The sequence below is a fragment of the Pseudomonas rustica genome (assembly GCF_018336155.1).
Lineage (GTDB): Bacteria > Pseudomonadota > Gammaproteobacteria > Pseudomonadales > Pseudomonadaceae > Aquipseudomonas > Aquipseudomonas rustica.
In genome coordinates, this window is record NZ_JAGYHF010000004.1 from 228,177 (window position 1) to 340,631 (window position 112,455).

Genomic DNA, 112,455 nt, shown 5'->3' on the forward strand with positions numbered 1-112,455 from the left:
TCGCGCAGGTTACCGAGGTGAATCTCGGCGCCCATGTCCTTGAGCTTTTGCGAGCGGTCATCTTCACGTCGCACCAGCGCTTTGACGCGGTGACCGCGCTCGAGCAGGGCTTTGACGGTTGGCGCGCCAGTGTCGCCGGTAGAACCTGTTACCAAAAACGTACTCATCGTATTTCTCCAGTTCACATTATGAAAATAGGGGGTTGTCAAGGACGCAAGCGGCTGGCCGGCACCACGGTCTCGACGAGCCCAGTGGCGACGTCGTAGACCATGCCGCTGACACTGAAACCAGCAGGCAGCTGTGGGTTGGCTTTCAGCGCTGCGACATCAATGGCCACGGCCTGACGCGGGTCGGCTATCGCCAGTGCCGGCAGTTGTTCCGGGGCCACGCCCATGTACTGCGCAAGCAATGAAGGTGCGTGGTGCAAGCAACCGCGAATGCCGCAATCGGTGTGCTGCAGGATGATCAAGTGCCAGCCCTCACCGATGGCCGCACCGCCGGCCTGAGAAACCCGGCCCAGAATCGCCAGCGTTTCGAACAGTGCCGGGGTGACCCGACCACCGACGTTGCGGATAACTGCAGCCTCGCCGGGTTGCAGGCCGAGCACATCCACCGGGTCAACACGTGGATCGACACAACCGACGATCAGCGCTCGCTGGAAAGGAATGATCTTCAGCTCAGCCGAGAAGCCGTTGGCGGCAAACGCGGCATTGCGTTCGAGCAGGGTTTGCAGAAAGTCCATGGCACACCTCGATCAAGAATGGGCAATCAGCCGCGCTGTGGCAGACGCGTCGACATCAGCGCCTGAAGCTTTTGTGGGTCAGCGGTAAAGGCTTGATGGATGTTGCGCGACTGGGCGCCGGCGATGACTTCATCGTTGATACCGGCTTCAATTGCATTCAGCGCATCTGTCACCACTTCGAGCGGGCTTAGGCGCGGTTCCGGGAGCTTCGCGCCCATCGCCGTTTCGGTTTGTACCGCCAGCACGCCGACCACTTGAGTGCCCTGCCCACCAAGTTCTGCACGCAAACTGCGGGTCAACGACAGGCCGGCGGCTTTCGACGCGGAGTACGTTGCTGCCATCGGCAGGCTGACCAGCGAGAGCATCGACAACATGTTCAACACCGCGCCACCCGAGGCCGCCAGCACCGGTGCAAACGCCCGGGTCAGGGCCAATGGGCCGAAGTAATTCACTTCCATTTCCAGGCGGGCGTCCTGCATGTCCGGCGCGCTGATGGCGCCGTCGAACGCGGCATACCCGGCGTTGTTGATCAGCAACGTGACATCGGCGGCGACGCTGGCAGCGGCAGCCACTTGATCGGGATCCGTCACGTCCAGTGGCAGTGGCACCAGTCGGCGATCGCCACTTTTGAGCAGGTCGGCCAGCGAAGCGGTGTCGCGGACAGCAACGTAGACCTTGGCCGCGCCACGCTTGAGCAGTTCTTCAGCAAATGTGCGACCGATGCCGCGGTTGGCACCGGTAACCAGGGCAATGGAATGGGCGATTTGCATGATGGGTTCCTCGAAAGTCGATAAGGGCAAGTTGCGGAGTTGGCGGCCGTGCCGCGTTTCCGATGTGGCCAATATCAACGCTTCGACTCATGCTCGGTAGCCCGTGAATTGGGCTAAGATTTATCTCGATCCAGCATTAATCCTCCGCGCGCACGGGAACCGGCATGCCACTCAAAGACCTTCACAGCCTGCGGCTCTACACTCGCGTCGCACGCCTGGGCAGCTTCTCCGCCGCCGCACGCGAAGCCGGCCTGACGCAATCCCAGGTGTCGCGAATGATCGCCGAGCTGGAAGCCAGCCTCGGCGCCCGGCTGTTGTCGCGCACCACCCGTGCGGTGGTGCCGACCGAAGCGGGCCTGGAGTTTCTGGCGCGGATGGAACCGATCCTCGCGGCTGTCGACGACGCCGAAAACAGCGTGCGCGAAACCGGTGAATTGCGCGGATTGCTGCGCATCGGCATGCCTTCGACGATGGCCATTCGCGTGGTCATTCCGCGCTTGTCAGCCTTCACCGAACGTCACCCGCAACTGCACCTCGAACTGATGCTCGAAGATCAATGGCAAGACATGGTCAAGGAAGCGGTCGATGTCGGTATTCGCGTCGGCAAGTTGCCGGATCTGGCCGGCACCGCGAAGCTGATTGGCAGCATGCAGCGGATCGTCGTGGCGTCTGCCGCTTATCTCGCGCGGCACGGCACGCCCGCGCGCCCCGAGGATCTTGAACAACATCGGATCATCGGTGGGCCTGCGGCGGCACATGCGTCATCGTGGCAATTCGAACGTGATGGCGAGAGCACATCCGTCAGTCTGACCGCGCAGATTTCGGTCAACGATACTGCCGGAGCATTGGCGGCGGCCGTTGGTGGACTGGGTGTCACTTCGACCACGTCATGGGCTTGCGCGCAGGAGCTGCAGGACGGCACGCTGGTGCAGGTTCTGCCGGCGTGGAAAATGGCCGACCTGCCGGTTCACGCCTACTTTCCCATGGGCCGCGCGACACGTCTGGCGGCACGCGCGTTCGCCGATTTTCTCGCGAGTGCACTTGAACAACCACCCACCCTTTCAGAGCAATGACATGCTGCAAATACTCGGTAAGGCCTCATCGATCAACGTGCGCAAAGTGCTGTGGACGTGTGCTGAATTGCACATCCCGTTCGAGCGAGAAGACTGGGGCTCGGGGTTTCAGCCGACGAATACGCCGGCGTTTCTCGCGCTGAATCCGTGCGCCATGGTGCCGGTAATTCAGGACGGCGATTTCACGTTATGGGAATCGAATACGATCATTCGTTATCTGGCCTCGCGCTATAGCGGCGCGCAGCTTTATCCGACTGAGCCAATGGCTCGGGCGCGGGTCGATCAGTGGATTGACTGGCAGGCTGCGGAGTTGAATCGCTCGTGGTCGTATCCGCTGATGTCGCTGGTGCGCAAGTCGCCGGACTATCAGGACAGCGCTGCACTGGCAGCGGGTTGCCGGGATTGGTCGAAGAACATGGAGATTCTGGATCGACAGCTGGAATTGACCGGCGCTTACGTCAGCGGCAACGAGTTTTCACTGGCGGACATCCCGATCGGACTCTCGGTTAACCGCTGGTTCGAAACACCGCTCAAGCATCCGCACTTGCCCGCCGTCAGCGCCTATTACGACCGCCTGAATCAACGCGATGGCTATCGTTTGTATGGCAGAAACGGTACGCCATAACGCAAAAACCGCTGATCCCGGAATCAGCGGTTTTTTATTTGCCGTAAGAAACTATCAGGCCGGAACACCCAGAATAATGTGCGAAGCCTTGATCACTGCCGTCGCGCTGACGCCTTTGGCCAGGCCCAGCTCGGCAACGGCATCACGGGTTACGATCGAGTAGACCTTCGAACCGCCAGCCAGCTCGATCACCACTTCAGCGTTGACCGCACCATCCGTCACGCTGAGCACTTTGCCTTCCAGGCAGTTGCGCGCCGACAAACGAATGTCGCTGGATTCAGTCATCAGCATCACCCACGGCGCCTTGATCAGCGCAACGGCTTCCTTGCCGACAGCAATGCCGAGGTTCTTGATGCTTTCCATGGTCACGACGGCCACCAGTTGCTCACCGCCCGCCAGGGTCAGAACCACTTCGGCGTTGACGGCGCCGGCCTGAACATTGCTGACTTTGCCTTTGAATACGTTGCGTGCGCTGACTTTCATGATGGACGTCCTGTTTTTTGACTTTGGAGTTAGGAAACGGCGTGCATCATCGAAGTTGCCGCTGTATAAAAACAACTACAGCGCTGCGCTCTGTTGTCACGCCCCCCTACATACAAGCACGCCCTGCGAAACCGGCACGGATCAGATCAGCAGATCTTCATAAAACGCGCCGAACGGCCGTGTCGGATGAGCGATCTGGATTTCCAGAATCCACACACCGGCATTCGGCGCTTGATCGAAGTCGCCAAGGTCGCCGCCACGGTGGATCGCATGAGGGAAATCGCTGACCCGATGGCCTTTGATATTGAGGTTCAGCACCCAGCCCATCGCCTCGGCCTGATCGCTGGCAAAGCGGTACAGCTCAACGCCGGAAACGCCCTGACGCCAGAACCCCTCGACCCGATCGAACAATTCTTTGGCCGCCGCCGCACAGGCGATCATTTCCGGGTCGGAGCCGGTGGTGTAAGTCGCGCCCGCATCGCCTTCGTGCCCCTGCCAGACCACGCCCATGTCGATGAAGAAAATATCGTCCTTAGCCAACAGCGGATCGCCGTCGGAGCGTTGCTTGAAGGTCTTGAGTGTATTGGCGCCGAAGCGAATCAGCAGCGGATGCCAGATCCGGTCCATGTCCAGTTCAACGAGGATTTGCTTGCCCAGCGCCTGCGCTTCGGATTCAAGCATGCCGGGGTTGATCGCCTCGGCAATTGCATCGACGGCTTTCCAGGTGAGTTGTTGGGCGTGGCGCATCGTTTCCAGCAAAAAGCGTTCGCCGACCGCTTCTTTACCGCTTAAGGCTGTGGTCATTTCCTTTGTCCTCATGGCTGCGCTGTATAGTTTTTTATATTGCGAAACGCCGATAAAGATACAGCCATGACACAAGGTGTCAATTACTCTTCGGCACGCACCACCCCACGCTCCTCAAGCAACCGCACAAACATGCTCAAACTGCGCGACACCGTGCCGCGCCGCCACACCAACCAAGTCGTCAGATAGCGGAAATCCTTCGCCAGCGGCCAGACGCTGACCGTCGCACTACCGGGCATGCTTTGCAGCATTTTGCGCGGCATCAGCGCCAGACCGGCGCCCGCACTGACGCAGGCAAGCATGCCGTGGTAGGACTCCATTTCGAAGATCTTGCCCGGCACCGCGGCATCGGTGCTGAACCATTTTTCAAAGTGATGACGATAAGAGCAGTTGGAGCGGAAGGCATAGATATTCTCGCCATTCACATCCGCCGCCCGCTGGACAGGCGCGTGGTTGAGCGGCGCGATGATGACCATTTCTTCTTCGAAGGCCGGCACGCCTTCCAGCGTCGGGTGCAGCACCGGGCCGTCGACAAACGCCGCGGCGAGGCGCCCGGAAAGCACGCCGTCGATCATTGTTCCCGAGGGCCCGGTGGACAGGTCGAGATCGACTTTCGGGTGTAATTGGTTATACGCCGCGAGCAGCTCGGGAATGCGCACTGCCGCGGTGCTTTCCAGCGATCCCAGTGGAAATGCGCCTTGCGGCTCCTCGCCCGCCACGGTCGCGCGCGCCTCTTGCACCAGATCGAGAATCCGTCGCGCGTATTCGAGAAAACTCCATCCGGCCGGCGACAGGCGCAAACGGCTTTTCTCGCGAATAAACAGATCGACACCCAGATCCTGCTCAAGCTGCTTGATGCGCGTGGTCAGGTTCGACGGCACGCGATGGATCTGCGTGGCGGCGGCGCTGATGCTGCCGTGCTCGGCAACGGCTTTGAAGATTTCCAGCTGCACCAGATCCAAAGTCATTCTCCAATCGTGAAAGAAACGATCTTTATTATTCAGTTTCCAGAAAACAAACACCAGCCTACTCTAGGCTCATCCGACGAACATGCAGGACACAGCCATGAGCCAGATTTCCAGCCAGACCCACGCCATCTCGATCAACCCAGCCAGCGGCGAACAAATTGGCCACTACGCCTTTGAATCGGCTGCCGCCCTCGACGCAGCACTGACCCGCGCCGCTTATGGCTTCGGCAAGTGGAAGCGCAAGCCGCTGCAGGATCGCTCGCGTTTGCTGACCGCCCTCGCCGGTGCGCTGCGTGACACCGCTGAAGCCATGGCGACCATGATCACCCAGGAAATGGGCAAACCGATCGCTCAGGCCCGTGGCGAAATCGAGAAATGCGCCAAGCTCTGCGAGTGGTACGCCGAGAACGGCCCGGCCATGCTCGACGCTGAACCGACCCAGGTTGAAGGTGGCAAGGCGCGCATCGAATACCGTCCGCTCGGCCCGATTCTCGCGGTGATGCCGTGGAACTTCCCGATCTGGCAAGTGCTGCGCGGCGCCGTGCCAGCGCTGATCGCGGGCAACACTTACGTGCTCAAGCATGCGCCGAACGTGATGGGCAGCGCTTACCTGCTGCGTGATGCGTTCACTCGCGCAGGCTTCGCTGACGGCGTGTTTGAAGTGATCAACGTCACTCCAGAAGGCGTTTCGACCGCCATTGCCGACCCACGCATTGCGGCGGTGACCCTGACCGGTAGCGTCCGTGCCGGCATGGCCATCGGCGCTCAGGCCGGTGCTGCGCTGAAGAAATGCGTGCTGGAATTGGGTGGTTCCGATCCGTTTATCGTGCTGAACGATGCTGATATCGACGAGGCCGTGCAAGCCGCCGTTATTGGCCGCTACCAGAATTCCGGCCAGGTCTGCGCCGCCGCCAAACGTCTGATCATCGAAGAAGGCGTGGTGGAAGAATTCACCCGCAAATTCGTCGAAGCCACCCGCAAACTGAAAGTGGGTGATCCATTGGCTGCCGACACTTACATCGGCCCGATGGCGCGCTTCGACCTGCGTGATGAACTTGATCAGCAAGTGCGCGACACCCTGGAAGAAGGCGCGACGCTGTTGCTCGGCGGCGGCAAATCTGAAGGTGCCGGCAACTACTACGAGCCTACCGTGCTGGCTGATGTCACCGACCGCATGACCTCGTTCAAACAGGAACTGTTCGGCCCGGTCGCGTCGATCATCACCGCCCGCGATTGCGCGCATGCCGTGGCATTGGCCAACGACAGCGAATTCGGCCTGACCGCGACGATCTACACCGCCAACGTGCAACTGGCCCAGCAACTGACCAGCGAACTGGAAACCGGCGGCGTGTTCATCAATGGCTACTCCGCCAGCGACCCGCGCGTGACCTTCGGCGGCGTGAAGAAAAGCGGTTTCGGCCGCGAGCTGTCGCACTTCGGCGTCCGCGAATTCTGCAACGCGCAAACCGTGTGGCTGGATCGTAAATAAACCCCTGGCCCCGCCACCTCCCCCTGTAGGAGCTGCCGAAGGCTGCGATCTTTTGACCTTGCTCTAAAAAAGCCAGATCAAAAGATCGCAGCCTTCGGCAGCTCCTACACATGCGTCTATAATGCCCGAGTCTTCCTGCCCCTGCGGCCTGCTGTCGAGCGTTGTCCATGGTCAACCCCGAAACCCTGATCATCTGCGAACATTGCGACTGTGTGTATGAAAAAGTCGCGCTCGCCAAACACCAGAAAACCCTCTGCGTGCGTTGCGGCGGTGTGCTGCAGCGCTTCAATGGTCTGAGCGTTGAGCAGCGTCTGGCGCTGACGTTCACCGCCGCAATGCTGTGGTTGTTCGCCAATTTCTACCCGGTCATGAGCATCAGCCTGCAAGGCCTGAAAAACAGCGCGACGCTGTGGGATTCGGTGCTCGCGCTGAGCCAAGGCCCCATCACTTTCATCGCGATGGTCGCGGCGATTGCCATCATCATCGCCCCGGCGTTTCAACTGGTGCTGCTGGTCTGGGTGCTGAGTTACGCGATGCGCTCGCAACGTGCGCCGGGCTTCAAAGTCTGCATGCGCTGGCTGGAAACGTTGCGCCCGTGGAGCATGCTCGAAGTCTGCCTGCTGGGCGCAATGGTCGCGGTGTTCAAACTCGCCGGATTGCTTGACGTGTTGCCCGGCATCGGCCTGTTCGCACTCGCCGCGCTGAGCCTGATGATGATCCGTATTGCCGGCCGCGACATTCGCGATCTCTGGGACATTCTATGAAGCGACCACCGACCGCCACCGAACTCAATCTGTGCCTGTGCCACAGCTGTGGGCTGGCCTGCGACATGACCGACGAGCCGCACGAGTGCCCGCGTTGCGACGCCCCGTTGCATCGGCGCAAAACCAATTCAATGGCGCGCACCTGGGCTTACATGCTCGCCGCATTGGCGTTCTATGTCCCGGCCAATTTGCTGCCGGTGATGAACACCACCATGCTCGGCAACGGCGCCGACAGCACGATCATGAGCGGCGTGCTGGAGTTCTGGGAGGCCGGTGCCTGGGACATCGCGCTGATCATTTTCATCGCCAGTATTGCCGTGCCGGGGATCAAGTTCGTCGCACTGACCTTGCTTTTGGTGACCGTGCAACGCGACAGCGACTGGGCCCGCAAGGAGCGCTCGAAGCTGTACCGTTTCGTCGAGCTGATCGGCTATTGGTCGATGCTCGACGTATTGGTCGTCGCACTGGTTGCGGCGTTGGTGAAGTTTCAGGCGCTCGGTGACATCGAACCACGACCGGGCATTCTGTTTTTCGGCCTGGTCGTGGTCTTCACCATGCTCGCGGCGATGAGTTTCGACCCGCGCATGATCTGGCGTAACGCCCCGGACGACGCAGACCTCAACCGCGCAGAACCTGCAGTAACACCTGCAAGGGATGGCGCAGTGCCCGATCCGACTGGCGCTTGACCTGACTGCGACACGAGTAACCGGTGGCCAGCGCCTCGCCGCGCTCCACCGGTGCATCGACTTGACGCGCCCATGACTGCTCGTAGATCACCGCCGACGTTTCGCGATTACGCGCCTCGTGACCGTAGGTGCCGGACATGCCGCAGCAGCCAGTCGCCTGCGTCGCCAGTTGTAATCCCGCCCGCTCAAACACTTGCTCCCACTGACGGGTGGCGGCCGGGGCGTTGGTTTTCTCGGTGCAATGCGCGAGTAAACGGAACGCTTCGGTACGCTTCTTTTGCTCGGGCATGACCTTGAGCAACCACTCCTGCATCAACGCCACTTCTGGACAGTCCTGCATGCCCGGCACTTTCAGGTATTCCTGGCGATAAACCAGAGTCATCGCCGGATCAAGTCCCACCAGCGGCACGCCGATTTGCGCCAACTCACCGAGCTGGCGGGCATTGCGCAATGCCGCGCGGTTAAACGCCGACAAGAAACCCTGCACGTGCAGCGGCTTGCCGTTGGCACTGAACGGCGCCAGATAAACCTGATAACCGAGACGCGAGATCAACTCGACCAGATCCGCTAACAACGGCGCTTCGAAGTAGCGCGTAAATGCGTCCTGCACCAACACCACACTGCGTTCACGTTGTGCCTGAGTCAGCGCTGACAGGTTGTCCACCGTCGCCGGCAACACCTGCCAACGGCGCATCGCTGCATGGAAGTCAAAACGACTGAGCAGCGGCACATCGACCATGCCTCCGACGCGTTCCAGCAAGCCGCGCACCCACGCAGCGCCAATCAAACCGTTGTACAACGCCGGAATCCGCGCCATATACGGAATGCTGTACTCCAGCGAAGCAATCAGGTAATCGCGCGCCGGGCGCAGATAACGACTGTGATACAGCTCGAGAAACCGCGAGCGAAACTCCGGCACATTAACCTTCACCGGGCACTGTCCCGCGCAGGATTTGCACGCCAGACAACCGGCCATGGCATCGTAGACCTCGTGGGAGAAATCCTCGGATTGCGCACGGGTGTTGCACCAGCGCTGCCACAGCGTGCTGAAAAACGCCGGTTTGCGAATCGCATCAGAGAGCACATCGACACCGGCCTCGCCCTGCAAACGCAGCCACTCGCGAACCAGTGAAGCGCGGCCCTTGGGCGACTGCGAACGCTCGCGAGTGGCTTTCCACGAAGGACACATCGCGTCATCGGGATCGAAGTTGTAGCAAGCGCCGTTGCCGTTGCAATGCATGGCCGCGCCGTAGCTTTGCCAGACTTTCTCGTCGATCTGCCGATCTAGTTCACCGCGCAGGGTGACTTCGTCGATTTTCAGCAACGCCGCGCCGCTATTCGCCGGGGTGGCAATTTTGCCGGGGTTGAACTGGTTGAGCGGATCGAACGCCGCTTTCAGGGCTTGCAGCGCCGGGTACAACTCGCCGAAAAACGCCGGGGCGTATTCCGAGCGCAGACCTTTGCCGTGTTCGCCCCACAGCAGACCGCCGTAACGCTGGGTCAACGCCGCAACGCCATCGGACACCGGGCGCACCAGCGCCGCCTGCTGCGGATCCTTCATGTCGAGAATTGGCCGCACGTGCAGTACGCCGGCGTCGACGTGGCCGAACATGCCGTACTGCAAACCGTGGCTGTCGAGCAGGTCGCGCAACTCGGCGATGTACTCGGCCAGGTGTTGCGGCGGCACAGCGGTGTCCTCGACAAACGGTTGAGGCCGCGCTTCCCCGGCAACGTTGCCGAGCAGGCCGACCGCGCGTTTGCGCATGCCGTAAACCTTGTTGACTGCGGCCTGACCGACCGCCAGCGTGTGGCCCAAGCGCACCACAGTCTGGTCGCTGGTCAAGTGTTCGATAAAGCTTTCAACCCGCTGCTGCAGGTCTTCGGGATCGTCGCCGCAGAACTCGACGAGGTTGATCCCAAGCGTCGGCCGCTCAGCGCTTTCAGGAAAGTATTCAGCGACGCCGTGCCAGACGATGTCCTGCATCGCCAGCAGCAGAACTTTAGAGTCGACCGTTTCGATCGACAACGGCTTGAGCGCCATCAGTGCACGGGCATCGCGCAGCGCGTCCATAAACCCGGCGTAGCGGATGTTGACCAGCATCGTGTGCTTGGGAATCGGCAGCACATTGAGCCGCGCCTCAACGACAAAACCCAGCGAACCTTCGGCGCCGCAGAGCACGCTGTTGAGGTTGAAACGGTTGTCCGCCTCACGCAGATGCGCGAGGTCGTAACCGGTCAGGCAGCGGTTGAGATCGGGAAAGCGTTCCCGGATCAGATCGCCCTGCTCATCAATGATCTGCCGCGCACAGCGATAGACTTCACCGACGCGATCTTCGCGGGCACACAGCGCTGCAAGCTCGCTTTCTTCCATCCGCTGGCCGTGCAAACGTTCGCCGCCACGCAGGATCATGTCGAGTTCGAGCACATGATCGCGGGTCTTGCCGTAGGTGCAACTGCCTTGGCCGCTGGCGTCGGTGTTGATCATGCCGCCGACGGTGGCGCGGTTGGAGGTCGACAATTCCGGGGCGAAAAACAGCCCGGCAGACTTCAGCGCAGCATTGAGCTGATCCTTGACCACGCCGGCCTGCACACGCACCCAACGCTGCTCAACGTTGATTTCGAGAATACGGTTCATGTGCCGCGACAGGTCGACGACGATGCCGTCGGTCAGCGATTGGCCGTTGGTGCCGGTGCCGCCGCCACGCGGGGTGATCACCACTTGCTGATACGCCGGTTCTGCAATCAGTCGTGCGACTCGCGCCACGTCCTCGGCATCCATCGGAAATACCGCCGCTTGCGGCAGACGCTGATAGATCGAGTTATCGGTCGCCAACACCACGCGACTGGCGTAATCGGAGCTGATTTCCCCACGAAAGCCGCTGGCCTTCAGGGCTTTGAGGAACTGCTGATAATCAGTGGTCAGGGCTTTGGCGGGGGACAGCTGGGCAATCATCGGTCAGGTTATCTCGGTCAAAATCAGGCTATGTGGCGGTGAACAGTTGTACGCAACGAATGATTGCGTCAGGCTCCGCCATCTAATGGTGCCCATGTTCATTGCTGACCGACGCTGGGACAACCGTAAATTCGACCCGCTATTGATGACTTTTACGAATGAATCCGCGCACGCTCACCCCTTCCATGTCGTTATTGCTGGCCTTCGAGGCAGCAGCGCGCCATGAAAGCTACACCCGCGCCGCCCATGAGCTGTCGTTGACACAGAGTGCGGTCAGTCGTCAGGTGCAGATTCTCGAGAAGATGCTCGGCATGCGCCTGTTCAGCCGCGAGGGCCGCAAAGTGGTGCTGACCGATGTCGGGCGCATGTATCAGCGTGAACTCTCGGAGGCACTCGGACAGATTCGCAGCGCGACGTTGCAGGCGATGGCGTTCGGTTCGGGCATTCACAGTTTGCGTCTGGCGACGTTGCCGACGTTTGGCTCGAAATGGCTGTTGCCGCGCCTCAAGGATTTCTACACAGCGCACCCAGGCATGACCGTGCATTTGCATTCGCGCATCGAAGCGATCGACTTTGATACCAGCGAAATCGACGCCGCGATTTGTGTGGGTGGCGGGGAGTGGCCGGGCTTGACCGCCCTGCCCCTGCATACCGAAGAACTGGTGGTGATTGCCAGCGCGCAGTTATCGAAGGCCGAACGCGATGACGCTGAAGTGCACATCGCCGGGCAACTGCTGCTCAATGTCAGCAGCAACGCGCAGGCATGGACGGAATGGTTCAGCCATCACAGCCTGCCGCACCGCAGCATGCGCATCGGGCCTAGTTTTGAAATGACCTCGCATTTGATTCAGGCGGTGCGAGCGAATATTGGCGTAGGGCTGGTGCCGCGGATTCTGGTGGAAGAGGAACTGTTGAAGGGTGAATTGCTGCAGTTGGGCGAGCCGATTACCAGTCGGCGCAGCTATTACCTGGTGTATCCGCCGCGTAATGAGACGTTGCCGTCGTTGAAGGCGTTTCGGGATTGGTTGGTGGAGACACTTTGAGATGATGTGTTGTCAGTGAGTCCGCCTTCGCGAGCAAGCTCAGCTCCTACAAGAGGTAAGCGGCGCTCACAATTTCATTGTAGGAGCCGAGCTTGCTCGCGAAGAGGTCAGTCCGGACAACCTACAATTCGCGGCAAGACCGCTATTGGCCAGTGGAATGTCACCCCTTCAGCGGCGGCGGGCCACTAGGCGCCTTGGGCAGCGCATTCGCCACCGGTTTGCCATCCTTTGTATAACGACGCGCCACCCACTCTGGCATTGGTTGCGGTGCTCTGGCTGTCATAGCGAACTCTCCAATTTCGGGCCGAACTCGACCCACTTGACCTTGCCGGAATCTATCAGCAAATACTCGGCGCCAAAAGGCACCTCTGTTCCATCGGCGTCCAGCCAACAGGGGTTTTGCATCACAAACTGGCCACTATTGGATTCCGGCGGCCACTCCACCGGCCAGCCAAAAACGCGCCTCTCATCGGTCAGGTGCAGGGTGACAAGGCGATGGTGCTGGGCAAAAATGCTGAACCATTCGCTGGGGTAGGAAGTTTGTTTCGTGACGTTTCTACTGCGCAGCCAACTGTGCAATTGGTCATTGGTTGCCAGATAACAGGAAAGCAACCCCAGCGTTATCGACACGACAAAAGCCCACACCGTCTCAGCCCTCGCATCCCATTGCCCTACAGAAAATCCCTTCGCGCCAACCCATAAACAGACAGATCCAACCCCCAACACAGCCCCTTGAATCACAAAAGTAAAAATCAGCGCCTGCACAATCTGCCCGAACGTATCCGGACGCTTGAACGCCGTCAGCGAGTAGAAAATCCACGCCGACAGGAATCCGGGGATCAGGTACTGCAATAACGGAATAACTTCTTTGACCAGATCATCCATGATCCGAGGCTCCTTGAAAGACATGCAGGCCCATTCATAGCCCCGCGATCCAAAGCCTAGTCGACGCAGAAAATACGCCCGCCCCCAACTGTCACATCTCGTTGCGCGCTTTTGCGGCATGCAAAAAAATCCCGCTTTTGTAAGCGGGATTTTTTACAGGCTCAGAATTACGCAACCACAGGAATCATCGGATCCGCCGCCGCCAGCGCACTCACGCGATCAGCCGCGGGTGGATAAATCCACTGGGTGTTGATCTGCGTCTTCAGGGTTTTGCCTTCCTGTTTAACCAGTTTCACCTGACGATCCCAGCCCTCGGTGTACACCGCGCCCCAGGCACCGAGATCCAGACACGTGACGTATTTCGGTTGGCTGTACGGCGTCGGGTCGATACCGAGAATCTGGGCAGCGACGTTGTTGCCAGCATGACGACCCAATGAAATCGCGTGCTGGCAGGTCATCAGCGCGAAATTGCCGAGGTCGTCGGTGGCGGCGTAGGCGACATCGCCGGTGGCAAAAATATCGTCCTGACCGATGACTTTCAGGTTCGCATCAACGTGCAAGCGACCTTGTTTATCGCGTTCGGCAGGGATCTGCTCGGTCAACGAACTGGCGCGCACGCCGGTCGTCCAGACCACGGTTTTTGCTTCGATGTGTTGACCGTCCGACAGCGTCACGCCATTGGCATCGACCGACTGCACCGAGACACCCAGACGCCATTCAACGCCCAGTTCTTCACTCGCCTCAAGGATGGAATGGCTGATTTCTTCACCCATTGCGGCGCCGATCTTCTGCCCGCGATCAACGATGATCACGTGGATATCGGTTTCCTCGCCGAGAATCTCGCGTAGACGCCCTGGCATTTCAGTCGCGGTTTCAATGCCGGTGAATCCACCGCCCGCGACCACCACGGTGTTGCGCGCCTTGCTCGACGGTTGATCTCTGAGGGATTTCAAATGGGTTTCCAGACGCATCGCCGCTTCGATCTGGTCAACGTCAAACGCATGTTGCGCCACACCCGGCGTGGCCGATTGCGCCAGACCGCTGCCCGAAGCCAGTACCAGTTTGTCGAAGTGGAAGACTTGTTGCTGCCCGGCCGTATCGGTGTAGCCAACGGTTTTCGCTGCGACATCGATGGTGCTCGCGGCGCCTTTGATGAAGTGAACGCCGACTGCTTCGAACAGTTCATCCAGCGGTGCCGCCAGTTGATGAGCGTTCGGTTCGTAGAAACGCGGACGTACACGCAGCTCGGCTTGTGGGGCCAGAACGCTGATTTCAACATCATCACGCCCCTGCAGATCGACCAGACGTGTTGCGCTCAATGCCGACCACATACCGCCAAAACCTGCGCCGATAACCAGAATCTGCTGCTTCATTGTGTTTCTCCAGAAAAAGCCAAGCCGTTGAAAGAGGTGAAACAAATTTCGCCGGAGGCCCATCGTCGCCACTCCGATAGCGCCGACTGTATTAGTCGGATATAAAACCAACAAGTCAGATTATTCGATGGTTTTGATCGAATAAACTGATCAAGCAAGATGATAAGGATCCGCCAAAAATAGCCATTCTGGCTGCTTTCAAGCACATAAAGAACAAAATCAGTCTACGCAGACAGATTGCCGAGCCCCCCTCAGGCTGATAATATTTACGACAACTTAAGTCGGAGATAAAAATGTCTCTTTACAGCGCAGGCGTCGAATACGGCATTCATTGCCTGGCATTTTTGGTGGGCAATGGTGGTGACTCTCGCGAGGCCAGCGTGCGCGACCTCGCCGAGTTGCAAGGCGTGCCAGTCGAATATCTGGCGAAGATTTTTACCAAACTGGCCAAAGGCAAATTGGTGGTGGCCAGTGAAGGCGTGCGTGGAGGGTTCAGCCTGGCGCGGCCGGCCGATGAAATCACCCTGCTCGACATCGTCAACGCCATCGATGGACGCAAGAATATTTTCGAATGCCGCGACATCCGGGGGCGTTGCGCCCTGTTTGAAGGCAATCCGCCGGAGTGGGCCATCGAAGGCACCTGCTCGATTCACGGCGCGATGATGACCGCGCAAAAGCGCATGGAAGAGGCACTTGCCCAGCAAACCATTCTCGATATCGCGAGAAAAGTCGGGCGCAAGGCCCCGGCGGAATTCGGCCAGCAAGTGGAAGACTGGATTCAGGATCGCCGCGAGAAGAAAGGCAATGTCGGCACCATCGCGCTGACCGACATTACTGACTGACCAAGCGCCCAATAAAAAAGCAGAAACCGAGGTTTCTGCTTTTTTTTCATCCGGGAACGCCGTTACAGGCAGTCACGCACCGATTTGCGCAACGAAGCGGACTTGGCCCAGGGCGGCCCCTGGTACAGCGAAACGCGGCTGCCGTCCTTGTATTTGACGATATCGAGAATCTCGTCGGCCGTGATGATGCTCGGCGCGGTGATGCGATAACCGTTGGAAATCGACGTTTGCGATGTCTTGGAAACGTCCTGCTGCCACAGCGGCAAAATGCACGCGGCGTAGTCTTTGGGCGTTTTTTCGCTGGTCTTGCTGAGATTGGGTTCACCCGGAACCAGTGACGCCGGCAAGGAGCAACCTGCCAATACCGCCAACGTCAAACTTCCGATCCATATCCGCATGGGTGCTTCTCTAATCTGAAAAAAAGCGAATGTAACGTGTAACTGGTTACACATCCATCGTGGCATTGCGCCGTTGACGCGCTTTCGACAAATTTTCACAACCGCTCAGCTTAATGACAGCATCGCTCCGCCCCACCGGCGAAAATACGACTACTCTTTTTTACCGAGAATGTTCTGGAGGTGATCATGCGGCTCAATGAATACGAACACGAACTTCAACGCGACCTGCAAGCCGTCGCATCGGATCTGAGATGGTCAGCGGTCGACCTCAAACGTATCGCCGAACAATTGCGCAAATCGGGCAACGAGGCTGACGCGCAAACGGTGCTGCGCTCTTGCGAAGTGCTGCAAAGCGACGAAGAGCGGCTGCAACTTTATGCCAAGGAAGTGAAGGCACGCGCAATCAGCCGAACCAAAGTCCACTGACACTTGTGGCGAGGGAGCTTGCTCCCGCTGGGTCGCGAAGCGGCCCTCGCTCTTTATCCTAAAAGGGCCTGCTGCGCAGTCCAGCGGGAGCAAGCCCCCTCGCCACAATTCAACTAACGTTGTGACTTTGCGCTTTCACCGAGCGTTTTCTGTAGCCAGGAAGTGCTGCGGCATACGCCAGCGCCTCCTCTCTGCTGGCAAATGACGCCAGTCGGTCACCTTGCGTGCAAACCCGCCAAGGGCCGTTGTTCACGCTGAGTACGTCATAGCCGTTCATGTGCATCTTGTTCAACATGGGCATGCTCATGGTTACCTCCTTTTGCAACACGGTTATTCAGCTTCACGCTTTTAACCTTACACCCTGATTTACTGGAGTGGCCGACCGCCCGGCAGCCAACGATCAGGCACTTTCGATGCACAACAATACTCAATATCCACAGGGAACCTTTAAACAAAGGCCCGGCTCGAATATTGCAGTTTTATTACGCTTTTGTGACAACCGGTAAACAGGTAACAGATGAAAGTACGCGCCACCGTCATTTGCGAGCAGGATCGCCATATCCTCCTGGTTCGCAAACCCAGATGTTGCTGGACATTGCCCGGCGGCAAAGTCGAGCCTGGGGAAACCAAAGCCGCTGCGGCTGTGCGCGAATTGCATGAAGAAACCGGGCTGGAAGCCGAAGACGTTTTGTACTTGATGGAGTTACAGAGCGGCCGCACGCAACATCACGTCTACGAGGCCTCGGTACTGAACATTGAGGAAGTACGTCCACAGAATGAAATCAGCGATTGCATGTGGCATCCGCTGAACGCAGTGCAGAATCTGAAAACCAGCGATGCGACGTTGCGCATCGTTCAGGCGTTTCAGCGGCGCCTATAAGCGTTAACCCGCGAATGCCCGGCGCCCGGCCCTTATTTCCGTGCGCAATTCACCGATGAAGTTGGAAATGTCACGGATGGTGACGAGGTGTTCCGGGGAAACGCCATTGAGCTGCAACTTGATGTCGCCGCTGGCCGGCTCACTCACTTTGATCTGTAGCAGTCCCTGCGTCGTAATGCATTTGCATGTGAACCCCGGAAACCCGGATTCGACAATGCGGCAAATGTCCGTAATGGCAAGCATGGGGCACGCCTCGCAGGCGATGAGTCGGTCGACCCGTAGAGCATAGATGAGCGTTTTGAAATCGGCCGCCCCGAAAAATGCCAACTCCCTCACATTTTTCGGGCGACTTTAATCAGCATCACGATCCCAGATCCAGTTCCAGATCCCCGGCAAATGCACCGGCTGAGAACTTTGCTGAACCGTGCGCGCCAGCGCGGCTTTTTCCAGTGCTGCGTGATCCACATAAAACGGCTGATCCGCCAGTGGCACGCCCGTCACCGCCGCACTGTCGAGCAGGATCTGCAGATATTCGCGCGTATGCCGAGCGGTGTAGCGGTTCAGATCATGGAAAGTCACCACCACCGGAATCACACCGTCCACCACCGGGAACTCTCCGTGCGCAATCTGCTCACGGACTTCCGACAACTGCCGCAGCATGTTCGCACGACGCCTCGGGCTGGCATTGAAGCCCCAGATCTTGCCGTCATTGGCGCTCAAATCGGTCAACAACACGTGCAAGCCATGCTGCTGATACGCGGCAAAAGTGCGCTTGTCGTAATTCCAGAATGGTGGACGCAGCAGTTTCGGCGGCGCACCGGTAATCGCGGCAATGTCTGCCGTGCCATTGCTCAACGATTCTTCAAGTTCTTGCGGGCTCAGTGAACGGTGATTGGTGTGCCAGTGGGTCGCAGTGTGGAACGCGAGAATATGACCTTCATCGTGTTCGCGACGCATGATGCCGCGACCGATATCGCTGTTACCGGCCCTCGGTGCGCGGGTCTGCACGAAGAACACTGCTTTGATGCCCGGCTGAATCGGGTTGTCCTTGAGGCTATCGAGCACCGTCGCCGACGGATTCCAGAAACTTGAAGCACTGGGGCCATCATCGAAAGTCAGCAAAAAACGCACCGGCGCCTGCGCTTTCAGCTGTGTTTCGGTTTGCGCGGTCAATTCGATGGGCGCGGCGATGCAGCCAGCCAGCCCGAAAGCGATGGCCGCTGCAGAGAATATTTTGAATAGCGATGTCATGTTTTGCCTTGAGCCCGACCGCTGCCGTCATGTTGTCGATTGGCAAAACTCCCTCGCCCTTGTCCATCCCTGCGCTCCGATCCGCGAGCCGAGGTTGGATAAGGTACACAGGGTTTGGTTCCGGCGCTTGCTCAGTGCGCCAACGCTTGCTGAAACGAGGTGTCGATAATGCCGGCGGTGGCCAGTCGCGTCGGCAGTGCCTTGACCTTGAACAGGAAGTCCGCAGTGCTTTGCAGATCCGTCGCTGCCTGCTGATCAACCGGGCCGACCGTCATGTGCGCCTGGCGCAACCAGTGCCGCGAAACCTGTTGATCGAGATTGGCCTTTTTCGCCCAGAGGTCGGCGTACTCATCGGTATGACTGTCGACCCACGCCCTCGCCAGTTTCAAACGCCCGAGGAAATCGGCGATGGCTTCACGTTTACTGTCGATCGACGGTGTCGACGCGGCGATGGCACTGAGCCCCGGCATCAGGTTTTTTGCGGTCAGGATTGGCCGTGCGCCCGAGAAAACAATCTGCTGAGAAATATACGGTTCCCACACCGGAAACGCGTCGATGCTGCCCTGCGGCAACGCGGCGGCTGCATCGATCGGCATCAATTTGACGAAGTCGACGTAGTTCTCCGGCAGACCGCCCTGCTCCAGCGCGCGCAAGGTCAACTGCTGACTCCAGGCACCGGGCCAATAGGCGACTTTTTTACCCTTCAGATCAGCGATGGTTTTCACCGGGGAATCCTTCGGCACCAGCAACGCAATGGTGTCGGGGTTTTGCCGCGACACGCCGATCAGCTTCACCGGCGCCTGCTTGGCTGCCAGAAACAGAAAGCCTGAATCACCTAAAAAGCCCAGATCCAGCGAGCCGGTTTGCAGGGCTTCGGCCAGTGGCGCGGCGGCCTGGAAATGTTTCCAGTCGACCGTATACGGCGCGTCTTTCAACACGCCGGACGCTTCAATAGAGGCGCGGATGTTGTAGTAATTCTGATCGCCGATATGCAGGACGACTGGCTCGGCCGCGTAGGAAAGTGGTGAAGCAAACAGTGCCGCAGTCAGCGCACTGCGTAGGAATCGGGAAAGCTTCATGGCGAGTCCTGCAAAGGGGATTTGCATAGACCATAACGCTCTTAATATTCAGTTTTGAAATTCGATTAATGCATAAGCTCATCACTTTCGTTTCCAACTGTTCACGGCGCAACAGTGGCTCGGCATGCTGTTCACCAGGCAACAGTTAAAAACGAGCAAACCAGCGGAAAACCCAATAAATACGGGCTAAAACGGATATGGCACAGAGCCTGCAATATTCCATTCATGCAGGAAGCATTCGCTAAAAATATCTTTTTGGACATAAGAAATCTGTGCCTTTGCCGGAGCGTTCCCCCATGAAACCGTTCTTCCCGTTCTTTCGAATCAAAACGCTGCTGGCTGCGAGCGCCATTCTCTTGAGCCTGCAACCGATTGCCCACGCCGCCGAGACCGCGCCGGCCGAAGTGCACCTCGACTATGCCTATTACTCGCCAGTCAGCCTGGTGCTTAAACATTTCGGCTTCCTCGAAAAAGCCTTGCCGCAAACCAAAGTTAGCTGGGTGCTGAGTCAGGGCAGCAACCGATCACTGGAATACCTCAACAGCGGCGGCGTCGATTTCGCTTCCAGCGCTAGCCTCGCCGCGGTGCTGAGCCGCGCCAATGGCAGCCCGATCAAATCGGTTTACGTGTACAGCCGTGCCGAATGGACAGCGTTGGTGGTGCGCAAAGACTCGCCGTACCAGAGCGTTGCCGACCTCAAGGGCAAGAAAATCGCCGCCACCAAAGGCACCGATCCTTACCTGTTCACCTTGCGCAGCCTGCAACAGGCCGGGCTGAAAAAAGACGACGTTGAACTGGTGCACCTGCAACACCCGGACGGTCGCACTGCACTGGAAAAAGGCGACGTCGACGCCTGGGCCGGCCTCGATCCGCACATGGCCGCCAGCCAGGTTCAGGCCGGCTCGCGCTTGCTCTATCGCAACCCTTCCTTTAATAGCTATGGCGTGGTCAGCGTCACCGAGCAGTACGCCAAGGAGCATCCGCAAACCATCGACACCGTGATCAAAGCCTACGAGCAGGCGCGGGAATGGGCGCTGAAAAATCCTGATGAATTCGCCGCCCTCCTCGCCAAAGAATCCGGCCTGCCGCTGGACGTGGCCAAACTGCAACTGTCGCGCACCGACCTGAGCAGCCCGCAACTGACCGCCAACGACGTCAGCGCCTCCAAGGCTGCCGCGCCGATTCTGGTGTCGGAAGAACTGGTGCGCCGTGGCGTCAATGTCGATCAAGTTATCGATCAATTGCTCGACAGCGGTGTGCAGCAAGCCGTCGCCCGCCAGTAACTGACCAGACTCACCACGAATCCGCGCCCGTCGCGGATTTGTCGTGAGCGGAGCCCTGATCATGACCAGTCACAGCAAAGACCTGCCCGCGCCACTTGCTCTGTCGCGACGGCAGAAATCCGTTTCCAACCCGGCATGGCAGCGCCGTCTGAAAGGCCTCGCGTTGCCGTTGCTGATCATCGTCGTGCTGGAAATTATCGTACGCATCGGCTGGCTGCCGTCCTACCAGATGCCGGCACCCAGTGAGATCGCCGTGACGCTTACCGACCTTGCCGAAGGTGCGCTGTGGAAACACATCGGCGCCAGCCTGATACGTGTGCTGCTGGGTTTTGCCATTGGTGCGAGCCTGGCGTTGGTGTTCGCCGCGTGGGTCGGTTTGAGCCGCGAAGCCGAGGCTTATCTGGAACCGATGTTCGCCGCGTTGCGTTCGATTCCGAGTCTGGCCTGGGTGCCGCTTTTGCTGCTTTGGCTGGGCATCGACGAGACCTCGAAAATCGTCCTGATCGCCATCGGCGCGTTCTTCCCGGTCTACGTCAACGTAGTCGCGGCGATCCGCAATATCGACCGCAAACTGGTGGAAGTCGGGCGCATCTACGGTTTCAGTCGCTTGCAACTGGTGCGGCGAATTCTATTGCCCGCCGCCCTGCCCGGCCTGTTCACCGGGCTGCGCAGCGGCATGAGTCTGGCGTGGATGTTTCTTGTCGCTGCCGAACTGATCGCCGCAACCAAAGGCCTGGGTTATTTGCTCAGTGACGGCCGCGAAACCTCGCGTCCCGATATCGTGCTGGCGGCGATCATCGTGCTGGCCTTGCTTGGCAAACTCAGCGATGGCTTGCTCGCAGCGCTCGAACGTCGCTGCTTGAACTGGCGCGACACGTTCACCGGTCAGGGCGCCAAGGATTGAATGACCGTTAGCATCTAAGCTGAAAGCGTCCAACCGGAGGTTCAGCCATGTGCGGAAGACTGTCGCAGTACCGGGGCATCCATGACTTTGTCGCGGTGCTGAGCATTCCCGACGCACTGATCAATCATGTCGGCGATGCCCCACTGGCGCATTACAACGCGGCGCCGACCACGTCGCTGGCGATTCTTCATCAACACGAACAGCAGATTTACGCCGATACCCTGCGCTGGGGCTGGCGCCCGCATTGGGCCAAGGATCGCGCCGCGCCGATCAATGCGCGGGTCGAGAAAGTCGCCCATGGGCCGTTCTTCCGGGCGATCTGGAAACAGCGCCTGATCGTGCCGGTCGACAACTGGTTTGAGTGGGTCGATGCCGAGGACAAAACCCGACAACCCTGGCTGATTCGTCGGGCAGATCATGGGCCGGTTTTCTGTGCTGCCATCGGGCAATTTCCTACACCAGAAAAACCGGCGCGGGACGACGATGGTTTCGTGATCATCACCGCCGACAGTGCTGGCGGGATGATCGATATTCATGATCGCCGCCCCGTGGTATTCCGCGCTGATTTAGTGCGCGAATGGCTGGATCCGGCGACACCGGCTGAACGCGCTGAGCAAATGTTGCTGTTCGAAGGGGAAAGCAGTGAAGCGTTCGAATGGCACAAAGTCGGCAAAGCGGTGGGTAACGTACGCAATCAGGGGCCCAGCTTGATCATTCCGCAGCCCTAAACATCCCTCAACGTCGTACGTCTAACGAATGTAGGAGCTGCCGAAGGCTGCGATCTTTTGATCTTGTTTTTTACAATCAACATCAAAAGATCGCAGCCTTCGGCAGCTCCTACAGGTGACTCCGTATCTTTACAAAGGCTGTTTCATGCTTGAGACAGGCTCTGTAAAACAGTCGTTTGAGCGAACTAACCGCTTGTCTGACATTTCGATCGTCATACATACATTTTCCAGCGCTAAAGCTAGCATGCGCGCCGCCTTCCGATTGGTATACCAATTGACCAAAGAGTCAATAAATCAGGAATCCACTAAAACATTTACAAGCCTTGCAGAGAAATAAGTTGCGCGACGATTTTGCAATCAAACAGGTCGGTGGCCTGGAGTGTGTCTATCTGTCGATGACAGAACGCTTTGAACTCGACTGTTTTATCGGCCACTACATCAAGACCCGAAACCTGCGTGATGTCCCGAATATTGATCGCATCCTGCGCACCACCCTCGAAGGGTATCCCGGCCACCCGCCGGTGATGGTCAACGAGCTCAATGCCTGGATCGACCGAACCTTGGGCTATCGGGCCTCACACCCCGATTTCACGCAGTTGGAAGATCTGTAAAACCACGAAAAAGCCCCTTGAATCAAGGGGCTTTTTTTTGGATCAAAATTTGCGGTCAGGATCCGACAAGTCCCTGCCTTCATCGCGTTTCCACGTTTGTTCCTTGTGTTTCTCGCGCTCGATCTCTTCTTCGGTCGGTTCGTCTGTGTCTTCTTCATCCCGTTGTGGATGTTCTTGCTCAGTCGCCATGCCCACCTCCTGTCACAAGTAAACGGTCATCCTTACAGCGTAGAACAGATTCGCTCAGGCAACTTACAACCACCAACGCAACAAAAAGAAGAACGCCATGCTTAACAACATGCTGAGCAACGTGTTGCGTGTGGCTAGAACAAGGCCAATAGCCACCAATGAACTAAGCAGGTAAGGATTGTCCCACTGCAGATTCAATTGTTTGTCCGGCATGAATACGATTGGCCCGCAGATCGCGGTGAGCATTCCCGGTACGGCAAAACCGAGAAACTGCCGCGCGTTGCTGCTCAGGCGCACCGGCAAACGCGGCTCGAGAAACACGTAACGGTTGAGGAACACCAGAATCCCCATGCCGAAAATCACTGCCCAAACCATCATGTGCGCTCCCGATACAGCTTGTTGCAGATAAATCCTGCGGTCATTCCCGCCAGCCCCGACAACACCAGCGCCGAGCCCCACTGCCAATAACTGAACAGCACCGAACAAAACAGCGAAACCGCTACGCACACCACCGTCGGCACGTTGCGCACCACCGGTGTGATCAGGGCGATGAAAGTGGCTGCAATCGAGAAGTCCAGGCCCAAATGTTCAAGCCCCGGAATGCTGCTGCCGAGGACGATGCCGGCCAGCGTGAACAGATTCCAAGCGATATAGAACGTCAGGCCGACGCCCAACGCATACCAGCGATTGAACTGCTGGCGATCGTGTTGACTGGTCAAGGCAAACAGCTCATCGGTGAGCAAAAAACCCAGGCCGATCCGCCAGCGTCCCGGTAACGGCGAAATCACCGAACGCATGCTCATGCCGTAAAGCAAATGCTGTGAGGTCAGCAAAACCGTGGTCAGCAGAATCGAGAAAATCCCCGCGCCGCCCTTGAGCATGCCAATCGCCACCAGTTGCGCGGCACCGGCAAACACAATGCTCGACAAGCCCTGCCCTTGCAGCGGCGTGAGATTGGCTTCGATCGCCATGGAGCCGGCCAGTAGCCCCCAAGGCGCCGTTGCCAGTGATAACGGCATGATCGCCGCAGCGCCGCGAAGAAACGCACTGCGCGGTAAAAGTGAGTCAGACATAACGCCCTTCAACCAGAGAAACGGCCGAAGACTGTGCCAGCAAACGCTGCTTTTTGGCTTGAACAATCTTGCGCACTTGTGGGAAATCGGCCCGACTCAGCCGTTCATCGGCCAACTGCTTGCAACGACTCCATGCTAGCAACATGCTGGCGCTGGATTTTTCCGTTGAAGACTTTTCCGAGACCGTGCCCGCCATGACCGCCATCGACAGCGACGTGTACAAGACCCTGCTGGAATCGACCAAAGCCATTCCGTGGCGAATCGACTGGGCAACCATGACCTTCAGCTACATCGGCCCGCAGATCGAAACCCTGCTCGGCTGGCAGCAGAACAGTTGGGTCGGGGTCAACGACTGGGTCGAACGCATGCACCCGGACGATCGCGATTACGTGGTGGAATTCTGTGTTTCGCAGTCACGCGCCGGCGTCGATCACGAAGCCGATTACCGTGCGTTGACCAGCACCGGCGAATACGTGTGGATCCGCGATGTCGTGCACGTGGTGCGCAAGGACGGTGAAGTCGAGGCGCTGGTAGGGTTCATGTTCGACATCAGCGAGCGCAAAAAAACCGAAGAACACCTGATCCGCCTGCAAAAGCAATTGGAGGAATATTCGTTTCAGGACGGGCTCACCGGGATCGCCAATCGGCGCATGTTCGATACCGTGCTCGAACGCGAATGGGCCACCGCGCAACGCAGTGGTTTGCCGCTGTCGTTGCTGATCCTCGATATCGATTATTTCAAGCAGTACAACGACCATTACGGCCACATCAAGGGCGACGAATGCCTGCGTCAGGTCGCGAAGACGTTATCGCTGGCAGCCAATCGGCCACGGGACTTTATTGCGCGGATTGGCGGCGAAGAGTTTGTCTGGTTGCTGCCGGAAACCGATGCGGAGTCGGCGCGCCTGGTGGCGCACAAATGCCTGCACCTGATCCGCCAGCAGCAGATCGCTCATGAGCATTCGGCGGTGTCGCCGCTGGTCACGTTGAGCTTGGGCGTCGGCACTACACAGGCCGCCGTCGGTAGTGATCCGCTGCACTTCGTCGAACAGGTCGACAAGTTGCTGTATCAGGCCAAACACAACGGACGGATGCGCGCCGAATTCGCCGATTTTCGCACTGACGTGTAAGCACCCGAGCGGCGTAAGATAACGCCATTCGCAACCACGTCAGGGAGACGACATGCTCTACCGAATCGCAGCCGACGGGCTGGTGCTATTTCATTTGTGCTTTATTTTGTTCGTGCTGTTTGGCGGGTTGCTGGTGCTCAAGTGGCCACGAGTGATGTGGCTGCATTTGCCAGCGGCGGCCTGGGGCGTGGCGGTCGAGGTATTGCACCTGACCTGCCCGCTGACCTACTGGGAAAAACTGATGCGCCACGCCGCCGGGCAGACCGAATACGCCGGCGGTTTCATCGAGCACTATGTCTGGCCGATCATCTACCCCGCAGGGCTCACTCCACAGATTCAACTGGCGCTGGGCAGCGTGGTGCTGGCGGTCAATCTGTTGGTCTACGGTCGCCTGTTCCGCGCATGGAAACTGCGCAGCAAGCAGGCGCTTTAACGCGACGCTTGCTTCAGGTTTTCCAGCCAGGCCGGATCCAGCCGCGTCTGCTCGGTATCGAGCCCCAGCGTGTGCATCCGCTCTTTATGCGTTTCGACTTGCCGCCACAGTTGCCCATGATCGCTGGAGTTGCCGTCCAATTCATGCATCTGCGTCAGCCCCAGATGATAGAAGCGCAGCACTTTCATCGCCGTCGGATCGTTCTTCTCCACCGCCGCTGTCACCTGATGCATCACATTGGTGATGCTCATCAGGCTGCGCTTGAGCCGCCAGCTGTACACCGCCGGGGCCATCCAGCTCTGATTCCAGAAGCGCCCGCGCAACAGGGCCGCCGTCAGCAGAAACGCCAGAAACACCCCGCCCACGTTAAACCGCAGGTTATCGCCGCCGGGCTCACCGAACAGCGCGACTGCCACGCTGGAAAACAACATCGCCAGCACCAGGAACAGCACGGCGATAATGATCGTGCTGCGCCGGGTCTGCTGGCGAAAGGTAGCGGCGTCCATCGGCTGAATCTCGAACATCACAAATGACTTCCTTGAGCGACAAAAGGGGCAAACAAAAAAACTCGCCGGCGCATTATCGCCTCCACGAGGGATTTAGCTATGCTGGGGCTCCTTTTCATCTTTTCAGCGTCCAACGGGAACATGGCGGTACAGCGCAGATCGTGCCATCTTCATTCATGGATACACACTATTCGGATGCCATCGCCTAGTCTTGAGATGACATCGTTTTAAGGATCATTGCATGACCCAACGACACGTAATCAATGCCTCGGTCAGCCCGAAAGGCAGCCTGGAAACCCTTTCTCAACGTGAAGTTCAGCAACTGAGCGAAGCCGGATCCGGCAGCACCTATACCCTCTTCCGCCAGTGCGCCCTGGCCATCCTCAACACCGGCGCCCATGTCGATAACGCCAAGACCATCCTCGAAGCCTACAAGGACTTCGAAATCCGCATTCACCAACAGGATCGCGGTGTGCGCCTGGAGCTGCTGAACGCTCCGGCCGACGCCTTCGTCGACGGCGAGATGATCGCCAGCACCCGTGAAATGCTCTTCAGCGCCCTGCGCGACATTGTCTACACCGAAAACGAACTCGACAGCCAGCGCATCGACCTGACCACCTCGCAAGGCATCAGCGACTACGTTTTCCACCTGCTGCGCAACGCGCGCACCCTGCGCCCGGGCGTCGAGCCGAAAATCGTGGTGTGCTGGGGCGGCCACTCGATCAACACCGAAGAATACAAATACACCAAGAAGGTCGGCCACGAACTGGGCCTGCGCAGCCTTGATATCTGCACCGGTTGCGGCCCCGGCGTGATGAAAGGCCCGATGAAAGGCGCGACGATTGCCCACGCCAAACAGCGTATTCATGGTGGCCGCTACCTTGGTTTGACCGAACCGGGCATCATCGCCGCCGAAGCGCCAAATCCGATCGTCAACGAACTGGTGATCCTGCCGGACATCGAAAAACGTCTGGAAGCGTTCGTCCGTGTTGGCCACGGCATCATCATCTTCCCGGGCGGCGCTGGTACGGCGGAAGAATTCCTCTACCTGCTCGGCATTCTGATGCACCCGGACAACCAAGGCCTGCCCTTCCCGGTGATTCTCACCGGGCCGAAACACGCCGCACCGTATCTGGAGCAGCTCGACGCCTTCGTTATCGCAACCCTTGGCGAAGCGGCCAAGCAGCACTACGAAATCATCATCGACGACCCGGCCGAAGTCGCGCGGCAGATGACGCAAGGCTTGAAAGCGGTGAAGCAGTTCCGTCGCGAGCGCAACGACGCGTTCCACTTCAACTGGCTACTGAAGATTGACGAGGGCTTCCAGCGTCCGTTCGATCCGACCCACGAAAACATGGCGAATCTGAAACTGCACCGCGACCAGCCACCGCATGAACTGGCGGCGAACCTGCGTCGGGCGTTTTCGGGGATTGTGGCGGGGAACGTCAAGGATAAGGGCATTCGTTTGATCGAAGAACACGGGCCGTATCAGATCCGTGGTGACGCGGCGATCATGCAACCACTCGACGCACTGCTCAAAGCCTTCGTCGCCCAGCACCGGATGAAACTGCCGGGCGGCGCGGCGTATGTGCCGTGTTATCGCGTGGTGGCGTAACCCTCCCCCGCCACCGCTAAATACATGTAGGAGTGAGCCTGCTCGCGATAGCGGTCGATCATTCAACTACGGTTTTGAAGCGGACGGCCCCTTCGCGAGCAAGCCCGCTCCCACATTTTGAAATGCATTCCAAGTGTGGGAGCGGGATTGCTCGCGAAGAGGTCAGCGCAAACACCCTCAACCCAACAGCCGTATCGCCAAAGCCTTCGCCTGCAACGCCACATCCGTCACCGCCGTACTCTCCCACCACATCCCCCGCAACGGCGGGCCCATCGCAAACAGTCGACTGGCCATACACGCCACCCGCAATCCCCAACGCCAAAGGTCCCGGCTTCACGATTGCTGCGGCAATGGTCGCGGCACACGCTGCCAGTCGTACTCAATGCCACTGGAATTAATCAACGCCACACTTTGAACCACACAGGTTCAGCCTTGCCTCGTCGACTCACCGTGCAACTGCTCAACCAACCGCGCACCAAGGTGGGAGCAATGGCAGTCTTCCAACTGACCGAATCAAGACTTCCATGGGCATCCAGCGACTTAATGCTGGCTGCCCTTGGTTGATCTTAGCGAATGGCTCTGGACATATTCATGAACATTCTCAGCGTTATGTTTGACCCAAGTGCATGCGCTACGCTACCGATTAATGAGTAATTTCATATTTGGTATTGGGAGCGACCACCTGATTTCCGCCAATGTTCAATCGATATGAAAACTCAACGCCCTTTGGGCCTACATGATTGAGCAATTCTGCGCGTGGCACATTTATCTCGATTGTTTGCGAATACGGTGTGACCCCCTCAAATCGTGCTGTGAGCGGCACTCCATCAAGAACAACCTGAACATAAAATGGGACACCTTCAAACTCATCAAGGCGATACGGCAGAATCTGAGCTGTAGCACCATCCATTGGGACATCGGAAAGTTTAATCATGTCGCCTATGGCTTCTTTGATTACAAGGGGCTGTGGGATACTGGTCATTTTTTAGTCCTTTAATAACTTGATGAGTACGACTGAATTATTGCAGTGCAATTAGGGAGCCTCGGCAATACTTGCACAACTGTCAGAAATTACAGGTAAACCCTATTTTCCGACCAACGGTACGCGTTCAGTGAACCAATCTTTGAGCCAACGCCTTCGCCTGCAACGCTACATCCGTCACCGCCGTACTCTCCCACCACATCCCTCGCAGCGGCGGGCCCATCGCAAACAGTCGACTGGCCACTCGCCCTTCCGCATCCATCACCGCGCCATCCACTGCCGCAATCCCCAACGCCAACGGCCCTGGTTGCACCAATCCACGCGCGAGCAATTGCTTTGGCAACGGACGCGCCACGCGCCGCCAGTCGTATTCGATGCCACTGGAGTTGATCAACGCTGCACCGTGAACCACGGAGGTCTCAACCTCGCCACGGCGTCGGATGCGAATATTCACGCCACCCTCCGTTGTCGGCACTAGCCCTTTAAACGATGCAGCTTGAATCCTCAGACGTCCTTCACTGTGCAACCGCGCCAGCAATTCAGCACTCAACGGCGGCGAACGATGATGATGGCTTTCCCACCATGGCCGCACATGCCGTACGAATTGTCGCCGCTGCACGTCATTCGCCTGACTCCACAACCGTCCGATATGTGCCCGAACCGTATCGAGGGGAGCCTGCCAGTCGATGCCTTGCGCGACCGCCTCACGACAATGGCGGCGCAACTCGCGCAGCAACTGCCGTGGTGTTCGAATGCTGTGATCCTCGGCGAGAAAATCCACCCACGCTGGCGGTTGCCGGCGTACGTGCGGCAGCAAGCCATGGCGAGAAAACACTTCTATCGGCCCGCGATGCCCGGCCTGCTCCAGCGAAACCACCGCATCGACCATGGTCAGGCCAGAGCCAATGATCAGCACGGTGGATTGCGGATCGAGCTGGCGCATGGCCGCGACGTCCCACGGATCCAGCGCAGCGGCGTTGAGGCCACTGGATTCGGTCTGCGGCGTGCGCGCGGCAGGAAACATGCCGGTGGCGATGACTGCGAATGAACCTTGCAGGTTCTGTCCATTGCTCAAAGTAAGCTGCACGCAATCTTCGCGCACCTGCAGATCAACAACTTCTGAGCGCACATGCTCGACGATCGAACCATATCGAGCGCCGACCGCCCGGGCTTCGGCCAGACGTTGCTGCACGTAGACGCCGAATAATCCGCGCGGCGGGAACAGCTCGCTGGTTGGCACATGCTGCTCGGCAGACTCAGGCCAACCGCCCGCCGCGATGTGCTCGGTCAGCCATTGTGTGAGGTCGTCAGGGTTGTCTGGATCAACGCTCATTCGTGCAGCGTTGCCGTTGAGCGTGTGGCCCAATTCGACTGCGCTGTAGGCCTCACCCCGACCGAGTTCGGCGCGGGGTTCGATGATCAGGATTTTTCGCTGGCCCGGTTGCCGCAGTAGTTGCACCGCCAGCATCGTACCGCTGAGGCCACCGCCGATGATCAGGATGTCTGCGCTGTATTCCATTCAAATCACCACATTGCGCACAAACCGCGCCGGCACATCCCCGTCATTGCGATAGGTATGCGGCTGATTACTCGCAAACATAAAAAACTCCCCGGTACCAATATGCTGCGGCACGTCGCCGAGCATCAGCGTCAGGCACCCTTCGAACACATAAATCTGCTCACTCCAGCCTTCGGCATCCGGTTGCGACGGATACACCTCGCCCGGCGCCAGGCACCATTCCCACTGCTCGACTTCACGGGTAGCGGTGGCTTTGGACAGCAACACCGCTTTACTGCCCGGCAGCGTGCCGGCCCACGCCAGTTCGTTGATGCGGCTCGGATCGCGAGCATCCGGCGCTTGAATCAGATCGCTGAATGCCACTTCCAGTGCGGCGGCGACGCGGTCGAGGGTGGTCAGGCTGACGTTCTTTTCCCCGGCCTCGATCGCTACCAGCATCCGTCGACTGACTCCGGATTTCTCGGCCAGCGCCGTCTGGCTCATGTCAGCCGCGTGCCGCAGGCGTCGAACGTTCTGGCTGACGTGTTGAAGGACGGACGTTCTTGGGGCGGAATCTTTGGGCACTATATTGCTCACTCGGTGAGGTTGGGCAGTATACTGCGCAACGTTGGGCGCATTGTGCGTCCTGCCTTTTATAGTGCGCAAGGTCATGACGTCGTTGAACAGCTCCCCCACTTCCCTCCGTTTCTCCAGATTCAGCAAAGCCGAGTGCGTGCTGGTACTGATTACCATGATCTGGGGCGGCACCTTTTTGCTGGTGCAGCACGCGATGACGGTCAGCGGCCCGATGTTCTTTGTCGGCCTGCGATTTGCTGCAGCGGCGTGCATCGTTGCGTTGTTCTCGTGGCGGCATCTGCGCGACTTGACCCTGTTTGAACTCAAGGCCGGCGCCTTCATTGGCGTGGCGATCATGCTCGGTTACGGCCTGCAAACGGTTGGCTTGCAAACGATCCCGAGCAGCCAGTCGGCGTTCATTACCGCGTTGTACGTGCCGTTCGTGCCGCTGCTGCAATGGCTGGTGCTGGGACGGCGGCCGGGGTTGATGCCGAGCATTGGCATCATGCTGGCGTTTACTGGTTTGATGTTGTTGTCGGGGCCGGCGGGGGCTTCGCTGAATTTCAGTCCGGGCGAAATTGCCACGCTGATCAGCGCCATCGCGATTGCCGCCGAGATTATTTTGATCAGCACTTACGCCGGGCAGGTGGATGTGCGCCGGGTGACGGTTGTGCAATTGGCGACGACGTCGGTGTTGTCGTTCCTGCTGGTGGTGCCCACGGGCGAATTGATCCCGGAGTTTTCCTGGACGTTGCTGGTGACTGCATTGGGTCTGGGCGCTGCGAGTGCGGCAATTCAGGTGGCGATGAACTGGGCACAGAAGAGCGTTTCGCCGACGCGGGCGACGTTGATCTATGCCGGTGAGCCGGTGTGGGCCGGGATCGTCGGGCGGATTGCTGGCGAGCGGTTGCCGGCGATTGCGCTGGTCGGGGCTGGTTTGATTGTCGCGGCGGTGATTGTCAGTGAGTTGAAGAGCAAGGGTAAGGTTGTCGAAGTAGAAGCTGAGCTGGAGCGGGAAACTCAGGGTTGATCATCAATATTTTTAGCGTCTGACCCTGCGCTTTCGCGAGCAAGCCCGCTCCCACATAGGAATGTATTTCAAAATGTGGGAGCGGGCTTGCTCGCGGAAGGGCCAGCAGCCACAACATCCACCCTCCCGAAACAATGCCAAACCGAAATATTCAGACTACTTTGTAGGATTCTGAGACATCCTGGCGTTTGGTGATCGGGGAGCTGGCACGTATGATGCTTCACAAACTTCCGCAGATTAGAAGCCTATGTCCCTGATAGTTCTACTGCTTCTGCCATTCATTGGCAGCTGTCTGGCAGCGGTGCTGCCACACAACGCGCGTAACACCGAATCCCTGTTGGCAGGTCTGGTCGCTCTGATCGGTACCGTCCAGGTCGCGATGCTGTACCCGCAAATCGCCCACGGCGGCGTCATCCGCGAAGAGTTCATGTGGCTGCCCAGCCTCGGTCTGAACTTCGTTCTGTGCATGGACGGCTTCGCCTGGCTGTTCTCGATGCTGGTGCTCGGCATCGGCACACTTGTTTCTTTATATGCCCGTTATTACATGTCGCCGGATGACCCGGTGCCGCGTTTCTTCGCGTTTTTCCTGGCGTTCATGGGCGCCATGCTTGGGCTGGTGATCTCGGGCAACCTGATCCAGATCGTGTTTTTCTGGGAGCTGACCAGCCTCTTCTCGTTCCTGCTGATCGGCTATTGGCACCACCGCGCCGACGCCCGACGTGGCGCCTACATGGCGTTGATGGTCACCGGTGCCGGCGGGTTATGCCTGCTGGCGGGGGTCATGATTCTCGGCCATGTCGTTGGCAGCTATGACCTCGACAAGGTCCTGGCCGCCGGCGATCTGATTCGCGCACATGCCCTCTACCCTATCCTTCTGCCCCTCATTCTTATCGGCGCACTCAGCAAAAGTGCGCAGTTCCCGTTCCACTTCTGGCTGCCCCACGCGATGGCGGCGCCGACCCCGGTTTCTGCTTATCTGCACTCGGCGACCATGGTCAAGGCCGGGGTGTTCCTGCTCGCCCGTCTGTGGCCGTCGCTGTCCGGCAGCGAAGAATGGTTCTACATCGTCAGCGGCGCCGGCGCCTGTACGCTGCTGCTCGGCGCGTATTGCGCGATGTTCCAGAACGATCTCAAGGGCTTGCTGGCCTACTCGACCATCAGCCACCTCGGCCTGATCACCTTGCTGCTGGGTCTTAACAGTCCGCTGGCCGCCGTCGCGGCGGTGTTCCACATTCTCAACCACGCCACGTTCAAGGCCTCGCTGTTCATGGCGGCAGGCATCATCGACCATGAAAGTGGCACCCGTGACATCCGCAAACTCAGCGGCCTGATCAAACTGATTCCCTACACCGCGACCCTGGCCATGGTTGCCAGCGCCTCGATGGCGGGCGTGCCGTTGCTCAACGGCTTCCTGTCGAAAGAAATGTTCTTCGCCGAAACCGTGTTCATCAATGCCACGGCGTGGGTAGAGATGTCGTTGCCGATTGTCGCGACCATCGCCGGCATGTTCAGCGTCGCTTACTCGCTGCGCTTCACCGTTGATGTGTTCTTCGGCCCGCCGGCCACCGACCTGCCGCACACCCCGCACGAACCGCCGCGCTGGATGCGCGCGCCGGTTGAATTGCTGGTGTTCACTTGCCTGCTGGTGGGAATTTTCCCGGCGCAAATCGTCGGCCCGCTCCTTGCCGCTGCGGCGCTGCCCGTGGTCGGTGGTGTGCTGCCGGAATACAGCCTGGCGATCTGGCATGGTCTGAATGCGCCGATGATCATGAGCCTGATCGCCATGTCCGGCGGCATCGTTCTGTACCTGCTGCTGCGCAAGCAGTTCAAACTCGGCCGATTCAAATACCCGCCACTGGTGGGACGCTTCAACGGCAAGCGCCTGTTCGAACGCAGCCTGGTAGTGATGATGCGCATGGCCCGGCGCGTCGAGCGGCGTTTGGGCACCAAGCGTCTGCAAATGCAATTGTTCCTGATGGTGCTGGCCGCGGTGCTCGCCGGTCTGATCCCGATGCTGCACAGCACGCTGAGCTGGGGCGACCGGCCGAAGATCCCCGGTTCCATCGTCTTCGTGACCCTGTGGCTGCTGGCGATCGCCTGTGCCCTCGGTGCCGCTTGGCAGGCCAAGTATCACCGTCTCGCCGCACTGACCATGGTCAGCGTTTGCGGGCTGATGACCTGCGTGACCTTCGTCTGGTTCTCCGCGCCGGATCTGGCGCTGACGCAACTGGCTGTTGAAGTGGTCACCACGGTGCTGATCCTGCTCGGCCTGCGCTGGCTGCCACGACGGATCGAAGAGGTTTCGCCGTTGCCGAGCACCCTGCGCAAGGCCCGCATTCGTCGTCTGCGCGACTTGTTGCTATCGATTGCCGTCGGCGGCGGCATGGCGCTGCTGTCCTACGCGATGCTGACGCGGCAGACGCCGAACGACATTTCCTCGTTCTACCTCAGCCGGGCCATGCCCGAGGGCGGTGGCAGCAACGTGGTCAACGTGATGCTGGTGGATTTCCGTGGTTTCGACACCCTCGGTGAAATCACTGTGCTGGTCGCCGTGGCGCTGACCGTGTTCGCCCTGCTGCGCCGTTTCCGCCCACCGAAAGAAAGTATGCAGTTGCCGGCTCAGCAACGCCTGCTGGCACCCGACGTAGTCACCGATCTGGTCAACCCGCGTTCGGCCAGCGACACCGCGCTCGGTTTCATGATGGTGCCGGCGGTGCTGGTACGCCTGCTGCTGCCGATTGCGCTGGTGGTGTCGTTCTACCTGTTCATGCGCGGGCACAATCAGCCGGGCGGCGGTTTTGTCGCCGGTCTGGTGATGTCGGTGGCGTTCATCCTGCAATACATGGTCGCCGGCACGCAGTGGGTCGAGGCGCAAATGAGCCTGCGACCGTTGCGCTGGATGGGCACCGGTTTGCTGTTCGCCACCGTCACCGGTTTGGGGGCGATGCTGGTCGGCTATCCGTTCCTGACCACGCACACCTGGCATTTCAGCTTGCCGGTGCTGGGTGACATCCATATCGCCAGCGCGCTGTTCTTCGACGTCGGCGTATACGGCGTAGTAGTGGGTTCAACGCTGTTGATCCTCACCGCCCTCGCCCACCAATCGGTGCGGGGTCACAAGACCGCATCGCTGCCCAAATCCGTCGCCAGCAAAGGAGCCGTCTGATGGAAGAAGTCATCGCAATCGCCATCGGCGTCCTCGCCGCGTCCGGCGTCTGGTTGATCCTGCGGCCACGGACGTTCCAGGTGGTCATGGGCCTGTGCCTGCTGTCCTACGGCGTCAACCTGTTCATCTTCAGCATGGGCAGCCTGTTCATCGGCAAGGAGCCGGTGATCAAGGACGGCGTGACTCAGGACTTGCTGCACTACACCGACCCGCTGCCACAGGCGCTGGTGCTGACCGCAATCGTCATCAGCTTCGCCATGACCGCGCTGTTCCTCGTCGTTCTGCTCGCTTCGCGCGGCCTGACCGGCACCGACCACGTCGATGGCCGGGAGCCTAAAGAATGATGGCGATGACTCACCTGATCGCCGCACCGATTCTGCTGCCGCTGCTGACCGCCGCCATTATGCTGATGCTCGGCGAACGGCACCGACCGCTGAAGGCGAAGATCAACCTGTTCTCCAGCCTCGTCGGTCTGTTCATTTCGGTGTTGCTGCTGCAATGGACACAAACCACCGGCGTGCCCGGTTCGATCGGCGTGTACCTGCCGGGCAACTGGCAGGCACCGTTCGGCATTGTCCTGGTGGTCGATCGACTCTCGGCGCTGATGCTGGTGCTGACCGGTATTATCGGCGTCAGCGCCCTGCTCTTCGCGATGGCGCGTTGGGACGGCGCCGGTTCGAGTTTCCACGCGCTGTTCCAGATTCAATTGATGGGCCTGTACGGGGCGTTCCTCACGGCGGATCTGTTCAACCTCTTCGTGTTCTTCGAAGTCTTGCTCGCCGCGTCTTATGGCCTGTTGCTGCACGGCTCGGGTCGGGCGCGGGTGTCGTCAGGGCTGCATTACATCTCGATCAACCTGTTGGCCTCGTCGCTGTTCCTGATCGGCGCGGCGCTGATCTACGGCGTCACCGGTACGCTGAACATGGCGGATCTGGCGCTGAAAATTCCGCTGGTGCCGGAAGCCGACCGTGGCTTGCTGCATGCGGGCGCGGGCATTCTCGCCGTTGCGTTTCTGGCCAAGGCCGGCATGTGGCCGTTGAATTTCTGGCTGGTGCCGGCCTATTCCTCGGCCAGCGCGCCGGTGGCGGCGATGTTCGCGATCATGACCAAGGTCGGCGTTTATACCCTGCTGCGTCTGTGGACGCTGCTGTTCTCCGGGCAGGCCGGTGCTTCGGCGTACTTCGGCGGTGAATGGCTGATCTACGGCGGCATGGTGACCATCGCCTGCGCCGCGCTGGCGATTGTCGCGGCGCAACGTCTGGAGCGCATGGCCAGCCTGAGCATTCTGGTGTCGGCCGGGATTCTGCTGTCGGCGGTCGGTTTCGCTCAGCCGAACCTGATCGGCGCGGCGCTGTTTTATCTGGTCAGCTCGACGTTGGCCTTGAGCGCATTGTTCATGCTGGCAGAGTTGATCGAACGTTCGCGCTCGGCCAACGAAATCCCGCTGGAAGACGAAAGCGACATGCTGCCGCGCCCGCAAGAATCCTTGCAACCGCCCAAAGGCATCAACCTCGACGACGAACAAAAAGCCGTGGTCGGCCAGGTCATCCCGTGGACGATGGCGTTTCTCGGTTTGAGCTTTATCGCCTGCGCGCTGCTGATCATCGGCATGCCGCCGCTGTCCGGGTTTATCGGCAAACTCAACCTGATCAGCGCCCTGCTCAATCCGTTGGGACTGGGTGCCGGAGAGCCGATTTCGATGGCCGCATGGGCATTGCTGGCATTGCTGATTCTTTCTGGGCTGGGCTCGTTGATGGCGTTCTCGCGCCTCGGTATTCAGCGTTTCTGGACGCCTGAGGAACGACCTTCGCCGCTGCTGCGCAAACTCGAATGCGCGCCGATTTTCTTGCTGCTGGGTTTGAGCATCGTCCTCACCTTTAAGGCTGAGCCGCTGATGCGTTTCACCCAGGCCACCGCCGATGCGCTGAACAATCCGCAGCAGTACGTGATGGCGGTGCTGGGCACCCGCGCCGTACCAAGTCCGGAAGCCAAAGCGGCGATGCTGGAGGTGCAGCCATGAAGCGCATTTTCCCTGCACCGTTGCTGTCGCTGGCGCTGTGGCTGCTGTGGCTGGTGCTGAACCTGTCGGTCAGCCCCGGCAATCTGCTGATCGGTGCGATCCTCGGTTTTTGCGCGCCGTTGATGATGCGCAAACTGCGCCCAAAGCAGGTGCGCATTCGTCGGCCGCTGACAATTCTGCGCCTGCTATTGGTGGTAGGACGCGACGTGGTGGCTTCCAACCTGATCGTGGCCTGGGGCGTACTCAATGCCGGGCGCCGCCCACCTCGCTCCGGGTTTATCAAAGTGCCGCTGGATCTGCGCGACGCCAACGGTCTGGCTGCGCTCGCGGCAATCTGCACCGTGGTGCCCGGTACGGTGTGGTCGGAACTGGCGCTGGATCGCAGCATTTTGTTGCTGCACGTTTGGGATCTGGACGATGAGGCGCACTTCATCGAGCACTTCAAAACCACGTACGAGCGGCCGTTGATGGAGATCTTCGAATGAGCCCATTACTGTCGAACGCGATTTTGTTGACGCTGTTCCTGTTTTCGCTGGCCATGGTGCTGACGCTGATTCGCCTGTTCAAGGGCCCCTCGGCGCAGGATCGGGTACTGGCGCTGGATTACCTGTACATCGTCGCGATGCTGATGATGCTGACGCTGGGCATTCGCTATTCCAGTGACACGTATTTCGAAGCGGCGCTGCTGATCGCGCTGTTCGGCTTCGTCGGCTCGTTTGCCCTGGCGAAATTCCTGCTGCGTGGCGAGGTGATCGAATGAATGCTGAATTGTCTCTGTGGGTCGAGATTCCGGTGGCGATCCTGTTGGTGCTCAGCGGTGTGTTTGCGCTAATTGGTGCGACCGGATTGCTGCGAATGAAGGATTATTTTCAGCGCATGCACCCGCCGGCACTGGCTTCGACGTTGGGCGCTTGGTGTGTGGCGCTGGCGTCGATCATTTGCTTTTCGGCGCTCAAATCGGGGCCGGTACTGCATGCATGGTTGATCCCGATTTTGCTGGCGATCACGGTGCCGGTGACCACGTTGCTGCTGGCGCGGGCGGCGTTGTTTCGCAAGCGTATGGCGGGGGATGATGTGCCGGCTGAGGTGAGTAGTCGGCGGACTGAGGGTGGTAGCTGATTCAGGATTTTGGTTGTCTGGACTGGCGCCTTCGCGAGCAAGCTTTGCTCCTACAGGGGCATGCATTCCGATGTAGGAGCAGAGCTTGCTCGCGAAGGCGTCGGGACATCCAACACAAATCTCAGAGCCCTGACTTCAACCGGCTAAACGCCCGAATCAACGCCCGGTTGAACGCCTTGCCATTGTCATTCTTGCTATACAACGTAGCCCGCACTTCAGCCGAGGGATACGTCCCCGGATCATTGCGAATCGATGCATCCACCAGACCATCCGCCGCCGTGATCGCATTGGCGTAATGGATGGTGTCAGTAATTGGCGCCATCACCTCAGGCGTCATCAGATAATCCATCAACGCCAGCCCGGCTTCGGGATGCGGTGCATCCTTGGGGATCACCATCGCGTCAAACCAGATCAAGGTGCCTTCTTTCGGAATCCGGTAACTGAGCTTGAACGGCTTGTTCGCCGCCTCCGCCTGCCCAGCGGCAATCGCCACGTTGCCGTTCCACGACATCGCCACGCAGGTGTTGCCGTTGGCCAGATCGCTGATGTTCAGGTCATTGTCGAAGTAGCGAATATACGGACGAATCTTCGCCAGTTGCTGCTCGGCGAGTTTCAGGTCATCGAGATTCTGCCGGTTGATGTCCAGGCCCATGTACTTCATGACCGCCGCAAACACTTCATTCGGATCATTGAGCAAGCTCACCCCGCAGTCGGCGAATTTCGACACCACCGCCGGATCGAACAGCATCGCCCAACTGTCCTTTTGCGCATCGGGCAAACGCTTTTTGACCGCCTCTTCCTGATAGCCCACACCCGTGGTGCCCCACGCGTAGATCCCCGCGTAACGATTGCCCGGATCGAACACCGCCATGTGCTGACGGAACTCTTCCCCGACGCCGGCAAAGTGCGGCACCCGCGCCTTGTCCAGCGGCTGGATCGCACCGCTTTCGATGGCTCGCGACAGATGCTGCCCAGCGGTGAGCACCAAGTCGTAGCCACTGCGCCCGGTGAGCAGTTTGGTTTCGACGGTTTCGAGCGAATCGAAGTGATCGGCAACCACATGGATGCCGGTTTTCGCCTCGAAATTCTTCAAGGTATCCGGGGCCAGATACTCGCCCCAAATGTACAGATTAACCACCGGTTTGGCGGTGTCGGCAGCCTGCACACACAAGGGTGCAAGCACCAGCAATAACGCTTGAGTCAGTTTGTGCAGGCGCATGGTCACGCTCCCTTCTTGTGGTCAGGCGTGCCGGCGTATTGCGGCATGGTGATGCACGCCACGTTGCCGCCGCCGAGCAGAATTTCCCGGGAGTTTTCAATGCCGACGATCTTGTGCTGCGGGAACAGTTCGGCCAGCGTCGCCATCGCGACTTTGTCCTGACGATCACCAAACAGCGGCACCACGATCGAGCTGTTGCCGGCGTAATAGTTGATGTACGACGCGCAGATTTTCGTGCCGGCCTGACGGGTGTGGGTGCTGTCCTGCTGATCCAGTCCTTCGGCTTCTTCGGCGGTCCATTCGAGCACGTCCGGTTGCGGCAGTTTGTGCACGATCAGTTCACGGCCACGGCTGTCGCGGGTGCTGCGCAGAATGTCGTAGGCCTCTTGATAGATTTCCCATTGCGGATCGTCGCGATTGTCGGTCCATTGCAGCACCACTTCACCGGGGCGGACGAAGCAGGCGAGATCGTCGACGTGGCCATCGGTTTCGTCGAACTTGCAGCCGCGTGGCAGCCAGATCACTTGTTCGGCGCCGAGGTAGTCGGTGAGTCGGCGGGTGACTTCGTCTTTGCCCAGATGCTGATTGCGATTGCGGTTGAGCAGGCACTGTTCGGTGGTGAGGATGCTGCCCTGACCGTCGCTCTGGATGCCGCCGAGTTCGGCAATCAGTGGCGCGCGATAGCGGTCGAAGCGCTCGATTTCGAGGATTTTGCTGGCGATCTGATCGTCTTTGTCCCACGGGTAGTAGAGGCCGCCGTCGAGGCCGCCGTAAGCGTTGAATTCGAAATCGACGCCGCGCACTTCGCCACTCTGATCATTGACCACAAAGCACGGGCCGCTGTCGCGGAACCAGGTGTCGTTGCAGGTCATCTCGACCACGCGCACTTGCGGCGGCAACTGGCGACGGGCCGTGGCAAATTGTGCAGCGGAGGCGCAAACGGTGACCGGTTCGCTGTGGGAGATGGCGGTAACGATCTGCACCCAGACTTTCTGCGCAGGCTTGGCGCCGTTGCGCCAGACGTCAGTGCGCTCCGGCCAGCCGAGCCAGCAGCCGGACTTGCTTTCGAATTCGCCGGGCAGGCGGAAGCCGTCGTGTTTGGGGGTGGAGTCGAGCAAACGTGCCATGGTCAAACCTCGTCTTCGCGATGGGAATGACCACACGGTACGGGCGTTGGCGGAGGGCCCGCCAACGATGAATATTGCGGAACAGTTGAATTCAACTCATCAATCAGCCAGCTGATCGTTGAACCATTCAAGCATCTGCGCCACCGCTGGACGCTCCATGCGCACCCGTTCGCAGACCAGCGCGTATTGGCCGAGCGCAGTCATGCTGGAGGTAAATGGCCGCACCAGCCGCCCGCTCTGCAAATCTTCCTGCGCGGTGAGGTTGTCGCCCATCGCCACGCCCTGCCCTTGCGCCGCGGCTTCCAACGCCAGACCTGCGTGAGCGAAATACAACTGACGCTGCGGACGCTGATCGCCGGCATGGCTGGTGAGCCACGCGGTCCAGGTCTTACCGTCCTGATCATCGTGCAGCAAACAGTGGCGGGCCAGATCCTTGGGCGTCTTCAGCGTGCCCTGGTTGAACAGGCCGGGACTGCACACCGGGAAGAATTGCAGCGCCGGCAACGGTCGAACGAAGTAAGCGCTGCTGTCGACCGGGCCGGTGCCGTAGGTGATGGCGAGGTCGATGTCTTCGCCGGGGCCGCTGGCGTCGATCGGTTGTTCGTAGAGGTGCAACGTGATGTGCGGGTAGCGCGCGTAGAAATCGGTGAGGCGGCTCATCAGCCACTTTTGCGCAAGTTCGGCGGTGACGGCCAAACGCAGCACGGCCAGCGAGGATGGATCGCGCAACTCATCGCAGGCGTCGCCGATCAGTTCGAAGGCTTGCTGCAGGCTTTGCATCAGGCGGCCAGCGGCGATGGTCGGGCGGATTTGCCGGCCTTCGCGGATGAACAGGGGGACGCCGAGTTGTTCTTCGAGCTGGCGGATCTGGTGGCTGACGGCGCTGTCGGTGACGCACAGTTCGGCGGCGGCGCGACCGAAATGCGCGTGACGAGCGGCGCACTCGAAGGTTCGCAGGGCGGCCAGTGAGGGGAGTCGTCGCATGGTTTGTTGATCCCTGTTTTTAGGCGGACATGCTGACCGGCCGGCCTGCGCCAGTCCAGTAGGAGCTGCCGCAGGCTACGATCTTTTGATCTTGTTTGACTAACCAGAGTTAAAAGATCGCAGCCTGCGGCAGCTCCTACAGGGGCATGCATTTCAAATTGTGGGAGCGGGCTTGCTCGCGAAGGCGGCGGCACATTCACCACAACTCTTCTAGGCTAACCCGAACCATCCCAGCCAACCGGAGGCCCCCATCATGCACCTCGAAGGCTCCTGCCACTGCGGCGCGGTCACGTTCAGCCTGACCAGCGCCCACCCCTACCCTTACCAACGCTGCTACTGCTCGATCTGCCGCAAAACCCAGGGCGGTGGCGGTTACGCGATCAACCTCGGCGGCGACGCGACCACGCTCAAGGTGCAGGGTCGCAAAAACATCACGATTTACCACGCAAAGATGAAAGACCCAGGCGAAAAACGCGCCCACCGCAGCACCGCGGAACGGCATTTCTGCGCATTGTGCGGCAGCGGTTTGTGGCTGTTCAGCCCGGAGTGGCCGGAGCTGATCCACCCGTTCGCCTCGGCCATCGACACCGCGTTGCCGGTACCGCCGGAACACACGCACCTGATGCTCGGCTCGAAGGCGCCGTGGGTCGAAGTCGACGCCAAAGCCAAGGACAAGCAGTTCGACGTCTACCCAGAAGAATCCATTGCGCAGTGGCATGAACGCCTCAACATAACCTGCTAACCACACCCTGTGTAGAAGCTGCCGAAGGCTGCGATCTTTTGATCTTGATTTTAAAGATCAAAAGATCGCAGCCTTCGGCAGCTCCTACACAGGGGGCATTAATTTTATGTACGCAGTTCCCCTTTGCCGTTCTCGTTCGGTTAACCCCTCAGAAGCACTTCAACTACCGATCGATTCGATGCAAAGGGATCTCCATGTCGCACGTCCGTTTTCGTTTTGCCTTGTGCCCGTTGGCGCTGGCCCTGCTGAGCCTCCACGCGCACGCCGCTGAAACCGTCGCCAGAACCGATGAAGCCCTGCAACTGGGCGCCACCAATATTTCCGCGCAAGGCCTCGGTGCGGTCACCGAAGACACCCATTCCTACACCACCGGCGCAACGTCCTCGGCCACCGGCTTGCCGCTGTCGATTCGCGAAACACCGCAATCGGTCACGGTCATCACCCGCCAGCAAATGGACGATCGCGGCGTGCAAAGCGTCGGCGACGCACTGCGCAACACCCCCGGCATTTCCACGCAAAAGTACGACAGCGACCGCACTGAGTTTTCCGCGCGCGGCTTCGCTATCACTAACTTTCAGTACGACGGCGTGAACATTCCGTACGACGGCGTGTACGGCGAAAATCCGAACAACGGTGACGACGCCGCGAGCATTGATCGCGTCGAAGTGATCAAAGGCGCGACCGGCCTCATGACCGGTAACGGCGATCCATCGGCCACGGTCAATCTGATCCGCAAGAAGCCGACCAAGGAATTCAAAGCGTCAATTAGCGGCACCGTCGGTTCGTGGGATGCCTATCGCACCGTCGGCGATATCTCCGGGTCACTGACCGATTCGGGCAACGTGCGCGGGCGTTTTGTCGGTGCCTATTCGGACAAGAATTCCTACCTCGATCACTACAGCCAGAAGAAAGACCTGTTCTACGGCATCCTCGAAGCCGACCTGACCGACGACACCCTGCTGACCTTCGGCATCGACAAATCCAGCACCACGCCGCGCGGCAGTTCCTGGACTGGCAACCCGGTGTACTTCAGCGATGGCGGCCGCACCGAATTCCCGCGTCATTTCAACTCCGGTGCTGACTGGAGCCGCCGCGATTTCGACAACATCACCTACTTCGCCTCGCTGGAGCAGGCGCTGGCGAATGACTGGAAATTCAAGGTCAGCCTCGACCAGAAAACTACCGATCACGATACGCAACTCGCCTCGGCCAGCGGTGGCAATCCTGATCGCGCCACCGGCGAGGGCATGTTCTTGTATTGGGGCCGCTGGGAAGGCCATCGCGTGCAGAACACTGCGGACGTCAACGTCTCCGGCCCGTTCACCTTGGGCGGTCGCGAGCATGAGCTGATTGCCGGTGTAATGACCGCGCACTCGCGCCAGACCGGCTCGACCTACGACACCAGCGCCTTCGCGCAAGTACCGGGGAGCATTTACGACTGGAACGGTGAACTGCCGAAACAGCAATTCCCGAAGAACGGTAAATACGAGCGCACCCAAAGCCAGAACGGTGTGTACCTGGCCTCGCGCCTGCACCCGACCGACGATCTGTCGGTGATCCTCGGCAGCCGCTTGAGCACCTTCAAGTACAACGAAGATTACGGCTACATCCCCGGCGCCGGGCTGGACGATACCCACGCCAGCTACAAGGAACACGGCGTGGTCACGCCTTACGCCGGGCTGGTCTACGACCTCAACGACACCTACTCGCTGTACGCCAGTTACACCAGCATCTATCAGCCGCAAACCTTTAAGGACATCAACGGTTCGACCCTTGCCCCGGTCGAAGGCGACAGCTATGAGGCAGGCTTGAAAGCGGCGTATTTCGACGGTCGATTGAATGCCGCGCTGGCGTTCTTCCGCATCGAACAGGACGGCGTCGCCGAATCGATCGGCACCAACCCGGTGACCAACGAAGGCATCTACAAATCCATCGACGGCGCGACCACCCAAGGCGTGGAACTGGAACTGGCCGGCGAACTGGCCGAAGGCTGGAACGTCTCCGCCGGCTACACCTACGCGCGCACCCGCGATGCCGATGAGCAGCGCATCTATGGTTATCCACTGTCGACCACCAAACCTGAACATGTGGTGCGCACCTTCACCACCTATCGACTGCCCGGCGTGCTGGACAAGGTCACCGTTGGCGGCGGCGTGAGCTGGCAGAGCGCGTTCTACGGCAACATCTACAGCGCCCCGGCCGGCGATTACACGCGCATCAAACAAGGTGGCTACACCCTCGTCGATCTGATGACGCGCTATCAGTACAACGAAAACCTGAGCTTCACCGTGAATGCCAACAACGTGTTCGACAAACAGTACCTGACGGGGCTGGGCAACTTCGACACCACGTTCTACGGCGAGCCACGCAATGTGATGCTGACGACGAAGTGGGATTTTTGATCCAGGGCTGAATTGGTTTTTTCAGGGCTGGCCTCATCGCGAGCAGGCTCACTCCTACAAGGTTTGGTGGTGCCTACAATATTTGGACACGACAGATAACCCATGTAGGAGTGAGCCTGCTCGCGATGGCGGTGGGTCAGTCACAGCTGTTTTGACTGGGCTGGCGCCTTCGCGAGCAAGCCCGCTCCCACAGGTTTTGAGGGGTGGCTGAGATTCTGGTAACACCACAAATCCCTGTGGGAGCCTGGCTTGCCAGCGATGGCGGTGGGTCAGTCAGCGTTGTTTTGACTGGGCTGACGCCTTCGCGAGCAAGCCCGCTCTCACAGGTTTTGAGGGGTGGCTGAGATTCTGGCAATACCACAAATTCCTGTGGGAGCCTGGCTTGCCAGCGATGGCGGTGGGTCAGTCAGCGTTGTTTTGACTGGGCTGACGCCTTCGCGAGCAAGCTCGCTCCCACAGGCTTTGAGGGGTGGCTGAGACTCTGGTAACACCACAAATTCCTGTGGGAGCCTGGCTTGCCAGCGATAGCGGTGGTTCAGTCAGCATTGTTTTGAATGGGCTGACGCTTTCGCGAGCAAGCCCGCTCCCACGGGGGGAATGCATTTCAAATGTGGGAGCGGGCTTGCTCGCGAAGAGGCCTTGACCACCACCGCGAATCAATCCAGATGTGCCCACGTCATCCGAAACGACGCCCCACCCCAAGGCGACTCCCCAACCTCAACCTGTCCGCCATGTGATTGCGACACGCGCCGTACCAGCGCCAGGCCCAAACCGAATCCACCCGTGCGCCGATCCCGACTGGCATCCAGCCGCGAGAACGGTTCGAAAATCTTCTCCCGCCCTTCCAGCGGCACGCCCGGCCCATCGTCGTTGACCCGCACCTCGTAATAATCCCCGGTGCGCACCAGCGTCACTTCGACTTTTTGCTCGGCATAACGAATCGCGTTGCGCAGCAGGTTGATCACCGCCCGCGCCATAAACCGTGGTTCGATGCGCACCGTGTCGAGCCGGCATTCACCAATCAGCAACTGCACGCCCGCCGCTTCCGCCTCCAGCGCGACGCTGCCGACCACGCTGTCGAGCCAGTTGGTCGCCTGAATGTTCTCGCGTTTGATCACCGTCGCACCGCGTTCAAGGCTGGCGTAAGTCAGCAACTCGGAGACCATTTCCTCCAACTCGCCAAGGTCGGCGTACATGTCGGCAATCAGCTCACGGCTCTGGCTGGCGTCCGGCTGCTGCTTCAGTTGATCCAGCTCAAACGACAGCCGCGCAATCGGCGTGCGCAGTTCGTGAGACACCGCGTTGGTCAGCTCGCGTTGATTGGCGATCAGGCCTTCGATGCGCGCGGCCATCAAGTTGAAGTGTTCCGCCAGATCACGAATGTTCGAGCGCTTCGACAACTGAATGCGCGCCGACAGATCGTTATCGCCAAAACGCTCAGCGGCCAGCCGCAGCTTCTCCAGATCGCGCCAGTGCGGGCGCACCCAGAAGAACAACACGATGCCGATCAGCACCGCCAGCATCATGTACGCCGCCGTGATGTAGAACGGCATCAGGCTCGGCTCGGGCGGCAGCTTGATGCTGAGCAGTTGCGAACCGCCGTCAATGTTGCTGATGAACTGTGTGTAGTTGTCGCGGGTCACCAACAGATTCTGCGCAAGTTCGGCTTTCTCTTTGTCGCTCAGTTTCAGCTGATCGGCCTCGACCAGCCCCAGCGACAGACCATAATGCGGGCGCAACGCCTCAAGCTGCTGCTCGCGCGCTTCGCCTTGCTGATCGCGCATGTGCTCGACCAGCGACCACGCCTGCCCGCGCACCGCTTCACGGTTGTAGGCCTGCATCTGATTGTCGAGCAAGGCGTTGAAGGTGTGCTCGACCGTCTGCAGGGCCAGCACCAGCCCCACCGTCATTACCAGAAACAACCCGAGAAATAAGCGCAGCATCTACAGCTCCCAGGCAAACGGATTGAACAGATAACCCTTGCCCCACACGGTCTTGATGCACACCGGTTCGCGCGGATTGTCTTTGAGTTTGTTGCGCAGTTTGCTGATGTACACGTCGACGCTGCGGTTAAGCCCGTCGAAAGCAATCCCGCGCATGCGGTTGAGGATGTCATCACGCGAAAGAATCTTGCCGGCAGCGCTGGCGAGCAACCACAGCAGTTCGAATTCCATGGTGGTCATTTCGATGATCTCACCGGCCAGACGCACCTCGCGGCAACTGCGGTCGATGCTCAACTGACCAAACTCCAGCGAACTGACCACGCTGCTGTCCGGCACCTGACGGCGTTGCAACGCGCGCAAGCGGGCAAGCAGCACCGGTGGTTTGATCGGTTTGATCACGTAGTCGTCGGCACCGGATTCCAGACCGAGAATGTGGTCGAGGTCGTCTTCCTTGGCGGTCAAAATGACGATTGGTGTGTCCGACACGCTGCGAATTTCGCGACACACGTGCAGACCGCTCTGCCCCGGCAGCATGAGGTCGAGCACCACCACTTTCGGTTTGAATTCGAGAAAAGCGGCCACGGCCAGATCGCCACGGTGCACCGTGCGCACTTCGTAGCCGTGTTGTTCGAGGAAGTGAGCGATCAGCGCCGCGAGACGCTCGTCGTCTTCCACCAGAAGGACTTTGCCGAAACCCAGGTTATCCATAACGACCGTCTGCCAACCCATCTGTGAAGTGGTCGACATTATGGCGGCATTCGCGGGCGGAAGCCGGTTATCGGTGATGTTTCATACTCTTAAGAGTTTTTAACAATCACACGCAAAAGATCGCAGCCTTCGGCAGCTCCTACATTTGGAATGCGTTTCCCCTGTAGGAGCTGCCGAAGGCTGCGATCTTTTGATCTCAACGGTTTACAGGCACACCACTGTGAAAGCGGAATTCTTCATCCGGCGATTCAATCAACTCTTGCTCCGCCGCACGAACCCGCACGATCACTTGCTCAACATCCTTGGCATCACCGTACTGATAAGCCAGCTTCAGATACCCCTGAAAATGCCGCGCCTCGCTTTTCAGCAAACCGAAATAGAACTTGCCGATTTCCTCATCAAGATGCGGCACTAGCGCTTCAAAACGCTCGCAACTACGCGCTTCGATAAACGCGCCCACTACCAGCGTATCCACCAGTTTCACCGGTTCATGACTGCGCACCACTTTGCGCAGGCTCGACGCGTATCGGCCGGCGTGCAGCTGGCGCAGTTCGATCTTGCGACGTTTCATCAGGCGCATGACCTGTTCGTGGTGCACCAGTTCTTCCCGGGCCAGACGCGACATCATGTTGATCAGGTCGACGTGGGAATGGTACTTGGCTATCAGGCTCAGCGCGGTGCTGGCGGCCTTGAACTCGCAGTTCTTGTGGTCGATCAGCAGGGTTTCCTGATCGGCCAGTGCAGCCTGAACCCAAGCGTCGGGAGTGCGACAGCCAAGGAATTCGTGGATTTCGGGAAGGATCATGGGGCTCACGGTAAAGGTGTTCGAGCGAAGGGCGCCGATTATACCGGCCTATCCGCAGACCACCAGCGGCTGGCGTTGATATGCATCAAGTCGCGCACGTTCTGGCAGCAACTATAGTTGTGCAACGCCGTGCCTTTTCTTTGCTGGAGACTCCGCTCATGCAAGCCATTCGCAGCATTCTGGTGGTCATCGAACCCGAACATTCGGAAAGCCTGGCGCTCAAGCGCGCCAAGTTGATCGCGGGCGTGACCCAGGCCCATCTGCACCTGCTGGTCTGCGACAAGAAGCACGACCACGCCGGCATGCTCGGCGTGCTCAAAGCCGCGCTACTGGCGGACGGTTACAGCGCCACCACCGAACAGGCGTGGAACGAGAGCTTGCACGAAACCATCATCGATGTGCAGCAGGCCGAGGGCTGCGGACTGGTGATCAAGCAGCATTTCCCGGACAGCTCACTGAAGAAAGCCCTGCTGACTCCGGCGGACTGGAAACTGCTGCGCCACTGCCCTACCCCGGTGCTGCTGGTGAAAACGTCGACCTCGTGGAAAGACCGAGTAATTCTGGCGGCGGTCGATGTCGGCAATGCCGATGGCGAGCACCGGCATTTGCACAATACGATCATTGATCACGGCTACGACATCGCGGCCCTGGCCAAGGCGCATCTGCATGTGATCGCGGCGCATCCATCACCGATGCTGTCGGCGGCGGATCCGACGTTCCAGCTCAGCGAAACCATCGAAGCGCGCTATCGCGAGCAATGCCGGGCGTTTCAGGCGGAATTTGATATCGATGACGAGCATCTGCACATCGAAGAAGGCCCGGCGGATGTGTTGATTCCGTTTATGGCGCACAAGCTGCAGGCAGCGGTGACTGTGATTGGCACGGTGGCGCGCACCGGGTTGTCGGGGGCGCTGATCGGCAATACGGCGGAAGTGGTGCTGGATGAGCTGGAGAGTGATGTGCTGGTGCTCAAACCGCAGGAGGTTGAGGATCATTTGGTGGAGTTGGCGGTGAAGCATTAAGTGCAAAAGATCGCAGCCTTCGGCAGCTCCTACAGGTAGGACGCATTCCCATGTAGGAGCTGCGGCACGCTGCGATCTTTTGATCTTCAGGCGCCAAAGGCGTCTTTGAGGAATCCGGGGGCGATGTAGCGCTGATAATGCGCTTCCGACAGCAGGAAGAATTCCCGATCAATGGCATCACGCAATTCCGGCAAATTCCAGTCACGAAACTCCGGCAACAACACCATCCCGTACGCGTCGAGATTAATGATCACCCGCGCCCCCCGGGCAATCAGCTGATACGCCCAGCAATATTCCGATTGATGCGGCACGAAGCGGATCTTGCGCTGTTCGAGCTGCTCGCGCAGGCGCGCCGAATCGAAAATCTCGACCTTGCCCGCCATCACTTGTGACAGCAATTGCTCCAGCCGCAACCACACCGCACGTTTTTCCTCCTCGTTGTACCCATTCCAATGGATCACTTCGTGGTGGAAACGCTTGCAGCCACGGCACACCAGATCACCGTAAACAGTGGAGCAGAGGCCGACGCAGGGAGTCTTGATGGTCTGATTGGGCATAAAGTAGGCAAAGGCACTGAAACGCGGAACAGGTCGGCATGTTAGCCCTTTGTCTAACATTCATCACCCCTCAAAGTTCAGGGGTGAACTTACCTTTAAATTTTTTTTGCCGTAGAATCAGCCAGCCTTTTAAGGCGCCAATGTCCGTTAGAAGCTGTTTTCAAAGCGTCACGAGCACAGTCGTTCCTTCAGAGCGGTGTTGGCGAAGGGTTTTTCCAGCGGGGAAAAGCCCAACGCCAACCCTCATCAGCTCCCCGTTCTGCAGGCGTAAAACTTTGAAAGCAGCTTCTGTAAGGAATGGTCGGTAATTCTGGCTAAGTGGCCCACAACGCCACGCAGCGCATGAGTACGGCCATTTCGGGATGAGCGTCCCGGACACCCATTTGGGACCACTGATGAGGGTAATAACTGTGCTTGAAGCCTACCGCAAACATATCGAAGAGCGTGCAGCCCTGGGTATCGTTCCCCAGCCGCTTAACGCCGAACAAACAGCAGGCCTGGTCGAGCTGCTGAAAAACCCTCCGGCTGGCGAAGAAGAATTCCTCGTTGACCTGATCACCAATCGCATTCCACCAGGCGTGGACGAAGCGGCCTATGTAAAAGCCGGCTTCCTGTCTGCACTGGCCAAGGGCGAAGTTTCCTCCCCTCTGCTGGACAAAAAACGCGCTGTAGAACTGCTCGGCACCATGCAGGGCGGCTACAACATCGTGACCCTGGTTGAGCTGCTGGACGACGCCGAACTGGCGCCTGTCGCTGCCGCGCAACTCAAGCACACCCTGCTGATGTTCGATGCGTTCCACGACGTCGCGGAAAAAGCCAAGAACGGCAACGTTCACGCTAAAGCCGTGCTGCAATCCTGGGCTGACGGCGAGTGGTTCAAAAACCGCCCGACTCTGGCCGACAAGATCAGCCTGCGCGTGTTCAAGGTTACCGGCGAAACCAACACCGACGACCTCTCCCCTGCTCCAGATGCCTGGTCGCGTCCAGACATCCCGCTGCATGCCCTGGCCATGCTGAAAATGGCCCGCGACGGCATCGTTCCTGATCAGCAGGGCGCCATCGGCCCGATGAAGCAGATCGAAGAAATGCGCGGTCAAGGCTTCCCGATCGCCTACGTCGGTGACGTGGTCGGTACTGGCTCTTCGCGTAAATCCGCTACCAACTCGGTACTGTGGTTCTTCGGCGACGACGTTCCTTACGTGCCGAACAAGCGCGCTGGCGGTTTCTGCTTCGGCAGCAAAATCGCTCCGATCTTCTACAACACCATGGAAGATGCCGGCGCACTGCCAATCGAGTTCGACGTTTCCAACATGAACATGGGCGACGTGATCGACCTGTACCCGCATGCTGGCAAAGTTTGCAAACACGGCACCGACGAAGTCCTGACCACCTTCGAAATGAAGACCCCGGTACTGTTGGACGAAGTCCGTGCTGGCGGCCGTATTCCGCTGATCATCGGCCGTGGCCTGACCGAGAAGGCTCGCGCCGAACTGGGTCTGCCTGCGTTCGACCTGTTCAAGAAGCCTGACGCACCGATCGAAAGCACCAAGGGTTACACCCTGGCGCAGAAAATGGTCGGCAAGGCGTGCGGTCTGGCAGAAGGCAAAGGCATCCGTCCTGGCACCTACTGCGAACCGAAAATGACCACCGTGGGTTCTCAGGACACCACCGGTCCAATGACCCGTGACGAACTGAAAGACCTGGCGTGCCTGGGCTTCTCGGCTGACCTGGTGATGCAGTCCTTCTGCCACACCGCGGCGTATCCAAAGCCGATCGACGTGACCACCCACCACACCCTGCCTGACTTCATCATGACCCGCGGCGGCGTTTCCCTGCGTCCGGGCGACGGCATCATCCACTCGTGGCTGAACCGCATGCTGCTACCAGACACCGTCGGTACCGGTGGTGACTCGCACACCCGTTTCCCGATGGGCATTTCGTTCCCGGCCGGTTCCGGTCTGGTTGCGTTTGCTGCGGCCACCGGCGTTATGCCGCTGGACATGCCGGAATCGATCCTGGTGCGTTTCAAAGGCAAAATGAAACCTGGCATCACCCTGCGTGACCTGGTTCATGCGATTCCTTACTTCGCTATCCAGAACGGTCTGCTGACCGTCGAGAAGAAAGGCAAGAAAAACGCCTTCTCCGGCCGCATCCTGGAAATCGAAGGTCTGGAAGGTCTGACCCTCGAGCAAGCGTTCGAACTGTCCGACGCCTCGGCCGAACGTTCGGCTGCCGGTTGCACCATCAAGCTGTCGAAAGAGTCGATCACCGAGTACCTGAACTCCAACATCACCCTGCTGCGCTGGATGATCGGCGAAGGTTACGGCGATGCTCGTACTCTGGAACGTCGCGCTCAAGCGATGGAAGCCTGGGTTGCCAATCCGGAACTGATGGAAGCCGATGCCGACGCCGAATACGCCGAAATCATCGAAATCGATCTGGCCGACATCAGCGAGCCTGTACTGTGCGCGCCGAACGACCCGGACGACGCCCGTCTGCTGTCCAGCGTTGCTGGCGAGAAGATCGACGAAGTGTTCATCGGTTCGTGCATGACCAACATCGGTCACTTCCGTGCTGCCGGTAAACTGCTGGATCAGGTCAAGGGTCAGCTGCCAACCCGTCTGTGGCTGTCGCCGCCGACCAAAATGGACGCTCACCAACTGACCGAAGAAGGCTACTACGGCATCTACGGCAAGGCCGGCGCACGTATGGAAATGCCAGGCTGCTCGCTGTGCATGGGTAACCAGGCACGTGTAGAGCCGAATGCGACTGTTGTATCGACTTCGACCCGTAACTTCCCGAACCGTCTGGGCGACGGCGCGAACGTCTACCTGGCTTCGGCCGAGCTGGCGTCCGTGGCTTCGATCCTGGGTCGCCTGCCGACCGTCGAGGAGTACATGGAATACGCTGGCAAGATCGACAGCATGGCGGCCGATATCTACCGCTACCTGTCTTTCGACCAGATCGCCGAGTTCCGTGAAGCTGCTGCGAACGCCAACATCCCGGTCGTTCAAGCCTAACGTTACAACGCAATAAAAAACGCCGCCTATCGTGAGATGAGCGGCGTTTTTTTATGCCCGCCACCACAACCCATCCCTGTGGGAGCTGAGCTTGCTCGCGAAAGCGGTTGGTCACTCAACAACGGTGTTGGCTGATACACCGCCTTCGCGAGCAAGCTCGGCTCCTACAGAAACCGGTGGCAAGCCAGGCACTGGCGAAAAAAAACCGCTGTGCCTGGGCAGGCACAGCGGTTCTTTTCGATTGAATCCGCGCTACATCGTCAGCTTGTAAACCAATGCCGAAATCGCCACCAGACCTACCGCCGTGACAAACACGTTCGACGCCTGACCACGATAGCGCGCCATCGCCGGTACTTTGCGAATCGCGTACATCGGCATCAGGAACAGAATCGCCGCGATCACCGGGCCGCCAACGGTTTCGATCATGCCGAGAATGCTTGGGTTCAGCGTTGCGATGATCCAGCAGATCACCAGCATGAACGCCGCCACGATGCGATCCAGTGCCTTGGCGCCCGGACGTTTGCCGCTTTTCACGATCAAGCCTTTCAGGCCTTCGCTGGCACCGATGTAGTGACCGAGGAACGACTTCGAGATCGCCACAAACGCAATCAACGGCGCGGCAAACTCAATAGTCGGATTGTTGAAGTGGTTGGCCAGGTACGACAGGATCGACAGGTTCTGTTCCTTGGCCTCCGCCAATTGCTCCGGCGACAGCGTCAGCACGCAACTGAAGACGAAGAACAGCACCATCAGCACCATCAACGCATGGGCGCGGAACAGGATCTGCGAGCTGCGCTCATCGGCATGCACGCCATACTGACGCTTCTGATCCACCGCAAACGCCGAAATGATCGGCGAGTGGTTGAACGAGAACACCATCACCGGAATCGCCAGCCACAGCGTGTGCAGCAGCGCCGACGCTGGCGGCACCTGCGAAACAGTGGTGAGGATGCCGCCGTTCCAGTGCGGAATCAGGTACACCCCCAGAAACAGCAACGCGACGATAAACGGATAGACCATCAGGCTCATTGCCTTGACGATGGCGTCCTGGCCGCAACGCACCACTGCCAGCAAACCAAGAATCAGCACGAACGACAGCAGCGCACGCGGCGGCGGCGTGATGTGCAATTGATGTTCAAGGAAACTGGCGACCGTATTGGTCAGGCCCACGCTGTAGATCAGCAGAATCGGGAAGATCGCAAAGAAGTACAGCAGCGTGATCAGCGCACCAGCCTTAATGCCGAAATGCTGCTCGACCACTTCAGTGATGTCAGCGCCTTCGCGACCGGACAGCACAAAACGGGTCAGACCACGGTGTGCGTAGAACGTCATCGGGAACGCCAACAGCGCAAGCACCACCAGCGGCCAGAAGCCACCCAAGCCTGCGTTGATCGGCAAATACAGGGTACCGGCGCCAATGGCCGTCCCGAACAACCCCAACATCCAGGTGGTGTCCTGGCGATTCCAGCTCGAAAGTTCAGCGGGTGCTGCTGCATCAAAGCGCTCTTCGACGCTATTGGCCTGATCATTCATCCGGTCGGATCTCCGCATTCCGGTCACTTGCCACTCGGTCAGGACGCGTCGGAAAAAACCGACAGACATGCTCCGGCCGAAACAGGGGCGCGATTCTCCGCGATAAATGAGCAGAAGCAAAGACTTAGCTGAGGAATGGTTGTGCGGAGCAGATCAGCGTGGTGTCGTTTTTGAGAAAATGGCTGTCGTCAACGAGCACGCAATCTGTCGTTTTTCGGCAAGTTATCGCATCGGGCATGAGGGATAAACCTCATCCGACTAATCGACCCAACATGAAACCCATTGCCATGCAAAACAGACCGAAAGCCAGCATCGCCCAGACAGGTAACATGTCGCCTTTGTTTTTGATGCGCACTCTCTCAGCCCATTCATCGTGCTCTCGCTCGAGTTCTTCCATTCTGGCTTTTAGGTCATAGGTGCTCATTTTTGATTGTCCTTTTGGGTTAGAAGGTTCAAGTACTTAAGACTTGAAAAAGAAGCCTGCTACGGCAGTGATTGCGGTCACCAGCCCCCCTAATATTGCGAGCGGATATAAATTCGCCTCCCTGCTCAGTTTTTTTTCCTCCGTCAAAAGCTTTTGACGTTCGGCTACGAGTTTGCGTGTCTCATTCAGGAGCCTTTCGAGTTCCAGGTTTTCCCGATTATTTTGAAGCATTCGCCTTCCTTGGCTATTGGCAACCACTGTCCAGGCTGCCTTGCACACACATCATTCCTCGTTCATCCTCTACCGAATAGCAGACGGATCTGTTGGGTGCGTAGGCAAAATCCTCGAGTTACGTAGGCAGCCTCATACAGAGACAGCGGCGAGACTTATCACCTCGCCGCCGGGCTGGATCAATCGACCGGTACCAAATTATCGAGCACCTGATTAACAGCCAACTCACCCAACATCACAACCTGCGCAATGCCCAACAACGTTCTGCGATGCGTGCCTTCCAGCATCCCCGCCAAGTCGTTGATCATTACGCAAGCCGAACCGAGGCTCTCACTGGCGTCGGCCAATAGAGGTTCGTTCGCACTGGCCGGGTTGACCATGAACAAACGGTTGGACACATACGGTGCGGCCATGATTTCGGCAGTGGGAGGGCCGAGGTAGTGGTCGAGGGCGCGCTCGGCGGCTTCGTGGAATTTCTTGGATTGGGAGGATTCGTAGGGCGATGCCGGATCGGTGGCCGGCGGGTTTGGCGTTACCTTGAACATAAATGCTTACCTCGTAATAAGGCTGCATCCATTCCACCGCTAAGCAAAAGGGAGGCAGCTGTGCGCAAGTTAGCGGTCCGGTAAGCATTCACAACCCGGCGCATCCGAAGATGCCATGCGCACAGCCACCATCGAGCGCAGGCGAAAGCCTGACTTGATAGGACTTGTACAACCGTGGATGCATACCGAGCCGCTAAGCCCGATCACTGGAAATCAGTGACCCGATCAACGTTACCGACCCACCCCAAGGCGCACAAGCCGGCGGATTCTGTCTTAGGCGTAGGCAACGACGCAACGATTTGTGGGCAATCGTACGTAACTTCAGGTGTCTATAAACACGAATTACCGAGTTATGTTTATTGGCTGACAACAGTAGGCGAAATGTCCGACAGATTGTGGCGCGAGCACCGTGCAAGAGGCAGGCTTTTGTGTTGGTCATACCGACCTCTTCGCGAGCAAGCCCGCTCCCACAGGTAGAATGCGATCCATTGTGGGAGCGGGCTTGCTCGCGAAGGCGTCGGATCGGCGAGCGAAATACTTTCAATCCCCACCATTTCATCTAGCGTGAGAAAGGCCCCACTACTCCCTCGGAGCCTACCCATGCCATTAGTCCGCGTCGAAATCAAAAAACACCCCGATCCGACCTTTGCCAAACGCATCGGCGAGCAGATTTACAGCGCCATGCGCAGCGCCATCAGCGTCCCGGATCATGACAACTTCCAGATCCTCAACGAGCACGACGCCAATCACTTTATCTTTGACCCCGAGTACCTCGGCATCCAGCGTTCCGAGCAACTGGTGATCATCCAGATCACGCTCAACGAAGGCCGAACGCTGGAGCAGAAAAAAGCGCTGTACCAAACCATCGCGCAGAACCTCAACACGCACCTGTCGATTCGCCTCGAAGACGTGTTCATCAATCTGGTGGAAGTGAAAAAAGAGAACTGGTCGTTCGGCAACGGCATCGCTCAATACGCCAATTGACAGGCGCGCAACCCGCACAGCATGATCAGTCCCATGAACCTTTGCGCGCTGCACCTCACCCGTACCACCACGACCGCCATCGGCGGGTCGTGGTGGTACGGGTGAGGTAACCCCAGCGCAGCAAACCCAAGGCCCCGCCAGCAATGGACGGGGCCTTGTTGTTTCTCCCGTCCGTGCGGCATTTGTAGCACTCAAGGAGAGACATCATGTCTGCAGCACTGTTGATCATCGATATGCAGGTCGGTCTGTTTCATGGCCCGGAACAACCTCATCACGGCGAGCAAATTCTCGCCAACATCCAGCACCTTATCGCCAAGGCGAGACAACAGCAGGTGCCGATCTTTGCGGTACGCCACACCGGCCCCCAAGGTTCGCCGATTGCCGCTGGCAGTCCGTTCTGGCAATTGCTGCCCGAGCTTGAGCTCAACGCTGAAACCGCAACCCTCTTTAACAAGTCCAGACCCAACGCCTTCCACGACACTGGCTTGGCGCAGCAACTGCAATCCAGAAAAATCGAGAATCTCTACCTCGTCGGCATGAAGACTCAATTCTGCATCGACAGCACTTGCCGCGCCGCTGCCGACCTAGGCCTCAAACCCGTGTTGATCGCCGACGCCCACACTTGCATGGACACTCCTGCCCTATCAGCGCAGGCGATTATCGATCACCACAACGCCACCCTCGGTGGCGCCTTCGCCCGGGTAATAAACAGCGCCGACGTAAGCTTCTGACGAAGCGTTCAGGCGAGCCCTGCATCAGCTCCTACACTGGCTGATGCGGAGCAACGCTCAACCATTGCCAAACCGCTCTGGAATCAGCACTCTGAAGCATAATTTGATGCCCTCGACGCCGACGATCACAGGAGCCGCGCAATGCCCGCAACCGTTCTGGTACTGGTTGAAACCATCAACGACTATTTGCCGATTCTGGAAAATCAGGGTTTTCACCTGATCCTCGCGCCGACGCCCGCCGAACGTGCGCAGGCTATTGCCACTCACGGCAGTCGCATCGATGCGGTGCTGACCCGTGGTCCGCTGGGTCTGACGGCTGACGAGATTGCCGCCCTGCCCGCGCTGAAAATCATCACCGTGATCGGGGCCGGTTATGAGCAGGTTGATCTGCAAGCCGCCAGTGATCGCGGGATTACCGTGACCAATGGCGCCGGGGTTAACGCCTCGTCCGTGGCCGACCATGCGATGGCGATGCTGCTGGCATTGGTGCGTGATATTCCGCGTTGTGATGCGGCGGTACGTCGTGGTGAATGGCCGAAGATCATGCGGCCGTCGCTGGCCGGTAAACGCTTGGGGATTCTCGGATTGGGTGCAGTGGGCCTGGCGATTGCCAAGCGCGCACACCTCGGTTTCGACATGGAAATCAGCTACCACAGCCGTCAGGTGCGCAACGAGGTGCCGTACGCGTTTTGCTCGACGCCGACCGAATTGGCGCGCGCTGCGGACTTTCTGATCATCGCGACGCCGGGCGGTATCGGCACGCAGCATATGGTGACGCGTGCAGTGCTCGATGCACTGGGGCCGAAAGGTTTTATCGTCAACATTGCGCGGGCCAGTGTGATTGCCACAGCAGACCTGATCACGGCCCTTGAACAACGAAAAATTGCCGGTGCGGCACTGGATGTGTTCGATCACGAACCGCAAGTGCCGGATGCGCTGAAATCCCTCAGCAACGTATTGCTCACGCCTCACGTTGCCGGCCTGTCGCCAGAGGCCACCCAAGGCACGGTCGAACTGGTGGGCAAAAACCTCGTCGCGTTTTTCTCCGGGCAACCGGTGCTCACCCCGATCGCCCTCCCGCCGAAACTCAGCAACCAGCGCGTGCACTGATCTGACTGACCTGTAGGAGCTGCCGAAGGCTGCGATCTTTTGATCTTGCTTTTATAAGATCAAAAGATCGCAGGCTGCGGCAGCTCCTACACGGTGGTGTCTTGTGCTTATTCGGAACGCTGATTATCCGGCAACACGCTAACCTATAAGACCGCACCGCGCTTGTGAGCAATCGGGCGCGCCATTAGATTAGCCAATGATGTGTGGCCTCCAAAATAAGCAGAAGGGATAAGCATGGCGCTTACTGACCAGTCCACCCGTATCCGCTCTGGCGAAGAACTTGATGCCAGCCTGATCGATCCGTACCTCAAGGCGCATATTCCGGGCCTGAGCGGCACGCCTGCGATCAGCCAGTTTCCCGGCGGCGCGTCGAACCTGACCTACCTGCTGGAATACCCGGAACAGGAATTCGTCCTGCGCCGTCCGCCGTTCGGCCACAAGGCCAAATCCGCCCACGACATGGGCCGCGAATTTCGCATCCTCAATCAGCTGCGCGACGGTTTTCCGTATTGCCCGAAAGCCTACGTTCACTGCACCGACGAGTCGGTGATCGGCGCCGAGTTCTACGTGATGGAACGGGTCAACGGCATCATCCTGCGCTCGGAACTGCCGCCGGAACTGGGCCTCGATTCGACAAAAACCGAAGCGCTGTGCAAGAGCTTTATCGACCGTTTCGTCGAGTTGCACCGTGTCGACTACAACGCCTGCGGCCTCGGCGATCTGGGCAAACCGGAAGGCTACGTCGCCCGCCAGATCAAAGGCTGGAGCGAGCGCTACGAAAAAGCCCTGACCCCGGACGCACCGCTCTGGGAGGCGGTGAAAGCCTGGCTCAACGACAAGATGCCGGCCGATCATCCGACGTCGAGCATCGTCCATAACGACTACCGCTTCGACAACGTCATCCTCGACCCGAACAATCCGATGCAAATCATCGGCGTGCTCGATTGGGAACTGACCACCCTCGGCGATCCGCTGATGGATCTGGGCAACACCCTCGCCTATTGGATTCAGGCCGACGACCCGGCGCCGGTGCAACTGATGCGCCGCCAGCCGAGCCATGCGCCAGGCATGTTGACCCGCCGCGAGTTCGTCGATTACTACGCCGAACGCTCGGGCATCCAGATCGACAATTTCGACTTCTACTACACCTACGGCCTGTTCCGCCTGGCCGGCATCGTGCAGCAGATCTACTACCGCTTCTACCACGGCCAGACCCAGGACAAACGCTTCGCGCAGTTCATTCACATGAACAAACTGCTGGAGCAGATGAGCCTGCAAGTCATCGCGAAATCGAGCCTCTGACGGCCCACACCAAGGAACCCCTATGTCCAAGACTCAGTTGTTCGACCTCGACGGCAAAATCGCTTTCGTCTCCGGCGCAAGCCGTGGCATCGGTGAAGCCATCGCCAAACTGTTGGCCCAGCAAGGCGCGCACGTCATCGTCTCGAGCCGCAAACTCGACGGCTGCCAGCACGTTGCCGACGCGATCATCGCGGCCGGCGGCAAAGCCACTGCAGTGGCCTGCCACATCGGTGAAATGGAGCAGATTGCCCAAGTGTTCGCCGGCATCAAAGAACAATTCGGTCGCCTCGATATTCTGGTCAACAACGCCGCGACCAATCCGCAATTCTGCAACGTGCTCGACACCGATCTCGGCGCGTTCCAGAAGACCGTCGACGTGAACATTCGTGGCTACTTCTTCATGTCCGTTGAAGCCGGCAAGCTGATGCGCGAAAACGGTGGCGGCAGCATCATCAACGTCGCGTCGATCAACGGTATTTCGCCGGGGATCTTCCAAGGCATCTACTCGGTGACCAAGGCTGCGGTGATCAACATGACCAAGGTCTTCGCCAAGGAATGCGCGCAGTTTGGCATCCGCTGCAACGCCCTCCTGCCGGGCCTGACCGACACCAAATTCGCCTCGGCGCTGGTGAAGAACGATGCAATTCTCAAGCAGGCACTGACGCAGATTCCGCTCAAGCGCGTGGCCGATCCGAGCGAAATGGCCGGTGCGGTGCTGTACCTGGCGAGTGATGCGTCAAGCTACACCACCGGTGTTGCGCTGAACGTGGATGGCGGTTTCCTCTCCTGATCCCGCTCAAACCCTGAACGGATCCTGCCCCTGTAGGAGCTGCCGCAGGCTGCGATCTCTTGATTTTCGTGGATCAAGATCAAAAGATCGCAGCCTTCGGCAGCTCCTACAGTTTTTTTCAAGCAATGGATCTATTGCGTGACGCAACGGGTGGTGGTGATGTGTCGAGTCACCTGCTCGTCGATGTACATGTCACCGACCACCTCGGTGCTTTCCTGAATCTGACAAGTGCGTTCCGGCGGCGGAGGCGGCGCCACGGGCGGAGGCGGCGGAGGACTGGCACAACCGGCCAACACACCAAAAATAACCAACGGCAACACGCGTTTCCCAAGACTGTTCATAGGACGACCCGCGAAAAAGGAGCGACAAACTCCCGCGACCCAACCGACCACGAGAGACCTGACCACTCATTCTTTATAGCCGAGGTGAGTGCAAGCGCCAGTGAAATGGCTGGATTGGGGGAATGGGGCTGTCGATTTTGGGGTGGGGATCGCGATTGGATTGCCTGAGAGAGCGCCATCGCGAGTAGGCCTGGCTTCTACAACAGCAAGATCAAAAGATCTCAGCCTTCGGCAGCTCCTACAAAGGATGAGCGCGAGGTTGGCTGCCGCGTATATTCTGAAAGCCCCTCACCCTAGCCCTCTCCCAGAGGGAGAGGGGACTGACCGAGGTGTTTGAGCAAGTTACGCCGACGTGAAATACCGCGCCGCACACAAATCCCGAAAAGCCCAAAAATCAGCTCCCTCTCCCTCGGGAGAGGGCTGGGGTGAGGGGCAAGAACACCCCAAAACCAAAGCCAACCGCGCCCCGCTCCTCACCACTCAACACGATGAGCGCAAGCTCGGGTGCAGCTTTTGATCTTAGAGCCCGTCGGGAGGCTGAGTGGAGGGATTCATACGGGGAAAGCATCGAGAGGAGGTGCAGCGAAGCAAACCGTAGGCGATGCCCCCGGATGAACCCGGAGCGAAGGAACCCGAGCCTTAGCGAGGGCCGGACGTCAGGGCACAGACCTTTGGTTCCTTTGGGGCGTTTGCCAAAGGGACTCGCCGTAAGGGCGAAACCATTAGCAGCCGTAACCGCAGCAACGGATATGTACCCCAAAGCCAAAAGATCAAAAGATCAAAAGATCAAAAGATCAAAAGATCGCAGCCTTCGGCAGCTCCTACACGGGCTCAGGCCAAGTCGGGATCTCGAGACGAGCGCAAAGAATTACTCTCCAACTCATAACGCAATTCTTCAATCAACCCCGCCACCGACTCCGCCGTGCGCAACACATCCAATTTCAACCCACTGACAACCAGATCCACCTGCCCAGACACCGGGTGATAAAGCTTCACCGTCAGCGAATGATCACCATCCACCAGACACTCACACGCCAGCGGCGAAAAACTCTGCTCAAGCTGAGCGCGCAACTGCGCAAGATTCATCATTGAGGCTGTTCCTTTAGCTACTTCGAAGGGACACGGTCACGCAAAAAAAGCCACGCACCGCACCCCACCAGACTAAGAACCACCCGCCCCCACCAGAACCTCAATTTGCACCGGATCAACTAGTGCATTTGCACCCTAACGCTGCCCGCGCCATTCCCCCGAAAACAACCCGCGCTCGCGCGCCCAGACAATCGCCTCACTGCGACTATGAACATCCAGCTTCGAATACACCGTCGCCACATGATTGCGCACGGTATTCGGCGCCAGCTTCAGCCGCGCGGCGATCTCCTTGTCCGCCAAACCCTCACAAATCAGCCCCAACACATCCCGCTCCCGCGCGGTCAGATCGGTAAACGACACACTCGGCAATTGCGGCGAATTGACCTTCTTCACATTCGCCAGCTTCTCGATCAGCGTACGACTGAACCACGAAGCATCCTTCATCACCTCTTCAATCGCCGCCACCAGCTCAAGCTCGGTACGCTTGCGCTCGGTGATGTCCATCAGCACCAGCAAATAACACGGCACATCATGAATATTCACGGTGTCGGCCGACAGCGCACACTCGAGCAAATCGGCGTCCTTGGTGCGCACCCGCACGTCCACCCGATCCACTCGGCCATTGTTCTCAAGCGCCGCGAGCAGACGAGACCGCGCACCGTTGTCATCGATAAAACCAATCTGCGTCACGGTTTTACCGAGCACATCGTCCCCGTCAAAAGCCAGGGTATCGAGAAACGCCTGATTGACGTCGAGCACCCGCTGCTCCTCCGCCGTGCAGATCAGAATCGGCACCGGCGTCAGGCGAAACGCTTTGGCAAAACGCTCCTCGCTCTGACGCAGCGCCACCTCGGCCTTGTGCCGCAGCTCCATGTCGACAAAGGAAAACAGCATGCAATCTTCGTCGTTGAGCACCAGCGGTTGCCCGGCGACGATCACCTGCTTGCTGCTGCCATCGGGCAAGCGCAATTCAGCCTGCATCTGCGGAATGGTCTCGACATCGCGCAGGCGCTGAATGGCCAGATCGCGTTTTTCTGCCTGCTCGTAGATGTCGATTTCATACGCTGACGTGCCGATGACTTGCTCGCGGGTATAGCCGGTCATCTCCAGAAACCCCGGATTGACCTTGATATAGCGCAAGTCGCTGATTCGGCAGATCACCGCCGGCGCCGGGTTGGCATTGAAGGTTTTTTCGAAACGCTGCTCGGCGTTGGCCCAGTCGGTGACGTCGCTCATGATCAACACCAGCGACTCGGGCTGCCCCTCGCGATCGGTAAGGATCATGCTGCGCACGCTGTGTACCCAGACGCGTTCCGGGTCATCCGCCGCATTCACTTCGATCAGCACATCATTGAACGCCTCGCAGCGGGCCACGCGACTGATCGGATAATTCTCGGGCGCCAACGTGTGGTTGTTGCGATAACGCAGGTTGAAACGCTGCGCGTACTCGGCGGCGTTGTGGCCCAGCTCACCGATCCGGCTGACGCCATGCATGGCCAGCGCGGCCTCGTTGGCCCAGAGGATGCTCTGATCCCGCTCCAGCAGAATCACCCCGTCGGACAAACCGGCGATGATTTGCTGCAACTGGCGGCGATTGGTTTCGGTGGTCAGGACTTCCTGGCTCATTGGATCTCCACAAGTGATGCGCCATGTGAAGTGTACGACCGCAGCCACACGTGATCGTGCCGACCAACAATTTCTCCCGGAACACCGCAGTTCCCTGTGGGAACGGGCTTGCTCGCCAAAGCGGTGGGTCATTCAAAGCCGCGTCGCCTGACACTATGCCTTCGCGAGCAAGCTCGCTCCCACAGGGATCTATGGTGTGTCCGGGATGTTGTGTACGGCAGAAAACTTGTGGGAGCGGGCTTGCTCGCGAAAGCGGTATGTCATTTAAAGCATGCGTCGCCTGACACGACGCCTTCGCGAGCAAGCCCGCTCCCACAGGGATCTTTGGCATATTCGGGACTTTATGTACGACAGAAAAACCTGTAGGAGTGAGCCTGCTCGCGATGGCTGACTGTCCGTGCCGAAAATATTGACTGATCCTCCGCTATCGCGAGCAGGATCACTCCCACGGGGATCTATGGTGTGTCCGGGATGTTGTGTGCGGCAGAAAAACCTGTGGGAGCGGGCTTGCTCGCGAAAGCGGTGTGTCATTTAAAGCATGCGTCGGCTGACACGACGCCTTCGCGAGCAAGCCCGCTGCCACAGGTTTCGTGGTGTGCTAAAGATTCGTGTCGCTCCCACAAGGGGTCAGTTGGAGTTTTGTGCCTTGAGTTCTCGCAGGGTATCGAGGAAGAGTTTCAGGACGGGGGAGGCATCATCCGCCCGATACGTTGCATACAGCGGCACTTCCGGCAACGCCGGGGTCAGGCGTCGAAACACCAGCCCCGCCGGCGCCAACTGTTCAATCGACGCCGGCAACAGTGCCACGCCAAACCCGGCGCGCACCAGGCTCAGCAACGTCTGCACCTCAATCACCTGCTGCCGTATCTGCGGGGTAAACCCGGCCTGAATGCAGCACTGATAGAGAAAATTGGCAAACCGCGACTGCTTCAACTCCAGCGCCACAAACGGCTCCTGCGCCAGATCTGCCGGGGCCAGCACCTCGCGCTGCGCCAGCGGATGATCCGCCGGCATCACCACATGAATCGGCTCATAAATCAGCAGTTCATTGCGCAACAGCGGGTCGTCATAACCGACACGAAACACGCAGGCATCAATGCGCTTCTCCTTCAACGCCTTGACCTGCGCCGCCGGGGTCATTTCGTGCAGGCGCCAATTGACCTGCGGATAACGCTCGCGAAACAGGTGCAAAGCCTTGGGCAGCACGCCGACCATCACCGAACTGATCATGCCGATTTCCAGTTCACCGAGTTGACCGCGCCCGGTTTGCCGGGTCAGATCCAGCGCCCGCTCAAGCTGTTCGAACACCAGCGGCGCCTGCTCCTTGAGCATCTGCCCCGCCGCCGTCAGTTCGACCCGATGATGGCTGCGCTCGAACAGCGGCGTGCCCAGTTCCTCTTCCAGCAAACGAATCTGCTGGCTCAGCGGCGGCTGGCAGATATGCAGGCGTTCGGCAGCGCGACCGAAATGCAACTCATCGGCCAACGCCATGAAGTACCGCAGCAAGCGCAAGTCCATGGCGATTTATCCCAGGCTCAGTGGCGTCGAACGCTGGCGCACGCCGGTCAGCGCGAACAACGCATTGGCGATGGCCGGCACCACCGACGGACTGCCCAACTCGCCGACGCCACCGGGTTTGCTCGGCTCACCGTCGAGCACGAGGATGTCGGTGGCCGGCATGTCGGACATGCGCGTGACGCGATAGTCGTGGAAATTACTCTGCACCACCCTGCCCTGTTTGATGTCGAGCCGATCGAACAACGCGTGACCGAAGCCCCACATCAGGCCGCCGTAGATTTGCTCTTCAACACCGCCCGGCGACACTGCCAAACCGCAATCAACCACGCAGGTGAGCTTCTCGACTTTCGGCTTTCCATCGACTGTCGCGACGCGCGCGACCACCGCGATAAAACTGGTGTAACCCTGATTGGTCGCGATGCCCAGCGCGGTTCCCCGCGGTAATGGCTGACCCCAGCCGGCGCGCTCGGCTGCCTGCTTGAGCACCGCCACATGCCGTGGTCGTTCCTGCATATTGGCCAGGCGGAACGCCAGTGGATCTGCACCGGCCGCGTGCGCCAGTTCATCCATGAAACTTTCCACAGCAAACACGTTGGGAATAAAACTCACCGAGCGATACCAGCCGCTCGGCACGTCGCTTTCGTGCTTGACCCAGTTCAACTCCAGATGCGGCGGACGATAGGCGAAGTCCCACGCAGTGATCGATTCGGTGGTGCTGTAATCCATCTTGTCGGGGCGTTCGAAATAGCCCGGCTCCCACTGTTCCGGTGAGGCCGGCGATACCGCGTGCAATTGCAGCGCACTGAGTTTGCCTTGGGCATCCAGCGCACCTTTGACCCGATGCAAGGTTGCCGGATGATTGAACAGCGCGTGCATTTCATCTTCACGGCTGTTGAGCAGTTTCACCGGCACACCGGTTTTCTGCGCCAGATACGCGACTTCAAACAACCAGTATTTTGCCTCCCGCGCACCGAAACTGCCGCCAGACACCAACTCATGAATGGTCACGTTGGCCTTGTCGATCCCGCACACGGTTTGCGCCGCTTCCAGTGCCGACGACGGCACCTGCACGCCGCCCCAATAGGTGATCGCCTTGTCCTTGACCTGCGCGGTGATGCAGATCGGTTCCAGCGGGTTTTGCACCTTGTAGGGCATGGTGTAATCGGCTTCGATCAGCTTCGCCGCGCCCGCCCATTGCCCGGCGACATCACCTTGGGTCATGGCTTTGACGGTTTGTGCTTGCGGATCGCCGATGGCTTTGGCTTGAGCGCTGAACAACTGCTCGCTGTCGAACCCGGCCAGCGGTGAATCGCTCCACTTGATCTCCAGTACTTTGCGGCCCTGCTGCGCGGCCCAGAACGTATCCGCCAACACGGCGACGCCTTCCAGATTGCCGCCGAGCACATCCGGACGCCCCGGAATCGCCAGCACCTTGCGCACGCCCGGCACTTGCAGAGCCGCCGCTGAATCGACGCCGACGACCTTCGCGCCAACCACCGGCGTACGCTGAATCACCGCCACCAACATGTCCGGCAATTGCACGTCGATGCTGTACTTGAACCGCCCGCACACCTTGGCCGCCGCATCGCGTTTGTGCCGCAGCTTGCCGATGTATTTGAACTGCGTCGGGTCTTTCAGCGTGACGTGGGTCGGCGCTGACAGATTCGCCGCGACCCCGACCAGTTCGCCGTAACCGAGGCTACGCTTACTCGACGTGTGAACGACGCGACCTTCCTCGGTGGTGCAACTGTCGGGGCTGACTTTCCACTGTTTCGCCGCTGCTGTAATCAACAGCGCCCGTGCCGTGGCACCGGCCATGCGCAAGCGATCGTATTCGAGGGAAACACTGGTGCTGCCGCCCGTGGAGAAGACTTTCCAGACCGGATGAATGTAGGTTTCGAAAAACGGGTCTTCCGGGGTAATCACCTGCACGGTCATCGGGTTGACGTCCAGCTCTTCCGCCACACACGCGGCCAATGCCGTTTGCGTACCGGTGCCCGAGTCATGCTTGTGCACCACCAGTTTCACCGTGCCGTCGGGAAAAATCCGCACCCAGGCATTCGGTTCAAATTCGTTGGCCGGCGCCATGGCTTTTGGATCGGTGGCTGCGATGCCGCCGGGCAGATACAGGGCAATCGCCAGTCCGGAAGCGACGGTCGCCGCTTGCTTGAGAAAAACCCGCCGCGGCAGTTCGATACGGGTGTCGTCGATAAGGCTCATCAGGCCTCCTTCGGCGCATTCGCCGCACGTTTGATCGCTTTATTGATGCGCCCGTAAGTGCCGCAGCGGCAGATATTTCCGGACATCGCATTGCGGATCGAATCGTCGGTCACCGCCGCACCGGTGTTGAGCAACGCGGCGGCGGACATGATCTGCCCGGATTGACAGTAGCCGCATTGCGGCACATCTTCGGCGACCCAGGCCAGTTGCAGCGGATGGCTTTCCGTCGGCGACAAACCTTCGATGGTGGTGATGCTATGGCCCGCGACGGCGGCCGCCGGCAATTGGCAGGAACGCACCGCGACGCCGTCCAGGTGCACGGTGCAGGCACCGCACAGGCCCATGCCGCAGCCGAACTTGGTGCCGGTGAGTTTCAGTTGATCACGCAAGACCCATAACAAGGGCATGGAGGAGGACGCTTCATCCAGCTCGCGTCGTTCGCCGTTAACCGTGAATGCAATCATTGTCAGGCTCCAAAAGAGCGGCCCGTCTTTGTGCGGGCCTGGTCACCGATTATTGGAACCCTGAGCAACACGCGGCCAGCGACGATTTCTGCCAACCGCTGTAAGCAGGACTAACAACATGTACAAGCGATACCCGTCGGTGCAGTCCATGAGCGCGTTTATCCACGCCGCACGCAGCGGCAGTTTTTCCAGCGCTGCGCGCAAACTGGATCTGACCCACAGTGCGATCAGCCAGCAGATTCGTGCGCTGGAGGATTTCATCGGCCAGCCGCTGTTCGTGCGTGAAGGCGGCGGCAGCAACCTGACCGACGCCGGGCAGTTGTTTGCCAGTGTGTTGTCGGACGGTCTGGCGCAGATTGACCGGGCGATCTCTTCGGTGAAAAACCGCAGCGTCGCGCAACGGTTGACGCTTGATGTCGACAGCGAACTGGCGCAGAGCTGGCTCAATCCGCGCCTGCCGCAGTTGCTCGATGGGCTGCCGGATTACGAGGTGACGTTGCTGTCGATGCCGCGCAGTGATCGCAGCACGTTTGAGCGGGTCGATCTGGCGTTGCGCTATGGCTATGGCGATTGGGACGACTGCGAGATGACGCAGATTTGTGGCGATCGGGTGCTGGCAGTGGCTTCGCCGGATTTGCTGGAACGCTATGGGTTGCAGGTGCCGTTGAGCCCTGCGCAGATTTTGGAATTGCCGTTGTTGGGATATACGCGAAGGTCGTGGATTCCGTGGCTGGATGCGGCAGGGATGACGCCGACCGAGCCGCCGGCACGGGTGATTTTTGATAATGCGGCGAATTTGATTGCGGCTGCCGAGGCTGGCGTTGGCGCGGGGCTGGTGCGTGGATTGTTGGCGGCTGATGCATTGCGCAGTGGGCGGTTGGTGGCGTTGAATGAGGCGCAGATTGCGGCGCATTACAACCTCTACGCGGTGTGGCCGCATGGGCAGGCGGAGCGTGTGGCGCCGGTGGTTGAAGCGATCAAGCAGTTGGCTTTGCGTACGCTTGAAATCCAGCCCTCACCCTAGCCCTCCCGAAACGTCGGACCGCCCAAAGGTAGAGGGGACTGATAGTGGGATATTGACGAATTACGCCGACTTGAGAGATCAGCTTTGAATCCATAATCGACTCGAACTTTCAGGTCGATGCATCGCGAAAAACACCTCGGTCGGCCCCCTCTCCTTCCGGGAGAGGGCTGGGGTGAGGGTAGTTCCTGATCTGCCCATATCGAACGCATATCACCACCCCGCCCAATTAATATTGTACGAACCCCTCCCCCTTTCCAATACTCGCCCTCAGCAGCCACCCACCCGGGCCGGATGCGAACAGGCGAGGGAATGCGCGAGTCTTGCGCATAGAAACGGCCGATTGCCCGGGACGTGGATGCCGAGAGCCGCAAGGCTCCCTTCCCCGCTATCAGGAGATCGACTGCAATGATCATCGATATCAGCTGCTATCCCACCGATCTGGTGGACCTCGCCTGGAGGCATGACGGTGACCCGTTCACCGGCGAGCGTCTGCTGGAGATGATGGATGGCCCGTACATGGTCAACGGCAAGCCTCGCCGCATTGACAAAGCCTTCATCCAGCCGCCGCAAGGCAACACGATTTACACCTGGACCGACGGCGACCTGACCGGCCGTGAATCCATCGACGCCTACATGGCCTACACCTTGAAAATGGTGCAGACCTACCCGGATCGTTTCATCGGCTGCTTCGTTTACAACCCGCGCTGCGGCGTGGAAAACGGCGTCGAAGCGATCGAGCGCTACGTCAAGGAACACGGTTTCGGCATGGTGCAGATGCAGGCCAACATGCACGCCTACCGTCCTGACCGTGCGCTCGACTGGGTACGCCCATGCTTCGAGAAGTGCGCCGAGCTGGGCATTCCGGTCAAGTTGCACACCGGCGACGGGCCTTACAGCATCCCGTCGGAATGGGTGCCGATGATCAAGGAATTCCCCAACGTCAATTTCATCATGGCCCACTTCGGCGTGCAGACCGGTGGCGTCTACGTGTTCGAACCGATGCAATGGGCGATGGAATTGCCCAACGTCTACTGCGAATCCGGCTGGTGCCTGCAATCGCGGATCGTCGAATTCGCCAAGGTCTTGCCGACGCACAAGATCCTCTTCGGCACCGACACGCCACCGAACGAACCGGGCATGTGGCTGCGCCTGCTCGAAGTGCTCTGCCACGAGCCGCCGCAGGGTCTGAACCTCGACGAGGACACCCTCGAAGACTACTTGGGCAACAACACCGCGCGGATGATCGGCCTCGAACCGACCCCGCCACCCCGTTCCGTTTCCGAAGCAGAGGCGCAACTCAAGCGCCCCGTCACCACTCAACTGGCCAGGAGCTGAACCGATGATTATCGACACCCATCTGCACCCAACAAATCTGGTCGACGAGGCCTGGCGCCACACCGGCGAACCGTTCACCGGCGAGCGCATGCTCAAACTGATGGACGGCCCGTACATGATCAACGGCAAACCACGCCGCATCGACATGGGTTTCATCCAGCCGCCACCGGGCAACACCGGTTATCGCGACGGCAACCGCCGGGGCCGCGAAGGCGTACGCGACTACATGTCGTACATCGCCGAACTGTGCATGAAGTACCCGGATCGCTTCATCGGCAACTTCAACTTCAACCCGCGCTGGGGACCGGAAAACGGTGCAGCGGAGCTGGAATTCCACATCAAGGAATACGGCTTCAAGATGCTCAAACTGCACGCCAACATGCACGGCTATCGCCCGGATCGCGCACTCGACTGGCTGCGTCCGGCGATGAAGGTCTGCGCCAAGTACAACATCGTCGTGCTGATCCACACCGGCGACGGCCCGTACACGATTCCGACGATGTTCTACCCGATCATCCGCGAGTTCCCGATGGTCAATTTCATCATCGGCCACTTCGGTATCCAGACCGGCGGCAACTACTCGTTCGAAGCGTTCTGGATGGCGATGGACACGCCAAATGTGTACTGCGAATCGGGCTGGTGCTTCCAGTCGCGGATCGTCGAATTCGCCAAGGAACTGCCGCGCAACAAGATCGTGTTTGGCACGGACTCGCCGCCGAATGAGCCGGGGATGTGGCTGCGGGAACTGGAAGTGTTGTGCTCGCCGGCACCGCAAGGCTTGGGGATTGATGAGGATCATCTCGAAGACTACCTGGGCAACAACATCGCAAGGTTGTGCGGGATCGAACCGACGCCACCGCCGAAGGATCTGGCCGAGGCCGACATACGCCTGACCACCACGTATCTCTAGATAACGCAAATCCTTGGGGTAACAAGGAAACCCTGTGGCGAGGGGATTTAGCGAAACGTCGCACCGCCCCGTTCGGCTGCGCAGCAGTCGCAAAACCTGTGAATGAGCTTTTTCCTGACACAGCGCAATTGCGGGTTTTGGGGCCGCTTCGCAGCCCAACGGGGATAAATCCCCTCGCCACAGAGGCCCTCGCCACAAGGGATCTGTGCACAGAGCACACAGCGACTTTACAGGCACGAAGATGACCCGGCGTTCGTTCGACCGGCAGGCCAACGGCTGGCCGCGCGAACGCCCTCTCACCCCTGCGTGCCTGCTTTTTACGAGGTGACACCATGACCCGTTCGACGCTCGGCGATTCTCAGGACTTTCACGTGTTCATCGACGCCTATCGCCGTGAGTACCCGGACGATGTGCTGACCGTCACTCAACCGATTTCTGCCGATCAGGACGTCACCGCCCTGGTCGATGCCCTCGCCGCCCAGGGCCGCGATCCGCTGCTGATCTGCGAAAACGTCGGCAACCTCGGCGTGCCGGTGGCGACTAATCTGTTCGCCTCCCGCACCCGCATCGCTCGGCTGTTCGGCGTAACGCCTGCGCAACTGCACGAAACTTTTCAGACCCGCGCCAACCACCCCATCGCCCCGCGCTATGTGGAAAGCGGCCCGATTCTCGATGAAGTCTTCGAAGGCGAAGCGTTGGATCTGGCGCTGCTGCCGATGCTCAAGCATTTCGACAGCGATCGCGGCCCGTACATCACCAACGCGATCATCATCGCCGAAGACCCGCTGACCGGCATCGCCAACATGAGCTATCACCGCTCGATGCGCCACGCCCGCCAGGCCCTCGCCACCAGCCTGCATTCACGCGGCCACCTGTGGCGGATGCTGCAAACCGCGCGCGAACGTGGCGAAGAATTGCGTGTGGCCATGGTGGTTGGCGCGCACCCACTGTTCATGCTCGCCGCCGCTGCACGCTTGCCCTATGGCGCCGATGAACGCGCCGTCGCTGGCGGGCTGTTTGGTGCGCCACTGGAGTTAGTGAAAACCCCGCGCTACGGCATCGGTGTACCGGCGTATGCCGAGTTTGTTCTGGAAGGCGCGATTGACCCGGCGGCCTATGCCGAGGAAGGCCCGTTCGGTGAATTCAGCGGTTATTCCGCGGATCGCTCGACCAACAATGTGCTGCGCGTCGACACCCTGTTAAAGCGCAAGGACGCCTGGCTGGTCGATGTGATGGGCGGCCGCTACGCCGAGCATTTGACCCTCGCCCGCCTGCCGCGCGAAGCGGAGATGAGCGAAAAACTCAAGGCACGTTTCCCCGCTGTCACCGCTGTGCATTACCCAAATTCCGGCACGCATTTTCACTGCTACGTCGCGCTGGATCAGAGCCGCGACGGCGAGGCGCGGCAGATCATGCTGGCGTTGCTCGGCTGGGATCCGTACCTGAAAACCGTGATCGCGGTGGACAGCGATATCGACATCAGCGATGACAGCCAGGTGCTGTGGGCGCTGGCCACGCACTTCCAGCCGCATCTGGATATTTTCACCATCGATGGTTTGCCCGGTAGTCCGCTCGATCCATCGTCGTCGGTCAACGGCACCACTTCGCGGATGGGCCTGGATGCGACTCGCGGTTCCGGGTTTGACGGGATCAAGGCGCAGCTGGATCAGGATGTACTCGAACGCGCGCGGGTTTTGCTCAAAGGACTGGAATCGTGAACCGGCAACGGATGGTCGTCGGCATCAGCGGCGCGTCCGGCTTCATCTACGGCGTGCGCTTGCTGCAATTGCTCGCTGAACTGGACATCGAAAGCCACCTGATCATCAGCCGCGCGGCGCTGCTGACCATGGCTCACGAAACCGATTACAAACTCGCCGACGTCACTGCATTGGCCAGTCATTACCACCGCGCCGATGACGTCGCCGCCGGGATTGCCAGCGGTTCGTTTCGCTACCTCGGCATGGTGGTGGCGCCATGTTCGATGAGGACGCTGGCGGAGATTGCCACCGGCACTTCTTCGGGGCTGATCGGACGCGCCGCCGACGTCACGCTCAAGGAGCGCCGCACGCTGGTGTTGATGGCCCGCGAAACCCCGCTGACCCTCGCCCACCTGCGCAACATGACCGCCGTCACCGAGATGGGCGGAATCATCGCCCCGCCGGTGCCCGCGTTCTACGCCCGCCCGGAAAACCTCGCACAAATGGTCGACCACAGCCTCGGCCGCGTGCTCGACCTGTTCGGCCTCGATGCGGGCGTCGCACAACGCTGGCAAGAACACCCACAACCCTGTGGGAGCGGGCTTGCTCGCGAAAGCGGTGTGTCATTCAACAATGAAGGTGGCTGACCCACCGCATTCGCGAGCAAGCCCGCTCCCACATTTGATCGCACTCCGACAAAAACACAGTTAAGGAGCTTCAGATGAACACCCCATTCAACGCCCCAACCCGCAACACCAAAATCCCCGTGACCATCCTCACCGGTTTCCTCGGTGCCGGTAAAACCACCCTGCTCAATTACATCCTCAAAGAAAACCACGGTCGCAAAATCGCCGTGATCGAAAACGAATTCGGTGAAGTCGGCATCGACGGCGACCTCGTCCTCAGTTCCGAGACCGAAGAAATCTACGAGATGGTCAACGGCTGCGTGTGCTGCACCGCCGAAGTTCGCGAGGACTTGGTGCGCATCGTCAGAGAGCTGGTCGCGCGCCCGGTGCGCCTCGATCACATCCTCATCGAAACCAGCGGCCTGGCCGATCCGTACCCGGTGGCGCAGAGCTTTTTCATCAATGACCCGATCGCCGATGAAGTCGAACTCGACGCCATCGTGACCATGGTCGACGCCAAGCACATCGCCCAGCACCTGGAGGATCTGCAACTCGACGGCGTCGACAATCAGGCAGTGGATCAGATTGTCTGCGCCGATCGGATCGTCATCAACAAGGTCGATCTGGTCAGCGCTGAAGAGGTTGAAACCCTGCGCGGCAAGATCCGTGGATTGAATGCCACAGCAGATCTGGTGACCTCAACCCACGCGCAAATCGATCTGACGAAGATCCTCGGCATCGGCGCGTTTGAATGCACGCAGAAGCTGATGGAAATCGGCGCGGATCAGCACGATCACGATCACCACGACCATGAGCATCACGCTGAGCAGTCTATTGAAGAGCAGGACCACCAACACGACCCAAGCGTGTCATCGGTGGGCATCGCTGTGGACGGCGCGGTCAACCTGATGGCGTTCCATCGCTGGATCAGCGAACTGCGTTCCTCCCAGGCCGACAACCTCTATCGCATGAAAGGTGTGCTCGCCGTGGCCAATGAAGACCAGCGCTACGTGCTGCAAGGCGTGCACAGCCTGGTGGAATTCCGCGCCTCAACCGCGTGGGGCACGGAGCCCCGCTCGAGCAAGATCGTGTTCATCGGCCGCGACCTGGATCGCGCGGCCCTGAACCAAGGCTTCGCCGCCTGCCTGGCAGGCTGAAACAAGGCATCGGAGCCGGTGGATGGCGGCTTCGGGCACATGTGTACGAATGACTGATGCCAGTTTTTTGCACAACACAACACCTGTGGGAGCTGGCTTGCCAGCGATAGCGGACTGTCAGTTTATAAAAATGGTGACTGCTAAATCGCCATCGCTGGCAAGCCAGCTCCCACAGGGTTCCACTGTGTTCTTGAGCTGATCGGCATCAGACGAATACCCCTCTCTACCGCATAAAAACAGCCAGAGGTGTTTCCCCATGTCGTCAGCCACATCCCCATCAAAAACCGCATCCACCGTGCACCCCGTCGACCGCGTTTTGCCGGTACGACAGATGCTCACCCTCGGCCTGCAACACATGGCCGTCTCGTACATCGGCGCCATCGCCGTGCCGTTGATTGTTGCCAGTGCGTTGAAAATGTCTCACGCCGACACGGTGGTACTGATCAGTACCACGCTGTTCTGTTCCGGCATCGCCACCCTTCTGCAAACCGTCGGCTTCTGGAAATTCGGCGTGCGCCTGCCAATTCTGCAAGGCGTGGCTTTCAGCAGCGTTGGCCCGGTGATCGCCATCGGCAGCAACCCGGAGGTTGGGTTCGCCGGGGTCTGCGGGGCGGTGATCGGCGCGGGGATTTTCACCATGCTGATGGCGCCCTTCGTCGGTCGATTACGGCGGTTTTTTCCGCCCGTGGTCACCGGTTGCATCGTCACCGTGATCGGTTTACAGCTGTTCCCGATTGCCTATGAATGGGTTGGCGGCGGGCGCAACGCGAGCAACTTCGGCGCGCCGGCGTTCCTCGGTGTGGCGGTGGTGGTGTTGCTGACGATCCTGTTGGTCAACCGCTATGGCAGCCCGATGCTGCGCAACATGGCGGTGTTGATCGGGATGCTGGTTGGCGCCGGACTGGCCTACGGTCTGGGCATGGGTAGTTTTCACAGCGTCGAAGAAGCGCCGTGGCTGACCGTGCCCTACCCGTTCTACTTCGGCCTGCCGACCTTCAGCCTGATCCCCATCGCGACCATGGTGGTGGTGATGATCGTGCAGATGGTCGAGTCGATGGGGCTGTTCGTGGCCATCGGCGACATTGTCGAAAAACCGGTCGAGGACAAACAGGCCATCAACGGTCTGCGCGCCAATGGCTTGGCCAGCACCATCGCCGGGATGTTCGCCGCGTTTCCCTTCATCGCCTTCATGGAAAACGTCGGCCTGGTGATCCTCACCGGCGTGCGCAGCCGTTGGGTGGTCGCGGTCAGCGGCTTGCTGATGTGCTCGATTGCCTTGGTGCCGAAGGCCGGCGCGATCATCGCTTCGATGCCGACCGCCGCTCTCGGTGGCGCTGGCATTGCGATGTTCGGCGTGGTTGCGGCGGCGGGCATTCAGACCCTCGCCAAAGTCGATTACGAGCGCAATCGCTACAACGTGCTGATCGTCGGTTTCACCATCGCCGCCGCGCTGGTGCCGGTGCTCGCCCCCACCTTGTTCAAACAACTCCCCGAGTGGTCGCAGCCGTTCCTGCACAGCAGCGTGGTTATCGCTTGCCTGGTGTCGGTGCTGCTCAACGCCGCGCTGAATGGCGTCAGCGTGCCGGGAACCACCGCCAGCAAATCCGCCTCGCACATCCTTTAGTTTGGAGCTGCCCATGACTCAACTTCAGAACATCCTGATCAAAAACCCGGTCGCGGTGATGACCGGCCTGCGCGGCCCTCGCGCGCGGGCCGGGGCCGTGGACATCCGCGTGGTCAACGGTCGCATCGCCGAAATGGCCGCGAACCTTGAACCACAACCCGGCGAACGGCTGATCGACGCGCGCAACTGCGTGGTCTATCCCGGCTGGATCAACACCCACCATCACCTGTTCCAGAACCTGCTCAAAGCCGTGCCCGAAGGCTTGAATCAGGATCTGCAAGGCTGGCTGGCGAGCGTGCCCTACCCGCGCCTCAACCGCTTTACCCCGCAACTGGCGCGGATTGCTGCACGGCTGGGCATGGTCGAATTGCTGCTGTCCGGCGTCACCACCTGCGCCGATCACCACTACCTCTACCACGCTCACGGCAGCACCGAGACCGGCGACTTGCTGTTCGACATGGCCGATGAATTTGGCCTGCGTTTTGTGCTGTGCCGTGGCGGCGCGCTGGAATCAGCGAGCGCGCATCCGGGCTTCTCGAAAACCGCGCTGCAACCGGAGAGCCTCGAGCAAATGGTTGGCGATATCGAACGGCTGAAATCGCTGTATCACCAGGACACTCCAGACGCGATGCGCCGCGTGGTTGTCGCGCCAACCACGCCAACGTTCTCGCTGCCGCCAACGCTGCTGCGCGAACTCGCCCACACCGCACGCGGCCTCGGTTTGCGTCTGCATACGCACCTGTCGGAAACGCAGAACTACGTGAATTTCTGCCGCGAAAAATACAACTGCCTGCCGGTGGAATTCGTCGCCGAACACGAATGGCTCGGCCCCGACGTCTGGTTCGCCCACGCCGTACACCTGCAACCGGGCGAAATCCGCATGCTCGCGCAGACCGGCACCGGCATCTCCCACTGCCCGGTGAGCAATGCGCGACTGGGCAGCGGCGTCGCGCCAGTGCCGCAGATGTACGAGGCAGGTGTGCCGATTTCCCTGGGCGTGGATGGCGTAGCGTCGAATGAATCCGGAAGCATGGTCGGCGAAGCCAACACCGCGTGGCTGATCCACCGCGCCGAACAAGGCGCCTCGGCGACCACCGCTGAAGACGTCATTCACTGGGGCACGGCGGGTGGCGCACAGGTGTTGGGACTCGGCGCGGTTGGCACGCTCGAAATCGGGCAAGCGGCGGATCTGGTGGTCTACAGTCTCGATCACCCACGGTTCTACGGCTTCCACGACAGCGCCGTCGCGCCAGTGGTTGCGGGCGAACCGATCACGGTTAAATACAGCCTGGTCGGCGGCAGGATTGTGGTCGACAACGGCGTAATCCCCGGCCTGGACATCGAACGCATGCGCGCCGAAGCGTGGGAAGGCGTGCAACAACTGATGAACGTTGACGACTGACCAAAACCCACCACAAACCCCTTGTAGGAGTGAGCCTGCTCGCGATAGCGGTGTATCAGTCAGAGTTAATGTGGCTGACAGACCGCTATCGCGAGCAGGCTCACTCCTACAGGGGATTGCGGTGCATTCGCGACTTCCAGGTTTGTCGTCTAACGTTACTTCCTCATCGGACTGAGCCCCTGGGCTCTTGATCAAGGAGAGACTGATGACGTCGCGTCGCAACATCGAACAGACCTACCGCACCTGGTCCAGCCCCATTTTGCTGGAGCTGAAAAAGCGCGAACACCAAATGGCGCCGTTCGAGCGTCAGGCGCTGGAGAATGTGTTGGTGGAGAGGCGCTTGCTGGATATCGGTAATCCGCAGGGCAATGACCGCCGAACAAAAAACCTCACCCTGGATTAATCGCTAACCCTTGTAGGAGCTGAGCTTGCTCGCGAAGGCGGTGTGTCAGGCAGATGTGATTTGCCTGACACAATGCCTTCGCGAGCAAGCTCGGCTCCTACAGGTTTGTGTGCTGGCCCAGTTTGAGTAGTTCCTTGCGCAGGATTGAGGGTGCGTGGTCGGCCATGCCGGCGTGCCAGTCCAGTGTCAGCAGGTGATTGAGTTTGCGTTGGCTCGAAACGGGTTCTGCCAGAAAGCAGCTTTTTCCGTCGCGGATGCTGATGACATTCAGCATCCAGTCATCGCCCTGCTCCGCCATCCACTGGCTGATCGCTGGCCGATGCTTTTTCAGCAACGCATCGGCATCCCACACGGTCATTTGTGCGAAGACTTGCGGCAGATTATTTTCGGGTTTCAGCCGTTTCAGGTCGGCTGCCAAGGCATTGGCAAGGTCTGATTCGATGCTGGCCTGGCATTCGAGGAAGTATTTCTCGGGCCAGTCGGTCGCGAGTTTCGCCCGAAACGCGAGTTCGGCGTAGGCGTCGATGTCCGCTGCGGTGGTCATCTGGCTGGTGAAGTTCAGGGTGTTGTCGAGGATCGCGGTGGCCAACAGTGCGGCGCTTTGTTCGCTGATTTTTGCAAGCAAGTCTGAGGTCTGCCAACGCTGAAAGACCTGAGTTGCCGCAGCGCCGATCGGGCGGATGTCGGCGGCCGAACCGAGTTTCTTTGCCCAGTAATTTTCGTAACCTGGATGATGGTCGATGACTTCCACGACCTGATCGAGCACGACCAGTGGATCGAAATGGTGATAGTCGGATACGTCGACCAAGATGAATTCGTCAGTCAGCGATGGTTCATGCGTTTGAAAAGCGCGACCCCAATCAAGCACGGTTTTCGAGACGCTGGCGTTGGGTTTTGCGCTGCTGACGGCGCGGGCGGGGATGCCTTGCAGATTGAGTAATTCGGCGTAGGCGATGCAGCAGGCGTAGGCGTCGATGTCCAGATAGGACGCGCCGGAGGTGATGATTTTCATGGGCGGCAACGTCGCACATTTTCATGACATTCGGGTGACAGGAAAAGATCGCAGCCTGCGGCAGCTCCTACACAGGGCTGCGATCTGTTGATGTTTATGCGGCGGCTTTACCGGCTGCCACCGCCGCCGAAGCCGCGAGCATCGCCCGCAACAACACCGCGCACCCGGCCGCCAGATCATCCGGTGCGGCATTCTCGATTTCGTTGTGGCTGATCCCGCCTTCGCATGGCACAAAAATCATCCCCGCTGGCCCAAGTTCGGCGAGGAAGATTGCGTCGTGGCCGGCGCCGCTGACGATGTCCATGTGCGACAGGCCCAAGCCCTTGGCCGCGCCGCGTACCGCTTCCACGCAACCTTTTTCGAAGTACAGCGGCGGGAAGTCGGCGGTGGGGGTCAGTTCATAAGTCAGGCCATGTTCCTCACAAGTCGCTTCGATGACCTGCTTCACTTCAGCAATCATCGAATTCAGCCGTGCCGGTTCCAGATGACGGAAATCGAGGGTCATGCGCACTTCGCCGGGAATGACGTTGCGCGAGCCGGGATAGGCTTGCAGGCAGCCGACGGTGCCGCAGGCGTGCGGTTGATGGCCGAGGGCGGCGCGGTTGACGGCGCCGACGATGACCGAGGCGCCGACCAGTGCATCTTTGCGCAGGTGCATCGGTGTTGGGCCGGCGTGGGCCTCGACGCCGCGCAGTTTCAGATCGAACCACTTCTGCCCCAGCGCACCAAGTACCACGCCGATGGTTTTCTGTTCGTCTTCAAGGATCGGGCCTTGTTCGATGTGTGCTTCGAAGTAGGCGCCGACCTTATGCCCGCTGACTTTGCGCGGGCCGGCGTAGCCGATCGCATTGAGTGCTTCGCCGACCGTGATGCCCTCGGCATCGACCTTGGCCAGCGTTTCTTCGAGGGTGAATTTTTCGGCGAACACGCCGGAGCCCATCATGCATGGCGCGAAGCGTGAGCCTTCTTCGTTGGTCCAGACCACCACTTCCAGCGGCGCTTCGGTTTCCACGCCGAGGTCGTTGAGTGTGCGCAGAACCTCGACGCCAGCGAGCACACCGAAGCAGCCGTCGAACTTGCCACCGGTGGGTTGCGTGTCGATGTGGCTGCCGGTCATCACTGGCGGCAGGTCGGGATTGCGCCCCGGCCGGCGGGCAAAGATGTTGCCGACGGCATCGACCGTGACGCTGCACCCGGCGTCCTTGCACCATTGCACGAACAGGTCGCGGGCCTGGCGGTCGAGGTCGGTCAGGGCCAGGCGACAGACCCCACCCTTGACCGTGGCGCCGAGCTTGGCCAGCTCCATGAGCGAGGCCCAGAGGCGATCGCGGTTGATGTGCTGATGGGTTGATTGCAGAACGTCTACGGCTGCGTTCATGGGGATCTCCTCAGTGTTGATGCCGATAGTTCCCACGCTCTGCGTGGGAATGATCATGACTTACACCGCTGTTTTCACGGCAGAAGGCTGCGCCCGCATCACGCACAACCCGTAATAAATAATCCCGCCCAACGCCGAGCCAGTGAACCAGCCATAGCTGTAAAACCAGCTAAACGCATCGCTACCCAGCGACAACAACGTCAGCACCACCGGCACACCAAACGCGAGAAACCCGGCCCGGTTCCACGCCGGATACACGTCATCGCGATACAACCCGGCCAGATCCAGTTGCTGTTTCTTGATCAGGAAATAGTCCACCACCATGATCCCGGCAATCGGCCCGAGCAGGCTCGAATAACCCAGCAACCAGTTGGAATACACGGTCTCGAGGCTCACATCGGAAACGATCAAACCAAGCTTTTTCAGCAGCTCATGCCCCATCAACAACAGCCCGACCAACCCGGTCAGCAAAACCGCTTTGGTGCGGTTGATCACCTTGGGCGCGATGTTCTGAAAATCGTTGGTCGGCGAGACAATGTTCGCGGCGGTGTTGGTCGACAGCGTGGCGATGATGATCAATGCCATGGCCACCGCGACCCACACGGGACTCTGGATATGGCCGATCAAAGTCACCGGATCAGACACCGTCACGCCGACCAGTTTCACCGACGCTGCGGTCATGATTACGCCCAGCGAGGCGAACAAAAACATGGTCAGTGGCAGGCCGAAAATCTGCCCGAGGATTTGATCTTTCTGGCTCTTGGCGTAACGACTGAAGTCCGGGATGTTCAACGACAACGTCGCCCAGAAACCCACCATTGCCGTCAGCCCGGCGGCGAAGTAACTCACCACGCTCGCGCCTTCCGGACGCTTCGGCGGGATCGCCAGCAGTTCGGTCATCGAGACATTGGGCATCGCCCATACCAGCAAGCCGATGCCGACCGCCACCAGCAACGGCGCGGACAAGGTTTCCAGCCACTTGATCGACTCGGCGCCGCGAATCACCACCCACAGGTTCAGCGCCCAGAACACCATGAAGCCGATCACCTCCCCCGTCCCGCCAAGGGATTTCCAGCCGTCGAAAATCGAGCCGAGAAACAGGTGAATCGCCAAACCGCCAAACATCGTCTGAATGCCGAACCAGCCGCACGCCACCAGCGCGCGAATCAGGCACGGCACGTTGGAGCCGAGAATGCCGAACGACGAGCGCAGCAACACGGGAAACGGTATGCCGTATTTGGTGCCGGGAAAGGCGTTCAGCGTCAGCGGAATCAACACGATGATATTGGCGAACAGAATCGCCAGCAGCGCTTCGCCCACACTCAAGCCGAAGTACGCCGTCAGCACGCCGCCGAGGGTGTAGGTCGGCACGCAGATCGACATGCCGACCCACAGCGCGGTGATGTGCCATTTGTTCCAGGTTCGTTCGCGCACCTTGGTCGGTGCCATATCGTGGTTGTAACGGGGACTGTCGAGGACGTCGCTGCCGGCTTCGAGTTCGAACAAGCCGTCGCGCTCGGTCACTTGCGATCTGTTCTGTTGCATGGCCGCTCCACTGTTCTTCTGATTATTTTTTTGCTCATCAGGCGGCTTGCACAAAAGGCGCGAGCCGGACGATGGCCGGAGGAACTGACAACTTTCGTGCACCGGCCATGGTGTCAGCGGCGGCATCAATAAACGTGCCGGGTGAACCGCTTGGCGCTAGGGCCGTGCTTCAAACGCATTGCAACTTTCTGATATTTATCAGTTTTAATTATTCACCTGATGAGTTCGCGGAAACTTGTCTGGGTGCTCAGGCTAAACACTTGGCAAGTTGTCCGAACAGACAGGACTCAAACTGGTGCACTGCATTTATTTTCATTGTGAACGTGCAACCGCAGCTCAACTTCAAGCGGCTGATTTCACATAGGAAATCTTGCTCATATTTCCATCCTGTCAAGTGCGTCAAAATGGTGAGCCGCCTCACCATTTTGGTGATTTACACTTTTTATCGTTATTTTTCATAGTGTTAAAACAGACATAAGCTTATAAAAAATATTCTTGCTCTATTGCAAATTCACGACTAGTTTCTATTCCTGACAGCGCTGACAGGAATACACCCTGCACTGCTGTACATCAATAAAACATTTAGAACCGGCACAAGTCGGTCATGCCTGCGAGGAACTCGGAATGTCTCTGTTGATCCGTGGCGCCACCGTTGTTACCCATGATGAAAGTTATCGCGCCGACGTCTATTGCGCCGACGGCGTGATCAAAGCCATCGGTGAAAACCTTGATATTACCGCCGGCGCCGAAGTGCTCGACGGCAGCGGCCAATATCTGATGCCCGGCGGCATTGATCCGCACACGCACATGCAACTGCCGTTTATGGGCACCGTGGCCAGCGAGGACTTCTACAGCGGCACGGCGGCCGGTCTGGCCGGCGGCACCACGTCGATCATCGACTTCGTCATTCCCAATCCGCAGCAGTCGTTGATGGAAGCGTTCCATCAGTGGCGCGGCTGGGCGGAGAAGTCCGCGTCCGACTATGGCTTCCACGTCGCGATCACCTGGTGGAGCGAGCAGGTGCGCGAAGAGATGGCCGAACTGGTCAGCCATCACGGCATCAACAGCTTCAAGCATTTCATGGCCTACAAGAACGCGATCATGGCCGCCGACGACACACTGGTGGCGAGTTTCGAGCGCTGCCTGGAACTCGGTGCGGTGCCGACCGTGCACGCGGAAAACGGCGAGCTGGTCTATCACCTGCAACGCAAGTTGATGGCCCAAGGCATCACTGGGCCGGAAGCGCATCCGCTGTCGCGGCCTTCGCAGGTTGAAGGGGAAGCGGCGAGCCGGGCGATTCGTATCGCTGAAACCATTGGCACGCCGTTGTATCTGGTGCACGTCTCGACCAAGGAAGCCCTCGACGAAATCACCTATGCGCGCAGCAAGGGTCAGCCCGTGTACGGCGAAGTGCTCGCCGGGCATTTGCTGCTCGACGATAGCGTCTACCAACACCCGGACTGGCAGACTGCTGCGGGTTACGTGATGAGCCCGCCGTTCCGTCCGCGCGGTCATCAAGAGGCGCTGTGGCACGGGCTGCAGAACGGCAATCTGCACACCACTGCGACGGATCATTGCTGCTTCTGTGCCGAGCAAAAAGCGGCCGGGCGTGACGACTTCAGCAAGATCCCCAACGGCACGGCGGGTATCGAAGATCGCATGGCGGTGCTTTGGGATGAGGGCGTTAATTCCGGTCGTTTATCGATGCAGGATTTCGTCGCCCTCACCTCAACCAACACCGCGAAAATCTTCAATCTCTATCCGCGCAAAGGTGCGATTCGTGTCGGTGCCGATGCCGACCTGGTGCTGTGGGATCCGCAAGGCACGCGCACCATTTCTGCCAAGACCCACCATCAGCAGGTGGATTTCAACATCTTCGAAGGCAAGACCGTGCGCGGCGTGCCGAGCCATACCGTCAGCCAGGGCCGATTGGTCTGGGCCGATGGCGACCTGCGCGCCGAGCGCGGTGCCGGGCGGTACATCGAACGGCCGGCGTATCCGGCGGTGTTTGACTTGCTGAGTAAGCGGGCTGAGCAACATAAGCCAGTTGCTGTGAAACGCTGATATCGAGGCCTTCGGCCTTCGCGAGCAAACCCGCTCCCACATTTGAAATGCATTCCCCTGTAGGAGCTGCCGAAGGCTGCGATCTTTTGATCTTGTTTTTTAAGATCAAGATCAACAAATCGCAGCCTTCGGCAGCGCCTACACGGGGATTTGGCCAATGCCCGATAGAGGCAGTTACCGTGAGGCACACAACCGTGATCGAGACCCTGAACCATCTCCCCCATCCGCACGAAAGCGCGGCCGCCCTCGCCGGGCATTTCACTGATCTGGCGCCGCCGCTCAACGCTCGGCAGGCACATCTGGAAGCCTCGCGCTGCCTGTATTGCTACGACGCGCCGTGCGTGAATGCGTGCCCGAGCGAGATCGATATCCCCTCGTTCATCCGCAATATCCATCAAGACAACGTCCCCGGCGCCGCGCAGAAAATCCTCTCGGCAAACATCCTCGGCGGCAGTTGTGCACGCGTTTGCCCGACTGAAATCCTCTGCCAGCAAGCCTGCGTGCGCAACAACGCCCACGAATGCGCGCCGGTGCTCATCGGCCTGCTGCAACGCTACGCCGTCGACAACGCACACTTTACTGGACATCCATTCCAACGCGCGGCAGCCACCGGTAAACGCATCGCCGTGGTGGGTGCCGGGCCGGCCGGTTTGTCCTGCGCGCATCGCAGCGCCATGCACGGTCATGACGTGGTGATTTTCGAAGCGCGGGAGAAGGCTGGCGGGCTCAACGAGTACGGGATCGCCAAGTACAAACTGGTCGATGATTACGCGCAAAAGGAGCTGGATTTCCTCCTGCAAATCGGCGGCATCGAAATCCGTCACGGGCAGAAACTCGGTGAGAATCTGACCCTCAGCGAACTGCATCACCAATTCGACGCGGTGTTCCTCGGCCTCGGCCTCAACGCCAGCAAGCAGCTCGGCCTGGCCCACGAAGACGCCCCGGGCCTGCTCGCCGCCACCGATTACATCCGCGAACTGCGTCAGGCCGATGACCTGACGCAACTGCCACTGGCCGAACGCTGCATCGTCCTCGGCGCCGGCAACACCGCGATCGACATGGCCGTGCAAATGGCTCGCCTCGGCGCTCGCGATGTGAACCTGGTGTATCGCCGTGGCGCGGCGGACATGGGCGCCACTCGCCATGAACAAGACATCGCCAAGGCCAATCAGGTGCGTCTGCTGACCTGGGCACAACCGGAAGAAGTGCTGCTCGACGATCAAGGCAACGTGCGCGGCATGCGTTTCGCTCGCACCGATCTGGTCGAAGGACGCCTGCAAACCACCGGTGAAACCTTCGAACTGGCCGCCGACGCAATCTTCAAAGCCATCGGCCAGTCCTTCGACAGCAGCGCCCTCGCCGACCCGCTCGCCCGTGAACTCAAGCGCCAAGGTGAACGCATTCAGGTCGATGAAAACCTGCGCACCAGCATTCCCGGCGTGTATGCCGGCGGCGACTGCACCAGCCTCGATCAAGACCTCACCGTGCAAGCCGTGCAGCACGGCAAACTCGCCGCCGAGGCGATCAACGCTCAACTGATGCTCAACGTGGAGGCTGCGTAAATGGCCGATCTCTCGATAGTCTTCGCCGGCATCAAAGCACCGAATCCGTTCTGGCTGGCCTCCGCGCCACCGACCGACAAAGCCTACAACGTGGTGCGCGCGTTTGAAGCAGGCTGGGGTGGCGTGGTCTGGAAAACCCTTGGCGAGGATCCGGCGGCGGTCAACGTTTCGTCGCGTTACTCGGCACATTACGGCAACAACCGCGAAGTGCTCGGCATCAATAACATCGAGCTGATCACCGACCGCTCGCTGGAAATCAACCTGCGCGAAATCACTCAGGTGAAGAAGGACTGGCCGGATCGCGCAATCATCGTTTCGCTGATGGTGCCGTGCGTTGAAGAGTCGTGGAAACACATTCTGCCGCTGGTCGAAGCCACGGGTGCTGACGGCATCGAACTGAACTTCGGTTGCCCGCACGGCATGCCAGAGCGCGGTATGGGCGCAGCGGTCGGTCAGGTGCCGGAGTACGTCGAGCAGGTAACGCGCTGGTGCAAGACCTATTGCTCGCTGCCGGTGATCGTCAAACTGACGCCGAACATCACCGACATTCGCGTCGCTGCCCGCGCCGCCCATCGCGGTGGCGCCGATGCGGTGTCGCTGATCAACACCATAAACTCGATCACCAGCGTCGATCTGGAGCACATGGTCGCCCTGCCCACCGTCGGCAGCAAAAGCACCCACGGCGGTTATTGCGGTTCGGCGGTGAAGCCGATCGCGCTGAACATGGTCGCGGAAATTGCCCGTGATCCTGAGACGCAGGGCTTGCCGATCTGCGGGATTGGCGGCATTGGCAGTTGGCGCGATGCCGCAGAATTCATGGCGCTGGGCAGCGGCGCGGTGCAAGTGTGCACGGCGGCGATGTTGCATGGTTTCCGCATTGTTGAGGAGATGAAGGACGGCTTGTCGCGGTGGATGGACAGTCAGGGTTACGCCAGCATCAGTGAGTTTTCCGGGCGCGCGGTGGGCAACACCACGGACTGGAAGTACCTCGATATCAACTATCAGGTGATCGCAAAGATTGATCAGGAAGCGTGCATTGGTTGCGGGCGTTGCCACATTGCTTGCGAGGACACTTCACATCAGGCGATTGGCAGCCTGCGCCAGGCGGACGGGACACATAAATATGAAGTGATTGATGATGAGTGTGTGGGCTGTAATTTGTGCCAGATCACTTGCCCGGTGGCGGACTGTATCGAGATGGTGCCGATGGATTCAGGCAAGCCGTTTCTGGACTGGAATCATGATCCGCGCAATCCGTATCACGTTGCGGTTTGACTGATCGTTCCCACGCTCTGCGTGGGAATGCAGCCCGGGACGCTCTGCGTCCCATTGGAACGCGGAGCGTCCCTAGAGACATTCCCACGCAGAGCGTGGGAACGATCATGTAGGAGCTGCCGAAGGCTGCGATCTTTTGACTTATGGTTCCAACCCAATCCCGCGCAAGATCACACTCGTCACCGTCTGCACCGCCCGCTCAAACTGCATGTCCGACAACGGCTGGTGATCATTCAAAATATTCACCTGATGATCAAAGTCGGCATAGTGCTGCGTCGACGCCCAGATCATGTACAACAACCCCGACGGCTCCACCGGCAAAATCCGCTTGTCCTCGACCCACTGCCGAATCTTCGCTTCCTTCATTTTCGCCCAGTCATACAGGCTGACATCCAGCGCCTCGCCCAGCGTCGGCGCGCCATGGATGATTTCATTGGCCCAGACCTTCGAGCCGTACGGCCGGCTACGCGAGTGGTTCATCTTGGCGCGGATATAACTGCTCAGCACCACGCGCGGATCGTCGAACATCTCGAAGCACAGCGCGTCCTGCTTCCACACTTCCAGCAGATCAAACAGCACCGCGCTGTACAGCTCGCTCTTGGTGCTGAAGTAATAATGCAGATTGGAACGCGGCAGTTGCACTTCGGCGGCGATGTCGGCCATCGCGGTGCTGCCGAAACCTTTTTCGGCGAAGACTTTTTCCGCCGCCAGCAGGATTTTCTCGACGTTATTGCGGCGAATTTCGATCTTGTGATTGCCCATGTGGGCTCCCTGACAACAGCGTTGTTGAAGACTAGCATCCGCTCAGGCACGCGGGCGACAGATGAAAACGAAACTTCGTACAGACGCGCCCGGACGCGGTTGAGTAAACTGGCCGTTCTTCGATTCTGCCTCAGAGGTATCCGCGATGCTGTTCAAGAATGTCCTGACCACCACTGCCCTGCTCGCCTCGCTGTTCGCTGCGTCTTCGGTATTTGCCCACGCCCATTTGAAAAGCCAGACCCCGGCCGCTGACAGCACCGTCGCCGCCCCGGCTGATCTGCGCCTGACCTTTTCCGAAGGTGTCGAAGCCACGTTCACCAAAGTCACCGTGACCAAGGACGGCGCACCGGTTGCGGTCAAACCGCTGACCACCGAAGGCGACAAGAAAACCCTGATCATCACCCCGGCGGCGCCGCTGACCGCCGGCGAATACAAAGTCGAATGGCACGCGGTATCGGTCGACACGCACAAAAGCGAAGGCGCCTATCAGTTCAAGGTTGGCCAGTAATTCATGAGCGAGGCGCTGGTGCTGTGCCGCTTTCTGCATTTCACCGCGGTGTTGATGCTGTTCGGCGCCTGGCTATTCAGGCCGTTGCTGCTCAAGGGTGAAGCGCTGGAACTGGATCGGCACCTGACGCGACTCGCCCGTTGGCTGGCCGCGGTTGCGCTGGTCAGCGGGATTGCCTGGGCGTTGCTGATTACCGCGAGCATGGCCGGTTCGGCTGCGGCGGCGTTTGATCCAGACACTATTGCGCTGGTGTTGGGCAATACGTTTTTTGGTCAGGTGTGGCGCTGGCACCTGCTGATCAACGCGGTGCTGCTGGCGTTGCTGTTCACTCCGTGGCGTTCAAGCATGCCGTTGCGCTTGGGCTTGAGTGGCTTACTGCTGGCGACGCTGGCACCGGTCGGGCACGGCGCGATGCTTGATGGCTTGAGCGGGCAGCTGCTGATTCTCAATCAGATCGTTCATCTGACCTGTGTGGCCGCGTGGCTGGGTGGGTTGTTGCTGCTGGTGATGATCCTGCGTCAGCCGAGTGAGCTTCGTGGTGTTTTGCAGCGTTTCAGCGGCGTTGGTTATTGGCTGGTGGCGGGGTTGCTGATCACCGGATTGATCAACGTCCGTGTGCTGACCGGCCAGTGGTGGCCGACGCCGTTGTTCAGCGGGTTTGCGCTGATTCTGTTGATCAAGGCGATGATTGTGCTGGCGATGCTCGGTTTGGCGTTGTTTAACCGCTTGCGCATCGATGACTGCGAACAACGAATGGGCACCCTGCGACGCAGCGTGATGCTCGAATGGCTGCTCGGCATTGGCGCGGTCGCCGCCGTCTCGCTGCTCGGCACCCTGCCCCCGATGATCACTGCTTGAAAAGAAAAAGATCGCAGCCTTCGGCAGCTCCTACAGATTATCCATGTAGGAGCTGCCGAAGGCTGCGATCTTTTGATCTTAATGGGGTTGGGTGTTGCCGGCGGCGGTATCGATGCTGACCACCACCGACATCCCCGGCCTTAGCCGTTCCTCTTCCTGCTGATCCGGATCAATCGTGATCCGCACCGGCACCCGCTGGGCAATCTTCACAAAATTACCCGTCGCATTGTCCGCTTGCAGCAAGGCGAATTCAGACCCCGTGCCCGGCGAAATATGCTGCACATGCCCGGTGAATTTACGATGGTTCAGCGCGTCGACGGTGAAGCGCACCGGTTGCCCGACCCGCACGTTGTCCATCTGCGTTTCCTTCATGTTGGCGATCACCCATTTCTGGTTCGGCACCAACGCCATCAACTGCGCCCCCGAGTTGACGTAGGCGCCGAGGCGCACGCCAATTTGCCCGAGCTGGCCGTCACGTGGCGCGACGATGCGCGTATTCGACAGGTCGATCCGCGCCAGTTGCACCGCCGCTTCGGCGCTGGCCACCGCCGCTTCCAGCGAGCCGCGATTGACGATCACCGTTTGCAGATCCTGGCGGGCGATTTCCAGATTGGCCTTGGCCTGCGCGACGGCTGCAACGCTTTGCGCATTGGCCGCCAGTGCCACGTCCATCTCACGCTTGGACACCGAACCGTCGCGCACCAACTCTTTGTTGCGGCGCAGATCCGCCTCGCTTTTGCGCAACTGTGCTTCGCTGTCAGCCTGCACCGCTTGACGCAACTTGATGGTTGCTTCGGCGCTGTTGCGTTGCTGCACGACGTTGGCCAATGCGGCTTTCTGCACCGCCAGTTGCGCCAGCGACTGGTCGAGGCGTTGCTGATAGATACGGTCGTCGAGGCGCACCAGCAAATCGCCGGCCTTCACGTACTGGAAATCCTGCACCGGCACTTCATAGACATAACCGGCGAGTTGCGGGCCGATGATCGTCACCTGCCCGCGAATCAGCGCATTTTCAGTGGTCTCGACCGCGCTGCTGAACGGCGGCAATTGCCAGGCATACAACACGATCAACACGCCGACGATGGCGATCGCGGCAAAGCCCAGCGACGAAATAATCCGCACCCGCAACGAACGTGGTTCAGTGTTCGGCGATGACGGCGGCGCCACACCTTCGGGGGTGGCGGCAATGGCGTTGGTGGTTGTGGTGGTCGGTTCGGTCATGAAGAAGTGGCACCGCTCGAAGGTGTGGATGGCGCAGGGGCGACGGCTTTGGTGGTGCTCATCAGCCACAGCGCACGAATGGACAGCCAGATCATGGTCAGCACCGCAATCACGGCGATCAGCATGAACACGTCGTTGTAGGCCAGCACGTTGGCCTCTCGGGTCGCGGCGTTGGCCAGGCTACGAATGCCCGCAAGGTTGCGCAGGCTCGGGTCGGCCAATAGCGAGCCATACGCCGAGCCGCCACTCTGCACGCGCGCGGCCACCAAAGGGTCAGACAGCGTCAGGTGCTCAACGATGTGACTGGAATGAAATTTTTCCCGGACGATCTGAAAGGTGCCCAGAAGCGCCGCGCCGATTAAACCGCCGAGGTTATTACAGATCCCGAACAGCACGGAAAAACTCACCAGGTTGCGCGGATTGGTCAACACGTTGCGCGTGCCGAGCACCATGGTCGGCCCGAGGAAAAACGTGCTGCCGAAGGCCAACAGGAACTGGCTGAAATAGAGGTTTTCCGGGCGGGTCAGGTTGTTGGAAGAACTGTCCATCACCGCCCCGGTGGCCATCAGACCCAGCGAGATGATCAATGGCATCAGCAGGTGTTTGGGGTCGATCGTCAGTGCGCTGGTCAACAACCCCGCGACGCTGCCGATCAGCATTACCACGTACAGGCTGTGCAATTGCTCATAGCCCATGTTCAGGTTCTGCATGAAACCCACCGCACCGGTGGACTGCTCGGAGGTGACCATACGAATCAGGGTCACTGCCAACGCCAGACGAATCATCGTCCCGCTGCCGAGCCAACGGGTCATCAGCATCGGGTTGCTGCGATTATGTTCGATGGCCAGACCGGTGATGATCAGCGCAATCGACGACGCGAGGGCGACGCCGATCCAGTCAGCCTCCAGCCACCAGTCGATCCGCCCCAACGACAACACCGCGCACAGCAATGCGACGCCACTGGCGAGAATGGCGAAGGTCAGGAAGTCGAGTTTTTCGAAGGTTTTGAAGCGGTCGCCGGGCGGCAACTTGAGCATCAATACGCAGCCCAGCGACAGCAGTGCCATGCCCAATTCGAACAGGTACAAGCCGCGCCATTCGGCGATTTGCAGCAAGTCTTCAGAGAATAATCGCGCCAGCGGCAAGGCTAACTGCGACGTGCCGAGGCCGAGCACCAACGCCTTCATCCGCCACTTCGCCGGGAACGCCTGCACCATGTAATACAGGCCCAGCGAGCTCAGCGCCGCGCCGACCATACCGTGCGCCGCCCGCACCGCGACTGCGGAATTGAGGTCGTTGACGAACAAGTGGCCGAAGGTCACCAGCGCATACAACACGAGGAATACTTCGGTGAACGCGCGCAAACCGAACTGCTGGCGAAACTTCACCAGCAACAGGTTCATCGACACGTTGGTCATTACATACGCGGCCGGCAGCCAGGCCATTTCCGCCGTGGTCGCGCCGAGGGCGCCTTGCAGATAAGGCAGGTTGGCGACCACCAGCGAGTTGCCCAAACCACCGGTCAGCGCCACCAGCAAACCGACCAGCGCATAGGCCAGGCGCTTGGGGTTGGAGTGCAGCGGCGTCGAGGGAGAACCGGGCAGACTGGGCTTCTCGTGCGGCTGCCAGTGGCGCGGGGCGTATTGATCCATTGAAAGGCCTTGTACGAGGGATGAGTGAAGTTTGCCGCAAATTCCGGCAACACACATCCATGGACAATTCAAATCCTTGTAGGAGCTGTCGAGTGAAACGAGGCTGCGATCTTTTGATTCTTTTTTCCAAAGCCAGATCAAAAGATCGCAGCGTGCCGCAGCTCCTACAAGTGATCAGAGTGCTGCCGATAGTCATCGTATAACTTGCTGTTGACATTCCCGCAAAACATAGGAAATATCCGCAACCATGTTGTACGACGACGTATGACAAATAATAAAAACAACAATGAAACAGGGAGCGTCACAGTGAGCACACTCGTCCGCAATTCCGCCCGCCCTTCGCGTTTTTTTGCCCGTCGCCCGCGATCCACTCTGAGCCTGATAGGTTGCAGCAGCCTCGCCTTCGCCATGCCCATGAGCGCCGACGCTGAAGGCTTTCTGGAAGACAGCAAAGCCACGCTGAACCTGCGTAACGCCTACTTCAACCGCAATTTCGTCAACCCGGCCAACCCACAAGGCAAGGCTGAAGAGTGGACGCAAAGCTTCATCCTCGACGCCAAATCCGGTTTCACCCAAGGCACCGTCGGTTTCGGCCTCGACGTGCTCGGGTTGTACTCTCAGAAGCTTGATGGCGGCAAAGGCACCGGCGGCACGCAACTGTTGCCGATCCACGATGACGGGCGTCCGGCGGACAATTTCGGCCGGCTCGGCGTGGCGATGAAAGCCAAGGTGTCGAAGACCGAATTGAAGGTCGGTGAATGGATGCCGGTTCTGCCGATCCTGCGCTCCGACGATGGCCGCTCCCTGCCGCAAACGTTTCGTGGCGGGCAGATCACGTCCACCGAGATCAACGGCCTGACCGTCTACGGCGGCCAGTTCCGCGGCAACAGCCCACGCAACGACGCAAGCATGGAAGACATGTCGATGAACGGCCGGGGCGCTTTCACCTCCGATCGTTTCAACTTCGGCGGTGGCGAATACAGCTTCAATGACAAGCGAACCCTGGTCGGCGTGTGGTACGCCGAACTCAGCGACATCTACCAGCAGCAGTACTTCAACCTCAGCCACAGCCAGCCCGTGGGCGACTGGACGCTCGGCGCCAACCTCGGCTTCTTCACGGGCAAGGAAGACGGCAGCGCCCAGGCAGGCGAACTCGACAACAAGACCGCGTTCGCCATGCTCTCGGCCAGATACGGCGGCAGCACCTTTTATGTCGGCCTGCAGAAACTCGGCGGCGACGATGCGTGGATGCGGGTCAACGGCACCAGCGGCGGCACCCTGGCCAACGACAGTTACAACGCCAGTTACGACAATGCCAAGGAGCGCTCGTGGCAGTTGCGCCATGACTACAACTTTGTCGTTCTGGGCATCCCCGGCCTGACCATGATGAACCGCTATATCAGCGGCGATAACGTCCACACCGGCTTGATCACTGACGGCAAGGAATGGGGCCGCGAGTCGGAACTGGCCTACACCGTACAGAGCGGCCCACTGAAAAACCTCAACGTGAGATGGCGCAACGCGACCATTCGCCGGGACTTCAGCACCAATGAGTTCGATGAGAACCGGGTGTTTATCAGTTATCCGATTTCGTTGTTGTAAGCCAGTCGCCACACCGAGTCTCCCTGTGGGAGCGAGCTTGCTCGCGAATGCGTCGGGTCAGTCAGTTCATATTTCAATGACGCACCGCTTTCGCGAGCAAGCTCGCTCCCACAAGGGGATTGCATTGCAACCAAGGAATCGTGGTGATCGAAAAGTGAATCAGCCCCTTCCGTCATCTACACCAAAAGTCGCGTTGACAAGTCCCGGAAACCCTACCGATACTCCAGCGCAGTCATACGACAACCTACAACAAACCAATAACAATTTGTAAGGGAATGCCATGACGTCTACCACCCCTTCCCGCGCCCCGTTCAACCGGCTGCTGCTGACTGGTGCTGCCGGTGGCCTGGGCAAAGTCCTGCGCGAACGCTTGCGCCCCTACGCCAACGTGCTGCGACTGTCCGACATCGCCGCGCTCACGCCCGCTGTCGATGATCGCGAAGAAATCGTGCTCTGCGATCTCGCCGACAAACAGGCCGTGCACCAACTGGTCGAAGGCGTCGACGCGATCCTGCATTTCGGCGGTGTGTCCGTGGAGCGGCCGTTTGAGGAAATCCTCGGCGCCAACATTTGCGGGGTCTTTCACATTTACGAAGCGGCGCGCCGGCATGGCGTCAAACGAGTGATTTTCGCCAGTTCCAATCACGTCATCGGTTTCTATAAACAGGACGAGCAACTCGACGCCAGCTCTGCGCGCCGCCCTGATGGCTACTACGGTTTGTCCAAGTCCTACGGCGAAGACATGGCCAGTTTCTACTTCGACCGCTATGGCATCGAGACCGTCAGCATCCGCATCGGCTCCTCGTTCCCCGAGCCGCAAAACCGTCGAATGATGCACACCTGGCTGAGCTTCGACGACCTCACGCAACTGCTCGAGCACTCGCTGTACACGGCCAATGTCGGTCACACCGTGGTCTACGGCATGTCCGATAACAAAGACGTCTGGTGGGACAACCGATTCGCCAGCCACCTCGGTTTCGAAGCCCGGGACAGCTCCGAAGTATTCCGCGAGAAAGTCGAGGCGCAACCGATGCCGGCCGCCGATGACCCGGCGCGGATTTATCAGGGTGGCGCCTTCGTCGCGGCGGGCCCCTTCGGCGACTGACCGACTCACTTGATCCCCCCCAATAAAAACCAAGGGAATGAGTATGCAAGCCGAATTGATCGTCGACGCCCGCAACGCCGTGGGCGAAAGCCCGGTCTGGGTGGCGCAGGAAAATGCGCTGTACTGGGTCGATATCCCCAACGGCGCGCTGCAACGCTGGAGCGCCGATACCGGCCAGGTGCATGCCTGGAAAGCCCCGGAAATGCTCGCCTGCATCGCCCGGCACCAGCGTGGCGGCTGGATCGCCGGCATGGAGAGCGGCTTCTTTCATTTGCATCCGCACACCGACGGCAGCCTCGACGCCGAGCGGCTCGCCAGCGTTGAACACGCACGCCCGGAAATGCGCCTCAACGATGGTCGCTGCGACCGTCAGGGGCGCTTCTGGGCGGGCAGCATGGTGTTGAACATGGGCCTGAATGCGCCCGAAGGACGGCTCTATCGCTACGGTGCCGGCGCAACCGGGACGATCGAAGCGCAACTTGATGGCTTCATCGTCCCCAATGGCCTCGGCTTCAGTCCCGACGGCAAAACTCTGTACTTGTCCGACTCACACCCGAATGTGCAGTTGATCTGGGCTTTCGACTACGACACCGACAGCGGCACGCCATCGAATCGCCGTGTCTTCGTCGACATGAACAACCACTGCGGGCGCCCCGACGGCGCGGCAGTGGACGCCGATGGCTGCTACTGGATCTGCGCCAACGACGCCGGTCTCGTGCATCGCTTCACACCCGACGGGCGCCTCGATTACTCACTGCCTGTACCGGTGAAGAAACCAACCATGTGTGCGTTCGGCGGCAGCCAGATGGACACCTTGTTCGTCGCCTCGATCCGCCCCGGTGACGACCACGATCCGCAATCTCTGGCCGGCGGCGTGTTCGCCCTGAGCCCCGGCGTCAAAGGCCTGCCGGAACCACTGTTCAACGACTTGCTGTAACCCGCCTCTGCTGCACCGCTGTGCCTTGAACACAAAAATAACAAGACTGGAGACACCCCTCATGGACTTCAAACGCACGTTGCTCGTCGCTGCACTCCCTTTCGCGTTCACCCTCAGCAGCGCCGTTCAGGCACTGGAAATCAAATTCGCCGACATCCATCCGGCCGGCTATCCGACGGTGGTGGCTGAAGAGCAACTGGGCAAAACACTGGTCGCCGACAGCGGCGGCAAACTGACTTTCAAGATGTTTGCCGGCGGCGTGCTGGGCTCGGAAAAAGAAGTGGTCGAACAGGCGCAAGTCGGCGCGATTCAAATGGCTCGCGTCAGCCTCGGCATCGTCGGCCCGGTGGTACCTGACGTGAACGTGTTCAACATGCCTTTCGTGTTTCGCGACCAAGCGCACATGCGTAAAGTCATCGACGGCGAAATCGGCGATGAAATCCTCGACAAGATCACCCAGTCGGAATTCAACCTCGTAGCCCTCGCTTGGATGGACGGCGGCACACGGAATATCTACACCAAGAAACCGGTGCGCACACTCGAAGATCTCAAAGGCATGAAGATCCGCGTGCAAGGCAACCCGATGTTCATCGAAACCATCAACGCAATGGGTGGCAACGGCATCGCCATGGACACCGGCGAGATCTTCAGCGCCCTGCAGACCGGAGTGATCGACGGCGCGGAAAACAACCCGCCAACCCTGCTCGAACATAATCACTACCAGAACGCGAAGTTCTACAGCCTGACCGGACACCTGATCCTGCCAGAGCCCATCGTGATGTCGAAAATCACTTGGGAAAAACTCACCCCCGATCAGCAGACCCTGGTGAAAAAAGCTGCGAAAGCCGCTCAAGCACAAGAGCGCACTTTGTGGGATGCCAAGTCGGCCAGCAGCGAAGAAAAACTCAAAGCGGCCGGCGTCGAGTTCATCACCGTCGACAAGAAACCGTTCTATGAGGCCACCGCATCGATACGCGAGAAATACGGCGCACCTTACGTCGATCTGATCAAGCGCATCGAAGCCGTGCAGTAACCCTCCCAGCCCTCAACGAAAGGCCCGGCAACGCTGACCTCGCCGAAGGTCAGCGGCTGCCCGGTTACGGTGGAACCCGATGAAGAATTTGCTGCTGCGCATCAACGACCGGATCTACATGACCTGCATCTGGGTCGCCGGTCTATCGGTGCTGACCATTTCCCTGATCATCCCTTGGGGCGTATTCGCCCGTTACGTCCTCGGCACTGGCTCCAGCTGGCCGGAACCCACCGCCATTCTGCTGATGATGGTCTTCACCTTCATCGGCGCCGCCGCCAGTTATCGCGCCGGCGCACACATGGCCGTCGCGATGATTACCGATCGCCTGGCGCCCGACATGCGCAGAACCATGAGCATTGTCTCGCAGGTATTGATGGCGACCATTTGCCTGTTCATGACCATCTGGGGCAGCAAACTCTGCCTGTCGACCTGGAACCAGTTCATGAGCGCCCTGCCCACGCTGCGGGTGGGCATTACCTACATGCCGATCCCGGTCGGCGGCGCGTTGACGCTGATTTTTGTGCTGGAAAAACTCTTTCTCGGCGACCAGAGCAATCGCCGCGTGGTGCGCTTTGACCTGGTTGAAGAAAACGAAGGGGCTGCCTGATGGACGCATTGATTCTGCTGGGCAGTTTTATCGCCTTGATCCTGATCGGCATGCCGGTCGCTTACGCCCTCGGGTTGTCGGCGTTGATCGGCGCGTGGTGGATCGACATTCCGTTTCAGGCGCTGATGATTCAGGTCGCTGGCGGCGTGAACAAATTTTCCCTGCTGGCGATTCCGTTCTTCGTGCTCGCCGGGGCGATCATGGCCGAGGGCGGCATGTCGCGCAGGCTGGTGGCGTTCGCCGGGGTGCTGGTGGGGTTCGTCCGTGGCGGTCTGTCGCTGGTCAACATCATGGCCTCGACATTCTTCGGCGCGATCTCCGGCTCGTCAGTGGCGGACACCGCGTCGGTGGGCTCGGTACTGATTCCGGAAATGGAGCGCAAAGGCTATCCGCGCGATTTCTCCACGGCGGTGACGGTCAGCGGTTCGGTGCAAGCCTTGCTGACACCCCCGAGCCACAATTCGGTGCTTTATTCGTTGGCGGCCGGCGGCACGGTGTCTATCGCTTCGCTGTTCATGGCCGGCGTGGTGCCGGGCCTGTTGATGAGCGCGTGCCTGATGGTGCTGTGCCTGATTTTCGCGCGTAAACGCAACTACCCGAAAGGCGAAGTCATCCCGCTGCGCCAGGCGCTGAAAATCTGCGGCGAAGCGCTGTGGGGCCTGATGGCGATGGTGATCATTCTCGGCGGGATTCTATCCGGGATTTTCACCGCAACCGAATCAGCGGCCATCGCGGTGCTCTGGTCATTTTTCGTGACCATGTTCATCTACCGCGACTACAAATGGAGTGAGTTGCCGAAGCTGATGCACCGCACAGTGCGGACGATTTCGATCGTGATGATCCTGATCGGTTTCGCGGCGAGCTTCGGCTACATCATGACCCTGATGCAGATCCCGGCGAAGATCACCACGATGTTCCTGACCCTGTCAGACAACCGCTACGTGATCCTGATGTGCATCAACGTCATGCTGCTGTTGCTCGGCACCGTGATGGACATGGCCCCGCTGATTCTGATCCTCACACCGATTCTGATGCCGGTGATTCTCGGCATTGGCGTAGATCCGGTGCAGTTCGGCATGATCATGCTGGTGAACCTGGGGATCGGATTGATAACACCACCGGTAGGTGCGGTGCTGTTTGTCGGGTCGGCGGTGGGCAAGGTCAGTATTGAAAGCACGGTAAAAGCACTACTGCCGTTCTACGCGGTGCTGTTTCTGGTGTTGATGCTGGTTACCTACATTCCCGCCATTTCCCTGTGGCTACCGCACTTGGTGTTGTAACAACCTGAAAGATCGCAGCCTTCGGCAGCTCCTACAGAAATCGCATTCCATGTAGGAGCTGTCGAGTGAAACGAGGCTGCGATCTTTTGATCTTCAAATACTCAAGCACGCAACAACATATATCCCGCCACCACCAGACAGACACTGGCAAACCCCACCTGCAACGCCCGCGCCGGCACTCGCGCGCACAGCTTGCGGCCGATGATCATGCCGACAATGCTGGCGACGATAAACGCCGCGCCCTGCCCGTCAATCCGCACCCCGGCGTGAAACGATCCGATCACCCCGATCGCCGAAATCAGGCTGATCACCATCAACGACGTGGCGACAATCCCGCGCATCTGCACGTCGGTCAGTTGCTTGAACGCCGGCACAATCAAAAACCCGCCGCCAACCCCGAGCAACCCGGACACCACGCCCGTAACCGCGCCCAACGCCGCAAGGGTTGCAGTGCATTTGGCCGTCCAGTCGAAGCGCCCGGTTTCTTCATCGAGCATGCAGTTCTTCTGACCCCAACTGCCATGCCCGTGATCGCTCGGCCCTTCTTCCTGACGCTCGCGCCTCAGCATGCGCCAAGCGACCATGACCATCAGCAGGCTGAAGAGGATCATCAGAATCTTCTCCGGCAATTGATGCGCGAAGTAGATCCCCAGCGGCGAAAACACTGCGCCGAGCGCCGCAATCAACAGTGCCGCACGATAACGCACCAGCCCATGGCGCAATCCATCGATAGCTCCAACCGCCGCCGCACTGCCCACCGCGAACAACGCGACCGGCGCCGCTTGCGTCATCGTCCAGCCGAGCCCGAGCACCAGCGCCGGCACCGCCAGAATGCCGCCGCCAGCCCCGGTCAAGCCGAGTACCAACCCCATCACCACGCCAAACAGACTTGCCAGCAACATAGGGTTTTCTCAGTCGACCTTGGACAGACTAGTCAGCCATTCGCGGCCCTTGAGCATGCCGTTCCAGTAGAACCACGGCAGCAACGTCGCCTTGAGAAACCATGCGGAGCGTCGCGCCTGCGTCGGGTCCAACGGAAAGGTCGGCAGCAACTTACCGGCGTAGCCGAACTCGGCGAGGATCACCTTGCCCTTCTCCACCGTCAGCGGGCACGAACCGTAGCCGTCGTACTTCAACGGCAGCGGTTGTTGCTTGCGCTGAGCCAGCAGGTTTTGCGCAACAACCACGACCTGCTTGCGCACTGCTGCAGCGGTTTTCGCGTTGCTGGTGCCGCAGATATCGCCGAGCGCAAACACCTCGGGATAACGCGGGTGCTGCAGGCTGTGTTGATTGACTTCGCACCAGCCGGCGGCGTCGGCCAACGGACTGTTCGCGATGAAATCCGGCGAGACCTGCGGCGGCACGACGTGCAGCAGATCGAAGGTTTTCGCCTCGCGGGTGACGTTGCCGTCAGCGTCCTTGATCTCGAACCATGCGGTTTTCGCCGGGCCGTCGACCTTGACCAGATTCGAGTTGAACGCCAGTTGCGCGTTGTACTTCTCGATGTACTTCATCAGTGGCGGCACGAACGTCGCCACTCCGAACAACGCGGCGCCGGCGAGATTGAATTCGACATTGATGTTGTTCAGCACGCCGCTTTTAAGCCAGTGATCGCAGGACAGATACAGCGCCTTTTGCGGCGCGCCGGCGCATTTGATCGGCATCGCCGGTTGCGTGAACAGCGCTTTGCCGCCGCGCAGTTTTTGCACCTGATCCCAGGTGTATTGCGCGTGCTGATAGCTGTAATTGGAGGTCACGCCGTGCTGACCGAGGCTTTCCTGCAAGCCTTCGATTGTCTCCCAGGCCAGACGCAGGCCGGGGCAGACGATCAGGTTTTGATAGCTGACCGTGCGTTGATCATTGAGGGTGAGTTGGCGCTTGTCGGGATCGATGCCGGTGACGGTGGCTTGCAGCCAGTTGACCTGACGCGGCATCACCTTGGCCATGGGTCTGGCGGTGTCTTTTGCGTCGTAAGCACCGCCGCCGACCAGCGTCCACGCTGGCTGGTAATAGTGCTGCGAACTCGGCTCGATCACGGTGATTTTCAGGTCAGGATCACGCTTGAGCAGACTGGCGACGAAGCCGATGCCCGCCGTGCCGCCGCCGATAACCACGATGTCTGCACTGATGGATGGGCCCCAGTGTTGATCGTTCATTGCTTGTTCCTTTTGCTGCACGCAAGGATTTTGTCAGCCATTACACAAAACCAATGTGGGAGCGGGCTTGCTCGCGAAGGCGTCGTGTCAGTCGACATTAATGTTGAATGATCTACCGCTTTCGCGAGCAAGCCCGCTCCCACAGGGGGGATGGTGTGATGGCTGGCATTTATGGGTGTTCCCAGCTTTTTAGGACGGCCCCGCAATAAAGCCCCGACAGGGTCTTCATCACCTGAATCACTTCCGGGCTGGCCAGCCCATAAAAAATGTATTTGCCTTCGCGGCGAGTGGCGACCATGCCTTCGTCGCGCAAAATGCCCAATTGCTGGGACAGCGTCGGCTGGCGTACGCCGGTCATGGTTTCCAGCTCGCCAACGTTGCGTTCGCCCTGGGTCAATTGACAGAGGATCAACAATCGATCCTCATTGGCCAACGCCTTGAGCAACGCACAGGCCTTGGTGGCCGAGGCGCGTAATTGGGCGACTTCACATTCGGTCAGACTGGATTGCATTTGCACGATGCCTTCAACGTCACTTAAGCTGCGAACATTATGTTTTTACATAAAGTGTTGCAACCCCGAATGACTCTTCGCCCACTCGTACAGGTTTGTGTCCATGCCCGCGCTGATTGAAGCTTTCCTCGACCCCGCCTCCTCGACCTACAGTTACGTGGTCTATGAAGCCGACGGCGGGCACTGCGCAATCGTCGATCCGGTGCTCGACTACGACGGCGCCGCCGGCCGCACCTGCACCGCACAAGCCGACAAAATCATCGCCTTCGTCCGCCAGCACAACTTGCAAGTGCAGTGGCTGCTGGAAACCCACGCCCACGCCGATCACCTGTCCGCCGCGCCCTACCTGCGCCGGGAACTGGGCGGCAAGATCGCCATCGGCGAGTCGATCAGTAAAGTGCAGAACGTGTTCAAGGCGCTGTTCAATCTGGAGCCGGAATTCTGCGTCGACGGCTCGCAGTTCGATCACCTGTTCGCGCCGAACGAGTCATTCAGCATCGGCAATCTCAAAGCTACGGCGCTGCATGTTCCCGGCCACACACCGGCGGACATGGCTTACCTGATTGATGGCGAGCAGATTCTGGTCGGCGACACCTTGTTCATGCCTGACGTCGGCACGGCGCGCTGCGACTTCCCCGGCGGCAACGCCAATCAACTGTTCAACTCGATCCACAAACTGCTGGCCTTCCCGGCGAGCGTGAAGCTTTACGTTTGCCACGACTACCCGCCTGAAGGCCGCGAATCGCAGTGCCAGACCACGGTGGGCGAGCAGCGCAAAAGCAACATTCATGTGCATGACGGGGTGGATGAGGCGGCGTTTGTCGAGATGCGCACGAAGCGTGATGCCGGGCTGGGCATGCCGACGCTGTTGCTGCCGGCGATTCAGGTGAATGTGCGGGCGGGGAATTTGCCGGCGGCTGAGGACAATGGTGTGGTTTATCTGAAGATCCCGCTTAACAAACTCTGATCGACAGACGGTTGGTTTTCACCCGTGAACCTGTAATTTCTGACAGTAGACGCCAAAGCGCCCACTGCGCAGAGTCAAAACTCCCGACCAATTGAGTGAAAAGGAGTTTTCTCATGAGCGCAGTAGCTGACGAAGTGACCATCCTTTTTCCCAAAAATCACGCAACTGTCCACCACGACATCCTGTTTCAGGGAAAAGGCACAACCGGAGCGACTGTTGTCCTGACGGCAAACACCGTTGAGATTGGTCGCACTGTCGTGACAGAAGATAGCTCTTGGCACATTGATTTCGCATTGCTTGGCAATGGCGCAAAAAAAATTGTTGCAACCCAGACCGACCTGCTTGGAAATGTCACCCGCCACGCCGTTACCCTCTACGTCACAACTAGGGAAGTCAAAATCAGTTCACCTCTCGAAAACGACTCGGTGCTTTCTCATGTTCTGGTGAATGGCGAAGGCGATCCGGAGGCAATCATCGAAGCGTTTATCAACGGTAAAAGCGTTGCCAGCGCGACGGCGGACTGGGGTTATTTCACCCTCTCGATCGGCCCTCTGCCTGACGGGAACCACCGAATAGCCGTACAGCAACGCTCTATTAATGGCGAGGTTTCATCAGCCATTGTGAACATTACCTGTAGTGCTGACCGCTCGTTGCACATCAAGCAGCCTGTAGAGGGTGAGGAAGTATTTTCTGGCCACGAGTTCAGAATTGAAGCGTTGGCCAATGCGACACTGATCGCCACGGAAAATGGCGAATCCATAGCTCAAGGTAAAAGCGACATCTATGGACACTGGCTATTTACCTACGATGTAACTTCACTCGGTGAAAAAACGGTCAAAGTAATGCAGGATTTGGAGGGTTCAATCCAAACCACGTCTGTAACTTTTAGCGTTATCAGAGGGCATATTAAGGTTTCTTTTTATGCTCCGTATCCCGATTCCAATGTTTCGCCAGGAGTGGGATTCGCCGGAAATGGTGAGGGCTGCGCAAAAATTACGCTTTCGGATGGAAATGAGGTCATCGGAGAGGGAGTTGTCGACCGCTTAAATCCAGTAGGTGACGCGTATTGGGATGTGTTTCCAGACAAGAAGCTCACGCCAGGCGAAAAATACATAACCGCGACACAAATCACGCATGACGGGTTGAAGTCCAGCGCAACCATTAAGGTCAATGTTGTCGAGAAATTGCCGGTGACCTTCTTCCATCCTCATGACGGTGAAACAACGGGATCAATTTTTTCAACCTACGGCACTGGCACCGTAGGGGCTCACATACTCCTGACTGAAGACTCGCACCCGATAGGCAACGCTACTGTTGATACATCGCACAATTGGATGATCGACGTTAAAGGCCTATCGGCTGGAGAAAAAAAATGGATCGCGGTTCAGACTTATGAGGACGGAACAACCAGCAAAGCGACCGTGGTGTTTAATGTCGAACCACAAATACCATTCACTATTGAATACCCGGAAGAAGGCTCGACGGTTCATCAGCTTGACCCTGAATTCGCCGGAACAGGACAGCCGGGGGCAAGAGCGGTTTATATAGATGAATTTGAAGGAGACATTCCGATAGTCATTGCCAAGGTCGACGACAATGGCAACTGGAAAGGTCGTTCTGGAAAAGCTTTTCAATATGGCAAAAACAGCATAACCATATTCCAGGAAAACGCACTCGAACCCACAATCGTCACGCGCACTTTCTACATAACGCCCCCTTAATGCTTTTATTCGATCCGGGTTGATTTGGGGATCACGCCCCCAACGTCAACCCGTTCGCCGGCAGCGGCAGCGCCGTCTTATACCGCACCTGCTTCAACGCAAAACTCGAGCGGATATTCGCCACGCCCGGCACTTTGGTCAGAAAGTCCATCATGAAGCGCTCCAACGACTGAATCGTCGGCACCAGCACCCGGATCAGATAATCCGGGTCGCCGGCCATCAAATAGCACTCCATCACTTCGGGGCGATCAGAAATCGCTTCTTCGAAATGCTGCAACGCCAACTCCACCTGTTTCTCCAGGCTGACGTGAATAAACACGTTCACGTGCAGCCCCAGCAGATCGGCGTCCAGCAGCGTCACCTGCTCGCGAATCAGGCCTAATTCTTCCATCGCTTTCACCCGATTGAAGCACGGCGTCGGCGACAGATTCACCGAGCGTGCAAGGTCGGCGTTGGTGATGCGCGCGTTCTCTTGCAGGCTGTTGAGAATGCCGATGTCGGTACGATCCAGTTTGCGCATGAGACAAAACCACCTGTTTTTTATGTTTATGCAGAATTTCTATCTGCAAATCGTCTCCAGCGCAACGAAACAGAGATAAATATTCTTCTTGGCCCGGCCTATGATTGTTGTAGGACAAGATTTCTTCTACCGAAGAATGACTGCCAGCTCACTACAAGAAATTCACAAGATCGAGCGTAGAAGCCATGACCCAAGCGTATGAACCGCTGCGTCTGCACGTCCCTGAACCCTCGGGCCGTCCAGGCTGCAAAACCGATTTTTCCTACCTGCATCTGACCGATGCCGGTACGGTGCGCAAACCTTCCATCGACGTCGAACCTGCCGACACCGCTGACCTGGCGCGTGGGCTGATTCGCGTGCTCGACGATCAAGGCAACGCCCTCGGCCCTTGGGCTGAAAACGTGCCGGTCGAGATCCTGCGTAAAGGCATGCGCGCCATGCTCAAGACGCGCATCTACGACAACCGCATGGTCGTCGCCCAGCGTCAGAAAAAGATGTCGTTCTACATGCAGAGCCTTGGCGAAGAAGCCATTGGCAGTGCTCAGGCGTTGGCGCTGAACATCGACGACATGTGCTTTCCGACCTACCGTCAGCAAAGCATTCTGATGGCCCGCGAAGTGCCACTGGTCGACCTGATCTGCCAACTGCTGTCCAACGAGCGCGATCCGCTCAAGGGCCGCCAGTTGCCGATCATGTATTCGGTTAAAGAGGCAGGGTTCTTTACCATTTCCGGCAACCTTGCGACCCAGTTCATTCAAGCGGTCGGCTGGGGCATGGCGTCGGCGATCAAGGGCGACACCAAAATCGCCTCGGCGTGGATCGGTGACGGCGCGACCGCCGAATCGGATTTCCACACCGCCCTCACCTTCGCTCACGTTTATCGCGCGCCGGTGATCCTCAACGTGGTCAACAACCAGTGGGCGATTTCGACCTTCCAGGCGATCGCCGGTGGTGAAGCCACCACCTTCGCCGGACGCGGCGTCGGTTGCGGCATCGCTTCTCTGCGCGTCGATGGCAACGACTTCTACGCGGTTTACGCCGCTTCTGCCTGGGCTGCCGAACGCGCCCGCCGCAACCTCGGCCCGACCATGATCGAATGGGTCACCTACCGCGCCGGCCCGCACTCGACCTCCGACGATCCGTCGAAATACCGTCCTGCCGATGACTGGAGCCACTTCCCGCTCGGCGACCCGATTGCCCGCCTGAAACAGCACCTGATCAAGGTCGGCCACTGGTCGGACGAAGAGCACGCTGCCGTCAGCGCCGAGCTCGAAGCCGAAGTGATTGCCGCGCAGAAACAGGCCGAACAGTACGGCACCCTCGCCGGCGGCCAGATTCCAAGCGCCGCGACCATGTTCGAAGACGTCTACAAAGAGATGCCGGAGCACTTGAAGCGCCAGCGTCAGCAGTTGGGGATCTGACATGAACGATCACAACAACAATATTCAGCTGGAAACCGCCATGACCACGACCACCATGACCATGATCCAGGCCCTGCGCTCGGCCATGGATGTGATGCTTGAGCGCGATGACAATGTCGTCGTGTTCGGTCAGGACGTCGGCTACTTCGGCGGCGTGTTCCGTTGCACCGAAGGCCTGCAAACCAAGTACGGCGCGTCGCGTGTGTTCGATGCGCCGATTTCTGAAAGCGGTATCGTCGGCGTGGCCGTGGGCATGGGCGCTTACGGTCTGCGTCCGGTTGCCGAGATTCAGTTCGCTGACTACGTCTACCCAGCGTCCGACCAGATCATTTCCGAAGCGGCGCGCCTGCGTTATCGCTCGGCTGGCGAGTTCACCGCACCGATGACCCTGCGCATGCCCTGCGGCGGCGGCATCTACGGCGGCCAGACGCACAGCCAGAGCATCGAGGCGATGTTCACTCAGGTCTGCGGCTTGCGCACCGTGATGCCATCCAACCCTTACGACGCCAAAGGCTTGCTGATCGCCTCCATCGAAAACGATGACCCGGTGATCTTCCTCGAGCCGAAACGCCTGTACAACGGCCCGTTCGACGGCCATCACGACCGCCCGGTAACGCCGTGGTCGAAACACCCGCAAGCGCAGGTTCCGGACGGTTACTACACCGTGCCGCTGGACGTTGCCGCCATCACTCGTCCGGGCAAGGACGTGACCGTGCTGACATACGGCACCACCGTGTATGTCTCGCAAGTCGCTGCCGAAGAAAGCGGCGTCGATGCCGAAGTCATCGACCTGCGCAGCCTGTGGCCGCTGGATCTGGAAACCATCGTCAAGTCGGTGAAGAAAACCGGCCGTTGCGTGGTGGTTCACGAAGCCACCCGCACCTGCGGTTTCGGCGCCGAATTGGTGTCGCTGGTGCAAGAGCATTGCTTCCATCACCTGGAAGCGCCGATCGAACGCGTCACCGGTTGGGACACCCCCTACCCGCACGCGCAGGAGTGGGCGTATTTCCCAGGGCCGTCCCGAGTGGGCGCGGCGTTGAAACGGGTTATGGAGGTCTGAATGGGCACGCACGTTATCAAGATGCCGGACATCGGCGAAGGCATCGCAGAAGTAGAACTGTCGCAGTGGCACGTCAAGGTCGGCGATCTGGTCGTTGAAGATCAGGTGCTGGCGGACGTGATGACTGACAAGGCGATGGTCGATATTCCGTCGCCGGTGCATGGCAAGGTGATTGCGCTTGGTGGTCAGCCGGGTGAAGTGATGGCGGTTGGCAGTGTGCTGATCAGCATCGAGGTTGAAGGTGCCGGCAATCTGAAAGAATCGGCCGCGCCTGCTGCCGTCAAAGAAACACCCGTTGCGCCGAAAGTTGAGGCCGTTGTTGAGAGCAAACCTGCTCCAGCCGCCCCGCGTCCGGCTGCGGTTTGCCAAGGCCCGATGGTTGCTCGCGAAGCAGACGAACGCCCGCTCGCCTCCCCGGCCGTGCGCAAACATGCGCTGGATCTGGGCATTCAATTGCGTCTGGTGCGCGGATCCGGGCCGGCCGGACGGGTGTTGCACGAAGACCTTGAAAGCTATCTGGCGCAAGGTCAGTCGAACGCTTCGGCGCCGGTTGCCGCTGCTTACGCCCAGCGTAATGACGAAGAACAGATTCAAGTGATCGGCATGCGCCGCAAGATCGCCCAGCGCATGCAGGACGCCACTCAACGTGCCGCACACTTCAGTTATGTCGAAGAAATCGACGTCACCGCAATCGAAGAACTGCGTGCGCACCTGAATGAAAAACATGGCGCCAGCCGTGGCAAGTTGACCTTGCTGCCGTTCCTCGTCCGCGCCTTGGTCGTCGCCCTGCGCGACTTCCCGCAGATGAATGCCCGTTACGACGACGAAGCTCAGGTCATCACCCGCCTCGGCGCCGTGCATGTTGGCGTCGCCACGCAAAGCGATGTCGGCCTGATGGTGCCGGTGGTGCGTCACGCCGAAACGCGCAGCCTGTGGGACAGCGCCACGGAAATCTCGCGTCTGGCCAATGCCGCGCGCAATGGCAAGGCCAGTCGCGATGAGCTATCCGGTTCAACCATCACCCTAACCAGCCTCGGTGCGCTGGGCGGTATCGTCAGCACCCCGGTGTTGAACCTGCCGGAAGTGGCCATCGTCGGCGTCAACAAAATCGTCGAACGGCCGATGGTCGTCAAAGGCCAAGTGGTGATCCGCAAGATGATGAACCTCTCCAGCTCGTTCGATCACCGCGTGGTCGATGGCATGGACGCGGCACTCTTCATCCAGGCCATTCGTGGCCTGATCGAACAACCTGCCACTTTGTTTGTGGAGTAAGGCGCGCATGCAATCTCTGAACACCACGCTGCTGATCATCGGCGGTGGCCCCGGCGGTTATGTAACGGCGATCCGCGCCGGGCAACTGGGCATTCCGACGATTCTGGTCGAAGGCCAATCGCTGGGCGGCACTTGCCTGAACATCGGCTGCATCCCGTCGAAAGCGCTGATTCATGTGGCTGAGCAGTTTCACCAGACCCGGCATCACAGTCAGCATTCGGCGCTGGGCATCAGCGTTGCCGCGCCGACCCTCGACATCACCAAAAGTGTCGAGTGGAAGGACGGCATCGTTGATCGCCTGACCACAGGCGTGGCTGCCCTGCTGAAGAAGAACAAGGTTCAAGTGATCAATGGCTGGGCCAAGGTCATCGACGGCAAGACTGTTGAAGTCGGCGACACGCGTATTCAGTGCGAGCACCTGGTGCTGGCGACCGGTTCGACCAGCGTCAATCTGCCGATCCTGCCGATTGGCGGGCCGATCATTTCCTCCACCGAAGCGCTGGCGCCGACATCCGTGCCGAAACGTCTGGTGGTGGTGGGTGGGGGTTACATCGGTCTGGAATTGGGCATCGCTTATCGCAAGCTAGGCGCCGACGTCAGTGTGGTCGAGGCTCAGGATCGCATCCTGCCGGCCTACGACGCCGAACTGACGCAACCGGTGCATGACGCGCTGAAGCAACTCGGCGTGAAGCTGTTCCTGAAACACAGCGTGATGGGTTTCGACGGCACATTGCAGGTGCGTGACCCAGAGGGCGAAACGCTGAACCTGGAAACCGATCAGGTGCTGGTCGCCGTCGGTCGCAAACCGAATACACAGGGCTGGAATCTGGAAGCGCTGAATCTGGACATGAACGGCTCGGCGATCAAGATCGACAGCCGCTGCCAGACCAGCATGCGCAATGTCTACGCGATTGGCGATTTGAGCGGCGAGCCGATGCTGGCCCACCGCGCCATGGCGCAGGGCGAAATGGTTGCCGAGTTGATCAGCGGTAAAACCCGCGAATTCAGCCCGACGGCGATTGCTGCGGTGTGCTTTACCGATCCGGAATTGGTGGTGGTCGGCAAGACGCCGGACGAGGCTAAAGCTGCGGGGCTGGACTGCATTGTGGCGAGTTTCCCGTTCGCGGCGAATGGCCGGGCGATGACGCTGGAGTCGAAAAGCGGCTTCGTGCGCGTGGTCGCTCGTCGGGACAATCATCTGATTGTCGGCTGGCAGGCGGTGGGCGTAGGTGTATCCGAGCTGTCGACCGCGTTTGCGCAAAGCCTGGAAATGGGCGCGCGGCTGGAAGACATCGGCGGCACCATCCATGCGCATCCGACCTTGGGAGAAGCGGTGCAGGAAGCGGCGTTGCGTGCCCTCGGGCATGCGTTGCACCTGTAATTTACGGGGGCTGTGATGGCCTCTTCGCGAGCAAGCCCGCTCCCACAGGGGGAATGCATTTCAAATGTGGGAGCGGGCTTGCTCGCGAATTCTTGAGAGCAACGCGATTTATCTGTCTGTCATCCGATAGTCCGGGCTGCGAAACCGCTCAAGAATGAAGTATTGTTGTGCCCATCCAAAAAACGTCAGAAGCCTTGAACCGTTTCGACGGTTGTTCAGTGATAGAGGGTGTCATGGGTAACGAAAGCATCAATTGGGACAAGCTGGGTTTTGACTACATCAAGACCGACAAGCGCTATCTGTCGTACTTTCGCGATGGCGAGTGGGACAAAGGCACCCTGACCGAAGACAACGTGCTGCACATCAGCGAAGGCTCGACTGCTCTTCACTATGGCCAGCAGTGCTTCGAAGGCATGAAGGCCTATCGTTGCAAGGACGGCTCGATCAACCTGTTCCGCCCGGATCAGAACGCCCTGCGTATGCAACGCAGCTGCGCGCGTCTGCTGATGCCGACCGTTGATACCGAGCAGTTCATCGAAGCCTGTAAGGAAGTGGTTCGTGCCAACGAGCGTTTCATTCCGCCTTATGGCACCGGCGGCGCGCTGTACCTGCGCCCGTTCGTGATCGGCGTGGGTGACAACATCGGCGTGCGCACTGCCCCCGAGTTCATTTTCTCGATCTTCTGCATCCCGGTCGGCGCCTACTTCAAGGGCGGCCTGACCCCGCACAACTTCCAGATCTCCAGCTACGACCGCGCCGCCCCACAAGGCACCGGCGCAGCCAAAGTCGGCGGCAACTACGCGGCCAGCCTGATGCCGGGCTCGAAAGCCAAGAAAGCCAACTTCGCTGACGCGATCTATCTGGATCCGATGACCCACACCAAGATCGAAGAAGTCGGTTCGGCCAACTTCTTCGGGATCACCCACGACAACAAGTTCATCACCCCGAACTCGCCGTCGGTTCTGCCAGGCATCACCCGCCTGTCGCTGATTGAACTGGCGAAATCGCGTCTGGGCCTGGAAGTGGTTGAAGGCGACGTGCTGATCGACAAGCTGTCGGACTTCAAAGAAGCCGGCGCTTGCGGTACTGCGGCAGTGATCACGCCGATCGGTGGCATCAGCTACAACGATCATCTGCATGTGTTCCACAGCGAGACAGAAGTCGGCCCTGTGACCCAGAAGCTTTATAAAGAGCTGACCGGTGTACAGACCGGCGACATCGAAGCGCCAGCGGGTTGGATCGTTAAGGTTTGATTTGACGGCTCTGGATGTATAAAAGCCCTCCACCGAGTGATTGGTGGGGGGCTTTTTTGTTGTGGTGATAAAGATCAAAAGATCGCAGCCTTCGGCAGCTCCTACAGGAGATCTATGTAGGAGCTGCCAAAGGCTGCGATCTTTTGATCTTCTATTTCAAGGCAATCCTTTTTCCGGCACGACTGGCGATCCCACTCGCCTGCCCGTTCTGCTGCTTCCCCATCCGCGCCTGCGTAATCAGTCCAGGAATCAACTCGCCCTCCGGCAGATTCTTCCAGAACCGCACCGGCAAATGTCCCTGCATGACCTTCGGATTCAACCGCGCCGGATTGAAGATGTGGCTGTAATACGTCAACCACAGATCACCATGCGGATCATCGACGTTCTGCGCCAGTTGCTGCCATTCCACGGGGCATTGACGCTGGTGAATCAGTTGCTCGCCATCGTAATAAACCCCGTCACGCGGCGTCGCGATCAGCCAGCGATGGCGGCCCATGCGCCCGATGAAATGTTCGCTGGCACTGTGCAGGATGTCGTGCATCGGTTCGTGCCATGCCACATATTGCGGGCCAGCGCTGGCTGACGGGCGTTCGATGAAGCGCACAAACGCATGCAGGTGATGGGCTTCGCGGCGCACCTGTTTTATACGCCGCTGTAGCTCGCTGCCAAGCTTGTCTCCGGCGAGCATGGCCGTGCGATCGCCATGGCTGACCCGCCACAGCACTTCATATAAAAGACTCCAGCGTTGATCGCCGCGGTATTGCGCCGCTTGTTCCAGCGTATCGAGCAATACACGCGGGATCCTCGCCATAAACGGCCCCTGACCTTCTGGAACTGGAGCATCACTGGCGAACAGGTCTCCCACCCCTTCCGACGCCCAGCTCACCAGACTTGGATCGATTTCATGGCTCAGCAGCCAACGCGCTTGCTGACGCCACGTCTCGAACAGATCGTCGCAATCAAGATTGATCATCCCCATAACCCCATCTGTTGCGGCATCGGCCGGTCGCGCAATTGCTGATAGAGCAAATGGCTGGTGACTTCGGCCTGCTGTGGGTGGTAATCGCTGGTGATGATGAACGGCTTGGCCTTGGCCAGCACGCAGCGCATGCGCGCGACGTCTTCGTAGCGGATTCGGCGCTGACGACGCAGCTCGACCAGGCGTTCGGTGGTGCGCAGGCCGATGCCAGGGATACGTGAGATCAGAGACGCTTCGGCACGGTTCAGATCCAGCGGGAACACTTCACGATTCTGCAGTGCCCACGCCAGTTTCGGGTCGATGTCCAAGGCCAGATTGCCCGGGCCCTTGAGCAGTTCGTCAGCGCTATAACCGTAGCTGCGCAGGAGGAAATCGGCTTGGTACAAACGGTGTTCACGCATCAATGGCGGCGCGGCGAGGGGCACGCTTTTCGGGCTGTCGGGGATCGGGCTGAATGCCGAATAATAAACCCGCCGCAAACGAAAGTTGCCGTACAGCGACTGCGCACTGTGCAAAATTGTGTTGTCGTCGGTGTCATCGGCGCCGACGATCATTTGCGTGCTCTGCCCAGCGGGCGCGAACTTCGCTGATCGGGGTTCATTGAGAACGGTTTGCACACCGGTGTAGATGGTGTTCATGGCCAGCTTGATCGAGCCGATATCCTTCTCCGGCGCCAACGTCTGCAGGCTGGCGTCGGTGGGCAGTTCAATATTCACGCTCAAACGATCGGCGTAACGCCCCGCTTCTTCGATCAGCGCAGGATCGGCTTCGGGGATGGTCTTAAGGTGGATGTAACCGCGA

109 protein-coding genes and 1 pseudogene (2 of these 110 running past the window's edge) are annotated in these 112,455 nt (G+C 59.2%); 59 read left to right on the forward strand and 51 right to left on the reverse strand.

All coding sequences use genetic code 11. The features are described 5' to 3' along the window. The 3 genes in view from KFS80_RS08955 to KFS80_RS08965 are tightly spaced (at most 38 nt apart) and all read right to left on the reverse strand, a layout consistent with a single transcriptional unit that may run on beyond the window. Nucleotides 1-167 carry the 5' end (the start) of an NmrA family NAD(P)-binding protein gene (locus tag KFS80_RS08955; RefSeq protein ID WP_159814058.1) on the reverse strand. Its footprint begins 697 nt before the window's first position, so the window shows 167 of its 864 coding nt (coding positions 1-167); its start codon is at nt 165-167; its stop codon lies beyond the left edge, outside the window. 38 nt (nt 168-205) lie between these two features. Beyond that, a complete protein-coding gene (locus KFS80_RS08960; protein ID WP_212544579.1) occupies nt 206-742 on the reverse strand; it encodes a carbonic anhydrase in 537 nt (178 codons plus the stop codon). Between the two features lie 26 nt (nt 743-768). Next, entirely contained in the window at nt 769-1,512 is a 744-nt protein-coding gene (locus KFS80_RS08965; RefSeq protein ID WP_159814062.1) for an SDR family NAD(P)-dependent oxidoreductase, read from the reverse strand. A gap of 164 nt (nt 1,513-1,676) precedes the next feature. On the opposite strand from KFS80_RS08965, the gene KFS80_RS08970 reads away from it, so the two are divergent. Then, the gene (locus KFS80_RS08970; RefSeq protein WP_212544580.1) at nt 1,677-2,585 is read left to right on the forward strand and encodes a LysR family transcriptional regulator; all 909 of its coding nucleotides are present in this window, start codon (nt 1,677-1,679) and stop codon (nt 2,583-2,585) included. A gap of 1 nt (nt 2,586) precedes the next feature. Beyond that, a complete protein-coding gene (locus KFS80_RS08975) occupies nt 2,587-3,210 on the forward strand; it encodes a glutathione S-transferase family protein (RefSeq protein WP_212544581.1) in 624 nt (207 codons plus the stop codon). A gap of 54 nt (nt 3,211-3,264) precedes the next feature. Here KFS80_RS08975 and KFS80_RS08980 read toward each other — a convergent pair whose 3' ends face one another. The 3 genes from KFS80_RS08980 to ptrR all read right to left on the reverse strand — a co-directional run bounded on the left by KFS80_RS08980 (nt 3,265) and on the right by ptrR (nt 5,459). Beyond that, nucleotides 3,265-3,693 carry a TOBE domain-containing protein gene (locus tag KFS80_RS08980; RefSeq protein WP_158957911.1) on the reverse strand — a complete coding sequence of 143 codons (429 nt, stop codon included), beginning with the start codon at nt 3,691-3,693 and terminating at the stop codon, nt 3,265-3,267. Nucleotides 3,694-3,834: 141 nt separating this feature from the next. Then, the gene (locus KFS80_RS08985) at nt 3,835-4,497 is read right to left on the reverse strand and encodes a M24 family metallopeptidase (RefSeq protein WP_212544582.1); all 663 of its coding nucleotides are present in this window, start codon (nt 4,495-4,497) and stop codon (nt 3,835-3,837) included. An 83-nt stretch (nt 4,498-4,580) separates the two neighbouring features. Then, a complete protein-coding gene (ptrR, locus tag KFS80_RS08990; protein ID WP_212544736.1) occupies nt 4,581-5,459 on the reverse strand; it encodes a putrescine utilization regulator PtrR in 879 nt (292 codons plus the stop codon). Between the two features lie 103 nt (nt 5,460-5,562). On the opposite strand from ptrR, the gene KFS80_RS08995 reads away from it, so the two are divergent. The 3 genes from KFS80_RS08995 (at nt 5,563) to KFS80_RS09005 (ending at nt 8,404) form a co-directional block, all read left to right on the forward strand. After that, nucleotides 5,563-6,954 (forward strand): aldehyde dehydrogenase family protein, encoded by a 1,392-nt coding sequence (locus tag KFS80_RS08995; protein ID WP_212544583.1) that lies wholly within the window; start codon nt 5,563-5,565, stop codon nt 6,952-6,954. A gap of 167 nt (nt 6,955-7,121) precedes the next feature. After that, on the forward strand, nt 7,122-7,718 hold the full coding sequence (locus KFS80_RS09000; RefSeq protein ID WP_053121267.1) for a paraquat-inducible protein A: 597 nt from the start codon (nt 7,122-7,124) through the stop codon (nt 7,716-7,718). Further along, entirely contained in the window at nt 7,715-8,404 is a 690-nt protein-coding gene (locus KFS80_RS09005; protein WP_212544584.1) for a paraquat-inducible protein A, read from the forward strand. Before KFS80_RS09000 ends, KFS80_RS09005 begins: the two co-directional genes overlap by 4 nt. On the opposite strand, the gene ydiJ is transcribed toward KFS80_RS09005, so the two are convergent. Then, complete coding sequence (ydiJ, locus tag KFS80_RS09010; RefSeq protein WP_212544585.1) at nt 8,337-11,357, reverse strand: D-2-hydroxyglutarate dehydrogenase YdiJ; 3,021 nt, start codon at nt 11,355-11,357, stop codon at nt 8,337-8,339. The genes KFS80_RS09005 and ydiJ overlap by 68 nt on opposite strands. A gap of 158 nt (nt 11,358-11,515) precedes the next feature. On the opposite strand from ydiJ, the gene KFS80_RS09015 reads away from it, so the two are divergent. Continuing rightward, nucleotides 11,516-12,400, forward strand: a complete 885-nt coding sequence (locus KFS80_RS09015) for a LysR substrate-binding domain-containing protein (RefSeq protein ID WP_212544586.1) — start codon at nt 11,516-11,518, stop codon at nt 12,398-12,400. Between the two features lie 279 nt (nt 12,401-12,679). Here the strand turns inward: KFS80_RS09015 and KFS80_RS09020 are convergent, their stop codons facing one another. Together KFS80_RS09020 and KFS80_RS09025 are read right to left on the reverse strand one after the other, a co-directional pair. After that, nucleotides 12,680-13,285 (reverse strand): DUF6338 family protein, encoded by a 606-nt coding sequence (locus tag KFS80_RS09020; RefSeq protein WP_053121274.1) that lies wholly within the window; start codon nt 13,283-13,285, stop codon nt 12,680-12,682. Between the two features lie 167 nt (nt 13,286-13,452). Continuing rightward, complete coding sequence (locus tag KFS80_RS09025) at nt 13,453-14,658, reverse strand: NAD(P)/FAD-dependent oxidoreductase (RefSeq protein ID WP_212544587.1); 1,206 nt, start codon at nt 14,656-14,658, stop codon at nt 13,453-13,455. A gap of 293 nt (nt 14,659-14,951) precedes the next feature. On the opposite strand from KFS80_RS09025, the gene KFS80_RS09030 reads away from it, so the two are divergent. Continuing rightward, nucleotides 14,952-15,500: an RrF2 family transcriptional regulator gene (locus KFS80_RS09030; RefSeq protein ID WP_212544588.1), complete on the forward strand. Its 549-nt coding sequence runs from the start codon at nt 14,952-14,954 to the stop codon at nt 15,498-15,500. 62 nt (nt 15,501-15,562) lie between these two features. Here the strand turns inward: KFS80_RS09030 and KFS80_RS09035 are convergent, their stop codons facing one another. Beyond that, the gene (locus KFS80_RS09035) at nt 15,563-15,898 is read right to left on the reverse strand and encodes a hypothetical protein (RefSeq protein WP_212544589.1); all 336 of its coding nucleotides are present in this window, start codon (nt 15,896-15,898) and stop codon (nt 15,563-15,565) included. A 186-nt stretch (nt 15,899-16,084) separates the two neighbouring features. Here KFS80_RS09035 and KFS80_RS09040 point away from each other — a divergent pair, with 186 nt between their 5' ends. Then, nucleotides 16,085-16,324 (forward strand): hypothetical protein, encoded by a 240-nt coding sequence (locus tag KFS80_RS09040; protein WP_053121283.1) that lies wholly within the window; start codon nt 16,085-16,087, stop codon nt 16,322-16,324. A gap of 109 nt (nt 16,325-16,433) precedes the next feature. On the opposite strand, the gene KFS80_RS09045 is transcribed toward KFS80_RS09040, so the two are convergent. After that, nucleotides 16,434-16,631 (reverse strand): hypothetical protein, encoded by a 198-nt coding sequence (locus KFS80_RS09045; protein ID WP_053121284.1) that lies wholly within the window; start codon nt 16,629-16,631, stop codon nt 16,434-16,436. 210 nt (nt 16,632-16,841) lie between these two features. On the opposite strand from KFS80_RS09045, the gene KFS80_RS09050 reads away from it, so the two are divergent. After that, complete coding sequence (locus tag KFS80_RS09050; protein ID WP_053121286.1) at nt 16,842-17,204, forward strand: NUDIX hydrolase; 363 nt, start codon at nt 16,842-16,844, stop codon at nt 17,202-17,204. Between the two features lie 3 nt (nt 17,205-17,207). On the opposite strand, the gene KFS80_RS09055 is transcribed toward KFS80_RS09050, so the two are convergent. From KFS80_RS09055 to KFS80_RS09065, 3 genes are all read right to left on the reverse strand, one after another. Next, nucleotides 17,208-17,447 carry a DUF1652 domain-containing protein gene (locus KFS80_RS09055; protein ID WP_212544590.1) on the reverse strand — a complete coding sequence of 80 codons (240 nt, stop codon included), beginning with the start codon at nt 17,445-17,447 and terminating at the stop codon, nt 17,208-17,210. 108 nt (nt 17,448-17,555) lie between these two features. Then, a complete protein-coding gene (locus KFS80_RS09060) occupies nt 17,556-18,455 on the reverse strand; it encodes a polysaccharide deacetylase family protein (protein ID WP_212544591.1) in 900 nt (299 codons plus the stop codon). Between the two features lie 131 nt (nt 18,456-18,586). Further along, on the reverse strand, nt 18,587-19,534 hold the full coding sequence (locus tag KFS80_RS09065) for an ABC transporter substrate-binding protein (RefSeq protein ID WP_053121293.1): 948 nt from the start codon (nt 19,532-19,534) through the stop codon (nt 18,587-18,589). A gap of 296 nt (nt 19,535-19,830) precedes the next feature. On the opposite strand from KFS80_RS09065, the gene KFS80_RS09070 reads away from it, so the two are divergent. The 4 genes from KFS80_RS09070 to KFS80_RS09085 all read left to right on the forward strand — a co-directional run bounded on the left by KFS80_RS09070 (nt 19,831) and on the right by KFS80_RS09085 (nt 23,060). Next, nucleotides 19,831-20,817: an aliphatic sulfonate ABC transporter substrate-binding protein gene (locus KFS80_RS09070; RefSeq protein ID WP_212544592.1), complete on the forward strand. Its 987-nt coding sequence runs from the start codon at nt 19,831-19,833 to the stop codon at nt 20,815-20,817. A 61-nt stretch (nt 20,818-20,878) separates the two neighbouring features. Further along, nucleotides 20,879-21,721, forward strand: coding sequence for an ABC transporter permease (locus KFS80_RS09075; RefSeq protein ID WP_159814103.1), 843 nt, complete (start codon nt 20,879-20,881; stop codon nt 21,719-21,721). A 47-nt stretch (nt 21,722-21,768) separates the two neighbouring features. Next, a complete protein-coding gene (locus KFS80_RS09080; RefSeq protein WP_212544593.1) occupies nt 21,769-22,449 on the forward strand; it encodes an SOS response-associated peptidase in 681 nt (226 codons plus the stop codon). A 338-nt stretch (nt 22,450-22,787) separates the two neighbouring features. Continuing rightward, a complete protein-coding gene (locus tag KFS80_RS09085) occupies nt 22,788-23,060 on the forward strand; it encodes a hypothetical protein (protein WP_053121300.1) in 273 nt (90 codons plus the stop codon). Nucleotides 23,061-23,102: 42 nt separating this feature from the next. Here the strand turns inward: KFS80_RS09085 and KFS80_RS09090 are convergent, their stop codons facing one another. The 3 genes from KFS80_RS09090 to KFS80_RS09100 form a co-directional block, all read right to left on the reverse strand. Further along, nucleotides 23,103-23,249: a hypothetical protein gene (locus tag KFS80_RS09090; RefSeq protein ID WP_172680121.1), complete on the reverse strand. Its 147-nt coding sequence runs from the start codon at nt 23,247-23,249 to the stop codon at nt 23,103-23,105. A 63-nt stretch (nt 23,250-23,312) separates the two neighbouring features. Beyond that, nucleotides 23,313-23,624: an AzlD domain-containing protein gene (locus KFS80_RS09095; RefSeq protein ID WP_172680124.1), complete on the reverse strand. Its 312-nt coding sequence runs from the start codon at nt 23,622-23,624 to the stop codon at nt 23,313-23,315. Next, on the reverse strand, nt 23,624-24,322 hold the full coding sequence (locus tag KFS80_RS09100) for an AzlC family ABC transporter permease (protein ID WP_212544594.1): 699 nt from the start codon (nt 24,320-24,322) through the stop codon (nt 23,624-23,626). Before KFS80_RS09100 ends, KFS80_RS09095 begins: the two co-directional genes overlap by 1 nt. A gap of 194 nt (nt 24,323-24,516) precedes the next feature. Here KFS80_RS09100 and KFS80_RS09105 point away from each other — a divergent pair, with 194 nt between their 5' ends. After that, the gene (locus KFS80_RS09105; RefSeq protein ID WP_212544737.1) at nt 24,517-25,452 is read left to right on the forward strand and encodes a sensor domain-containing diguanylate cyclase; all 936 of its coding nucleotides are present in this window, start codon (nt 24,517-24,519) and stop codon (nt 25,450-25,452) included. A gap of 52 nt (nt 25,453-25,504) precedes the next feature. Continuing rightward, on the forward strand, nt 25,505-25,885 hold the full coding sequence (locus KFS80_RS09110; RefSeq protein ID WP_212544595.1) for a DUF2784 domain-containing protein: 381 nt from the start codon (nt 25,505-25,507) through the stop codon (nt 25,883-25,885). Here KFS80_RS09110 and KFS80_RS09115 read toward each other — a convergent pair. Then, entirely contained in the window at nt 25,882-26,409 is a 528-nt protein-coding gene (locus KFS80_RS09115; protein ID WP_212544596.1) for a DUF3087 family protein, read from the reverse strand. The genes KFS80_RS09110 and KFS80_RS09115 overlap by 4 nt on opposite strands. 223 nt (nt 26,410-26,632) lie before the next feature. Here KFS80_RS09115 and ppnN point away from each other — a divergent pair, with 223 nt between their 5' ends. Beyond that, nucleotides 26,633-28,006 carry a nucleotide 5'-monophosphate nucleosidase PpnN gene (gene ppnN, locus KFS80_RS09120; protein ID WP_053121310.1) on the forward strand — a complete coding sequence of 458 codons (1,374 nt, stop codon included), beginning with the start codon at nt 26,633-26,635 and terminating at the stop codon, nt 28,004-28,006. A gap of 177 nt (nt 28,007-28,183) precedes the next feature. Here ppnN and KFS80_RS09125 read toward each other — a convergent pair. The 4 genes and pseudogenes from KFS80_RS09125 to KFS80_RS09140 all read right to left on the reverse strand — a co-directional run. Further along, a pseudogene (locus KFS80_RS09125) lies at nt 28,184-28,464 on the reverse strand (FAD/NAD(P)-binding protein); the annotation flags it as partial. Nucleotides 28,465-28,649: 185 nt separating this feature from the next. Further along, nucleotides 28,650-28,988 carry a hypothetical protein gene (locus tag KFS80_RS09130; RefSeq protein ID WP_212544597.1) on the reverse strand — a complete coding sequence of 113 codons (339 nt, stop codon included), beginning with the start codon at nt 28,986-28,988 and terminating at the stop codon, nt 28,650-28,652. Nucleotides 28,989-29,115: 127 nt separating this feature from the next. Beyond that, nucleotides 29,116-30,507 (reverse strand): FAD/NAD(P)-binding protein, encoded by a 1,392-nt coding sequence (locus KFS80_RS09135; protein ID WP_212544598.1) that lies wholly within the window; start codon nt 30,505-30,507, stop codon nt 29,116-29,118. Next, nucleotides 30,508-31,071 (reverse strand): helix-turn-helix domain-containing protein, encoded by a 564-nt coding sequence (locus KFS80_RS09140; protein WP_159814118.1) that lies wholly within the window; start codon nt 31,069-31,071, stop codon nt 30,508-30,510. Nucleotides 31,072-31,156: 85 nt separating this feature from the next. On the opposite strand from KFS80_RS09140, the gene KFS80_RS09145 reads away from it, so the two are divergent. The 7 genes from KFS80_RS09145 to KFS80_RS09175 all read left to right on the forward strand — a co-directional run bounded on the left by KFS80_RS09145 (nt 31,157) and on the right by KFS80_RS09175 (nt 38,397). Next, a complete protein-coding gene (locus KFS80_RS09145; protein WP_212544599.1) occupies nt 31,157-32,092 on the forward strand; it encodes a DMT family transporter in 936 nt (311 codons plus the stop codon). A 247-nt stretch (nt 32,093-32,339) separates the two neighbouring features. Further along, nucleotides 32,340-35,258 carry a monovalent cation/H+ antiporter subunit A gene (locus KFS80_RS09150; protein WP_212544600.1) on the forward strand — a complete coding sequence of 973 codons (2,919 nt, stop codon included), beginning with the start codon at nt 32,340-32,342 and terminating at the stop codon, nt 35,256-35,258. Continuing rightward, complete coding sequence (locus tag KFS80_RS09155) at nt 35,258-35,602, forward strand: Na+/H+ antiporter subunit C (RefSeq protein WP_007910763.1); 345 nt, start codon at nt 35,258-35,260, stop codon at nt 35,600-35,602. Before KFS80_RS09150 ends, KFS80_RS09155 begins: the two co-directional genes overlap by 1 nt. After that, nucleotides 35,599-37,278: a monovalent cation/H+ antiporter subunit D gene (locus KFS80_RS09160; protein ID WP_212544601.1), complete on the forward strand. Its 1,680-nt coding sequence runs from the start codon at nt 35,599-35,601 to the stop codon at nt 37,276-37,278. Before KFS80_RS09155 ends, KFS80_RS09160 begins: the two co-directional genes overlap by 4 nt. Further along, the gene (locus tag KFS80_RS09165; protein WP_053121323.1) at nt 37,275-37,763 is read left to right on the forward strand and encodes a Na+/H+ antiporter subunit E; all 489 of its coding nucleotides are present in this window, start codon (nt 37,275-37,277) and stop codon (nt 37,761-37,763) included. Before KFS80_RS09160 ends, KFS80_RS09165 begins: the two co-directional genes overlap by 4 nt. After that, on the forward strand, nt 37,760-38,038 hold the full coding sequence (locus KFS80_RS09170; RefSeq protein WP_003225959.1) for a K+/H+ antiporter subunit F: 279 nt from the start codon (nt 37,760-37,762) through the stop codon (nt 38,036-38,038). The genes KFS80_RS09165 and KFS80_RS09170 overlap by 4 nt, the downstream gene beginning before the upstream one ends. Then, nucleotides 38,035-38,397, forward strand: coding sequence for a Na+/H+ antiporter subunit G (locus KFS80_RS09175; RefSeq protein ID WP_053121325.1), 363 nt, complete (start codon nt 38,035-38,037; stop codon nt 38,395-38,397). Before KFS80_RS09170 ends, KFS80_RS09175 begins: the two co-directional genes overlap by 4 nt. A 121-nt stretch (nt 38,398-38,518) precedes the next feature. Here the strand turns inward: KFS80_RS09175 and KFS80_RS09180 are convergent, their stop codons facing one another. From KFS80_RS09180 to KFS80_RS09190, 3 genes are all read right to left on the reverse strand, one after another. Further along, entirely contained in the window at nt 38,519-39,616 is a 1,098-nt protein-coding gene (locus KFS80_RS09180) for an extracellular solute-binding protein (RefSeq protein WP_212544602.1), read from the reverse strand. 2 nt (nt 39,617-39,618) lie between these two features. Then, complete coding sequence (gene aguA, locus KFS80_RS09185; RefSeq protein ID WP_212544603.1) at nt 39,619-40,743, reverse strand: agmatine deiminase; 1,125 nt, start codon at nt 40,741-40,743, stop codon at nt 39,619-39,621. Between the two features lie 99 nt (nt 40,744-40,842). Further along, the gene (locus tag KFS80_RS09190) at nt 40,843-41,727 is read right to left on the reverse strand and encodes a LysR substrate-binding domain-containing protein (protein ID WP_212544604.1); all 885 of its coding nucleotides are present in this window, start codon (nt 41,725-41,727) and stop codon (nt 40,843-40,845) included. Nucleotides 41,728-41,980: 253 nt separating this feature from the next. Between KFS80_RS09190 and KFS80_RS09195 the strand changes: the two genes are divergently transcribed. Both KFS80_RS09195 and KFS80_RS09200 read left to right on the forward strand, forming a co-directional pair. Further along, nucleotides 41,981-42,469 (forward strand): GFA family protein, encoded by a 489-nt coding sequence (locus KFS80_RS09195; RefSeq protein WP_212544605.1) that lies wholly within the window; start codon nt 41,981-41,983, stop codon nt 42,467-42,469. Nucleotides 42,470-42,663: 194 nt separating this feature from the next. Then, nucleotides 42,664-44,871 carry a TonB-dependent siderophore receptor gene (locus tag KFS80_RS09200; protein WP_212544606.1) on the forward strand — a complete coding sequence of 736 codons (2,208 nt, stop codon included), beginning with the start codon at nt 42,664-42,666 and terminating at the stop codon, nt 44,869-44,871. A gap of 656 nt (nt 44,872-45,527) precedes the next feature. On the opposite strand, the gene KFS80_RS09205 is transcribed toward KFS80_RS09200, so the two are convergent. The 3 genes from KFS80_RS09205 to KFS80_RS09215 all read right to left on the reverse strand — a co-directional run bounded on the left by KFS80_RS09205 (nt 45,528) and on the right by KFS80_RS09215 (nt 48,327). Then, nucleotides 45,528-46,814, reverse strand: a complete 1,287-nt coding sequence (locus KFS80_RS09205) for an ATP-binding protein (RefSeq protein ID WP_212544607.1) — start codon at nt 46,812-46,814, stop codon at nt 45,528-45,530. After that, nucleotides 46,815-47,522, reverse strand: coding sequence for a response regulator (locus KFS80_RS09210; RefSeq protein ID WP_053121339.1), 708 nt, complete (start codon nt 47,520-47,522; stop codon nt 46,815-46,817). It abuts the gene before it with no gap. Between the two features lie 196 nt (nt 47,523-47,718). Next, nucleotides 47,719-48,327, reverse strand: coding sequence for a MiaE family protein (locus tag KFS80_RS09215; RefSeq protein WP_212544608.1), 609 nt, complete (start codon nt 48,325-48,327; stop codon nt 47,719-47,721). 158 nt (nt 48,328-48,485) lie between these two features. Here KFS80_RS09215 and KFS80_RS09220 point away from each other — a divergent pair, with 158 nt between their 5' ends. Further along, complete coding sequence (locus tag KFS80_RS09220; protein WP_053121342.1) at nt 48,486-49,349, forward strand: universal stress protein; 864 nt, start codon at nt 48,486-48,488, stop codon at nt 49,347-49,349. Between the two features lie 86 nt (nt 49,350-49,435). Here KFS80_RS09220 and KFS80_RS09225 read toward each other — a convergent pair whose 3' ends face one another. After that, complete coding sequence (locus tag KFS80_RS09225; protein ID WP_053121344.1) at nt 49,436-49,906, reverse strand: DUF1289 domain-containing protein; 471 nt, start codon at nt 49,904-49,906, stop codon at nt 49,436-49,438. A 410-nt stretch (nt 49,907-50,316) separates the two neighbouring features. On the opposite strand from KFS80_RS09225, the gene acnB reads away from it, so the two are divergent. Then, nucleotides 50,317-52,926 (forward strand): bifunctional aconitate hydratase 2/2-methylisocitrate dehydratase, encoded by a 2,610-nt coding sequence (acnB, locus tag KFS80_RS09230; RefSeq protein WP_212544738.1) that lies wholly within the window; start codon nt 50,317-50,319, stop codon nt 52,924-52,926. Between the two features lie 252 nt (nt 52,927-53,178). On the opposite strand, the gene KFS80_RS09235 is transcribed toward acnB, so the two are convergent. The 4 genes from KFS80_RS09235 to KFS80_RS09250 all read right to left on the reverse strand — a co-directional run bounded on the left by KFS80_RS09235 (nt 53,179) and on the right by KFS80_RS09250 (nt 55,659). Next, nucleotides 53,179-54,459 (reverse strand): HAAAP family serine/threonine permease, encoded by a 1,281-nt coding sequence (locus KFS80_RS09235; RefSeq protein WP_212544609.1) that lies wholly within the window; start codon nt 54,457-54,459, stop codon nt 53,179-53,181. Nucleotides 54,460-54,709: 250 nt separating this feature from the next. Continuing rightward, nucleotides 54,710-54,883, reverse strand: coding sequence for a hypothetical protein (locus KFS80_RS09240; RefSeq protein ID WP_178124195.1), 174 nt, complete (start codon nt 54,881-54,883; stop codon nt 54,710-54,712). Between the two features lie 36 nt (nt 54,884-54,919). Then, the gene (locus KFS80_RS09245; protein WP_159814142.1) at nt 54,920-55,114 is read right to left on the reverse strand and encodes a hypothetical protein; all 195 of its coding nucleotides are present in this window, start codon (nt 55,112-55,114) and stop codon (nt 54,920-54,922) included. A 179-nt stretch (nt 55,115-55,293) separates the two neighbouring features. Next, the gene (locus KFS80_RS09250) at nt 55,294-55,659 is read right to left on the reverse strand and encodes a DUF6124 family protein (RefSeq protein ID WP_159815700.1); all 366 of its coding nucleotides are present in this window, start codon (nt 55,657-55,659) and stop codon (nt 55,294-55,296) included. Between the two features lie 600 nt (nt 55,660-56,259). On the opposite strand from KFS80_RS09250, the gene KFS80_RS09255 reads away from it, so the two are divergent. From KFS80_RS09255 to KFS80_RS09275, 5 genes are all read left to right on the forward strand, one after another. Further along, nucleotides 56,260-56,643, forward strand: a complete 384-nt coding sequence (locus tag KFS80_RS09255; RefSeq protein WP_212544610.1) for a tautomerase family protein — start codon at nt 56,260-56,262, stop codon at nt 56,641-56,643. A gap of 206 nt (nt 56,644-56,849) precedes the next feature. Beyond that, nucleotides 56,850-57,374 carry a cysteine hydrolase family protein gene (locus tag KFS80_RS09260; protein WP_212544611.1) on the forward strand — a complete coding sequence of 175 codons (525 nt, stop codon included), beginning with the start codon at nt 56,850-56,852 and terminating at the stop codon, nt 57,372-57,374. A 141-nt stretch (nt 57,375-57,515) separates the two neighbouring features. Next, nucleotides 57,516-58,484 (forward strand): 2-hydroxyacid dehydrogenase, encoded by a 969-nt coding sequence (locus tag KFS80_RS09265; protein WP_212544612.1) that lies wholly within the window; start codon nt 57,516-57,518, stop codon nt 58,482-58,484. A 234-nt stretch (nt 58,485-58,718) separates the two neighbouring features. Further along, entirely contained in the window at nt 58,719-59,786 is a 1,068-nt protein-coding gene (locus KFS80_RS09270; RefSeq protein WP_212544613.1) for a phosphotransferase family protein, read from the forward strand. A gap of 22 nt (nt 59,787-59,808) precedes the next feature. After that, entirely contained in the window at nt 59,809-60,576 is a 768-nt protein-coding gene (locus KFS80_RS09275) for an SDR family oxidoreductase (protein ID WP_007911074.1), read from the forward strand. Between the two features lie 131 nt (nt 60,577-60,707). On the opposite strand, the gene KFS80_RS09280 is transcribed toward KFS80_RS09275, so the two are convergent. From KFS80_RS09280 to KFS80_RS09305, 6 genes are all read right to left on the reverse strand, one after another. After that, nucleotides 60,708-60,917 carry a hypothetical protein gene (locus tag KFS80_RS09280; RefSeq protein WP_053121366.1) on the reverse strand — a complete coding sequence of 70 codons (210 nt, stop codon included), beginning with the start codon at nt 60,915-60,917 and terminating at the stop codon, nt 60,708-60,710. A gap of 831 nt (nt 60,918-61,748) precedes the next feature. Further along, nucleotides 61,749-62,006, reverse strand: coding sequence for a DUF1652 domain-containing protein (locus tag KFS80_RS09285; RefSeq protein ID WP_053121368.1), 258 nt, complete (start codon nt 62,004-62,006; stop codon nt 61,749-61,751). 135 nt (nt 62,007-62,141) lie between these two features. Continuing rightward, on the reverse strand, nt 62,142-63,632 hold the full coding sequence (locus KFS80_RS09290) for a helix-turn-helix transcriptional regulator (protein ID WP_053121370.1): 1,491 nt from the start codon (nt 63,630-63,632) through the stop codon (nt 62,142-62,144). A 627-nt stretch (nt 63,633-64,259) separates the two neighbouring features. Beyond that, nucleotides 64,260-65,150, reverse strand: coding sequence for a LysR substrate-binding domain-containing protein (locus tag KFS80_RS09295; RefSeq protein ID WP_212544614.1), 891 nt, complete (start codon nt 65,148-65,150; stop codon nt 64,260-64,262). Nucleotides 65,151-65,156: 6 nt separating this feature from the next. Continuing rightward, nucleotides 65,157-67,370 (reverse strand): xanthine dehydrogenase family protein molybdopterin-binding subunit, encoded by a 2,214-nt coding sequence (locus KFS80_RS09300; protein ID WP_212544615.1) that lies wholly within the window; start codon nt 67,368-67,370, stop codon nt 65,157-65,159. After that, nucleotides 67,370-67,834 (reverse strand): (2Fe-2S)-binding protein, encoded by a 465-nt coding sequence (locus tag KFS80_RS09305; protein WP_212544616.1) that lies wholly within the window; start codon nt 67,832-67,834, stop codon nt 67,370-67,372. The genes KFS80_RS09300 and KFS80_RS09305 overlap by 1 nt, the downstream gene beginning before the upstream one ends. 118 nt (nt 67,835-67,952) lie before the next feature. On the opposite strand from KFS80_RS09305, the gene KFS80_RS09310 reads away from it, so the two are divergent. The 9 genes from KFS80_RS09310 to KFS80_RS09350 all read left to right on the forward strand — a co-directional run bounded on the left by KFS80_RS09310 (nt 67,953) and on the right by KFS80_RS09350 (nt 78,012). Beyond that, nucleotides 67,953-68,858: a LysR substrate-binding domain-containing protein gene (locus KFS80_RS09310; RefSeq protein WP_212544617.1), complete on the forward strand. Its 906-nt coding sequence runs from the start codon at nt 67,953-67,955 to the stop codon at nt 68,856-68,858. A 405-nt stretch (nt 68,859-69,263) separates the two neighbouring features. Further along, on the forward strand, nt 69,264-70,193 hold the full coding sequence (locus KFS80_RS09315) for an amidohydrolase family protein (RefSeq protein WP_008081962.1): 930 nt from the start codon (nt 69,264-69,266) through the stop codon (nt 70,191-70,193). A 4-nt stretch (nt 70,194-70,197) separates the two neighbouring features. Continuing rightward, on the forward strand, nt 70,198-71,103 hold the full coding sequence (locus KFS80_RS09320) for an amidohydrolase family protein (protein WP_008081961.1): 906 nt from the start codon (nt 70,198-70,200) through the stop codon (nt 71,101-71,103). A 332-nt stretch (nt 71,104-71,435) separates the two neighbouring features. Further along, nucleotides 71,436-72,821 (forward strand): UbiD family decarboxylase, encoded by a 1,386-nt coding sequence (locus KFS80_RS09325; RefSeq protein ID WP_212544618.1) that lies wholly within the window; start codon nt 71,436-71,438, stop codon nt 72,819-72,821. An 11-nt stretch (nt 72,822-72,832) separates the two neighbouring features. Beyond that, entirely contained in the window at nt 72,833-73,447 is a 615-nt protein-coding gene (locus KFS80_RS09330) for a UbiX family flavin prenyltransferase (protein ID WP_212544739.1), read from the forward strand. Between the two features lie 74 nt (nt 73,448-73,521). Continuing rightward, on the forward strand, nt 73,522-74,583 hold the full coding sequence (locus tag KFS80_RS09335; protein ID WP_212544619.1) for a CobW family GTP-binding protein: 1,062 nt from the start codon (nt 73,522-73,524) through the stop codon (nt 74,581-74,583). Nucleotides 74,584-74,839: 256 nt separating this feature from the next. Further along, nucleotides 74,840-76,207 (forward strand): nucleobase:cation symporter-2 family protein, encoded by a 1,368-nt coding sequence (locus KFS80_RS09340; protein WP_212544620.1) that lies wholly within the window; start codon nt 74,840-74,842, stop codon nt 76,205-76,207. 13 nt (nt 76,208-76,220) lie between these two features. Next, on the forward strand, nt 76,221-77,609 hold the full coding sequence (locus KFS80_RS09345; protein WP_212544621.1) for an amidohydrolase family protein: 1,389 nt from the start codon (nt 76,221-76,223) through the stop codon (nt 77,607-77,609). A gap of 205 nt (nt 77,610-77,814) precedes the next feature. Continuing rightward, the gene (locus tag KFS80_RS09350; RefSeq protein WP_212544622.1) at nt 77,815-78,012 is read left to right on the forward strand and encodes a hypothetical protein; all 198 of its coding nucleotides are present in this window, start codon (nt 77,815-77,817) and stop codon (nt 78,010-78,012) included. 97 nt (nt 78,013-78,109) lie between these two features. Here the strand turns inward: KFS80_RS09350 and KFS80_RS09355 are convergent, their stop codons facing one another. The 3 genes from KFS80_RS09355 to KFS80_RS09365 all read right to left on the reverse strand — a co-directional run bounded on the left by KFS80_RS09355 (nt 78,110) and on the right by KFS80_RS09365 (nt 81,947). Next, complete coding sequence (locus KFS80_RS09355; RefSeq protein ID WP_212544623.1) at nt 78,110-79,024, reverse strand: DHH family phosphoesterase; 915 nt, start codon at nt 79,022-79,024, stop codon at nt 78,110-78,112. 94 nt (nt 79,025-79,118) lie between these two features. Further along, the gene (locus KFS80_RS09360) at nt 79,119-80,402 is read right to left on the reverse strand and encodes a Zn-dependent hydrolase (protein ID WP_159814674.1); all 1,284 of its coding nucleotides are present in this window, start codon (nt 80,400-80,402) and stop codon (nt 79,119-79,121) included. A gap of 60 nt (nt 80,403-80,462) precedes the next feature. Then, nucleotides 80,463-81,947 carry an NCS1 family nucleobase:cation symporter-1 gene (locus KFS80_RS09365; RefSeq protein ID WP_159814675.1) on the reverse strand — a complete coding sequence of 495 codons (1,485 nt, stop codon included), beginning with the start codon at nt 81,945-81,947 and terminating at the stop codon, nt 80,463-80,465. A gap of 624 nt (nt 81,948-82,571) precedes the next feature. Here KFS80_RS09365 and hydA point away from each other — a divergent pair. From hydA to preA, 3 genes are all read left to right on the forward strand, one after another. Then, on the forward strand, nt 82,572-84,011 hold the full coding sequence (gene hydA, locus KFS80_RS09370) for a dihydropyrimidinase (protein WP_212544624.1): 1,440 nt from the start codon (nt 82,572-82,574) through the stop codon (nt 84,009-84,011). 194 nt (nt 84,012-84,205) lie between these two features. Then, nucleotides 84,206-85,573 carry an NAD(P)-dependent oxidoreductase gene (locus KFS80_RS09375; RefSeq protein WP_212544625.1) on the forward strand — a complete coding sequence of 456 codons (1,368 nt, stop codon included), beginning with the start codon at nt 84,206-84,208 and terminating at the stop codon, nt 85,571-85,573. Next, entirely contained in the window at nt 85,574-86,848 is a 1,275-nt protein-coding gene (preA, locus tag KFS80_RS09380; RefSeq protein WP_212544626.1) for an NAD-dependent dihydropyrimidine dehydrogenase subunit PreA, read from the forward strand. Between the two features lie 141 nt (nt 86,849-86,989). On the opposite strand, the gene KFS80_RS09385 is transcribed toward preA, so the two are convergent. Continuing rightward, the gene (locus KFS80_RS09385) at nt 86,990-87,610 is read right to left on the reverse strand and encodes a TetR/AcrR family transcriptional regulator (RefSeq protein WP_212544627.1); all 621 of its coding nucleotides are present in this window, start codon (nt 87,608-87,610) and stop codon (nt 86,990-86,992) included. 145 nt (nt 87,611-87,755) lie between these two features. Here KFS80_RS09385 and copC point away from each other — a divergent pair, with 145 nt between their 5' ends. Then, nucleotides 87,756-88,118, forward strand: a complete 363-nt coding sequence (gene copC / locus KFS80_RS09390; RefSeq protein WP_212544628.1) for a copper homeostasis periplasmic binding protein CopC — start codon at nt 87,756-87,758, stop codon at nt 88,116-88,118. Nucleotides 88,119-88,121: 3 nt separating this feature from the next. Then, complete coding sequence (copD, locus tag KFS80_RS09395; RefSeq protein ID WP_212544629.1) at nt 88,122-88,976, forward strand: copper homeostasis membrane protein CopD; 855 nt, start codon at nt 88,122-88,124, stop codon at nt 88,974-88,976. Nucleotides 88,977-89,054: 78 nt separating this feature from the next. Here the strand turns inward: copD and KFS80_RS09400 are convergent, their stop codons facing one another. Both KFS80_RS09400 and KFS80_RS09405 read right to left on the reverse strand, forming a co-directional pair. Continuing rightward, nucleotides 89,055-90,197: an HlyD family secretion protein gene (locus KFS80_RS09400; RefSeq protein ID WP_212544630.1), complete on the reverse strand. Its 1,143-nt coding sequence runs from the start codon at nt 90,195-90,197 to the stop codon at nt 89,055-89,057. Beyond that, nucleotides 90,194-91,849: an MFS transporter gene (locus KFS80_RS09405; RefSeq protein WP_212544631.1), complete on the reverse strand. Its 1,656-nt coding sequence runs from the start codon at nt 91,847-91,849 to the stop codon at nt 90,194-90,196. The genes KFS80_RS09400 and KFS80_RS09405 overlap by 4 nt, the downstream gene beginning before the upstream one ends. A gap of 306 nt (nt 91,850-92,155) precedes the next feature. Here KFS80_RS09405 and KFS80_RS09410 point away from each other — a divergent pair, with 306 nt between their 5' ends. The 6 genes from KFS80_RS09410 (at nt 92,156) to KFS80_RS09435 (ending at nt 98,413) form a co-directional block, all read left to right on the forward strand. Continuing rightward, nucleotides 92,156-93,451, forward strand: coding sequence for an OprD family porin (locus KFS80_RS09410; RefSeq protein ID WP_212544632.1), 1,296 nt, complete (start codon nt 92,156-92,158; stop codon nt 93,449-93,451). 280 nt (nt 93,452-93,731) lie between these two features. After that, nucleotides 93,732-94,556, forward strand: coding sequence for an NAD-dependent epimerase/dehydratase family protein (locus KFS80_RS09415; RefSeq protein ID WP_053121420.1), 825 nt, complete (start codon nt 93,732-93,734; stop codon nt 94,554-94,556). A 43-nt stretch (nt 94,557-94,599) separates the two neighbouring features. Next, on the forward strand, nt 94,600-95,493 hold the full coding sequence (locus KFS80_RS09420) for an SMP-30/gluconolactonase/LRE family protein (protein WP_212544633.1): 894 nt from the start codon (nt 94,600-94,602) through the stop codon (nt 95,491-95,493). Nucleotides 95,494-95,554: 61 nt separating this feature from the next. Further along, nucleotides 95,555-96,526: a TRAP transporter substrate-binding protein gene (locus KFS80_RS09425; protein ID WP_212544634.1), complete on the forward strand. Its 972-nt coding sequence runs from the start codon at nt 95,555-95,557 to the stop codon at nt 96,524-96,526. Nucleotides 96,527-96,605: 79 nt separating this feature from the next. Then, on the forward strand, nt 96,606-97,133 hold the full coding sequence (locus KFS80_RS09430) for a TRAP transporter small permease (RefSeq protein ID WP_053121425.1): 528 nt from the start codon (nt 96,606-96,608) through the stop codon (nt 97,131-97,133). After that, nucleotides 97,133-98,413: a TRAP transporter large permease gene (locus KFS80_RS09435; RefSeq protein ID WP_053121428.1), complete on the forward strand. Its 1,281-nt coding sequence runs from the start codon at nt 97,133-97,135 to the stop codon at nt 98,411-98,413. The genes KFS80_RS09430 and KFS80_RS09435 overlap by 1 nt, the downstream gene beginning before the upstream one ends. 101 nt (nt 98,414-98,514) lie before the next feature. Here KFS80_RS09435 and KFS80_RS09440 read toward each other — a convergent pair whose 3' ends face one another. The 3 genes from KFS80_RS09440 to KFS80_RS09450 all read right to left on the reverse strand — a co-directional run bounded on the left by KFS80_RS09440 (nt 98,515) and on the right by KFS80_RS09450 (nt 101,080). Further along, a complete protein-coding gene (locus KFS80_RS09440; protein ID WP_053121429.1) occupies nt 98,515-99,315 on the reverse strand; it encodes a sulfite exporter TauE/SafE family protein in 801 nt (266 codons plus the stop codon). A 9-nt stretch (nt 99,316-99,324) separates the two neighbouring features. Beyond that, the gene (locus tag KFS80_RS09445; protein ID WP_212544635.1) at nt 99,325-100,569 is read right to left on the reverse strand and encodes an NAD(P)/FAD-dependent oxidoreductase; all 1,245 of its coding nucleotides are present in this window, start codon (nt 100,567-100,569) and stop codon (nt 99,325-99,327) included. Nucleotides 100,570-100,738: 169 nt separating this feature from the next. Continuing rightward, on the reverse strand, nt 100,739-101,080 hold the full coding sequence (locus tag KFS80_RS09450; RefSeq protein ID WP_053121433.1) for an ArsR/SmtB family transcription factor: 342 nt from the start codon (nt 101,078-101,080) through the stop codon (nt 100,739-100,741). Nucleotides 101,081-101,183: 103 nt separating this feature from the next. On the opposite strand from KFS80_RS09450, the gene KFS80_RS09455 reads away from it, so the two are divergent. Further along, entirely contained in the window at nt 101,184-102,047 is an 864-nt protein-coding gene (locus tag KFS80_RS09455) for an MBL fold metallo-hydrolase (RefSeq protein ID WP_212544636.1), read from the forward strand. Nucleotides 102,048-102,160: 113 nt separating this feature from the next. Then, complete coding sequence (locus tag KFS80_RS09460) at nt 102,161-103,768, forward strand: Ig-like domain-containing protein (protein ID WP_212544637.1); 1,608 nt, start codon at nt 102,161-102,163, stop codon at nt 103,766-103,768. A gap of 31 nt (nt 103,769-103,799) precedes the next feature. Here KFS80_RS09460 and bkdR read toward each other — a convergent pair whose 3' ends face one another. Continuing rightward, a complete protein-coding gene (gene bkdR, locus KFS80_RS09465; RefSeq protein WP_008086971.1) occupies nt 103,800-104,288 on the reverse strand; it encodes a Bkd operon transcriptional regulator BkdR in 489 nt (162 codons plus the stop codon). A gap of 185 nt (nt 104,289-104,473) precedes the next feature. Here bkdR and KFS80_RS09470 point away from each other — a divergent pair, with 185 nt between their 5' ends. The 5 genes from KFS80_RS09470 to KFS80_RS09490 all read left to right on the forward strand — a co-directional run bounded on the left by KFS80_RS09470 (nt 104,474) and on the right by KFS80_RS09490 (nt 110,675). Further along, nucleotides 104,474-105,709 carry a 3-methyl-2-oxobutanoate dehydrogenase (2-methylpropanoyl-transferring) subunit alpha gene (locus KFS80_RS09470; protein WP_007915086.1) on the forward strand — a complete coding sequence of 412 codons (1,236 nt, stop codon included), beginning with the start codon at nt 104,474-104,476 and terminating at the stop codon, nt 105,707-105,709. Nucleotide 105,710: 1 nt separating this feature from the next. After that, nucleotides 105,711-106,769, forward strand: a complete 1,059-nt coding sequence (locus tag KFS80_RS09475) for an alpha-ketoacid dehydrogenase subunit beta (RefSeq protein ID WP_008086973.1) — start codon at nt 105,711-105,713, stop codon at nt 106,767-106,769. Further along, nucleotides 106,770-108,041: a dihydrolipoamide acetyltransferase family protein gene (locus KFS80_RS09480; protein ID WP_212544638.1), complete on the forward strand. Its 1,272-nt coding sequence runs from the start codon at nt 106,770-106,772 to the stop codon at nt 108,039-108,041. It abuts the gene before it with no gap. 7 nt (nt 108,042-108,048) lie between these two features. After that, nucleotides 108,049-109,422, forward strand: a complete 1,374-nt coding sequence (gene lpdA / locus KFS80_RS09485) for a dihydrolipoyl dehydrogenase (protein ID WP_212544639.1) — start codon at nt 108,049-108,051, stop codon at nt 109,420-109,422. Nucleotides 109,423-109,655: 233 nt separating this feature from the next. Beyond that, nucleotides 109,656-110,675 (forward strand): branched-chain amino acid aminotransferase, encoded by a 1,020-nt coding sequence (locus KFS80_RS09490; protein ID WP_053121443.1) that lies wholly within the window; start codon nt 109,656-109,658, stop codon nt 110,673-110,675. A gap of 151 nt (nt 110,676-110,826) precedes the next feature. On the opposite strand, the gene KFS80_RS09495 is transcribed toward KFS80_RS09490, so the two are convergent. Both KFS80_RS09495 and KFS80_RS09500 read right to left on the reverse strand, forming a co-directional pair. Then, the gene (locus KFS80_RS09495; RefSeq protein ID WP_212544640.1) at nt 110,827-111,648 is read right to left on the reverse strand and encodes a TIGR03915 family putative DNA repair protein; all 822 of its coding nucleotides are present in this window, start codon (nt 111,646-111,648) and stop codon (nt 110,827-110,829) included. After that, nucleotides 111,645-112,455, reverse strand: partial view of a putative DNA modification/repair radical SAM protein gene (locus KFS80_RS09500; RefSeq protein WP_212544641.1) — the 3' portion only. The gene runs 410 nt beyond the window's last position; only the last 811 of its 1,221 coding nucleotides appear in the window; its start codon lies beyond the right edge, outside the window — the gene reads right to left on this strand; it ends in the stop codon at nt 111,645-111,647. The genes KFS80_RS09495 and KFS80_RS09500 overlap by 4 nt, the downstream gene beginning before the upstream one ends.

What these genes read in the sequence shown, in the direction of transcription:
- KFS80_RS08960 (WP_212544579.1), bottom strand. Translation starts at nt 742, where the DNA reads ATGGACTTTCTGCAAACCCTGCTCGAACGCAATGCCGCGTTTGCCGCC.
- KFS80_RS08965 (WP_159814062.1), bottom strand. Translation starts at nt 1,512, where the DNA reads ATGCAAATCGCCCATTCCATTGCCCTGGTTACCGGTGCCAACCGCGGC.
- KFS80_RS08970 (WP_212544580.1), top strand. Translation starts at nt 1,677, where the DNA reads ATGCCACTCAAAGACCTTCACAGCCTGCGGCTCTACACTCGCGTCGCA.
- KFS80_RS08975 (WP_212544581.1), top strand. Translation starts at nt 2,587, where the DNA reads ATGCTGCAAATACTCGGTAAGGCCTCATCGATCAACGTGCGCAAAGTG.
- KFS80_RS08980 (WP_158957911.1), bottom strand. Translation starts at nt 3,693, where the DNA reads ATGAAAGTCAGCGCACGCAACGTATTCAAAGGCAAAGTCAGCAATGTT.
- KFS80_RS08985 (WP_212544582.1), bottom strand. Translation starts at nt 4,497, where the DNA reads ATGACCACAGCCTTAAGCGGTAAAGAAGCGGTCGGCGAACGCTTTTTG.
- KFS80_RS08995 (WP_212544583.1), top strand. Translation starts at nt 5,563, where the DNA reads ATGAGCCAGATTTCCAGCCAGACCCACGCCATCTCGATCAACCCAGCC.
- KFS80_RS09000 (WP_053121267.1), top strand. Translation starts at nt 7,122, where the DNA reads ATGGTCAACCCCGAAACCCTGATCATCTGCGAACATTGCGACTGTGTG.
- KFS80_RS09005 (WP_212544584.1), top strand. Translation starts at nt 7,715, where the DNA reads ATGAAGCGACCACCGACCGCCACCGAACTCAATCTGTGCCTGTGCCAC.
- ydiJ (WP_212544585.1), bottom strand. Translation starts at nt 11,357, where the DNA reads ATGATTGCCCAGCTGTCCCCCGCCAAAGCCCTGACCACTGATTATCAG.
- KFS80_RS09015 (WP_212544586.1), top strand. Translation starts at nt 11,516, where the DNA reads ATGAATCCGCGCACGCTCACCCCTTCCATGTCGTTATTGCTGGCCTTC.
- KFS80_RS09020 (WP_053121274.1), bottom strand. Translation starts at nt 13,285, where the DNA reads ATGGATGATCTGGTCAAAGAAGTTATTCCGTTATTGCAGTACCTGATC.
- KFS80_RS09025 (WP_212544587.1), bottom strand. Translation starts at nt 14,658, where the DNA reads ATGAAGCAGCAGATTCTGGTTATCGGCGCAGGTTTTGGCGGTATGTGG.
- KFS80_RS09030 (WP_212544588.1), top strand. Translation starts at nt 14,952, where the DNA reads ATGTCTCTTTACAGCGCAGGCGTCGAATACGGCATTCATTGCCTGGCA.
- KFS80_RS09035 (WP_212544589.1), bottom strand. Translation starts at nt 15,898, where the DNA reads ATGCGGATATGGATCGGAAGTTTGACGTTGGCGGTATTGGCAGGTTGC.
- KFS80_RS09040 (WP_053121283.1), top strand. Translation starts at nt 16,085, where the DNA reads ATGCGGCTCAATGAATACGAACACGAACTTCAACGCGACCTGCAAGCC.
- KFS80_RS09045 (WP_053121284.1), bottom strand. Translation starts at nt 16,631, where the DNA reads ATGAGCATGCCCATGTTGAACAAGATGCACATGAACGGCTATGACGTA.
- KFS80_RS09050 (WP_053121286.1), top strand. Translation starts at nt 16,842, where the DNA reads ATGAAAGTACGCGCCACCGTCATTTGCGAGCAGGATCGCCATATCCTC.
- KFS80_RS09055 (WP_212544590.1), bottom strand. Translation starts at nt 17,447, where the DNA reads ATGCTTGCCATTACGGACATTTGCCGCATTGTCGAATCCGGGTTTCCG.
- KFS80_RS09060 (WP_212544591.1), bottom strand. Translation starts at nt 18,455, where the DNA reads ATGACATCGCTATTCAAAATATTCTCTGCAGCGGCCATCGCTTTCGGG.
- KFS80_RS09065 (WP_053121293.1), bottom strand. Translation starts at nt 19,534, where the DNA reads ATGAAGCTTTCCCGATTCCTACGCAGTGCGCTGACTGCGGCACTGTTT.
- KFS80_RS09070 (WP_212544592.1), top strand. Translation starts at nt 19,831, where the DNA reads ATGAAACCGTTCTTCCCGTTCTTTCGAATCAAAACGCTGCTGGCTGCG.
- KFS80_RS09075 (WP_159814103.1), top strand. Translation starts at nt 20,879, where the DNA reads ATGACCAGTCACAGCAAAGACCTGCCCGCGCCACTTGCTCTGTCGCGA.
- KFS80_RS09080 (WP_212544593.1), top strand. Translation starts at nt 21,769, where the DNA reads ATGTGCGGAAGACTGTCGCAGTACCGGGGCATCCATGACTTTGTCGCG.
- KFS80_RS09090 (WP_172680121.1), bottom strand. Translation starts at nt 23,249, where the DNA reads ATGGCGACTGAGCAAGAACATCCACAACGGGATGAAGAAGACACAGAC.
- KFS80_RS09095 (WP_172680124.1), bottom strand. Translation starts at nt 23,624, where the DNA reads ATGGTTTGGGCAGTGATTTTCGGCATGGGGATTCTGGTGTTCCTCAAC.
- KFS80_RS09100 (WP_212544594.1), bottom strand. Translation starts at nt 24,322, where the DNA reads ATGTCTGACTCACTTTTACCGCGCAGTGCGTTTCTTCGCGGCGCTGCG.
- KFS80_RS09105 (WP_212544737.1), top strand. Translation starts at nt 24,517, where the DNA reads ATGACCGCCATCGACAGCGACGTGTACAAGACCCTGCTGGAATCGACC.
- KFS80_RS09110 (WP_212544595.1), top strand. Translation starts at nt 25,505, where the DNA reads ATGCTCTACCGAATCGCAGCCGACGGGCTGGTGCTATTTCATTTGTGC.
- KFS80_RS09115 (WP_212544596.1), bottom strand. Translation starts at nt 26,409, where the DNA reads ATGTTCGAGATTCAGCCGATGGACGCCGCTACCTTTCGCCAGCAGACC.
- ppnN (WP_053121310.1), top strand. Translation starts at nt 26,633, where the DNA reads ATGACCCAACGACACGTAATCAATGCCTCGGTCAGCCCGAAAGGCAGC.
- KFS80_RS09130 (WP_212544597.1), bottom strand. Translation starts at nt 28,988, where the DNA reads ATGACCAGTATCCCACAGCCCCTTGTAATCAAAGAAGCCATAGGCGAC.
- KFS80_RS09135 (WP_212544598.1), bottom strand. Translation starts at nt 30,507, where the DNA reads ATGGAATACAGCGCAGACATCCTGATCATCGGCGGTGGCCTCAGCGGT.
- KFS80_RS09145 (WP_212544599.1), top strand. Translation starts at nt 31,157, where the DNA reads ATGACGTCGTTGAACAGCTCCCCCACTTCCCTCCGTTTCTCCAGATTC.
- KFS80_RS09150 (WP_212544600.1), top strand. Translation starts at nt 32,340, where the DNA reads ATGTCCCTGATAGTTCTACTGCTTCTGCCATTCATTGGCAGCTGTCTG.
- KFS80_RS09155 (WP_007910763.1), top strand. Translation starts at nt 35,258, where the DNA reads ATGGAAGAAGTCATCGCAATCGCCATCGGCGTCCTCGCCGCGTCCGGC.
- KFS80_RS09160 (WP_212544601.1), top strand. Translation starts at nt 35,599, where the DNA reads ATGATGGCGATGACTCACCTGATCGCCGCACCGATTCTGCTGCCGCTG.
- KFS80_RS09165 (WP_053121323.1), top strand. Translation starts at nt 37,275, where the DNA reads ATGAAGCGCATTTTCCCTGCACCGTTGCTGTCGCTGGCGCTGTGGCTG.
- KFS80_RS09170 (WP_003225959.1), top strand. Translation starts at nt 37,760, where the DNA reads ATGAGCCCATTACTGTCGAACGCGATTTTGTTGACGCTGTTCCTGTTT.
- KFS80_RS09175 (WP_053121325.1), top strand. Translation starts at nt 38,035, where the DNA reads ATGAATGCTGAATTGTCTCTGTGGGTCGAGATTCCGGTGGCGATCCTG.
- KFS80_RS09180 (WP_212544602.1), bottom strand. Translation starts at nt 39,616, where the DNA reads ATGCGCCTGCACAAACTGACTCAAGCGTTATTGCTGGTGCTTGCACCC.
- aguA (WP_212544603.1), bottom strand. Translation starts at nt 40,743, where the DNA reads ATGGCACGTTTGCTCGACTCCACCCCCAAACACGACGGCTTCCGCCTG.
- KFS80_RS09190 (WP_212544604.1), bottom strand. Translation starts at nt 41,727, where the DNA reads ATGCGACGACTCCCCTCACTGGCCGCCCTGCGAACCTTCGAGTGCGCC.
- KFS80_RS09195 (WP_212544605.1), top strand. Translation starts at nt 41,981, where the DNA reads ATGCACCTCGAAGGCTCCTGCCACTGCGGCGCGGTCACGTTCAGCCTG.
- KFS80_RS09200 (WP_212544606.1), top strand. Translation starts at nt 42,664, where the DNA reads ATGTCGCACGTCCGTTTTCGTTTTGCCTTGTGCCCGTTGGCGCTGGCC.
- KFS80_RS09205 (WP_212544607.1), bottom strand. Translation starts at nt 46,814, where the DNA reads ATGCTGCGCTTATTTCTCGGGTTGTTTCTGGTAATGACGGTGGGGCTG.
- KFS80_RS09210 (WP_053121339.1), bottom strand. Translation starts at nt 47,522, where the DNA reads ATGGATAACCTGGGTTTCGGCAAAGTCCTTCTGGTGGAAGACGACGAG.
- KFS80_RS09215 (WP_212544608.1), bottom strand. Translation starts at nt 48,327, where the DNA reads ATGATCCTTCCCGAAATCCACGAATTCCTTGGCTGTCGCACTCCCGAC.
- KFS80_RS09220 (WP_053121342.1), top strand. Translation starts at nt 48,486, where the DNA reads ATGCAAGCCATTCGCAGCATTCTGGTGGTCATCGAACCCGAACATTCG.
- KFS80_RS09225 (WP_053121344.1), bottom strand. Translation starts at nt 49,906, where the DNA reads ATGCCCAATCAGACCATCAAGACTCCCTGCGTCGGCCTCTGCTCCACT.
- KFS80_RS09235 (WP_212544609.1), bottom strand. Translation starts at nt 54,459, where the DNA reads ATGAATGATCAGGCCAATAGCGTCGAAGAGCGCTTTGATGCAGCAGCA.
- KFS80_RS09240 (WP_178124195.1), bottom strand. Translation starts at nt 54,883, where the DNA reads ATGAGCACCTATGACCTAAAAGCCAGAATGGAAGAACTCGAGCGAGAG.
- KFS80_RS09245 (WP_159814142.1), bottom strand. Translation starts at nt 55,114, where the DNA reads ATGCTTCAAAATAATCGGGAAAACCTGGAACTCGAAAGGCTCCTGAAT.
- KFS80_RS09250 (WP_159815700.1), bottom strand. Translation starts at nt 55,659, where the DNA reads ATGTTCAAGGTAACGCCAAACCCGCCGGCCACCGATCCGGCATCGCCC.
- KFS80_RS09255 (WP_212544610.1), top strand. Translation starts at nt 56,260, where the DNA reads ATGCCATTAGTCCGCGTCGAAATCAAAAAACACCCCGATCCGACCTTT.
- KFS80_RS09260 (WP_212544611.1), top strand. Translation starts at nt 56,850, where the DNA reads ATGTCTGCAGCACTGTTGATCATCGATATGCAGGTCGGTCTGTTTCAT.
- KFS80_RS09265 (WP_212544612.1), top strand. Translation starts at nt 57,516, where the DNA reads ATGCCCGCAACCGTTCTGGTACTGGTTGAAACCATCAACGACTATTTG.
- KFS80_RS09270 (WP_212544613.1), top strand. Translation starts at nt 58,719, where the DNA reads ATGGCGCTTACTGACCAGTCCACCCGTATCCGCTCTGGCGAAGAACTT.
- KFS80_RS09275 (WP_007911074.1), top strand. Translation starts at nt 59,809, where the DNA reads ATGTCCAAGACTCAGTTGTTCGACCTCGACGGCAAAATCGCTTTCGTC.
- KFS80_RS09280 (WP_053121366.1), bottom strand. Translation starts at nt 60,917, where the DNA reads ATGAACAGTCTTGGGAAACGCGTGTTGCCGTTGGTTATTTTTGGTGTG.
- KFS80_RS09285 (WP_053121368.1), bottom strand. Translation starts at nt 62,006, where the DNA reads ATGATGAATCTTGCGCAGTTGCGCGCTCAGCTTGAGCAGAGTTTTTCG.
- KFS80_RS09290 (WP_053121370.1), bottom strand. Translation starts at nt 63,632, where the DNA reads ATGAGCCAGGAAGTCCTGACCACCGAAACCAATCGCCGCCAGTTGCAG.
- KFS80_RS09295 (WP_212544614.1), bottom strand. Translation starts at nt 65,150, where the DNA reads ATGGACTTGCGCTTGCTGCGGTACTTCATGGCGTTGGCCGATGAGTTG.
- KFS80_RS09300 (WP_212544615.1), bottom strand. Translation starts at nt 67,370, where the DNA reads ATGAGCCTTATCGACGACACCCGTATCGAACTGCCGCGGCGGGTTTTT.
- KFS80_RS09305 (WP_212544616.1), bottom strand. Translation starts at nt 67,834, where the DNA reads ATGATTGCATTCACGGTTAACGGCGAACGACGCGAGCTGGATGAAGCG.
- KFS80_RS09310 (WP_212544617.1), top strand. Translation starts at nt 67,953, where the DNA reads ATGTACAAGCGATACCCGTCGGTGCAGTCCATGAGCGCGTTTATCCAC.
- KFS80_RS09315 (WP_008081962.1), top strand. Translation starts at nt 69,264, where the DNA reads ATGATCATCGATATCAGCTGCTATCCCACCGATCTGGTGGACCTCGCC.
- KFS80_RS09320 (WP_008081961.1), top strand. Translation starts at nt 70,198, where the DNA reads ATGATTATCGACACCCATCTGCACCCAACAAATCTGGTCGACGAGGCC.
- KFS80_RS09325 (WP_212544618.1), top strand. Translation starts at nt 71,436, where the DNA reads ATGACCCGTTCGACGCTCGGCGATTCTCAGGACTTTCACGTGTTCATC.
- KFS80_RS09330 (WP_212544739.1), top strand. Translation starts at nt 72,833, where the DNA reads ATGGTCGTCGGCATCAGCGGCGCGTCCGGCTTCATCTACGGCGTGCGC.
- KFS80_RS09335 (WP_212544619.1), top strand. Translation starts at nt 73,522, where the DNA reads ATGAACACCCCATTCAACGCCCCAACCCGCAACACCAAAATCCCCGTG.
- KFS80_RS09340 (WP_212544620.1), top strand. Translation starts at nt 74,840, where the DNA reads ATGTCGTCAGCCACATCCCCATCAAAAACCGCATCCACCGTGCACCCC.
- KFS80_RS09345 (WP_212544621.1), top strand. Translation starts at nt 76,221, where the DNA reads ATGACTCAACTTCAGAACATCCTGATCAAAAACCCGGTCGCGGTGATG.
- KFS80_RS09350 (WP_212544622.1), top strand. Translation starts at nt 77,815, where the DNA reads ATGACGTCGCGTCGCAACATCGAACAGACCTACCGCACCTGGTCCAGC.
- KFS80_RS09355 (WP_212544623.1), bottom strand. Translation starts at nt 79,024, where the DNA reads ATGAAAATCATCACCTCCGGCGCGTCCTATCTGGACATCGACGCCTAC.
- KFS80_RS09360 (WP_159814674.1), bottom strand. Translation starts at nt 80,402, where the DNA reads ATGAACGCAGCCGTAGACGTTCTGCAATCAACCCATCAGCACATCAAC.
- KFS80_RS09365 (WP_159814675.1), bottom strand. Translation starts at nt 81,947, where the DNA reads ATGCAACAGAACAGATCGCAAGTGACCGAGCGCGACGGCTTGTTCGAA.
- hydA (WP_212544624.1), top strand. Translation starts at nt 82,572, where the DNA reads ATGTCTCTGTTGATCCGTGGCGCCACCGTTGTTACCCATGATGAAAGT.
- preA (WP_212544626.1), top strand. Translation starts at nt 85,574, where the DNA reads ATGGCCGATCTCTCGATAGTCTTCGCCGGCATCAAAGCACCGAATCCG.
- KFS80_RS09385 (WP_212544627.1), bottom strand. Translation starts at nt 87,610, where the DNA reads ATGGGCAATCACAAGATCGAAATTCGCCGCAATAACGTCGAGAAAATC.
- copC (WP_212544628.1), top strand. Translation starts at nt 87,756, where the DNA reads ATGCTGTTCAAGAATGTCCTGACCACCACTGCCCTGCTCGCCTCGCTG.
- copD (WP_212544629.1), top strand. Translation starts at nt 88,122, where the DNA reads ATGAGCGAGGCGCTGGTGCTGTGCCGCTTTCTGCATTTCACCGCGGTG.
- KFS80_RS09400 (WP_212544630.1), bottom strand. Translation starts at nt 90,197, where the DNA reads ATGACCGAACCGACCACCACAACCACCAACGCCATTGCCGCCACCCCC.
- KFS80_RS09405 (WP_212544631.1), bottom strand. Translation starts at nt 91,849, where the DNA reads ATGGATCAATACGCCCCGCGCCACTGGCAGCCGCACGAGAAGCCCAGT.
- KFS80_RS09415 (WP_053121420.1), top strand. Translation starts at nt 93,732, where the DNA reads ATGACGTCTACCACCCCTTCCCGCGCCCCGTTCAACCGGCTGCTGCTG.
- KFS80_RS09420 (WP_212544633.1), top strand. Translation starts at nt 94,600, where the DNA reads ATGCAAGCCGAATTGATCGTCGACGCCCGCAACGCCGTGGGCGAAAGC.
- KFS80_RS09425 (WP_212544634.1), top strand. Translation starts at nt 95,555, where the DNA reads ATGGACTTCAAACGCACGTTGCTCGTCGCTGCACTCCCTTTCGCGTTC.
- KFS80_RS09430 (WP_053121425.1), top strand. Translation starts at nt 96,606, where the DNA reads ATGAAGAATTTGCTGCTGCGCATCAACGACCGGATCTACATGACCTGC.
- KFS80_RS09435 (WP_053121428.1), top strand. Translation starts at nt 97,133, where the DNA reads ATGGACGCATTGATTCTGCTGGGCAGTTTTATCGCCTTGATCCTGATC.
- KFS80_RS09440 (WP_053121429.1), bottom strand. Translation starts at nt 99,315, where the DNA reads ATGTTGCTGGCAAGTCTGTTTGGCGTGGTGATGGGGTTGGTACTCGGC.
- KFS80_RS09445 (WP_212544635.1), bottom strand. Translation starts at nt 100,569, where the DNA reads ATGAACGATCAACACTGGGGCCCATCCATCAGTGCAGACATCGTGGTT.
- KFS80_RS09450 (WP_053121433.1), bottom strand. Translation starts at nt 101,080, where the DNA reads ATGCAATCCAGTCTGACCGAATGTGAAGTCGCCCAATTACGCGCCTCG.
- KFS80_RS09455 (WP_212544636.1), top strand. Translation starts at nt 101,184, where the DNA reads ATGCCCGCGCTGATTGAAGCTTTCCTCGACCCCGCCTCCTCGACCTAC.
- KFS80_RS09460 (WP_212544637.1), top strand. Translation starts at nt 102,161, where the DNA reads ATGAGCGCAGTAGCTGACGAAGTGACCATCCTTTTTCCCAAAAATCAC.
- bkdR (WP_008086971.1), bottom strand. Translation starts at nt 104,288, where the DNA reads ATGCGCAAACTGGATCGTACCGACATCGGCATTCTCAACAGCCTGCAA.
- KFS80_RS09470 (WP_007915086.1), top strand. Translation starts at nt 104,474, where the DNA reads ATGACCCAAGCGTATGAACCGCTGCGTCTGCACGTCCCTGAACCCTCG.
- KFS80_RS09475 (WP_008086973.1), top strand. Translation starts at nt 105,711, where the DNA reads ATGAACGATCACAACAACAATATTCAGCTGGAAACCGCCATGACCACG.
- KFS80_RS09480 (WP_212544638.1), top strand. Translation starts at nt 106,770, where the DNA reads ATGGGCACGCACGTTATCAAGATGCCGGACATCGGCGAAGGCATCGCA.
- lpdA (WP_212544639.1), top strand. Translation starts at nt 108,049, where the DNA reads ATGCAATCTCTGAACACCACGCTGCTGATCATCGGCGGTGGCCCCGGC.
- KFS80_RS09490 (WP_053121443.1), top strand. Translation starts at nt 109,656, where the DNA reads ATGGGTAACGAAAGCATCAATTGGGACAAGCTGGGTTTTGACTACATC.
- KFS80_RS09495 (WP_212544640.1), bottom strand. Translation starts at nt 111,648, where the DNA reads ATGATCAATCTTGATTGCGACGATCTGTTCGAGACGTGGCGTCAGCAA.